This window comes from Parabacteroides sp. AF48-14, assembly GCF_003477465.1.
GTDB classification, from domain to species: domain Bacteria; phylum Bacteroidota; class Bacteroidia; order Bacteroidales; family Tannerellaceae; genus Parabacteroides; species Parabacteroides acidifaciens.
On sequence record NZ_QUDI01000022.1, the window covers coordinates 1 to 93,440 of the forward strand.

Consider the following 93,440-nt stretch of genomic DNA (forward strand, 5'->3'; position numbering starts at 1 on the left):
ATTTGCTTTAAGTAATAAGATCAATAAGAATATGAATAATATGATCTAAAACATATTTTTGTTGTTTTGTATGTATTTTTTTCAATAAAAATTGCAATTATGATATTTTTGCTTAAATTGCGCCAATGTTTGAATGTCTAACTAAACAAAAATGTGTTTATGAAAAGAAAGCTAGTGTTATTCTTGACCTACTTACTGGTAAGCATAGGTCTTTTGACGGCTCAGATTTCGCGGGTAACAGGTGTGGTTAAGTCTGCGGATGACGGCGAGCCTATTATTGGTGCTACAATTTTGGTAGAAGGTACGTCTATTGGTACAGTTACAGACATGGATGGTAAGTTTGAAATCACGAATTTACCGAGTTCTGCAAGGACTCTGTTAATTTCTTTTGTCGGAATGGTGAGTCAGCAGGTAAAAATACAATCTGGTCAAATGACAATAACATTGGCCGGGGATAATAGGATATTGGACGAAGTTGTTGTAATTGGTTATGGTACAACTCGTCGGGAGGCAAAAACCGGTTCTATAACTTCTGTGTCGAGTGATGAACTTTCAGAATTGGCAGCTTCTTCTTTTGATAAGATGTTAGCAGGTAAGATGGCTGGTGTTCAGATTACCTCTAATTCCGGTCAGCCGGGTGCCAGCAGTCAAATTCGTATTCGTGGTATTAGTTCAATCAATGCCAGTAATGAGCCTTTATATGTAGTGGATGGTGTCGCGGTAATGCAGGGCGACCAAAGCTACTTTACCAATACGAGTAATGCTTTAGCAATGATTAATCCGAATGATATTGAAAGTATTACGGTGTTAAAGGATGCAGCTGCAGCTTCAGTTTACGGATCACGCGCAGCTAATGGTGTAATTTTGGTTACAACTAAGACTGGCAAGGAAGGAAAGAGTCGCTTTACGGCTCGTGCAAAATATGGTGTATCCTCTTTGGCTAATGATAACGACTATCGTACGATGAATGCAGAAGAATTGTTATCATTTCGCCGCCAAGCAGTCTTGAATGCAGGTTATAATCCGGATGATCCAAATGCAGGAGAAGGAGCATATTATTATCCAATGAGTATATTAGAGCGACCGATGACTAATTGGATGGATCATATGAAACGTACAGGCCATATGCAAGAATATGAGATTTCTGCCACAGGTGGCAACTCGAAAACTTCCTATTTCAGCTCGGCCTCTTATCATAAAAATGAAGGTGTATTTTATGGTATTAAATTTGAAAAGATTCAGGCTCGTGTCAATGTGGATCATGAATTGAATAAATATTTAAAGACCGGAGTTCGTATTAATACGGGTTATATGTATTCGGAAGATGTGGCAATGCAGGATCTGTATTATGCAAACCCGATGTGGGCTGGTCTTATTATCCAGCCGTGGACACCTGCTTATAATGAAGATGGTACACATAATATTTATGGAATTCCTGAATGTGGAAATACAAATCCACGTGCTACTGCTGAATATGATCAACAGTGGGAAAAGCAATACCGTTTCAATGGTAGTATGTATTTGCAGTGGACTCCTATAAAAGGCTTGGTTATTAAAACCACTAATGCTGCAGAAATGAACTTTACTCAGGGTATTCGTTATTGGTCACCTGAAACAAGTTATGGCACGGCGACTTCGCAGACTTCTAATATGCAGTATCGTTTGTTAACGACATCAAATACTGTTACTTATGAAAATAAATTCCTGGAAGATCATAATTACCGTATTTTAGTTGGGCAGGAAGCTTTATACAGGTCACAGTATGACGATTATATTTCAGCTCCAAATGTTGACGGAGGTATTCCTTTCCCACAAACATCGGCTTCTCCGCAGGCTTCTCATGGTGAGGAAGCCAGCACTTTGATGTCTTTCTTTGGCATTTTAGATTATAACTATGCCGGACGTTACTATTTACAGGCATCTGTTCGTGGAGATGGTAGTTCTCGTTTTGGTAAAGAAAATATTTGGGGAGCTTTCTACTCGATTGGCGCTTCTTGGAATTTGCATAATGAGGCATTTATGGATGGAGTACATTGGGTCGATTTATTGAAACTACGTGCCAGCTATGGTGTGAACGGTAATAATAATATTGATAATTATGTACAGTATGCCAAGTATGCTCCGGTCATTTATAATGGAGTAGCTGGCTATCGTTTAAATTCTCCTAAAAATGATTATTTGTCATGGGAAAAGAATGGTTCATGGAATATCGGTATCGATTATAACTTGCTACAACGTTTTTCAGGTAGCATTGATTTCTATTCTCGTAAAACAACAGATATGTTGCTGGACCGTCCGCTATCAAGCACTTCTGGTTTTACATCTCAAATGCAGAATGTAGGTTCAATCCGCAATACAGGTGTTGAATTCCAATTTAATGCAAGTATTATTGATACAAAGGCAGTTCAATGGAACGCAGGTTTCAATATATCCCATAATAAGAGTAAAATATTGGATTTGGCAGGAGATGAGATGATTGCAGATGCAGATTATGGTGCTTTGAAATATATCAAAGGAGAAAAACTCTTTACTTTTTATGTTCGTGACTATCATGGAGTAAATCCTGAAACAGGTGAAGCGCAGTGGGTGACTAAAGATGGTTCTCTTTCAACAAATGTGAATCAAGCTCGCTATATTAAGGCTGGAAGTCCGGAGCCGACAGTAACAGGAGGTTTAAATACCGATGTAACATGGAATGGAATCTCCTTCAGTATTCAGTTTGAAGGGAAGTTTGGGAATAAGGTGTTGATTGGTGAAAATAACTATTTACATTCAGATGGTCAGCAGATGTCCATGAATCAGGCTTCTTCCGAATTAAATTACTGGAAAAATCCAGGTGATACCAATTGTAATCCTAAACCGGTAGCCGGAAATGCCACCAGTTCTAATACCAGTGTCTCCAGCCGATTTGTAGAGAATGGCAGTTATGTAAGAATTAAAGATATTACTTTGTCTTATACGTTGCCTAAGAGATTATTGAATCCTTTAGGTGTTAACAATTTGAAGATTTACGCGAGCGGCATGAACGTGTACACATTCCATGATGTAGATTTTTATGATCCTGAACGCGGTGTGAAAGGTATGGGATATGGTGTATATCCGATGACTAAGTCCGTTGTCTTCGGTTTGGATTTGACATTTTAATTAATACTTAAAATAGAAGAGAATATGAAAAAAATAATAGGATATAGTTTCTTGACACTGGTTTTGGGATTTTCTTCCTGTGATGGCTTTCTAACGAAAGAACCGGTGACAAATTTGGATACGGAAGTCGTTTTGGACACTTATGAGAAATTGAGTAAGGCTACTCTCGGCGCTTATTCTGCTTTGAATGATGGTACTTGGTATGGCGCAAATTTTGTATTGAGTTGTGAATTGCGTGCAGGTAACGCAAAGAATCCAACTAACACGGATTTTACTTCCGGGCGTTATATTAATGAATATAGTTGGATATATAATGCATCCAGTACATCCGGTTTGTGGAATTATGCATATTATACAATTGCATCAGTGAATAATGTAATTAATAATGTGGATGGTAAAGAAACGACTGATGTTTCTACTCAAGATTTGAATGACCTGAAGGCTGAAGCATTATTTTTGCGTGCTTTGTCATATTTTGATCTGCTACGCATTTATGCTCAACCATATACATTTGCTCCTCAGAGTTTAGGTGTTCCTCTTGTATATGTTGTTGATAAAGATGCCCTTCCGGCCCGTAATACGGTAGCAGAATGTTTTGATCAAGTAGTAGAAGATTTATTGAAAGCGGAAAGCCTGATGGCTGAAGATTATACTCGTTATGACGTGAATGATCCATATTCTGTAGCAAGTGTTCCTGCTATCCAAGCCTTGCTGTCGAGGGTCTATTTATACATGGGAGAATGGCAAAAGTGTGCTGACTATGCAACAAAGGTGATAGATAGTGGTCTTTTTAATATGTATACTGCAAGTGAATTGCCAAGTGTTTGGGGAAAGGATGCATATGATGGCAGCGAGGTTATTTTTGAAGTTTTTGGCAGTGAAAAGAATGAGTATAATGAATATTGGGAAGATATCTCTTGGATGACTCGTCCTGACGGATATGCTGACGTTGTCTCTACAGCCGATTTGCGTGATCTATATGAAGAAGGTGATGTTCGCGGTACATTATTTCAATCTCATAAAAATGCTCCTGATCATTTTTGGACAACTAAATACTCTGCAAAAGATCCAACGATGCGTCCTTCATTCGCAGATATCGTTGTATTGCGTCTTTCGGAAATGTATTTAAACCGGGCAGAAGCTTTGGTTCATGGTGCTCAAATCGCTGGTGCGACTGCAGAAAATGATTTGTTGACAATCACTTCTAACCGAGGGGCTTCTCCGGTTGCGGCTACATTGGAGAATATTTTGCTGGAACGTCGTAAAGAACTGGCATTTGAAGGACATATTATTTATGATATGGCGCGTACGGGTACAGCAGTGCATCGTGTAGACTATCAAGGAGCAGCTACAGCGAAAGATATCGAATTCCCTGATTACAGATGGGCTTTACCGATTCCGAAGCGTGAGATGGATGCTAATAAAAACATGGTTCAGAATGATGGTTATTGATGGATAATCAAGAAAGGCTTGTTTTATCAGAGACAAGCCTTTCTTTAAAAAGTAGGCCTATGAAATCGTATGTTAGAATATTTTTGTTACTCTGTGTTACTTTATGGGGAACATGTGGAGGATTTGTGCTTTCTGCTACACAATATAGTCCTACAACTAAATGGCCGTATCTGTATGAGAATTTTCTTGATGGAACAGTCTATTTCGCTGCAGACCAGAAGACCAAACAGATGAAATTGAATATTCATTTACAGAATTGTACGTTACATTATCTGGATGGAGATAAGGTTTTACAGTCTAATCCTCGCGATATAGAGAGGATTCAAATAGGAAATGATCAATTTATTTATATGAACGGTGAATTGGTTCGCCTTGTAAAAAAAACAGATGGAGGTATTTCTTTAGTGGAGTCGGTAAAAGCTGATTTGGCTGCATTGTCAAAAGGGGCATCCGGTGCTTATGGAATGGGTACTGATGTATCTGCTGTTAATCAACTGACTTCTATTCAATTGGGAGGGATATCAAATTTGAGTCATGCCCAAATGAAGTTAGAGAGGAATGATGGAAAGGACCTTTCTTTGATAAAGACATACTATTTTATCTTTGGAGATAAGATAGTTGAAGCTACCCGGAAAGAAGTTGAAAAATCCCTTGGCGATAACGGTAAAACTAAATTAAAAGCATTCTAAAACAAAATAAGATCAAATGGAAAGAGGAAGCCAGCTTGATAAAGCTGTTGGAGTTTTTCCATCAATAGCGAATTTTCCCAACACATTTACACGTATTTACACATATTAGACACACAAAAAGAAGCCAGGGTTTGTAGTGATACAGACCCTGGCTGTTAGAAAGAAACTTTTAAATACTTCTCTGAGCCTTGTTTTATATCAGCCGATCAAAGATACGCTGATGTTGATTTTATGCCCATCCATTCGGAATTTCATGCCCATGCAATCCGATTTCCATGGGCATAGAATCCGGTCTGTTTACATTTGTAAATTAAGTAACAACCAAAAAACAGTAACTATGAAAAAGAACGAATTTAAAGAGCTTAAATCTTCTTGCCATATACCCTATCTGATATAATATCAAATGAATATATTAAATTTGTACCCGGAATGGTATAAAAAGAAGTATTTATGAATAATTTGTCTGCCACAGTCAAAATGTTGCGAAAACAATATAAGCTAACACAAGAAGAACTTTCGTTGAAGTCCGGTGTGGGGATACAGACAAGCTAATATATGTATGATGATTTATTAAGAGAACGTCTTGATCGGATTGCTTCAAAATAACATCTGGTTATATTGGTGACTCGTAGTGATATAGCCGTAGGAGTTCTAAACAAAAAATCCCCGAAGTTCTGAAAACTTCGGGGATTTTTATTTACTTGATTTCTTTCTCTTCCATCATGTCCAGTTCATTCTTGTCGGAGTCGATAAATTTGTACTCCAAAAAGCCCAGACTTTGATTGGGGATTACTTTAATACCCATCGAGTATTTCAGTTTCCATTTCCAACTGAGCGGAAATTTTCCGCTTTTAATAAATGCTGCAACATAAGGATGTACGTGCAGGGCGAATTTCTTCACATTGTGTTTGTTCACTAAACAGTCGATCTTTCCTTCCAGGCTGTCGGTAAACAGGATAGAGGGTTTGATGGTGCCCGTGCCGAAACAGGTCGGACAAGCTTCGGATGTATCGACATCCATTGCCGGACGAACACGTTGGCGGGTTATCTGCATCAGACCGAATTTACTCAACGGCAAAATGTTATGCTTTGCCCGGTCGTTAGCCATCGCCTTGGTCATGTGTTCGAACAGTTTCTGCCGGTTGGCAGCTTCAGCCATATCGATAAAGTCGACTACAATAATACCACCCATATCGCGCAGGCGTAATTGACGGGCAATTTCGTCTGCAGCTGCTGCATTCACGTCAATCGCTGTTTTTTCCTGGGCATCACTGCCTTTCGAACGGTTTCCGCTGTTCACGTCGATAACGTGCATGGCTTCCGTGTGTTCGATGATAAGATAGGCTCCACTTTTGTATGTGACGGTGCGTCCGAACAGAGACTTGATTTGTTTTGTGATTGCAAAATTATCAAAGATAGGGAGTTCACCGGTGTACCGTTGTACGATCTCTTCCCGTCCGGGTGCAATCAGGCTGACATAATCACGGATGTTGTGATAGATGTCCGCATCGTTCACATAAATGTTCTGAAAAGAGGGATTGAAAATATCACGTAACAAAGCCACTGCTCGTGCCGTCTCTTCGTAAATGAGCGCAGGAGCTTTTACTTTGGTGATTTTAGGGATATTTTCTTCCCAACGTTTCAGCAATGTCTTCAATTCATGATCGAGTTCGGCAACGCGCTTTCCTTCCGAAGAGGTACGTACGATTACGCTGAAATTCTTCGGTTTGATACTTTGAATGAGTTGGCGTAGACGGGCACGCTCTTCGCTCGATTTGATTTTTGTGGAGACCGATACTTTGTCGGCAAACGGTATCAGCACGATGTATCTTCCTGCAAACGAAAGTTCGGAAGTCAGTCTGGGACCTTTTGTGGAAATCGGCTCTTTGGCGATCTGTACCAGCACTTCCTGTCCGACTTTGAGCACGTTGCTGATACTTCCGTCTTTTTCAATTTCGGGAAGCAACTGCAGTTTGGAGATGGCGGGGAGCTTTTTTTCTCCCTTCTGTTCTCCCAGTGCCTGCTTGAGGAATTTCTGCTGGGTGTTGAAATTTGGACCTAAGTCCAGATAGTGAAGAAATGCATCCTTTTTATAACCTACATCAATGAAAGCAGCGTTCAAACCCGGCATCAGTTTTTTTACCTTGCCCAGATATATATCGCCGACGGCGAAAGAGACATTGCGGGCTTCCTTTTGGAGCTCCACAAGGTTCTTATCCTCCAGTACGGCTATAGATACCTCTTTGGGTTGTACATCAACTACTAATTCACTAATCACTATAAAAAGAGGTGTTAAATACGAGACCTTATTAAATACGCAAAGAACAAACTTAAAAAGGTCTCTTATTAAGTTTGTTCTTCAGAGTTGCTCAAATAGACTTATTTCTTTTTGTGTCTATTCTTCTTTAGTCTCTTTTTGCGCTTGTGCGTAGACATCTTATGTCTTTTTCTTTTCTTTCCGCTAGGCATTGTTTTAAAATTTTAAATTAAACTATAATAACTAAATTACTTTACTTCGTTCAGGAAAGTCTTAGCCGGCTTGAATGACGGAATGTTATGTTCCGGGATGATGATCGTAGTATTTTTTGAAATATTACGAGCTGTTTTCTGGGCTCTCTTTTTAATCACGAAACTTCCGAAGCCTCTCAGGTATACATTTTCACCCTGAGACAATGAACTCTTTACGATATCCATGAAGGATTCTACGCTGTTCAGCACTGTCTGCTTGTCGATACCCGTGCTTTTTGAAATTTCGCTTACAATATCTGCTTTAGTCATGTCTATAAATTAATTAAATAATTGATTTGGACCTATTAATTTTTTGGAATGCAAATATATAGCTTTTTATTTAAGTGGAAAAAGAATTGCCAGCCAATTTTTAAGAAAAATGTTTCCTTACAATCCGTTAGAACTATGTATGTTTGCAGTAATCAATTAGTTGCAGGTCTGGAGAAGACCAAAAAGAAATGTATGTCGCAGATAGAAAACAAATTAGAAATCAGCTGTTTATTGCGGAATTGGTACCAAAAGCATAAAAGGGAGCTGCCTTGGCGGGAATCTTCTGACCCCTATATTATCTGGATATCCGAGATTATCCTTCAGCAAACACGGGTGGCGCAAGGGATGGATTATTTCCTTCGCTTTACCGGGCGGTTCCCCGATGTAGCCTCACTCGCATCGGCGGAAGAGGATGAAGTGCTGAAATATTGGCAAGGTTTGGGCTATTACAGCCGCGCCCGTAATCTCCATGCCGCAGCCAAAGATATCATGGAACGGTTCGGCGGCGTTTTCCCGCAACACTATAAAGATGTGATTTCCCTGAAAGGAATAGGGGAATATACGGCTGCCGCTATCGTCTCTTTTGTCTGGAACCAGCCTTATCCGGTGGTCGACGGGAATGTCTTCCGGGTCCTTTCGCGTCTTTTTGCCGTGGATACTCCGATTGATACGCCAAAAGGAAAGAAAGCGTTTACGGAACTGGCCGGTGTGGTGATGGACCCTGAATATGCCGGTTGGCATAACCAAGCCATTATGGAATTGGGCGCTTTGCAATGCGTCCCCCAAAATCCCGATTGCGGGGTTTGCCCTTTGAGAGAACGGTGTATGGCTTATGGGGCGGGGACGATGCAGTCTTATCCCGTGAAGCAGAATAAGACAAAAACGAGGGACCGTTATTTCCATTACCTATACATTAATTATAAAGGGAAGACCTGGCTGTCCCGCCGGAAAGGAAAAGATATATGGGAGGGGCTCTACGAGTTTCCGCTTATCGAGACGGACCGGGCAATGGATTTTGCAGGATTACAGGAGACGGATGCGTTCCGCCGGCTCTTCGCAGGAGCGGGAAAACTGGACGTCTCGGTAGGATTGTCCGGAGTAAAGCATGTCCTGTCCCATCAGATCCTATATGCCACTTTCTACCGGATAGAGATAGAGCGAGAGAGCGAGGCGCTGCAAAGCTTCCTTTCTGTACCGGTGGAGGAGCTTGATAAATATGCAGTGCCCCGCCTGATACATATTTATTTAGAGAAATTAGAGCGAAACTTGTCAGAATGACTGAATTTATGTTTCTTTGTAAACTAATAAAAGAATAAAGCTATGTCATTGAATAAAGTTATATTAATCGGTAACGTCGGACGTGATCCGGAAGTACGTTACTTCGATAGTGGCGCTGCTGTCGCCAACTTTCCGCTTGCCACTTCAGAGAGAGGCTATACCTTGGCTAATGGTACGGTCGTGCCGGAACGTACGGAATGGCACAATGTCGTTGTCCGCCGTGACCTGGTCCCCTTTGTTGAAAAATGGGTGAAGAAAGGTTCCGGGCTTTATGTGGAAGGAAAGATCCGCACACGCAACTATGACGACCAGGCAGGCGTGAAACGTTACGTAACGGAAATCCATGCAGACCGCGTCGAGTTTTACAGTATGGGTTCCGGTAACCGTGACGGCGCTAATAATACCGGCACGACGATGACATCCCAACCCGGCGGCCAGCCTCAGACGGCTCAGCCCGCAACCGGTTATCAGCAACCCGCATCCGGACAACCGGATACACCTTTAGAATCTAACAGTGCGGACGATCTTCCGTTCTGATATTGTTTAACTAATACGGTTCCCCTTGGACTCAGACTATTATTTATCGGGCTTATTCGATCAGGTTACTATACAGGCGCTCACAGCAGGTCCTGTAATAGCGTTAAGCCTTGCAATCCTCCTGCTGTTTGTTTCCGGCTTCGTGTCGGCTTCCGAAGTGGCCTTTTTCTCGTTAACCCCGGGTGACATCAATGACATCCGGGAGGAGAATGCGCCTTCCGATCCTTTGATCCAGCGGTTGCTGGACCGTTCCGAGTACCTGCTCGCTGCTATTCTGATAGCCAATAACTTTGTGAATGTGGCTGTCGTTATGCTGTGTACCTACGGCATCAACGCCATTATCAATTTCTCCGCAGCCCCGATGCTGGGCTTTATTCTGGAAACGATTGTCCTGACATTCTTGTTGCTGTTGTTCGGCGAGATCATGCCTAAGATTTATGCACAGAAGAACTCGTTGCGGTTTGTCCGCAGTTCGGCTCCTGTGCTGAATGTGTTGGAGCGCATCTGCCGCCCGCTGTCGAAGGTGCTGGTGACATCGACCAGCGTCATTAATAAGGCGTTGGTAAAGAAGAAATATGACCTTTCCGTCGATGAACTCTCCAAAGTGCTGGAACTGACTTCCACCGAAATGCCGGAAGAGAAAGAGATGCTTTCGGAAATCATCAAGTTCTACAATAAGACGGCCGACGAGATCATGACGCCCCGTTTAGATATGGAAGATATCGACATCAAGACGAGTTTCCGCGCCGTGATCGACTTCGTTATCCAATCCGGCTATTCCCGTATTCCGGTCTATGCCGATTCGGAAGACAATATTAAAGGCATCCTGTATATAAAGGACCTTCTGCCGTATGTCGAGAAGCCCGACACGTTCCGCTGGCAAAGCCTGATCCGTCCGGCCTATTTCGTGCCCGAGACGAAGAAGATAGACGACCTGTTAGAAGAGTTCCGCACCAATAAGATACATATGGCAATCGTGGTGGACGAGTTCGGCGGTACGTCCGGTATCGTGACGATGGAAGATATCCTGGAAGAGATTGTCGGCGAGATATCCGATGAATATGACGAAGACGAAAAGCTGTTTATCCGCCTGGCCGACGGCAGTCTCATCTTTGAAGCCAAGATATTGCTGACCGACTTCTTCCGTGTGATCGAAGCCGATCCCGCCGAGTTCGGCAAGTTGACCGAAGAGGTGGAAACATTGGCCGGCCTTCTGTTGGAGATAAAAGGAGACTTCCCGCGCCGCCGTGAGATCATCGACTATAACGACTGTCGTTTCCAGATCTTAGAGATCGATAACCGCCGTATCCTGAAAGTCAAGTTCAACCGTATTTCCGATCAGGAAAAGGAAAAGCAAGAGGAGTAATGCGTCTTTCTGCCGGCATATTATGGGTTTTGCTGTTGGCCGCGTGTGCCTCTTGCACGGAATATACGCCGAAGCCGCGCGGTTACTTCCGCATCGACTTACCGGCGCCTTCCTATCAAGAACTCCCTGTCGAGGATTTGCCTTATACTTTCAGGCTTTCCAAGCGGGCTGTGGTGGAGCTTCCACCGGTCGGCAATCCGGCAGGTTGGATCAATCTTTCCTATCCGCAGTTGAATGTGAAGCTATATTGTAGCTATCTGCCCGTAACACCGGCTACTTTGAAAGGGGCGGAAGACGAATGCCGTGCCCTCGTCGTGCGGCAGGCGAAGCGTCCGGACCAGATCAAAGAGCAGGCCTACAGCAATCCGGAGGCGGATGTCTACGGTTCGCTATTCCTGCTGGACGGCGAATCCGCTTCACCCTTGCAGTTCATGCTGACCGACAGTGTTTCCCGTTTTTTCCGGGGTGCCCTGTATTACGATTGCATCCCGAATGCAGATTCCCTGGCGCCTGTCACCCAATATCTGAAACAGGACATCGTAGAGTTGATCCAATCATTTAGCTGGAAGAAATAGATGCCGCTTCTCCTGAAACATACCGCCCCGCTCCGGGGAGTCTGGAAGATTGAAGAGTCTTCGGACACGCTCTTTTCCCTTTTGGAGAATGGGGAAGAGTACCTGTCGCAACTGGAGGATATCCATACGGAACACCGCCGCCGGGAATGGCTTGCCAGCCGCGTGCTTCTTCAGACGCTTCTCGGCCGTCCGGCCCGTATCGCCTATCACCCGAACGGTGCGCCCTATCTGCCGGATTCTTCTCTATACATCAGCATTTCCCATACGAAAGGATATGCCGCCATCCTGTTACAGGAACATCCCGCTGCCGGTATCGACATCGAATACCGTTCCGACCGCGTATTGAAGATCCGCAGCCGTTTTATGAATCCGGAAGAAGAAGCAAGCCTTGACCGCGAGCACGAGGCGGAACACCTCTTACTCCATTGGTGCGCCAAAGAGACGCTGTTCAAGATGATCGGCCGGGAGGAGGTCGATTTCCTAAAGCATTTGCATGTGCGGGCGTTTCCGTATGCAGAGGAAGGAAGTTTCCGGGTGCAGGAGACGCGGACTGAAGCGGGTGCTGCTTATATTTTAAACTATCTTGTTGCTCCCGACTTTGTATTGACTTGGAGTTTCATTTAATTATTGACAAATATGAATCGGATAGGGACATATAATATGGAAAAAACTGTTCAATGTTTTAATCCATATTATTTACTTCTTAATTTTAAGATGATCTATCTGTTTTCCCTTTATGGATGTAATTCATATTTTGTGACAATTTCTGTATTGGGATTCTTTATATGGTATTGGGAGTTTTTATATGAGGGTAAAATAGATTTTGATTTGAAATCAGGAATTTCTTCGATTCGTTCAAAACGACGAATCGAATTCCCATTATAATGAATCCATATATTGTTATGATCGAATACTTCTATTTTTCCTCCAAATCGATCTATCGCAGGAATATCTGTAATTGTAAAATTATCATTTCTTATGAACTTCCCGGAGAGATCATATATATCCTGATTTGTAGCGTGATAGTAATAAGTTGTATTTGTTTTTAATTCTAAGTTTGAATATGTATAAGTCCCTCTTGCGACAGTATAAAAGACACCGATCCCATATCCTATCACTTGTCCGTCTTTATTCCATGTAGAGCCATATAAATTCTTTAATGGATTATTAATCTCTTTAAAAGTCCCATCAGAAAAAAATTCTACATAATTTTCGCCATCAACCATTTTTTGCGGATAGGGTTCTGGTGCCATATATCCACCTTTATTCCACCATCTCCCCACAATCGAAAATTCCTCCTCTTCCTCTTTGGGTTTAAACGTTGCCTGGCTGATTACTTCTCCGCTTGCATCGAATATTTTGGCTGTCAGAGAATCATTGGGGACGGTCGGTGTCCATTGAACTTTAGCGTTCCCTTGTAAGTCCGTGAGGAGGAAATTCTGGCTTACCTTACCTTTTGGTGATTCGAACTTGACGGAGACTCCTTGAATAGGGAGGTCTGCTGCTAATAGTTTACGTGTTACATTGAATGTGACTTCGATAGGTTTGTCCAGTTGAACGTCCAGCCCGTTTTCCGGCGATTTAAGTTCGATTTTGTCTGGAGCATTGTAGAACAGGCCTTCAAAGGTGATGGGAGGAAACGGTAATTCCTCATTTATTCCGATGAAATCAAGCATGATACTTGTTTGCAGGTCAACGCCTGCATATGTTTTTTCCGTCCAGCCATAATAATCCTTGCTAATGGAACCCATTTCGTTGAACATACCCATTTTTACCGAATCTTTCAGGAACGGCTGGGGAGAAAAAGCCGGGCCGAGAAAGTTATATAATTTGATCTTTATTTTGGGATATGCCGATATTTTCATGTTGAGATTGGCGAAGGCCGTGATTTCAAGCGGATGTATTTGGTATTCAAATGTCGCTCACCGATAGGTTGCCATTTTTTTTCTTTGTATTCAATGCCGGTTGTCAAACTGCCACTAAAGTTAACGCCTCCTTTGATTTCAATCTTGGCATCTCCATCGGCTGAGAAATCTCCTAACAGATCGCTGCCTAATGTTATAATGACAGGTATTCCTGTAGGGGTAAAGAAGGTGAAAACACGTGGTTTGAACATCCCTTTGGCTATTGTGATATCATTTTCTTCATATTTGAATTTGCCTTTGGCCGAAGCTCCCAATATCATATCCCATTGAGCTTTTGCACCTATTGTAAAGCGAAATTCTTCCAATTCGCTTACCTTTATTTTTAGGTCTTCGGTGATTTTCTTTTCATTCACAGCTTTGCCGAATTTGAAATGTGCGGTCGCATTCAATGAAAAGTTTTGCTTGTAGGTGTCCCAATAGAGTGCAAGGTTTCCGTCTTCACTTGCAGATATGACTTTTCCGCTATTGTCGATTTCCGGGAATGAGATGTTAAGTCCTGTTTCGCCCTCCGCTCTGGTTTGAGGTATTTCTTGATGGATATCGTAGAGAGTCCGGTATGAATTGTTTTCATTTATCTCTATAATCCTAACAGGATGGAGTATACCGTTCGCATCAATAGAAGCTGTTCCGGACTTAGTCGGTGCACGTTCGGCGGAGGGGGCGAGTGACAGCGTAAATTCAGTATCTGCAAACAACTCTGTCATGTTGGCTTCAACGGTTTGCAATGTTGCAGTTTTGTTGCTAACGTCTGTATTCATAACCCGGCGGATGTAGGTTGATGTGTCAGTCTCGAGGACGATAAGCGAGAGGCCGTTTTCGAATTCGGGGGCTTTGTCTGTGAACGTCAGCGTCACATCTCCTGTCTTCATATCCATCTTTGTGATCTGGGTTTTCTCCCAGTCGATAGGGACATAAGTCGAAGTGTTTTCGGTAGTAGGTGTGTCCGGGCCATCCGGTTCCGGGTCTACGGCCGGTTCGTCTTTGCCACATCCGGCGAAGAGGAGGAGCAGCAGGGCGAGGAATAAGTAGAGGTTTGTTTTCATGTTTTTAGGATTTAATATGGATAACAAATTTAGAAAAATAGTCGGATGCATTTTTTCCGTTTGTTCGGCCTCGCGTATAAAATGTAAAAAACGGCATTATCCGGTTGAATAATGCCGTTATCCGGTAAAAAAGGTCCCGTCCGCTGTCCGCTTTTTTAGACTTTTCTCGGCTCACACGCTAATCATTGGGGATAAACATAAGGATGAGGCAGGTTATGCGGATCAGTTTAAACCTGGCAAGTTTTGAACCTCCTGCAAATCTGATGAATATTACAATAACCCCCTTTTTTGCCATTTTTCTATTTCGTCTGAAATCTTGATCGATTTTGGATTGACTCTTTTCACCTTTTAAACTCCCCTTTCTGACAATAAGAAAAACGAGGTGCGCAGTCCTTTTCGAAAAGCGTGCAATTTGGTTACCGAAAACCAGAAACGCCGACAATGTGATAAAGCTTAACTCCCGGAGAATCGAATATTTGAAAACAAAACGGACGGCGTCCCAAATATCCCAAGGAAATTCAGGTGCTTTTTTGCCCTAAAGACGGTCCTCTTTCCAATTACGACCGTTCAAATCGCCATTACGACCGTCCTAATCTTCGCGAGGTGCCGAGTGCACTACACATTAGCACGGTCATAATAGCAAAGAGGACGGTCGTAATTGCTGGGAACGGTCAAAAAAGGCGAAAAAGTCCCTTTTTGAGGCAAAAAAAGTGGATTAACATTTGTTTTATTTTAGACATCTTTTAGACTTGAAAAATGCGTTTTATACAATAAGCCCCCCTGCCGCAGGCTCTCTTTTGCCGTTGATTTCAATCAACGGATTGATAAGCACCCGGCTTTGCCGGATTCCTCTGCGGGTTTAAACCCCTTTCAAATATCTACAGGCAATCTCTATTAATGGGGCTAAAGCCCACAGAGGAAGAGGCTTTGCCTCTAAGCTCTAAAACCGTTCGTTAAAACGAAACGGCAAAAGAGAGCCTGCGGCAGAGGGGTTATTGTAAAAAACGCATTTTTTGAGCTCGAAAGGTCCCCTAATTCAAACAAATGTCAACCCACTTTTCAGCCGTCAAAAAGGGGCTTTTTCCTATGATCAGGCACCTTATCGCCATGAAGAGGGACTTTATCGCTCTGATCCGGAACTTTATTGCCCTGAAGTCGGACTTCATATAGTACGAAGTCAACCTTCAGAGCGATGAAGCGTTACTTCACGGCAATTTTCTGCGCACCTCACGGCAACAAGCCCCCAAAATTTCCTTTAGATATTTGGAACGCCGTCCGTCTTCGTTCGCAAATATTCGATTCTCCGGGAGTTAAGCTTTATCACTTTGCCGGTGTTTCCGGTTTTCGGTAATCAAATTGCACACTTTCCGGAACGGGCTGCGCACCTCGTTTTTCCGATTGTCAGAAAGCAGAGCTTAAACCGTGAAAAGAGTCAATTCAAAATCGATCAAGATTTTGGACGAAATAGAAAAACGGACGAAAAGAGGGTTATTGTAATTTCCATTCCCGCACTCGATGCGGGATCGCAAAGGAACAGACGGTATCATAATCCTCAACAGAGCCGTCAGGCTCTATTTCCGGCCTAAGCCGGTGAGCGTAAAGCGCAGAGACCGCAGTGAACGTCCGGAGCGTCTGCTGTAGGGGTCGTTCGCGAACGACCCTTACGACGCGACAGCGAACGAAGGGAACGGAGTAGCGAAGCAGGTTCGGCCTTGACTTCTTGGTTTACTTTTGGGTCAAGCCAAAAGTAACATATCTTTGTTAGTCCAGATTAAATCCGTATTTTTGCAGAAAAATAGAATTATATGACTGAAACCCTCGCATATATAAAAGAATCTTTGAAGGACTTGTATCCGCCTTCCGAGATCAGTAGCCTGGTCCGTCTGATCATGGAGCGGGTGAGTAATATCCAGCCGCATCATTTTCTATTCTGTAAAGATAAGATACTGCCCGAAGCCGAAAAGAACCGGATTCACGAGATCGTCGAACGGCTGAAAGAGATGGAGCCTATACAATATATATTAGGCACAGCCGATTTCTACAGCCTGCAATTCGAAGTGAACCCGTCTGTCCTGATACCACGGCCGGAAACGGAAGAGCTGGTCGAACAGGTCATCATCGACAACGAAGGGAAAAAGATAAAAATATTGGATATCGGTACAGGCAGCGGCTGTATCGCCGTCACGCTGCGCAAACACCTGAAGCAAGCCAGCATTATCGCAACAGATATCTCGGCCGAAGCATTGGACACGGCTCGCAGGAACGCCAAACGCAACAACGCTACGATTACTTTTATCCAGACAGATATCCTGAACCCCGAAAAAGCGGAAATGGACATCCCGTTCATACTGGATGTCATCGTCAGCAATCCTCCTTATATTAAGGAAGAAGAAAAGATAGATATGGAAAGGAACGTGCTCGACTACGAACCGCATATCGCCCTCTTCGTGCCGGACAACGACCCGCTGCTGTACTATTGGCACATTGCCCATTTCGGAAAGAAAAAACTGAGAAGGAACGGACGGCTCTATTTCGAAATCAATGCCGCCTACGGCTCGATGGTCGTCGAAATGCTTGAGGAAGAAGGTTATAAAGATATCGAACTGATCCAGGATTTGTCCGGCAAAGACCGGATCGTAAAAGCACGGAAATGAAGCAACTCAGCGAACCTGAAATGCTTCACCGGGCAGCCGCCTATTGTTCTGCCGCCGAACGTTGCATCCAGGATGTGGAAAAGAAAATCAAAGCGGCGGGGTTGACCGGGGAAGAAAGCGACCGCATCATCGCCCGCCTGCTGAAAGAACGTTTCATCGACGAAAGCCGCTTTGCCCGTTATTTCGTAAATGACAAACTGCGCTTCAACAAATGGGGACGTATCAAAATCAGCTATGAACTCCAAAGGAAGGTATTCCGGCGGATATCCGCACGGAAGCATTAGCCGGCATAGACGAACAGGAATATCAGGATATCCTGTTCTCCCTCTTGAAAAGCAAGAAGAAAACAACCCGGGGCAAAGACGAACGGGAGACTTACATCAAACTACTCCGTTTCGCCGCCGGACGCGGATTCGAGGGACGGGACACAAGCCGTTGCCTGAAGCAGCTTTTCAACGGGAATGACTATGATGAAGACACTTTTGAATGATCTCCTGAACCTTTTCTTCCCGCGACTGTGCCTGCTCTGCCAGACACCTTTGATAAAAGGGGAAGAACATATCTGCCTGCATTGCTCGAACAATTTGCCTTATACGCATTTCACGGACCTAAAGACGAACGCAGCCTGCCAGTTGTTCGAAGGGAAAGTCCCTTTTGTCGCCGCCACCGCCCTGCTCCGTTTCGAGCATGGAGGATACGGGCAAAAGCTGATCCACTCCCTGAAATATCACGGAAATAAGGAGTTAGGATATCAATTGGGCCGCATGGCTGCAATCGCTTATCAGAAATCCGGGCTGTTTGACACGGTCGACGTCCTGCTCCCCGTTCCTCTTCATCCGGAAAGGCTGAAACAAAGGGGATATAATCAGTCGGAATGGATTGCACGGGGCATTCAATCCGTCACCGGAATACCGGTCGACACCACCTCTGTTTCCCGCATCAAAAAGACGGAAAGCCAGACACGCAAGCAAGTCTACGAACGGCAAAAAAACGTAGAAAATATCTTCCGGCTGAACGACTCCGAAGCATTGAAAAACAGGCATGCCCTATTGGTGGACGACGTGATCACAACCGGCTCGACATTCCTCGCCTGTGCCGCTTCAATACAGGCAGTTCCCGGTATCCGGATCAGTTTTTTGGGGATAACCATCGCCTGAGAAACACGAATTTGCCGGAAACCTGTTATACAATATGTATGGCTTATTTTTTTCAAGAACTACAAGGTTATCTCATTCCCTTTATCTACCTTTGCGGACTGATATAAACATATTATATTTATTAGGTTGTATGAAAACACTGGAAAGATTAGTAGCAGAGAGATTATTAAAGATTAAGGCGGTTAAACTGCAGCCGGCCAATCCTTTCACATGGGCATCCGGTTGGAAATCACCAATCTACAATGACAACAGAAAAACGCTTTCCTATCCGGAAATCAGAAGTTTCATCAAGTTGGAACTGGCTCGGACAATCAGCGAAAAATACGAAAATGCCGATGCTATCGCCGGTGTTGCAACCGGAGCTATCGCTCAGGGAGCATTGGTAGCCGACCTGTTGGGCCTGCCGTTCGTATATATCCGCTCCACTCCTAAAGATCATGGGTTGGAAAACCTGATCGAAGGCGAACTGAAACCGGGTTCAAAGGTTGTGATTGTTGAAGATTTGGTTTCTACAGGCGGCAGCAGTTTGAAAGCAGTACAGGCCGTTCGTAATTTCGGTTGCGATGTAGCCGGTATGGTTGCGATCTTCACGTATGGTTTCCCTGTTGCTGTAGAAGCTTTCAGAGATGCAAAAGTAACTTTGACAACGCTGAGTAACTACGACGCAGTCTTAGAAGAGGCTTTGCGTACGGATTACATCGACGAGTCCGAAATCGCGATCCTTCAGGAATGGCGCAAAGACCCGGCTAACTGGAATCCGGGAGTATAATTGAAACAGAATGACTGAATTTGTTAGTGAAGTAAAAGCGATCCCCTTTAATGAGGATCGTATTTTTAATATGCTGTCCGACCTCTCCAACCTGGAAAAGGTGCAGGACCGCATACCTCAAGATAAGATTAAAGATTTCGAGTTCGACAAAGACTCTTGCAGTTTCAACGTCGCACCCGTAGGTAAGATAACCTTCCAGATCGTAGAACGCGAACCGAACAAGACGATCAAGTTCACGACGACGAATTCTCCCGTCCCCCTGTTCCTCTGGATACAGCTGAAACAGATGGAAGAGAATGACACCCGGATGAAAATGACTGTCCGCGCCGATCTGAATCCGTTTATCAAGCCAATGGTATCAAAACCGTTGCAGGATGCAGTCGATAAGATATCGACACTGTTGGCATCCCTGCCTTATTAATTGTATTTTTAATGGCTCAGAAACTTTGGGAAAAAAATGTTCAGGTAGACCAGGAAGTGGATACCTTTACGGTAGGTAAAGACCGGGAGATGGATCTCTATCTGGCTAAGTACGATGTGCTTGGCTCGATGGCTCATATCACCATGTTGGAAAGCATCGGACTACTTACCCGGGAGGAACTGACCGTCCTGCTTGCCGAACTGAAGAATATTTATGCCGTTGCCGACAGCGGCCGGTTTGTCATTGAAGAGGGTGTGGAAGATGTCCACTCGCAAGTGGAACTGATGCTGACACGCCGCTTGGGTGATACGGGGAAAAAGATACACAGCGGCCGGTCGCGTAACGACCAGGTGTTGCTGGACCTGAAACTCTTCACCCGTGCGCAGATACAGGAAATAGTGGAACTCGTATCCGGCCTGTTCGAGGTGTTGATCTCGCAGAGTAACCGGTATAAAGAGGTACTGCTTCCCGGATATACGCATTTACAGATCGCCATGCCGTCATCGTTCGGACTTTGGTTCGGCGCTTATGCCGAAAGCCTTGCCGACGACCTGCAACTGATGCAGGCAGCCTATAAAGTTTGCAACCGTAACCCGCTCGGCTCTGCCGCCGGATACGGATCTTCTTTCCCGCTGAAGCGCCAGATGACAACAGACTTGCTTGGCTTCGACTCGCTTGACTATAACGTCGTGTATGCACAAATGGGACGTGGCAAGATGGAACGCACCGTAGCTTTCGCTATGGCGGGCATTGCCGCTACACTGTCCAAATTAGCTTTTGATGCCTGCATGTTCAACAGCCAGAACTTTGGTTTTATCAAGTTGCCGGACCAGTTCACGACAGGTTCCAGCATCATGCCGCATAAAAAGAATCCGGACGTATTCGAGTTGACACGTGCCAAATGCAATAAGTTGCAGGGACTACCCCAACAGATCACGCTGATCAGCAACAATCTTCCGTCGGGTTACTTCCGTGACCTGCAGATCATAAAAGAAGTATTCCTTCCCGCCTTCGACGAACTGAAGGACTGCCTCCGTATGGTTACGCATATGATGCGGGAGGTGAAAGTGAACGAGCATATCCTGGACGACGACAAATACGCACTTCTTTTCAGCGTGGAAGAGGTCAACCGCCTCGTACTCGAAGGCGTGCCTTTCCGTGATGCCTACAAGCAGGTCGGCCTGAACATCGAAGCCGGAAAGTTTACCCCTGTTAAGGAAGTCAGCCATACGCATGAAGGAAGTATCGGTAATCTGTGCAATGATCAGATTTCCGCCCTGATGCAAAATATTGTGGACGGTTTCGCGTTTAATAGAGTAAACGAAGCTGAACAACAGCTGTTATCCGAATAAACGATGAAACGATTTTTATCCTGCTTACTTGTATTATTGGCTCTATCGTGTACTAAAACAATAGAGACAACTATTCCTTATTGCCCTGTTTATCTTGAACTGGATTTAACTTTTCAAGATCGTGCATTAAAAGATATGCAGGCATATAAGATATATACACAATCGAATATTGATCAAGCTGGAGAAAAGACAGGTTTTGGTGGAGTCTTAGTATATCATGGACTCAACAACAACGGTGGAGCAGCTGATGCTTATTATGCTTTTGATGCAGCTTGCCCCTACGAAGCCCTAGCCAATATAAAGGTTGAAGTAGATGAAAACAAAATATATGCAATCTGTCCAAAATGTGGAAGTAAATACGAAATCTTAAACGGTATTGGAAATCCAATAGAAGGTCCCAGTAAAAGTTACTTACAACAATATCCTGTAACCCCTATGGGTAATAAACTTTATATAAGAAATTACTAATTTTCCTGTCCAAATATTTGCAGAAACAAAAAAATCATCTACCTTTGCACTCGCAAACGAAAACAATGCAACAACGCGGAAGTAGCTCAGTTGGTAGAGCATAACCTTGCCAAGGTTAGGGTCGCGGGTTCGAGTCCCGTCTTCCGCTCATCTCTTAAGAGAAAGGGATGCTCGAATGGTGGAATCGGTAGACACGAAGGACTTAAAATCCTTTGGCCATTGCGGCTGTGCGGGTTCAAGTCCCGCTTCGAGTACGGTACAGACGCACGGCCGTGCGTCTCAACAGATTACATTTTGCGGAAGTAGCTCAGTTGGTAGAGCATAACCTTGCCAAGGTTAGGGTCGCGGGTTCGAGTCCCGTCTTCCGCTCGCTTCCAAAAGGCCTCGTTATTCTCAGGAATAGCGGGGCTTTTTACTATAACAAAAAACTAACATCGAAATAAACGATACTCATTATGAAGAAGGGACTCCTTTATGCAATCATCGCTTCCGTTCTGTGGGCTATTGTAACGCCATTCATCAAGCAAGGACTCAGTTATGATTTTACTCCGATGAATTTTGCCGGAATACGGTTTACGCTTGTCGGCATCATACTATTTGCCTACACTTGGCATAAAGGGATGTGGCGGGAGATCAAACAAAACAGCAGGCTATTCCTCAACCTGATTCTGATCAATATGTTTTTAGGATATACAGCCTTTTATATAGGCGTGGACTTCGTCAGCGGAGCCATCTCTTCCATAATCATGGGGATGACACCGCTCATCAATGTCCTGCTTGCCCACCTCATCGCCCGCAATGACAAACTGAATATCTATAAGACCTGTAGCCTGCTGGTCAGTTTAATCGGCCTGTTCCTGATTATCGGGATGGGAAGCGACGGCAAGCCGCTGGACACGAAAGGCATTGCCGGCGTCGTTCTCCTGCTGCTCAATATCATTTTGCAAGGCTATTCGGCCATATCTGTTTCTGAAGATAAGGGGAAGGTAAATCCGATATTTCTGAATGCGGTTCAGATGTTCTTCGGCGGATTGCTTATTTACATTGTCGGAGTGTCTGTTGAAGGCTTCCATCCTTTTATCGGCAAACCGGCAGGATTCTACATCAGTCTCGGCGTATTGGTCTTTATTTCCGTCTTTGCCTTCAGTTTCTGGTTCATGGCGTTGCAAGATACGAAAAGCAAAGTGTCGGACCTCAATATGTGCCGCCTTATCAATCCCATACTGGGAGCTGTCCTGAGTTGGATCATGCTGGCCGATGAATATCCGACGTTCAGCACTGTCACCGGTATGCTGATCATTGTCAGTTCATTAATCATCTATTTCAAGGGAGAAAGCTTGGTTAAACGGATAAAAAATAAAGGGACACAGACGTAAAGTCCATGTCCCTTCTCCATATTGAATATCATTTATCCTCTCAAAGCCGCATCCATCGCCGCAGCCGCCTTGCGACCGTCTCCCATTGCCAGGATTACGGTTGCGCCGCCACGGACAATATCACCGCCGGCATATACATCGGGCAGCGTCGAACGCATGCTTTCTTCGTTTACCACGATCGTACCCTTGCGACTTACTTCCAGCCCTTGGAAGGCACGCGGGATAAGTGGGTTCGGGGAAACGCCGACACTGACAATCACTTCGTCCACATCGATCGTTTCGATCGCTCCCTCTACAGGCACAGGACGACGGCGTCCGGAAGCATCCGGTTCGCCCAGTTCCATCTTCTGCAGGCGCATCTGTTTGACACGGCCGCGTTCGTCGCCGATATATTCAACCGGGTTATGCAAAGTCATAAACTCTACACCCTCCTCTTTGGCATGTTTTACCTCTTCCAGGCGGGCAGGCATTTCTTCTTCACTACGACGGTACACGATCATGGCACGCTCGGCACCCAGACGGCGGGCCGTACGGACAGAGTCCATCGCCGTGTTGCCGCCACCGATAACCGCCACCTTCTTACCCTGCAATACAGGCGTATCGCTTTCAGGGTTGGCTGCATCCATCAGGTTGACACGTGTCAGATATTCGTTGGACGACATGACGCCGACCAGGTTCTCGCCCGGAATATCCATAAAGTTCGGCAGTCCGGCTCCGCTGGCGGCAAAAATGCCTTTGAAACCATCGGCATGCAAGTCTTCGTAACTGATCGTCTTGCCGACAATACAGTTGGTCAGGAACTGCACACCCATCTTACGCAAGCCGTCTATCTCGACATCCACAATCTTGTTCGGCAAGCGGAATTCGGGAATACCATATTTCAGTACGCCCCCGATCTCATGCAACGCTTCGAAAACCGTCACATCATACCCGCGTTTCGCCATATCGCCGGCAAAGGAAAGACCGGCGGGGCCGGAGCCGACAACCGCAATCTTAATACCATTCTTTTCCGCCACCTCAGGCACGGAGATATTACCGCTTTCACGCTCGTAATCGGCCGCAAAGCGTTCCAGATACCCGATAGCGACAGCCGGTTTTCCCATCTTCAAGTGAATACATTTGCTTTCGCACTGCTTTTCCTGCGGGCATACGCGGCCGCAAACGGCAGGCAGGGCACTGGTTTCTTTCAGCACTTTGGCCGCATCTAAGAACTCGCCCCGTTCGATGTTCTTGACAAAAGTCGGGATATTGATACTTACCGGACAGCCTTGCATACAAGTCGGATTCGGACAGTCCAGGCAACGCTGTGCTTCCTGCACGGCCTGTTCAGCCGTCAAACCGAGGTTCACCTCTTCCAGGCGGGTATGGCTGCGGTATTCCGCATCCAGTTCATTCATCTCCACACGGGGAATATCCGTGCGTTCTTTATTCTTTTTGCTTTTCCGCAGTGCTTCCCTCCAGGGTTCGGCACGACGGGCGGCGATCAGTTCTTCTGTTGTCATTTGTTTACCGTGGTTTTGTTATTTCTTTTCAATATCTTTATAAGCACCGAGGCGCATCAGCATCTCGTCGAAGTCCACCTGGTGGGCGTCGAACTCGGGACCGTCCACACACACGAACTTGGTCTTTCCACCGACCGTGATACGGCAGGCGCCGCACATTCCGGTTCCGTCTACCATGATCGTATTCAGGGAAGCGACCGTCGGTATTTCATATTTCTTCGTCAGGGCAGAGACAAACTTCATCATAATAGCCGGGCCGATCGTCACACACAGATCCACTTTTTCCCGGTTGATGACACTCTCGACCCCATTCGTTACCAATCCTTTCGTGCCGTAAGAACCATCGTCTGTCATCACAATCACTTCATCCGAATTAGCACGCATCTGTTCTTCCAGGATAACCAGGTCTTTCGTACGGGCAGCCAACACCACGATCACGCGGTTTCCGGCCTTATGGAAAGCCTCGACAATGGGCAACAAAGGTGCCACTCCCACACCGCCACCGGCACAAACGACTGTCCCGACTTTCTCGATATGGGTAGCCTGTCCCAACGGACCTACCAGATCGGTAATATAATCACCGACATTCAGTTCACAGATCTTCTTTGACGAACCGCCTACAGCCTGAATCACGAGTGTGATCGTTCCTTTTGTCGTATCAGCTCCGGCGATAGTGAGGGGAATGCGTTCTCCCTTTTCCCCTACCTTCACGATAACAAAGTGGCCTGCCTTACGGGAGCGGGCGATCAGAGGAGCCTCTACCTCCAGTTTCACCACGTTGGCAGAGAAATGCTCTTTACTTACAATTTTATTCATTATAATCGCTACTATTGATAGATTGTTTTGTTGATTTGGTTGCAAAAATACATTTAAAAACCGAAAATCATAGTATTTTGCCAAACAAAAAGGACTTATTCGAACAAACCTTCATCACGGATCAGCATCAGGATAGCCGAATGCGGAACAATCAGGAACTTTTCCTCGTTAAAATTGATTTCATAAGCCGTATTCTGTAAAAACACAGCCAGGTCGCCTTCGTGTGCCTGCAAAGGCAGGTAATGCACTTCCCCGTCCTTCTTCTTTTCCCAGACTTCGTGTTCCTCGCTCTGCGAAGGAAGAGGAAAACCCGGACCGACTTTGATGATATATCCGCTCTGTATCTTTTCCTGCTGAACGGTAGGCGGCAAATACAGGCCCGACTTCGTCTGGCTTTGCGGATTCTTCGGCTTGATAAGCACTTTATCGCCTACCATCAGGAACTTATCGATGTCTTTCTGATCTATTGCTAATTGCATAACTAAATATATAAAGAATAATTTACGAGAACAAAGATACAAAATGCTGCACATTCCTTCAAAAAGAATAGGCATCCTTTTGGAAAGAGATGCTGAACGCTTTCCAAAAGGATGCCTACTCTATATTTATGGGACAGGGACTGGTTTTGCGTTCGAAAAAACTTAGATCGAACGTCCCTTAAAGACATTGGACTGATCCGAAGGATAGAGGTAACCGGTAAACGAGATACGGTTACTGTTGAAGTTCGGACTGACAGTCGCCGTACATTTATTCGTTCCTTTCACCATGCGGATGGTCACATTTGCGGAAACAGCGACACCTTGCACCATCATGTTGAGTGTGACATTTCCTTTCTTATCGGTCTTCATTTCGACATTCGAGGCGCTACCGTCCACCGTAATGCCTCCGATACCGTTAGGACCGGCAGCGGCAGTATTGAATGACAACTGAATCGTAGCCCTGTCTCCCTTCATGGAAACGAAGTTCGTACTCGGGGTTACATAAACAAATCGTCCGCGTTTAAATTCGACACGTTCGGCTTCCAACACAAAATCTTTTTCTTTCAGTGCTTGCACGCCCTGTTCGAACAAGGCCATCTGTTCTGCTGCTTCAGCAGCTTTCTTAGCTTCTTTTTCCGCTTTCTTGGCAGCCTTATCGGCAGCTTTATCCTGCTGGGCCATCATGGTTCCCGCGCTAAAGAGCAGGATTGACAGTAATAATAATACTCTTTTCATACTTCTTATTCTTTTAGTTATAACCTAATCAATCTACTTTTATATAGTAGACAACCAAGATAACAAAAAGTTCAACCCAAGCCCTTACTTTTCATGTTTTTAACATGATACCAAAGAAACAGCCAAGCCGTGACCGCCGCAATGAAATCGGAAAAGGGAGCCGCATACCAAACGCCATCCAAGCCCCAGAAACGGGAGAACAGCAACATGGCCGGTATCAGGAACAGGACCTGACGGCTCAGACTCAAAAACATAGCTTTCCAGGCAATCCCGATACTCTGGAAAAACTGGCTGATCGATATCTGCGAACCGACCACAATGAACACCTGCAAACTGATCCGCAAACCGTTGGCCGTCACATCCAGCAAGGCCGGATCGTTCGTAAAGGCACGGGCTATCAGTTTCGGAAATGCCACGCTACAGAAACAGCCGATCCCCATAATGATAGTAGCCGCGATGATGACTAAGCGCAGCGTCTCCTGCACCCGGTCGTATTTCTTTGCCCCGAAATTATAACCGACAATCGGCTGCATCCCTTGTGCAATCCCGATAACCAACATGACTAAAAGCATCCCGACACTGGAAATAATGCCGTTCGCCCCCAATGCCAAATCTCCTCCGTGCTGTTTCAAGGCATAATTCTGGATTACAACAACCAGACTACCCGCCAGCTGCATGGCAAACGGTGAGACACCGATCGTCAGGATATTCCACACCACATGACGTTCCAGACGGAACGTTCCCCTATGGAAACGCACGATACTATCTTTCTGTACAAAATGGTTCATCACAAAGAGCGTACAAAGTAACATCGAGATAATTGTCGCAACAGCCGCCCCCTTGATTCCCATATCCAGCCAGAAGATAAAGATCGGATCGAGAATGACGTTAGCCACCGCCCCGATCAACATGGTAAACATCGCTTTCTTCGGATAGCCGGAAGCGCGCATCACAGCGTTAAAGCCAAAGCTTAGCGAAGTCAGGATCGTACCGGGAACGACGATATTCAAATAGTCTTTCGCATACGGAATCGTCTGCTCGCTCCCACCGAATGCGAGCAAAAGATCTTCCATCCAGATCATGCAAGGCACTACGGTTACGATTGTGATAAGAAAAGTAAGCGTAAAAGCATTCCCCAACACTTTCTCCGCCATATCATTCGCTTTCCGCCCCAAATGGATGGACACACGTGTTGCGGCACCGGCACCGACCAGCATCCCGAATGCCTGAAGGAATAACAAAATAGGGAATGTCAATGTAAGCCCCGCCATTGCCAACGGCCCAACTCCCTGGCCGATGAAAATACGGTCTACAATGTTATAAAGCGCATTGACCATTGTACCGATCACTGCCGGTATCGCGTAATGTAACAATAATCGGCTGATTTTCTCATTCTCCAGCCGCCATGTTATTTCGTTTGCCATATTTATATCTTCAAATCTAAATTAAACCTTTGTTTCTTCCCGATGGAAATAAACTTCCATGCCCGGGAAAATTTATTTCCATGCCCGGGAAACTCTTTTTTCATGCCCATGGACTTTTTACCGCCTCTACTAAACCGGCAACTGTCGAAAGTACCTTTGCCGCACCATCCGGAAATGTGACAATCAGCTCATGCGGACTCCGGCAATCGACATTCAGCTGTCCTTCTTTCACCGGAGAAGGACGAAATCCATTTCGGATCAGAGCATTCCCGACCCAATAGGAAGCTAAGAAATCACCCTCCACACCTATCGGCAAGGTTGGCGCTTCGGTATTCAGCTTTCCGGTTGCAGGGTCGAACACGATACCTTCTTTTCCGAAAAAGGATTCAAAAGCCCCGCTCATAATCAAATCTTCAGGTGTTCCGCAAGCCATCGGACGCCCTTTCTCCTGCAACCAAAGGCAATCGCCCATCTGGATAGCTAAGTCCAGGTCGTGTGTGGAAAGCAAAATTGCTTTTTCCTGTTCGACAGCCAGGCGATGCAGCAAGACCATCGTTTCGATGCGGCTGGTCACATCCAGAAAGGCAGTCGGCTCGTCCAGCAGGATAATCGGGCACTGCTGCGCCAAAGCTTTGGCGATCATAGCTTTCTGCCGCTCTCCGTCACTTAGTTCCGAGACGTAGTTATGCGCTTTATGAGCGATACCGGCGGCATCGAGTGACTGTTCTATGATTTCACGATCCTGCTTCTTCAACTGTCCGAAGAAACCGGTATAAGGATGACGCCCCAACGAGACAAGTTCATACACAGTAATTCCCCCCGCATTTGTCTTTTCTGTCAATACAACACCGACTGTCAGGGAAAAGTTCGCTTGCGAATAATCGGATAGCGGCCTGCCCATCAACCGGATTTCCCCGCCAAGCGGAGGCTGGAAACCGCAGAGTGTACGGAGCAAAGTCGACTTTCCAGCTCCGTTCAGCCCTAACAGGCAAGTGACTTCTCCCGGAACAAGTTGCAGGTTCAAATCATCGTGCACGACCTTCCGCTTACCACCTTTCAACAGGTAGCCGATACTTAGTCCTTTTGTTTCTATTGCAAATGTTTCCATCCTGTCGTCAGTCAAAGTATTGTATGTTCTTCCGGTTCACAATCACATAAATAATCACGGGCGCACCTAACATCGGGGTTACGGCGTTCAACGGAAGAATATTGTTCGTTCCCGGCAACACCATCAGCAAATTACAAAGCAAAGCAATGCAAGAACCGGTCAATAGTGTAACGGGAACCAGCATCTTATGATTGGACGATCCCAACATCAGACGTGCGACATGAGGAACCGCCAAGCCGATAAAAGAGATCGGGCCGCAAAAAGCTGTCGTCGTAGCCGTTAGCAATCCGGTACACAGCAGGATCAGAATGCGCGTACGTTTGATCTTGATTCCTAAATTGGCCGCGTACATCTCGCCCAAAAGCAACGCATTCAGCGGTTTTATCAACAGAATCGCCAACAGCAAACCGGCAAAGGTAAAACCCGTAAATAAGGAAGTTGCTGCAAAGACACGCCCGAGAAGTTTCCCAACCCCCACATGACAAAGGCATGCACCTTATCCGTCGACGCATAATAATTCAACACCGAAATCAGGGAAGAAGCTAAATAACCGATCATAATGCCGATAATCAGCAGCATGACGTTATTCTTCACCTTTGCCGAGAAATAGATAATCAAGCCTAAAATACAAGCCGCCCCGCCAAATGCCGCCAAGATAACAGCTAAATAACCGCTGATCGGCAAATCCGAGACCATGCTCAACGAACCTCCGAAATAGAGCATAATCGCCGCAACTCCTAAATTAGCCCCGTCACTGATACCCAATATGGAAGGACCGGCCAGCGGATTCCGGAACAAAGTCTGCAACAGCAAGCCGCTGACCGCCAACGAAGCACCCGCCAACAATGCCGTTACCGCCTGCGGCAAACGGCTCTGCAACACGATATTCTGCCACGCAAGCCGCTCCGTTCCTTCTCCCAACAATATCTTCACCACACTTTCAAGCGGGATCGACACGGCACCATAAACCAGCCCGCCTGCAAACAGCAGCAACAGGAGGCCGAACAGGAACGGATAAAAAAGAAAGGCTTGCTTTTTCATGCCTGCAAAGATAATGCTTTTTTAGTTGTCCAATCGAATACTTTTAGCTACCTTGCACACCTAATTAAAAACCAAAAGATTATGACATATATCGAACTTAAAAAGCAAAACCTGATTGAACGCCTGAACGCCATTTCAGATGAAAGCCTGCTCGATGACATCGAACAGCTACTTAACGAGCGGGAAACTGTACTCCATTTCTCCCCTGAGTTGAAAGAAAACATAGATAAAGCATTGGAACAGATGCGGAATGGAGAGATTTACAGCGAAGAAGAAATGGATAAATTTTTCGACAAATGGTTAGCTACAGACGAAGCATAAGTTGGACGGAAAAAGCCCGCTTGGATATAAAAGATTTTGCGCAACATCCTTTAACGATTAGAAAAATATATTTACCTTAGCACCTTGAATGCAATGCTGCTAATGTTATATACTATGAGAAGAATCATCATATCACTCATCATGCTCCTGGGATTCTGTTCCGGCATATACCCGATTTATTTCAAACACATAGGTATGCAGGAAGGTCTGTCACAACTATCCGTAATGGCGATCTACCAAGACCAGTTAGGCAGGATGTGGTTTGGAACCGAAGAAGGCATCAGCATATACAACGGAGTCCAAACAATTGTATATAAGCCGTCCGAATACTACCGCGAAAATACGAACCCGATCGGAAACCAGACCCATTTCATTGCCGGAGACAAAGACGGGAATGTCTTTTTCGATTCCGATAATGCTTTAATCCGCTATGACATCCGGACACAAAAATTCTCCTGCCTGCGGAAATCCGGCGTAGTCGGTATCTCGTCCATCAAAGGAGTCATTTGGGTCGGCGCTACGGATTCGCTTTTCACCTGGAATCCGGAGACAGAGAAACTGGATTTTGCAATGAAGCTGGAATACAGTAACCAACGTTTAACCTGTATGAAAGAAGATTCCAACGGCCAGTACTGGATAGGGACGACAGACGGACTGTATGTAAAGAAAGAAGGCGAACCTCTTACCAGCGTGATACCGGGAGAAGATATCTACAGTATATATGAAGACTCCCGCTACAACCTCTGGATCTCCATCCGCATGAACGGGATGTATAAAAAAGACGTGTATGGAAATTTCACCCGTTACCGTTATGATCCGTCGAATCCTAACAATATCTCGAGCAACCAGGTACGGGATTTTACTGAAGACAATTTCGGTAATATCTGGATCGGGACATTCACAGGACTCAACAAATACAACCCGATCAGTGGCAAGTTCGAAGTTTACGCCCGTAATCCCCTACCCGGCAGCATGACCCATTCGTCGGTATTCCCTATTTATAAAGACAGACAAGGGACGATCTGGCTGGGGACATATTACGGCGGAGTCAATTATTTCAATCCGGAAACCGACCTCTTTACGGTCTATACAGCCAATAATGCCAGAAACGATTGCTTAAACTATCCTTTTGTCGGTAAAATGGTAGAAGATAAAGACGATAATGTCTGGATATGCACCGAAGGCGGCGGCCTGCACTTTTTCGACAGGAAAACAAAGACGTTTACCTACTTCATGGCTGACGAAAACCGCAACTCCATTGCCCATAACAATCTGAAAGCAATCGCCTACAGTCCGGAACGCAATAAACTGTATATCGGAACCCACACCGGAGGGCTTTCAATTTATGATATCAAAAATAAGAAATTCAAAAATCCCTATTTCGAAGATCCTTCATACGCCGTAATTGCCGGTGACCGTATCAACAATATGTGCATATACAACGATGAACTGATATGCACAGGGCCGAAAGGCATTTTTAAAATGAACCTGGACACAGAAAAGGTTTCACCTCTGTTCGATAGTGGCAAATATTACGGAAACACCTGCTTTTGGGTCGATTCCAAAGGCTATTTATGGTTAGCATACGGCAAAGGCGTCTGGAAAATCAACCTGAAAGACGAAACGGATCAGATTCAATTCCGTTCAGGAGAAAACGGATTGGGGGCATTTCCCATTTCACAAATAATCGAAGACAAGCAAGGGAGAATCTTCCTCGGAACACGTGGGTCCGGACTGTTCTATTATGACGAGAATAAGAACCAATTCATCGGATATACGACAGAAAACAGCTTTATCGCCAGCAACTATTGTTATGAGCTTGCCTTGTCAACGATAGACCAACTGGTGATAACCGGAGACAAAGGAATAACATTCTTCGATCCGGACCAGAACCTGTTTAAGGTTGTCGAGTTGGGAACAGCTTTGCCTCTGTCCGGGATAAATACCGGTTGTGGTATCCTGGTTTGTAGAAACGGAGAAATATTTGTCGGCAGCAGTAACGGCATGGCAACATTCTTTGAACAGCAGCTATTCAATTCGACCAAAGATTACCAACTGTTCTTTTCAGATCTGTATATCAACAACGAACCGGTTATTGCAAACGACCACAATAAAGTATTGAACACGGCTCTGCCTTATACCCGGGAAATAGAATTGGCACATAACCAGAATAACCTGATCCTTACGTTTACATCCAACAACTACGTAAACACATTGAAAAAGGCCGCTTACGAATATATGCTGGAGGGGTTCGACAAAAAATGGGTTCCGAGCAAGGACAACAATATTTCCTATACGAACTTAAATCCGGGAAAATACACATTGATCGTCCGGGAAATACAGTACGATCCCAACCAGGAACATCCCCGCACTATCAAAATGGATATCCATATCCATTCCCCCTGGTATGCTTCCAAACTTGCCTATTTCCTCTATTTGGTTTTGATAGCAAGCATATTGTATAGTTTCTACCGCTTCAAAAAATCACAGTTCATGTTGCAAACATCCCTGGAAATGGAACGAAAAGAAAAAGAGGCGATCGAAGAGTTGAATCAAGCGAAATTGCAGTTCTTCTCCAACATCTCGCATGAATTCCGGACACCTTTGACACTGATCATCTCGCAGATAGAACTGTTGCTGCAAAGCAGCTCTTTATCTCCTTCCGTGTACAACAAACTGCTGAAAGTCTATAAGAACACCTATCATATGCGGAACCTGATCAGCGAACTGCTGGATTTCCGCAAACTGGAGCAAGGGCACATGAAGCTGAAAGTTTACGAACAGAACATCGTACCTTTCCTGAAAGAAATCTATCTTTCTTTTTATGAATATGCGTCCAGCCGTTCCATCACCTATAAGTTTACAGCTCCGGAAGACGACATACCCTGTTGGTTCGATCCGAAGCAGATGCAGAAAGTTTTCTATAACCTGCTATCCAACGCATTCAAATACACAAAACCGAATGCAACCATCGAAATGATCCTGGAAAGCAAGGAAAAAGAAGTTATCATCAAAGTTATCGACAACGGCGTCGGGATCAACAAAGAGGATATCGACAAAATATTCGACCGTTTCTACCAGGCGGAAAACGGCATATCGAATATTACCAAAACGCCCAGTACGGGCATCGGACTTGCCTTGACCAAGAATATTATCGAACTGCATCACGGGACGATACAAGTCGAAAGTACTCCCGGCTACGGCAGTATTTTCATTGTCCGCCTGCTGAAAGGTTCCGCACAGTTCACCGACACGGAGCGGGCACAGGAAAAACTGAAAGACCAGCAAGACAGCCTCGTTCCCGATACGGTCGCGTTCACAGACCATATGGAAGAGTTCACCGACACCGATCAGAAAGATATGCTGATAATAGAGGGAGACGACTCGCCCCGCAGCATCCTGTTGGTGGAAGACAACGAAGAATTACTTCAAATCCTCAATTCCCTGTTCTCGCCAACCTATCGTGTCATATTGGCCCGCAACGGGAAAGAAGGACTGGAAAAGGCGCGTGAAGAAAGACCGGATATCATTGTCAGTGATGTTATGATGCCGGAGATGTCGGGTACGGAAATGTGCATGAAGATAAAAAACGATTTCGACGTATGTCACATTCCGGTGGTCCTGCTCACAGCCCTCACCTCGGCCGAGCAAAGCATAGAAGGCCTGCAACGGGGTGCCGACGACTATATCAACAAACCGTTCAATGCAAAAGTCCTGCAAGCACGCTGTAACAACCTGGTGCGCAACCGCATCATCTTGCAAAAGAAATTCAGCCAGCAGAAAGACTTCGATGCACAATCGTTAGCAAGCAACCCGATAGACCAGAAATTCCTGGATACGGTCAATTCGATTATCGAAAAGAATCTGGATAATATCGACTTCGACATGAATATGATGGCACGTGAATTAGGACTCAGCCGAAGCTCCTTGTATGCCAAGTTCAAAGCGTTGACAGGCATGACTCCTAACGATTTTGTCCTCAACTGCAAACTAAAACGGGCTGCCACCATGTTGGTCAACAGCCCGGATTTACAAATTGCTGATATTTCCGATCAATTAGGCTTCGGTTCTCCGCGCTATTTTACGCGCTGTTTCAAAGCCCAGTTCGAGATAACCCCGGCAGAATACCGGAAGAAGACAGAATCTCCTACTTGAACACCTGAATCATCGGACGACCGATCCAAACCTGCGGTTGCTTCAGGCCGAAGATATAGGCGATAGTGGACGCACAGTCGAACTGCATCATGCTTTCCTGGAATTCATAGCTTTTCTTAATTCCCTTACCGGAAATAATAAAGGCTGTTTCCATTTCTTCCATCGTCTTGCCACCATGTCCTTTTTTGATACCGCCATGATCGGCAGTAACGATAAAGATGGTTTCATCCAGCATGCCTGCTTCTTTGACAGCTTCGACGATCTGTCCGATATAGCCGTCCAATTCCTTCAGTTTCGCATAGTATTCCGGCGTGTCGTGTCCGGCAGAATGTCCGGTATGATCCGGCTCGTCAAACACGATATTCACCAGGTTCGGACGAGATTGCTTGATATATTCGACTGCATATTTTGTAGTAGCCGGACTTTGCGGTTTCTCCGTGACGTGCTTGTCATAGTTCAGCGCCAGCGTATCGCACACATAGCGGATTCCGGCCCATTCACAGATACAACCGATTTCAGCTTTCGGATCTGACTGGCGAAGCAAGCCGAACACAGTCGGGAAGATACCGTCTTCGTCCAGAACACGGGAAGGCAATTCCGGAGTCTGCGAACCCCATTCCGTATAACCGTGCAGTTCAGGTCCTGCGCCCATATACATGGAAGCCCAGTTTACCGCACTGGATGACGGCAATACAGAACGTTTTTTCAATGTATAAGACCCGTCGGCCATCAGTTTTTTCACATTCGGCATATCAGCCTTATTCACACTATAAGCGCCCCAGCCATCCAGACCGATCAGCACTACATGTTTGGCTTTCCACTTTGCAGCCATCGAAGCATCGGCAAACAACATAAAAAATGCCAATGCAAAAATCAATTTTCCTATTTTCATACTATTTCTATTAAGTAATATCCCGTAAATCCAAGTATAGGCAAAGTTACGGATATTATTTATAAATTACCCTTTTCAATGTCCCGTTTTCGTTTCAAGGCTTCCAGGTAATAGTAATCGGCATAGTTCAGCGGAACGTCGATTTCGGAATTGTGAGGGATACTACCTACAGAATGCATCAGCAGAAAGTTTCCGTTTGTTCCTAAGGCAGCCCGGTAAGCAGGAGAAGAAAGAGAAGCCATAAGCTTGTCGGCATACGCTTTATAGCCGGCAGCATCGGGCACATCCATCGTACTGATTTCATAAAGGGCGGAAGCGATACAAGAAGCAGTCGAAGCATCGCGGGGTTCGTTCGGAATGTTCGGAGCATCCATATCCCAATAAGGGATCAGGTCTTCCGGCAAATTTTTCAGATTCTTCATCATATTGAATGTCTTCAAAGCCTGATCCAGGTATTTGCGGTCTTTGGTTTCACGATAGCATACCGTATAACCATAAATCGCCCAAGCCTGTCCGCGGCTCCAGATAGATTCGTCGGCGTATCCCTGTGCCGTCTGGCGATGGCGAACCGCTCCATCCTTAATGCTATAATCGATTACATGGTAGCAACTGCCGTCCGGACGGAAATGTTCCTGCAAGGTACGGTCGGCATGAGACACGGCGATTTTGTAGAAAGAAGAGTCGCCGGAAAGACGGGTTGCCTCGAACATCAATTCCAGGTTCATCATATTATCGATGATAACCGGACATTCCCAACCGCGCTCGGACTGCCATCCGCGTACCACGTCCCAAGACTGGATAATTCCGGCAGCCGGACGAAAACGGGTAGACAAAGATTTCGCTGCCTGTACCATCACATCCTTATAAGCAGGAGTTCCCGCCAGACGCAGACCGTTTCCGAAACTGCAATTTATAATAAACCCGATATCATGATGCCAAGTCAGATTCTTCGCTTCCTCGATCGCATCCGTATATTTGGCAGCCAAAGGCAGCAGGCTGTCATCACCGGTCAATTCATACAAATACCAGACTGATCCGGGAAAGAAACCACTCCGCCAATCGGCATACCCGCAATAATAAACGGAACTGTCCGACTTCAGAGTCACAGGATTCAAACATTTTCCACTCGCCTCGATCACGTCTATCTCCTTGCCTATTTGAGCACGGGCAAAATCGATATTCTCGTCGATAAAGCTTTTTTCTTCTGTTTTAGGGGCACCCCCGCAAGATAGCAGGAATGCCGAAAAAGCAAATGCAATCAAATTTTTCATCATGATTCTATTATTTTATTGTTGTTATCGTATAAGTATAAGAACCGGAAAGCGGCTGCTTTTTAGCATTCAACGACACCCGGTAGATTTCTTCACCCCAGACATTCGACAGACGGGGATCTACCAATTTTACAGTTTCAATAGCCGGCTCAAATGTATTCTTGTCATATGCCAGACGTACCTTTTCATTATTCACTTCGATCGTCACGGCTCCCGGAACAGAGATATCCACTTTCCCCCAAGTCAGGAAATTAACCTGATTGGGCTTTTCCGCCTTCTTCAACGTAAACGAATCTCCGATCTTCAAGGCATTCTGGTCGAGCTTATAAGAACGCACCCATCTCGAGACATGGGCGTCTTCCGGATAGGCAGCTGCAAGATCAGCAGAGAATGACATCCGTTTCGGATCGAAACGGACGTCTTCTGCTTTATATTGAGAACCAAACTGTTGGGGAACTCCATTGATCATCGGCAGATTATGATAATTACTCTGCATCGTCCAAATCGTATAACGTTCGGGACTGAATGTCTGGCGCGTATATGTTCCCACACCGGCGTCTATGATAATTGGCGTAGTATTCAAGTAAAGGGAGAAGGTTCCTGCATCATTATGGTTATGGCTTTCGTTATTATATCCGCCTTTCGTTGCCACGAAAAAGCCTTTTTTGTTTGTCATATAGCAAAACTCGGTCTCCGGATACCAAGAGTAGACCGGAACTTTATAACCGGCATCCACCCCATCCATCTCTTTACGATACAACAGAGTCTGAAAAAGCCGGAAAGGATCTCCACCCGGAACAGCCTTTTTAGCGGACAAACTCTTGAGATAAGCGGCATAACTCATCATAACCGGACTTCCGGTCGCTTTCCCATAACGGAAAATAAGATCGGCATCACCGCCACCTTTAGCCGAAGCATCCGCAAAATTCACAACCCAACCGTTGCCGACATAGGAACGGGCTATATATTCACCCATATTCTTTACAATAGGCTGATCGAATACAGATATTTTACCACCGGTCCCATCATAAAGCATCTGCAGGTAATCATACATTTTCCCGGCAGCATGCCCCCAATAGGACGGTCCTTCTTCGCAAGCACCGTCTTGATGCGTATAGTTGATAAAATGGTCTACGGATGTCATTGTCCGGTAAACAGCCTTGGCCAGTTTGTCCCGGTCATTTTCAAGCAGAAAAAAACATTGCAGCACATTGAAGTTGCACCAGGGATTCCAATTGTTCACCAAGCCACCCGGTTTCAAGTGGAAAGCCATCCACCAAAAATGATCTTCATTCATATATGTATCCAATATACGGACCTGCAATTCATGCCGCAGTCTATCCGAAATCAGAGGATTCACCTTGTCAAAGGAAGGTTTGAGGAAATAATAGATCCATGACAATTGGGAAGCTAAGTTTCCTGAACCAAGGTCTATTACATGTTCTTTATAGTTAGGAAAACAACCGCCGATCTCCTGCAAACCCAAATGAGCGGACAATGCCCACGTAGTCATTTCGCAAGAAGCAAAAACGCCGTTGATAATCTGATCGATAAAACGTCCTTTTCCTTCTGCCATCTCCGCCATAAACAATGCGCCAATCGCCGAATTATTCTTATTGAACGGATTCTGCATAATGTCACGGTCGCCGCTTCGTCCGAATTCCAGATAATCGGTCGCTTTCACCACCTTCCATTCATAATTCAGAAAAGCTTCTCCTTTCCTTATATAATCATCTTTATAATCGCCTAAAAACTGATCCCAACCGGCCCGGTCGGAATAATCAGGATAGGAAACCCATTTCTGATCCATCACCAAAGCAGACTTCACCTTTTCAAGGTCTGCCGCCTTCTGTAATAAATTGCGTTCTTCGTAAGCATGAAGATATGTGGCTGCCCAAAGCAACAGGCACATAAACATAAATAATCGTTGTGTTCTCATAGGTATTATTTTTCAATATCACAAAATTATGTGTACCAGTAATGAGAGACGAACACATTCATCCATTTCATGTGCACAAATTGTCCAAATACAGAAATTTAAGGAGTTCCCTCAATAAGAAAAAAGGCTTTGGTTCCGGTCTCACGACCTCAACCAAAGCCTTACAAATACATATGTTGAAATTCTAATACCTATCCGGTTAATCTATCCAACCATCATTTTGTTTCAGATTTTCATTCATCTGAATTTCAGATTTAGGAATAGCCCACTTATACAAGTTATCGCCTCCCCAAGTATAAGTGTACTGGATTGTACCCCAGATTTGCTTCAGACCTGCACCGCTGAAGTATTTGCTTTCGTGCAATGTTTTCCAGCGCATTTCGTCGAAGAAGTTCACACCTTCGCCGGCAAACTCCCAACGACGCTCGTTGCGGATACGTTCACGCATGTTATCCTGGCCTGTAACCTGTGTATAGGTGTTACTATTCAAAAGAGCGGCGCCTGCACGTGCACGTACTTTATTAACCCATTCCACAGCTTCATCCGTTTTTCCCTGTTCGTTCAAACATTCAGCCAAAGAAAGCGCAACATCTGCATAGCGGATAATTGGAATATCGATCGGAGAATAAGTACGGTTAGGAATCTCATTTGCTCCTTCAGCTACAAATTTACGGAACAAATAGTAGAAGCGGTTATTTGTATCTGTCTTCAAGTCAAATGGATCTGCCGTATCGTATCCTCTGTACGGCCAACGCAATGTATAAGTGTAGTCTGTTGCTCCGTTAGCACCGAAATATTGAGAATACGGAGTAATAACGGTAGCTGTCAAACGCGGATCACGGCTTGCATAAACACTCAGGATACGGGCTTCATTACCTGTCGGCAAATACTTAGACATATCAGCACCATCATCTGCCATCTTGGCTATTTCATCTTCTGTCAAACCATCACGCAAGAAATAAACAGCACGTTTAGCCGGATCCATTTCATTGTATCCCGGGATGAAATCATTCCAGTTGAAAGGTTTGCCATCCGCACATTCATACGATTCGACAAAATCAGTATTGACAAGATAAGTATTCCAGCAAGAGCCAAACGAACTACGAGTACCATAACGGAAAGAGAAATCATTTCCATAGCCGGACTCTCCAACACATTGCATAGAGAAAATCATCTCGTCGCTTTGCTCATTCGCTTCTTTGAACATTTGCTTGTAATCGCCCTGGAACAGACCATAACCCAATTCTCCGACTTTACGGAAATCAGCTTCGGCCTTTGCCATTCATTCATCCACATATAAGCTTTCCCGCGCAATGCATAAGCAGCGCCTTTAGTGGCACGACCATATGAAGCATCTCCTTTAGCATATTTATCAGGCAGTTCGCTTGTGTTGATCGCATCGGTCAAGTCAGTAATAACCTGGTTCCATACAGCTTCTTCCGTATCACGGCCTTTTACCAGTTCATCCAATTCTGCCGGCTCCAAATATAAAGGAACACCTTTAAACATTGAATTCAATCTATAATAGAAAAAGCCACGCATAAACTTAGCCTCCGCCATCAGACGAGCCAGTTTTGCTTCGCTCAACGGAGCATTCGGCAAGTTCTTGATCGCGTCGTTTGTACGGCTGACACCTTCATAATTGGTTCTCCAGTATCCTGAGAACTGACCGTCTCCGGTTGTCACCGAACCGATTGTCAGCGCATAATCTCTATCACGGCAATCGGCAGAAACCCCATAACAGTCAAACTTATACAGGTCGGCAGCCACATTGCTGTACTGTAACATGCTATAGATACCGACAACCCCCATATCCGCAAGGTTTTCAGTTGTCCACATATTACCGGAAGCAATAGAATCATAAGGAGATAAATCCATCAAATCTCCACGGCATCCAGTCAGAACCGAAACAGATGCACACAATAACAAAATATTCTTAACTAATTTCATAACTATCTATCCTCCTTTAAAATGAAATATTAGCACCAAATGCAAATTGTCTCAATGAAGTATATGCAGGTGTTGCACCTAATTCCGGATCTTGTCCCGGATATTTTGTAATATTGAATACATTTTCAATAGAGACATATACACGCAGGTTGTCTGTAAAAATCTTCTTGGCAACAGGAGCCGGCAATGTATATCCGAAAGTCAAATTTTTAAGTTTCAGATAATTTGCATTGAACAAATACAAAGAAGTAGCCTCTGTATTTTGGAAACCGTTTTCTCCGTTTACCAAACGTCCGTATTTCGCGTTAATGTTTGTACGCGCATCAGAAGTATTTTCAGGATCAAAGAAATAGTGGTTATTAGCAATATCCGTTCCCAAAGCAACACCGACACGTGTCGTCGGAGAGTTATATCCGGTTGCAGATCCCCAATACAATTTGAAGCCGGCTGCACCTGCCCAGTTCATAGAGAAGTCAAAACCTTTCCACATGGCCGAGAACTGCAAACCGAAGTTGTATCTCGGGTCCTTCGAGAATCCCTGGAATTCTTTATCGTCAGAACCGCCATAAATTCCGTCTCCGTTGGCATCGGCATAAACATAATCACCGTACCAGATTTTATCTTTACCCACAGTTTTATTCGGCATAAATGTATATCCGGCATCGATCATAGATTTCAACCACTCCATATCAGATTCAGTCCGGATCATACCGTCAACAGGACCACCATTCACTCCGTCGGCAGCATATCCCTTACCGGAACCTTTATACGGATTGCGCAGGTAAAATTCTTTTGCACTATAACCCTGTACGATCGGGTCTACAGCCGAAGTACTGGAAGCCACATCACCGATGTTACTTACCCAATTTCCATCTTCGTCGTAATAGCTCTTAAATTCCCCTTTATATGCACGGATCTTATTCGGCGTATAAGAGAAGTTACCACTAACCGAATAGCTGAAATCTTCAATCTGGTCTTTCCAGCCCAATGTAAATTCAACACCCTTCGTACGCATTTCTGCAATATTCTTACGAGGTGCCGATTTATCTCCGGCAGTCAGATAGATAGACGGCTTGAACAAAATACCGGTCGTGTTCTTCACAAATGCATCCATCGTGAAAGACAAGCGATTATTCAAAGCATTCAAGTCGATACCGACGTTGGTCATGGTAGAAGTCTCCCAAGACAGTAATGAGTTGGCAATTGAAGTCGAAGCCAGACCGGAAGTAAGCTTTCCTCCTAACGGATACATGGAACTTCCATAAGTCGACTGATATTCATATTCGCTGATAAGAGTAGCATCGTCTCCACCGTTATTACCTACAGAACCGTAAGAAACACGCAGTTTCAAGTTATCCAACCAGTTTTTGGTATTTTCCATAAACGCTTCTTCCGAAACACGCCAAGCACCTGAGAATGACGGGAAATTACCCCAACGATAATCGGCATGGTAACGGGCATCTCCGTCATGGCGAATATTAGCCTCAAACAAATACTTAGATTTGTAAGCATAGTTCACACGCGCAAAGAAAGAACGACGGGCACGGTCAAAAGCTCCACCTCCGATGCTAACCATTTCGGTAGCCGACCCGGGTGTATGGATACTTGAATCGATCAATCCTTTTTTCGTTGCACTGCGGGATTCACGTTTATAATAATATTCTTCATAACCGACCAAACCGCCTAAATCATGATCTTTGTTGATTGTCGTATTATAACGTATGATATTTTGCAACGTATAACTATAATCCGAACGGTTATAGAAATAAGTAGTCATTTCAGAAGGTTCCGTAGCTGGTGACATAACCTTACCATCGCTAAACCGCACTTTCTCCAAAGGATTTGTCCAAGTTTGGTTATCTTCCCAGTAACGTTTGTAGTTCAAGCTGAAATCCCATGACAAGCCCTTTAACGGAGTGATTGTAGAATACAAAGTCGTATTAAAGTTCGTCTTCTGTTTCTTTCCGTCCTGTCCGTTCAAGAATGCACCGATACTGTTAGCCGTTGCACTTTCTTCAGGAGCTTCCGGATATCCGTATGAACCGTTCCATTCCGGATAAAGTCCCGGTGTCGTCTGGCGCAGATAGTTGTTCGCATTATCAAAGTTTCCCGCGTCTTTATCTTCCTGGGAAGCAAATGTACGGGTTCCGACTTTCAACCATTTCGTAATATCGGCTTCAATATTTGCACGTAAAGAGTATTTTTGAATACCTGTATTTTCAACAAGTCCGGGGTTATCCAGATAACCGGCAGACATCAAAACACGGATTTTATCGGAACCACCGTTTACGGACACATTATGGTCGTTAATCAAACCATGTCCGAACAAATAGTCCTGCCAGTCCGTATTTGGATAAGCGACATAATTAGGTACACCATTTTCATTCAAACCATTCGGATCTTTTGATTTTTCACGCCAAAGATCAATTGTGCTCTGTGAGAAGTGATTTGGCTGACCGATATTCTCGAATGATTCATTAAGCCATGTCATATAATCGGCATAATCCGTAATCTGATCGATCAAATTAGTCGGTTGCGCATAAGAAACACGACCCGTATAAGCCACTGACAACTTTCCGGCTTTTCCCTTTTTTGTTGTAATCAAGATTACACCATTGGCAGCACGGGAACCGTAAATAGAAGATGCGGCGGCATCTTTCAATACAGAGATATTCTCAATATCCTGCGGGTTAACCAAGTCCATCGAACCTTCCACACCGTCGATCAAACTAAAGGTTCCTGGTTGTTCAAAGTTCCGATACCACGAATACGGATTGTAGAACCGTCACTACCCGGCTGACCGGAATTCTGCATAACCTGCACACCGGCACTGATACCGGCCAACGCATTGGATACATTCGTAATAGGACGAGACAAAGCTTGTTCTTCAAAGTCAACAGAAGAGACAGAACCGGTCAGGTTTACTTTCTTCTGCGTTCCATAACCGACAACCACAACCTCTTCCAATGCCTGAGAATCCTCTTTCAGGCTGATCTTAAAATCTTTCTTTCCATTAACCGGCACCTCTTGATTTTGATATCCGATATAGGAAACAACTAAAATAGCATTTGAAGCAACTTCTAACGTAAAATTACCATCCATATCGGTAATCGTACCGTTAGTAGTTCCTTTTTCTACTACATTGGCACCAGCGATAGGACCAAGTGCATCTTCAACCACACCTTTAATAGTGTATTTTGCCTGTTGTGGCGAAGCGACAACAGGTGCAGGTTCTACAGAACCTGATGCATCGAGTGCCGGATTAGCAGATGCCATTCCAATAGAAGCCAAGAACATGGATGCTCCTAAAAACACCGCCTTCGATACATAAAAGCGTTTAAAATCTTTTGTCATAATAACACCAGATTGATTTAATAAATTAATAATTCACTTTCACTATTTATCACTTTGTGTCTTTTTTAAAGTGTTTTTTCACAAAAGTGCATTCTGGATCACAGTCCTTCAAGAACTACGGCTATTCAGAAAAAATCATCAGCTCCCAAAAAGGACTAATAGATAGTTTTTATAGTCTACCTGCTAACTATCAAAATGAGACTACTATTGCCGATAATCCATATTAGTACCGCAGAAAAGATCATTACTTACGCGAGTTGTATTTTTCACCTATCATTTTGAGTGTTGTACCACGAATATAATAGCGATTTGTCAATTCATGGAAAGTTTCTACGGAGTCAGTCTACCATTTGAAATATATATAGATCGAATGAATGCGTATCAATTAAAAAATATAAATCTTCTTTTATAAAAAAGAGAATAAGAGAAAGTTTATTTTGCTTAGAAAGATTTAGAAAAGTAAATCATAATTCTTCAACAGTCTCTCCAAACTTTTTTTGTTTGAAATCTAAACGAAGCTTTTTTATTTTAAATGCCATAGTATGTTGTATAAAATAATATACACATAAAGCAATGTAATACAACTGTTTATATTTATGCTAAAAACTCAACACTGGATAATTAGTGCATATCAAATGGATAAATTTATACATTCCTGCACATTATTAACATCTACATTTGCAGTGTTCTGATCGTAGTTCTTGAAGGACTATGAACAAAAAACACTTTTGTGAAAGACACAATTTATGAAAAACACAAAGTGCCAATTCAGAGAAACGTGAATTATTATCAATTTATTAATCAATCTGGTGTTATTATGACAAAAGATTTTAAACGCTTTTATGTATCGAGAGCGATGTTCTTAGGAGCTTCAATGTTTCTGGCATCTATCGGGATGGCATCTGCAAATCCATCTATCGGTACATTAGGTTCTGTAGAACCTACTCCGATCGTTGCTTCTCCGCAACAAGCAAAACACAGTATTAAGGGTGTAATTGAAGATGCACTGGGTCCCATCGCCGGTGCCAATGTAGTAGAAAAAGGGACAACTAATGGTACGATTACCGATATGGACGGTAATTTCACATTGGAAGTATCTTCCAATTCGATTCTTGTTGTTTCTTATATTGGTTACAAGGATCAGGAAATCCCCGTAAACAATCAGTCCTCATTCAAGATCAAGCTGATCGAAGACTCACAGGCTTTGGAAGAAGTGGTAGTTGTAGGTTACGGTACACAGAAAAAGGTGAACTTGTCGGGATCCGTGTCAACCATAAACGTTGCAGAATTAACAGAAAGCCGCCCAATCACCAACGTTTCCCATGCATTGGCAGGTCTTGCAGCCGGTGTAAACGTACAAGGTACGGCCAATCAGCCGGGTAACGACAATGCGTCGATCAAGGTTCGCGGTCAAGGTACATTGAATGACTCTGCCCCGTTAGTTATCATCGATGGTGTCGAAGCAGGCATTAATACCGTCAATCCTCAGGATATCGAATCGATGACCGTATTGAAAGATGCTGCCTCTTCAGCAATTTACGGTTCTCGAGCTGCCAACGGTGTCATTTTGATCACGACAAAGCAAGGTAAAGCCGGTTCTATCAAATTAGACTATAACGGTTACGTCTCATTTACCTCCCCGGAAATTCCAAGTTCGATGGATCCAGTATCAGATTATGCCACCTACATGGAGTTGATCAACGAAGGATACGGAAACTCGGGATTAAAGAAACAATTCTCGCAAGAGATTATCGACGAATGGCGTGCCGATGGCGGAAAAGATCCACTCAGATATCCGAATACCAACTGGTTGGATGAGACATTCAAAAATTCAACTTCACACAACCATGTGATCTCAATGAGCGGCGGTAGCGATAAAATTCGTTTCTATTCTTCATTCGGTTATCAGAAAAATCCGGGTGTCATGGAAAACACTTCATACGAGAAGTATAACGGACGTGTCAACATCTCCGCCGATGTGAAACCTTGGCTAAACTTAGGAGCTCAGGTTAGCGGCTACGTATCGAATATGGATCCGGCTGCCAAATATACAGCTAATGATAAGAAAGACACATCTGTCGATGATGTATTCACATATGCTTCAGCAACGACTCCCGGTATGGTATTCCGTGCACCAGACGGACGATACGGAGCCATGAACAACAGCGAGGATGACGCGCAGGCTGCAGTCAATAATCCTTTGCGTCGCTTGAATCAGACGGCCGGTAATATCCGTAAAACCAATATGCGTTCCCGTTTCGTCGGTACATTGAAACCTTTCGAAGGATTCTCCGTAACGGCTTCTTACTCATATGAGTTTGTAGACGAACAGCGGAGCAAAAAGCCAGTATTCATTGACGCTTGGAACTTCCGTGACGAAGTGATCACTTCTTCTACACGCGGGAAAACAAGTATCATGAACTATGACGGTAAAGTTGAACGCTTCTTCGGTGATGTTGTAGCACGCTATGAAAAACGTTTCTTTGATAATCGCTTAGGCATGAACGCCATGGTCGGTGCCAGCCAGGAAATGTATCGCAGCAAGAATTTCTCCGCTACAAAATATGATATGATCGATTTAAGCCTGAATGTAATCAATGCTGCCATTGGCGATGCGTCCGCTTCCGGTTCAAGTACAGAATGGGCTATGCGCTCTTTCTTCGGTCGTGTCAATCTGGACTGGGATAGCAAATATTTGTTAGAAGTGAATCTTCGTGCAGACCAGTCATCCCGCTTCCTTTCCAATAACCGTACCGGTTATTTCCCCTCTGCTTCTGTCGCTTGGCGTATGGATCAAGAAGCATTCATGGAAGACTGGATAGAAAAAGGGTTGAGTAATTTAAAACTGCGTCTTTCTTACGGTTCTTTAGGTAATAACTCCGTCGGCAACTATGATGCTCTCGCGACTTATGCCAACAAACCAAGTAGCGGAAGCGCTTTCAACTATACATTGAACAATGCCTTGGTATTGGGACTTGCACAAGCTAAATTGGCCAACCCTAACCTGACTTGGGAATCCACCTACATGACCAACGTTGGTGTTGATTTCGGATTGGTAAACAATAAACTCACCGGTACGATCGATTATTTCAATAAGAAAACTAAAGACATCTTGATCAACTTGCCGGCTCCCGACGTACACGGTACGGCTTCCATACCTAAGCAGAACAGTGCTACCGTTACAAACCAAGGTCTCGAAATGACACTCGGCTGGCAAGATAAGATCGGCGACTTCTCTTACGGAGTGAACGGTAACTTTACATATGTAAAGAATATGGTAAACAAATTCAAGGGGAAAGAGAAAGGCGGCCAGTCAATTGACGGAGCCAACTTGATCTGGGAAGGGCATTCGATCAACTCCCAATATTTACTGCGCGCAGATCGTATCATCCAGACAGACGCTGATTTGGCGATTGTACAACAAATAATCGACAACGCTCCGATAGACGAAAAAACGGGTAAGAAAGTTAATCCGTTTGCAGCATTCGGTACACCTCAAAAAGGTGATTTACTGTACAAAGACATCAATGGAGACGGTATCATCGACATGGATGACCGTGAAATTGTTAGCGACGGCCCGAACCCGAAATTCCAATTCGGTTTGAACCTGAATGCGGCTTACAAAGGGTTCGACTTCTCCGTCTTGTTCCAAGGACAAGCAGGCGTCAAAGTGTATTGGCAGAACGATTTGGCAAACACATCATCTGTCCGTTTCGGATACCAGTTGAACAAAGAAGTGGCAGAAGGCCGCTGGACAGAAGGCCGTACAAACGCCACATATCCACGTTTGCTTCAGTCCCAGAATGAAATCAACAAGCAGAGAAGCGACTTCTACCTGTCAAACAAAGCATATTTGAAGATTCGTAACATCCAGTTGGGTTATACCCTGCCGAAGACCATTACGGATAAAATGCAAATAGAAAGACTCCGTTTCTACGGCAGCTTGGAGAACTTCTTCACTTTCACGTCATACAGAGGTCTTGATCCGGAAATCAGCGGTTTAGGTTATCCGGCTATGAAATCGGCTGTATTAGGTATTAATGTAACCTTTTAATTGAATTAAACATTATGAACAAGTATAAATTATTTTTCACTTGCGCTGCTTCACTTTTAATTATGAGCAGTTGCTACGATCTGGACCGTTTTCCGGAAGACCAAATGAGTGCCGGAACTTTCTTCCAGACACAAGACCATGCCGATCAGGCAATGATGGGCGTTTATAGCCAGATGACGCATGACGACGTATTCGGCCGCCAATTCGGTTTCGACTGCTTAGGTGGTGTAGGAGCTGGATATGACGCTCCTTCCTATCCGAATATCGGGCGCGGAACTTACACTACGACAGAAGGTGCTGTCGGCAATAAGTTCAAACAATTGTATGAAGGTGTCGCACGTGCGAATATCGTCTTGCAGAATGTGGACAAATGCGATATGTCAGATGAATTAAAGAGCCGTTACAAATCGGAAGCTCGTTTCATGCGCGGCCTCTATTATTTCACCTTGCTCGATTACTGGGGTGGTGTTCCTATCTATGACGAAAAGACAATCGTAGCGGAAGATTTCTCCAATATGATGAATCCAAGAAGCTCAGCCGACGAAGTGCGTAAGTTCATCATCCAGGATATGGATGACGCCATAGCCCACCTGCCGGCTAAATGGGACGACACGAACAAAGGACGTGCTACATCGGGTGCAGCAATGGCATTGAAAGGAAAGGTACTTCTTTATAACAAACAATACCAGGAAGCTGCCACATGTTTTGAAAGTGTAGTCAATAGCGGCGAATATGCTTTATATTCCGATTATGCCGATTTGTTCAAACCGGGTGGTGATGAAAGTTCAGAAATGATTTTCGCGATCCAGAACATTGGCGGTGTCGGTACAGACTTCGGTATGCCTACTACCTTCTATATGGGAAGCCGTGCTTCTTACGGAAGTTGCTGGAACAACGTAATGGTTGCCACTGATTTCGTAGACTCTTATGAATGGACCGATGGTCGTCCGTTCGATTGGAACGAAGTGATTCCGGGATTCAATGAAAGTGACGATGTGAAGAAAACTACATTCTACGCGACACTGAACAAAGGCTTGAACAAAGTGGATACTTACCCGGCCGCCAAAGACAAATTGTTGGACATGTACAGTAAACGCGACCCGCGTATGATGGCTTCTATCATCCTGCCGTACACAACTTATAAAGGCTGGTATGCCAACGCACCGATGGATACCGAATACATAATTACGGCAAAATCCGGACAAGCAAACGAAAAGAACGGTTTCATCCGTGTCAACGGAAACTACGAAATGTATTTGTGGCGCAAATTCGTTGCCGAATACGATATGGACGGAGCCATCAACAATCGTGCCGATACACCGATAAACTTCCCGTTGATCCGCTATGCAGACGTTCTGTTAATGTTAGCAGAATGCTACAATCAGACAGATCAGCAGACCAAGGCTGTAAACCTGATCAACCAGGTTCGTGCACGTGTCGGTATGCCTGGCCTAAACAGTGGACCGGACTATTTAAAGGCAACAACGAAAGACGAAGTATTCAAGCGTATCAGACACGAACGTGCAGTCGAATTGGCAGGTGAAGGTCATAGTTTCAGCGACATGAAACGTTGGGGGCTACTCGAATCTTTGGCCGGAAAAGTAAAAGGTTTTACCGGACAGTTCTATTATAACCGCGTCGTTCAGGTGCGTGATTATCTGTGGCCGATTCCAAATAGTGAAACAGAAAAGAACCCAAGTCTGAAAGAAAATCAGAACCCTGGATGGTAATTATCTACCAATAAACAAATAAAAGGGCAGACTGTTATGTCTGTCCTTTTTCATTATATTTGTAATCTATATGTTTCAATCAGAAAAAGGAACTATATATGAAAAAAGCATTTTATATCATTCTATCATTATTCTACCTCAGTACTGTCTCTGCCCAAGACAGCATGTTAGAGAACAGTGTCTCTAAAGAGGAACTATTTTCAATATTGGCAGCAGATGAACATTGGATCTCATATCCATCTTATCAGGACCGGGAAAAATGGGAACATATAGCCACACCGGAAATCAGGCAGAATGTCATATCAGAAGGAGAGAAAGCGCTTTCCCATATCTGGAAACCGGATTTGGCGACGGATTATCTGGCCTATAAACGAACTGGAGAAATCTTGACCGGCCGTGAAAACCATATGGCATTAATATCTCTCACCTTAGCCGAGTTAGTAGAAGGCAAAGGGCGTTTTATGGATGCTATCATCGACGGGGCATGGTTCTTGTGCGAGACATCCTGGGTACATTCAGCCCACGCCTATTTCCAAAAAGACCAGTCAGGCCTACCGGACCCGGACGAACCGACTGTTGAACTTGTCGTAGCCGATATCGGTGCACAAATGGCCTGGACATATCACTTTTTTAAAGATGAATTCGATAAAGTCAGCCCGCTTATATCCAAAAGAATAAAAAAGACAGTCATAGAACGATTGATAAATCCTTATTTTTCCCGTACCGATTACTGGTGGATGGGACTACATGGAGAAAAAAATGTAAATAACTGGAACATATGGATCAACTATAATGTATTGCAAGCCGTCATGCTACTGGATGACGACAGACGACAAAAGGTTGAACACGTATACCAGCTAATGCGTTCGGTCGATCGTTACATCGACGTGCAGCATGAGGACGGGGCTTGCGAAGAAGGTCCGACCTATTGGGGACATGCCGGAGCTAATTTAGTAAAATTCCTGGACCTGTTGTATCGCATGACCGATGGGAAGATTGATATATTTAATCAAGAAAAGATACAAAATATAGGAAAATACATCTATCGCGTCCATATTTGCAACCGGTATTTCGTAAACTTTTCAGATGCCGGAGCAGTCTGCAACATCAATTCCGGAGCGGTTTACCACTATGGCAAATGCATTGGTGATCCTGTCATGACTGGCTTTGCTGCTGATTTTGCCAGAATCAGCAACTGGGCAACCACACTTCACCGTGGAAGTATTTTCGCAAGGGTTCTGGACGATATTATCATGTCAAAAGAAATTTTGGAGGGAAAAGGTTGCAACATCGACTTCCTTTCTTATTATTTTAAAGATTCCGAGCTTTGTGTCGCCAGGGACGAAAAGAAATTAAATGCAGGATTCTTTTTTGCCGCACACGGAAGCCATAACAATGTACCGCACAATCATAATGATGTAGGTAGTTGTATGCTTTATTATAACGGTTTGCCGGTCCTAATCGATGTCGGTGTCGGACGTTATACCCGTAAAACATTCAGTTCCGAACGATATTCAATCTGGACCATGCAGTCCTGCTATCACAATCTGCCGACCATAAACGGCTATGACCAGCATAACGGAGAAAAATTCAAGGCGACCAACGTACATTTCAAAGAGACCAAACATAGTGCATGTTTTTCTTCCGACATTGCGAATGCTTATGTAGCAGAAGCTAATATTAAATCCTGGATTAGGACGTATCAGCTAAAACGTAAAAAAGAATTTATTATTTCCGATAGTTGGTCGTTAAATCAAACAACAGGAGAAACTGTACTAAACTTTATGACGGCCTGTGACATAGAAGAACAAGACGGTTCATTATTCCTGAAAAGAGACGATGTGAGAATACAGATCGTGTACAACAAAAAGCAACTGTCTCCAGCAATAGAGACTATTAAAATTGACGACAGTTCCCTATTATCTTCATGGACAAGCGGAGTACTTTACAGAATCCGTTTTTCTATAATCAATCCGCAACAAAAAGGTAATTGCAAAATATCATTACGTCCTATAAATCAATAAACATATGTATAGACAACTCAATCATTCCAACCATGATATGGTATATCTTTTAGGGGGTATCCTTCTTTTCTCCCTTCAGGGATGTAAAGAAAAACCCGTTACCACCCAGGATTTATCGAGTACCCCTAACGTCATCTACATCTTCCCCGACCAGATGCGTAACCATGCGATGGGGTTCTGGCGGGAGACGGGATTCAGGGAAGCGGTGAATTTTGAGGGAGACCCGGTGCACACGCCCAACCTGAACAGGTTCGCCAGAGAAGCGGTCGTGCTCACTTCGGCAATGAGTAATTGCCCGCTTAGCAGCCCTCATCGGGGAATCTTGTTGACGGGTATGTACCCGGAGCATAGCGGTGTGCCGTTAAACTGCAATTCCAACCGGCCGATCAGTTCCTTGCGCGAAGATGCAACCTGCATCGGCGATGTGTTTAGCCAAGCGGGGTATAGTTGCGCCTATATCGGCAAACTGCATGTTGACTGTCCGACACCTAATGACCCGGAACGTCCCGGAAAATTTGTAGAAGACCGCGTCCCGGCATGGGATGCTTATACACCGGCAGAACGGCGACACGGCTTCGACTATTGGTATTCGTACGGGACATACGATGTACATAAACACCCGCACTATTGGGATACCGAGGGCGTAAAGCATGAGATCAACGAATGGTCGCCCCAGCACGAGGCGGACAAAGCGATCGCATACCTCCGGAATGAAGGAAATGTCAGAGACCCTAAAAAGCCGTTCTTTATGATGGTCAGCTTCAATCCTCCCCATAGTCCGTATGCTTCATTGGAAGATTGCATGGAAGAAGACTATAACTTGTATAAAGACCAGCCTTTAGACAGTCTGCTGATCCGGCCGAACGCCAACCGGGAAATGAAAAAAGCACCCTCCGTCCGTTATTATTTCGCTTCGGTTACAGGTGTGGACCGTGCTTTCGGACGCATATTGGAAGAACTCAAAAAGCAGGGATTGGATAAAAATACGATTGTCATCTTCTCTTCCGATCATGGAGAAACGATGTGCAGCCAAAATACGGACGATCCGAAAAATTCTCCTTATGCAGAAAGCATGAATGTTCCGTTCATGGTTCGTTTTCAGGGGAAAGTTACGCCTCGGATCGAAAGCGAACTCCTGCTGTCCTCTCCCGATATTATGCCGACTATCCTCGGGCTTTGCGGCCTGGCAAAACAAATTCCGGCAGAGGTGGAAGGGCGGAACTACGCAGGACGTTTTACAGGGGAAGACCTATCCGTTCCATTGCGAGAAGGTGCCTTGTATATTAAAAATGTAGATGGAGATAAAGATGCTGACGGAAAAGTCATTTCTTATTTCCCGGTTGCCAGAGGGATCAAGACACACCGGTACACGATGTCTCTCACGATTGACCGTCAAACAAAAGAACTAAAAGAAGTCCTATTGTTTGATGACGAAAAAGATCCGTATCAAATGCACAACCTTCCCTGGCAGGAAAATAAAGAAACCGTAGCAGAATTAAGCCGGCTGATGGTTCCCCTTTTGAAAGAAGCGGACGATCCATGGTATAGAGAAAAGATACTGAATGACCTGATTCCTTATTAGGAAGACAAAAAAAGAGGATGCCAAAAGCATCCTCTTCCCACATTCTAACTATTATTATTTTACGGTCCAGGTTACTTGATCGCTTACGCTGTTCTTCTTTTGTGTTGAACGCGCTTCTATGGTGTTTTCACCTTCCTGCAGGTTGACGCCTTTCCATTCGAATGTTGCATAATCATCCGGTTTTTGTTTGCCGATACTTTTTCCGTTTACAAACAACTCGACTTCCGGCTGATTGGAGAAAATCATAATATCCGTTACAGCCAGAGAGCGGTCGCGATGGCGGCGGTTGGTAATATAGACAAACGCGTCCTCCTTATTCCAGTTCGCTTTATAGAAATAGAAAGCATCCTTTTTCACTTTACGGTCGAAAGTGACTAATCCCTTATCATTGATTCCGGGACGATCGCCTTCCGTACGATGGGCCGCACCAAAATCAAACAGGTTCCAGATGAAAGATCCCCAGACAAACGGACGTTCGGCCAAAGCCTTCCAGTTTCCGATATGATAATAAGTCTGGTAGTTTTCCGGATGCCACCAACCGGCTGCAATGCCCCTCTTTACAGAGTCCTGCTGGTGATAGATGCTTGCACCCGCACCATATTCGCTGATCGCTATTTTATATTCCGGATGCGCCTTATGGTTGGCATCCAACCATTTTCCCATGTCGGACGGTGAACCGCCATACCAGCCGAAATACTGGTTCCAGGCAATCACGTCGGTCACTTTACTGATCGCATCATCATAAGAAAGGAAGCTGGCCGATGTAGTCAGGCGGGTCGGATCTTCCTTATGTGCCAGCTCATTCAGTTCTTCGATATATTCAGTCGGGTTATCGCCGATTGTTTTCAATTCGTTAAATAATCCCCAGAAGCAGATAGACGGATGGTTATAATGCTGGCGGATCAATTCCTTCAGCTGCTCCTTGCCGTTTTCGCGGAAAGATGGTTGGTTGATATAACCCTGGTCCTGGTATCCGCCCGGTCCGATCTGCGGTATCTCCGCCCAGGTCACGATACCGTATTTATCCATCAGGTCATAAAAATAAGTAGCTTGCGGATAGTGAGCCAGACGGACGGCATTCGTTCCCATCTCAGCCATGATAGCCGCGTCTTCATCGTGATGCATCTTATAAAGAGCATTTCCTCTTTCCGCGCGATCCTGATGGCGGCATACGCCCTTCAGTTTCAGATGTTCGCCATTCAGGAAGAAACCTTTTTCCGCATCCACGTGATAGAAACGCAAACCCAATGGCTGGACAATCCGGTCGATTACCTTTCCGCCGGACAAGAGAGAAATTTCAGCCTTATAGATAAACGGATCCTGACGGCCATTCCACAGACGGGGATTCCGGATGGTCAGATCCATACCCGTCGTCGTCCAGTCGTTGGCATCCACAGTCACCTTTATATCCTGTTGCTGAACCATTTTATCGCCTTCCCAGATTTTCACATCGACCTGCACTGGCTGAGCTGTCGCGCTACCGTTGGACACGAGCACTTTGGCCCGAACATCGGCCTGTTCCTTTGTCACTTTATTCTGGATCAGATAGACACCGGGAGAAGCATAGTCTGTCAATGAGATATTAACCGGATCGGTAATAATCAAATTTACATCCCGGTAGATACCCCCATAAAAGTTAAAGTCACCGACCAGCGGCATAATATCCTGCTGCAACGCGTTATTCACCTTTACAAGAATCCGGTTGTCAGCATCATACTTTACCTTATCCGTGATTTCAAAGACAAATGCGCCATATCCACCGCGATGTTCACCGATATGGACATCATTAATAAAGACGTTGGCAACCGTATTGACCCCTTCGAAACGCAGGAAAAGACGTTTGCCTTTCCATTCCGGTTTTACAAAAAGCGTTTTCGTATAGTTACCCATCCCGCGATAGTAATCCTGTTTTCCGGAAAGGGCATCCCCGCTGTTCCAGGTATGCGGCAAGTTTACCCGTTCTTCGCTTTTAAACTGTACCTGATGGGAAAACCGGAACATCCAGTTCTCATTCAGCAGGATTTCCTTACGAGCTGCAAATACAGAAGTACTGATAAAAAGAAGTATCAGACTAAAGATCGTGTGTTTCATGTCTATAAAATTCTTAATTTATGGCTCAAAAGTAAATGTTTACGTGTATTGATACCGGCACTATTTGTCTAATTAGATGGGTATATTTGTCCGAAACCGCAATTTTAAATAAAAAAACCAGCGAGGATGCCCCGCTGGTTCTTAGATATAGATAATGCTTTAAAAATTACATCGCTTGTTCTCCACCACCTGAATTGCCTTCACCGCTCTTCGTATCGTCATTACTGATACCGCGACGAACTTTCTTAATCTGGCCTTTCATCGTACCGAAACGGTAAGAAACGCTCAAACGGAACTCACGGGCGTGGCGCCAAGTTGTGGAAACATCGTGGAAACCTTCACCCTTCGTCGTTGATTCCATCTTCATGGTTTTCCAGAACGGATTTTGTGCGCCAAGTGAAACCGACAGTTTCTTTTTCAAGAAATCTTTACTAACGTTCAAACCGGCAAAATAGAAAGGAGACTGTTTACTCTGCAACTGAATCCACGGGCTGAAATAACCACCATTCAAATTAATGCGGAAATCTTTTGGCAAATTAAACTGTGTCCCGGCAAAGATTCGTCCGGCTACACCTTCCTTTGTCAATCCTAAAGCCTTCTTACTGTCGATATTCGTATAGTCGAATCCGCCGTTCATATAGATTCGGAACAAGGGTACAGGATTCCAGCTTCCATATAAAAATAATCCTACTTGCTGGCGTTTACCCATATTCCCATAGGTGCTATAAGAAGCTCCGTTATATTGGGAAAGCGGATTCGATTCCGGGAAGTTAGCGATTATCGTATATCTTTCAATCGCATTATTGACGAATGTATAGCTTATACTTGCATTAATGCTGAATTTCTGTGCAAACTTGCTAAAGTTCAAGTTTACATTATTACTCTTTTCCGATTCCAGATTCGGATTACCCTGAGAAATACGCTGCGGGTCTATATTATTCAAATACGGATTCAGATACCAGATTCCCGGACGCTGGATACGCATATTATACCCTAAACGCAACTGGGAAGACATATCCAACTGATAGGTCAATGTGGCATTCGGTACGACATCAAAATAGTTTGTACTGAAATTCTCATCCGGTACCTTCTTGAACTTCGCACTCAGGCTTGTGCCTTCACCACGTACTCCCGCTTTGAATCCAAACTTATTCAACTTAATCAGATAACCTAAGTAAGCAGAGTAAATATGCTGGGTATGCTGGAAGTCGCTATTATTTTGCGAAATGTCGACCCACTCGTTATTCCGTAAAACCTCTTCGATCGTATTACTTTTACTCTGCCGGTTGATATATTTCACACCGGCTTCAAAAGTCTGGTCTTTAAACAAAGGAGTCGTATAATCGACCTGTCCGGTATGTTCGGTTGTCGAAGCATCATTCGTATTTCTATTCGGATAACGGTAAGCCACTTCATAGTCACCAACTAAATTCTCCAACCGGGAATTACCTTCACTGTCGTTAGGCGACTGGCTGAAGCGGTACGACAAAGTCAGCAATTCGTCTTTCTTACTGGTTGAATGCTGATAATCCACATTGACATCCGTCGAACCGAACGTACCCTCTGAATCTGAATAACGTTTATAGGAATACATCTGCGAAGGCGTTCCATCCGGCATCAAATCCGTCCGGTTTATCTTGTCTGCTTCCAGTTCGGAAAGATTATTGGAATTTCCACGAAAGAGATTGATCCCAACACTCAACAAGTTCAATGTATCGATCTCGTAACTGCCTTCCAGATAACCGTACTGGAACGGACCTTTGTTTTTGCTCCGTCCATGTTCGTTTAACAAGGAAGACGGCCGGGTAAAGGTCTGTTCACCTTGCTGATATTGCATTTCTTGTTCGTCCCGTACCGAATAAGTATCATTCCAAGGAGAATTACGATGGTTATAACCATAATTAGCAGTAACACCAAACTTTCCGGCTTTCATCGAGATGTATGCGCCACCACCGAAGCTGCCCATCGTACTGGCATTGGCACGAACCGTACCCGTATATCCTTGCAAAGCATTCTTTGTCGTAATGATATTAATGATACCACCGACACCTTCCGCATCATATTTAGATCCGGGGTCAGTAATTACCTCGATATTCTTAATTGAACTTGCCGGCATACTCTTCAATACATCAGAAGCGTTTTCTCCACTCAACAAGTTTGAAGGCTTGCCATTCATATAGATTTTATAATTGGAAGAACCTTTCAGCTGGATTTTATCTTCACCGTCGACCGTGACCATCGGGACCTTACGGAACATTTCCAGCGCATTGCTGGTCTTTGCCTCCGGGTCGTCTTCCAGGCTATAAGTCAGTTTGTCTACTTCGACCTTGACCAACGGCTTTTGGGCTGTTACGGTAACCTCGTTCAGTTGCTGCGTGTTGTCATGCATGAACAGTTTCCCAAAATCAAGGACTTTCTTATTTTCCGACAATGTAAACGCTTTTTGGGCAGGGAGTTTGCCTAACGACTCCATCGTCATAATATACTTACCCGGTTTGTTCATCGTTGCATTGAACTTACCATCATCATCACAAGCCAACAATTTTACAGGATTTTGCGGAGCGGAAGCTAACGCAATCCTCAATGTGGCATAAGGAACGGACTCGTTTGATAAAGAGTCGACTACTTGCCCTTTTATCGTAAAAGAGGCGGTTGATCCACTATTGTTTTGCGCAAACACAGATGTAGACACAAATAGTATCAACACAAAGTAGAGTAGTTTTTCTTTCATTAAACTTGAGAATTTAGATATTATCGATTTAAACAAATTAAAAACAGTTGCAAATGTAACTTTATCTACGAACCACTCGTACTTTTACGCTTTAAAGAATTGTAAAAGATGTATTTTGGTGTTCGATTCTTGCGAATTTCACTTATTTTTGTAGAAACCATTAATAAAAAGAACAAGTTTATGAGAAAATTATTATTCACAATTGCAGCATCACTGCTGCTTGTCACCATGTATGCACAAAATATGAAAGCAGTTAAATTAAACACGCCGGACAAAACCCGGGGAACATCTGTCATGAAAGCATTATCCGATCGTCACTCCGACCGCGAATTTGCAGTTAAAGAACTCAGCCTACAGGATTTATCCGATTTATTATGGGCGGCAAACGGCATCAACCGTCCGGACGGCAAGCGTACGGCTCCTTCTGCCTTGAACAAACAGGATATCGATGTCTATGTTATCATGAAAGAGGGTGCTTACTTGTATGATGCCAAAGATAACAGCCTTCAACCTGTTGCGGCAGGCGATCACCGTGCAGCGGTCGCAGGCGGACAAGATTTTGTCAAATCAGCCCCGGTCAGCCTGGTTCTGGTATCCGACCTTTCCCGTTTCGGCAGCGTAACAGATCAGGTAAAACTGATGGCAGCAGTCGATGCAGGCACAGTTTGCCAGAATATCAACATCTTCTGTGCAGCCACCGGGTTAGCAACTGTCCCGCGTGCCTCTATGGACCAAGCGGCATTAAAACAAATCCTAAAATTAACTGAAAGTCAATTACCGATTATGAACAATCCGGTAGGGTACCCGAAAAAGTAATCCGCAAATCATAAAGCGGTTGAAAAACAGCTTATACAGCCATCATTAAAAAAGCCATAGTTCTAAGAGAACTATGGCCACATTTTCATATCTGAATGATAATCAGTGGATTATTTCAGTCATCAATATAGAGGTAAAATGCTTATAAAATTGAAATAACAATAATTTTTTGTTTCTTTACCGTCTAAAGTGCTTCATTGTCACTAAATAATCAATTTCTGATAGTTTATTTAAGCTATTTGAGAATAAATTCATACATTTGAAGTTCATAGTTCTCTTAGGACTATACCCATTCTAACAGTATATCATGGATGAGAATACAGACATAAAATTATTCAATAACATTTTTATCACTCACCGTGAACGCTATATTCGGTTTGCCTATTCTTATACATATAATCGTGAAGCAGCAGAAGACTTGGTTACCGAAAGCCTGATATATTATTGGGAAAACCGGAACCGGTTACAAGATGTCAAAGATATTCCTTTATATATATTAGTCACTCTAAAAAACAAATGCCTGGACTATCTTCAACGCGAACGTACCTGGAACAATATTGCAGAAAATTTATTATCCAACAAAGAATGGGAGTTACAGATGCGTATCTCCAGTTTGGAAGCATGCGAACCGGAAACATTACTTAGCAATGAAATACAAGGTCTTATTAACCAAGCCCTTGCCAAGTTACCGGAAAAATCCAGCCGGATCTTCATCATGAGCCGCTACGAAGGGAAAAACTACCAAACAATTGCTCAGGAAACCAATCTTTCCGTGAAAAGCGTCGAGTTCCATATCAGTAAGGCACTAAATGTATTACGTAAAGAACTAAAAGACTACCTCCCCTACCTCCTGCTCCTCTTTGATTTCTTCTATGAATGATTGTTTGGAGAAGTTCAGTTTTTCTTGCAAGTAAATCTTTTCTTACCAAATACTCCCTCCTATAACTTTCAATTTTCAACTCTTAACTTTCAACTATCCCGGGGGACTTATTGTATAAAACGTATTTTTCTGTTCCGAAAGACATCCGAAACAAAACAAATGTTAATCCGCTTTTTTGACCTCAAAAAGGGACTTTTTCCTCTTTTTTGAACGTTTCCAGCAATTACGACCGTCTTCTTTGCCATTGCGACCGTGCTAATGTGTAGTGCACTCGGCACCTCGCGAAGATTAGGACGGTCGTAATGGCGATTAGGACGGTCGTAATTGGAAAGAGGACCGTCTAAAGGGCAAAAAAGCACCTGAATTTCCTTGGGATATTCGGAACGCCGTCCGTTTTATTTTCAAATATTCGATTCTCCGGGAGTTAAGCTTTATCACTTTGACGGCGTTTCCGGTTTCCAGCAATCTAATTGTACGGTTTTTCAGACTGCCTGCGCACCTCGCTTCATCTGTTGTCAGTAAAGGTGATTAAAAACAGAAAAAGAGTCAATCCAAAATCGATCAAGATTTCGGACGAAATAGAAAAACGGTCAAAAAGGGGGTTATTGTAATATTTTTTTTGCAGAAGGTCCAGTTTTTCTTCTCATTGGCATATTGGCACACTCCCTCATTGGCACATTATTTTATAGATATTTAAAAAAAAATCATTCATTCCTTTAGGGTATTTCCTTTCCCGTTCGCCCTTACTAATAGAAACGGAAAAAAATGGAACAGAAGTTACTACATAAAATGTTTGGCGGACAGGCTACAGATAAGGAACTGACCGTGATCCGCCAATGGGTGAGCGAATCGGCTGAAAACAGAAAGCTATTCTATAAGGAACGTACACTGTTTGACGCGCTTCAGCTGAACGATTTGCAAACAATAAAAAAACAGGCCCGCAAACGATCCGTCTCCCTCTGGAAATGGACAGGAAGTGTTGCAGCCGCTATCATGGCTCTGTTCCTGTTATATAATGTACCGGTGCTGTTAAATAAGAACACCCGGCAGGAAATAGCACTCAACACGATAAAAGTACCTGCCGGACAACGGGTTGAACTGACTCTGGCAGACGGAACCCATATCTGGCTCAACGCCCGGTCCGAGTTCTCCTATCCGGCTTCGTTCAACGGCGACCGGAGAGAAGTACACCTGAAAGGGGAAGCCTTTTTTGACGTGGCAAAAAACAAAAACAAAAAGTTTATTGTCAATACCGGACGTTGCGAGGTGGAAGTATTAGGGACACAGTTTAATGTAGAGGCTTATAGTGAAAATGAATTTACGACTTCCCTTATCCGGGGAAGTGTAAAAGTCACCGACAAGTCCCAACCAAACGAATCAGTTGTGTTAGAACCAAATAATGCAGTCAGACTAAGTAATGGTAAGCTGACTGTCACTCCCATCACCGACTTCAATCCCTACACTTGGAAGGAGGGACTTATCACGTTTAAGGATATCAAATTCAAGGATCTGATGAAGGAACTCGAAAAGAACTACGGTATCCGCATCATTATCGACAATCACAAGCTCGATAATTATGCCTGCAGTGGAAAGTTCCGCATATCCGACGGGATTGAAGAGGTGTTGAGAGCCTTGCAACAAGATGCTCATTTCACATTTGAGCGAGAAAATAAAAATGAAATTCGTATTCAATAAATTATATAAAATCAATAATAGCCTATGAATAGTTAAGAATCAGAAGTGAAGGGCAAATTATGTCCAATGTGAAAAACGAAGTATTAATCTAATATCATTTATCAAACTATCACAAATATGAAAAAAAGAATCATTTGTGTATCTCGTATTTTGAAGATGACATCCCTGTTTTTCCTTTCCTGCGCCATGTGCGTACAGGCGGAAACAGTAAGCTCGCAGAGCATACGTGTCACTCTCAACAAAAACAACGTCCGGCTGGAAAACATCCTGAATGACATTGAAAGCCAGACTAATTTACTGTTCATTTACAACAAGAACGTAAATGTTAACCGAAAAGTCTCAGTGAAAGCCGAAAATACTTCTTTACAGGAAGTATTGCAAAACCTGTTTGACAACAATGTCTCTTTCAAAATCGAAGGATCGTACATTGTCCTCTCACCGGCCGGAACGACTGGAAGCCCACAACAAGCAAAACACACGGTAAAGGGTGTAGTAGAAGATGAATTAGGTCCTATTGCCGGTGCCAATGTTGTAGAAAAAGGCACTACAAACGGAACGATTACCGATATGAACGGTAATTTCTCATTGGACGTAGCTCCCAATGCAGTGTTGGTTGTTTCATACATCGGCTATAAAGACCAAGAGTTACCGGTGAACAACAAAACTACAATTAACGTAAAATTAGCTGAAGATTCACAAGCGTTGGATGAAGTTGTCGTTGTCGGCTACGGCGTCCAGAAACGTGCATCCGTAACAGGATCAGTGGCTTCCTTGCAATCGAAAGACATTGCCTCTGTCAAAACACCGAACGTTAGTAATGCTCTTGCCGGTAAGCTTCCGGGACTTCGTGCCGTACAGAGAAGCGGTGCTCCGGGTGACGACGATGCAAGCATCGATATTCGTGGTTACGGTAATGCATTGGTAATCGTCGACGGTGTGGAACGTGATTTTAAGCAGATCGACGCAAACGATATCGAGTCGATCAGTATTTTGAAGGATGCTTCTGCAGCCGTTTACGGTTTCAAGGGAGCGAACGGTGTAATCCTTGTCACGACAAAAAAAGGTGAATTGGGTAAACCGAAAATCACTTACAACGGATATGTCGGCATACAGAACATCACCCGTTATCCGGAGTATTATAACGGATACGAATATGCGACCTTGTACAACGAGGCACAGCAAAACATCGGTATCCCGGCTCCTTATTCGGATGACGACCTGGCAAAGTTTAAACAAGGTATCGGGACAACCGACTGGTATGACGAAGTGATCCGTAAAACGGCTCCGACAACCTACCACAACCTGAGTGTTTCCGGTGGTGCTGAAAAAGTAAAATACTTCTTCTCATTAGGTTTGACAGACCAGGAAGGTATTTACAAATCTAAAGCATTCAATTTCAAGAAGTATAACGTTCGTTCCAATATCAGTGCTGAAATCGTAAAAGGTTTCACCGTTGACCTGCAGTTGAGCGGACGTCTGGACACACGTATGAAACCGTACGAAGCTGAACCGCTAAGTCGTAGTATCCAGATGGCAAAACCGGTATTTCCTATCTATGCAAACGGAAATCCGGATTATTGGTCTAATCCGGGCGATAAAGGAAACCCAGTCCATCTATCCGACATAGACAATGTAGGTTACGACAGACGGGACCGCCGCGAGTTTAACGGGTCTATCGCCTTGAACTGGGAACTGCCTTGGGTAAAAGGTTTATCTGCAAAGGCCTTATTCTCATACGACTATAACAACAAGTACAGCCGCAAATGGTATAAAGAATATTATGAATATACCTACGATGCGATCAACGATGTATATAATGCGTCCGGTAGCCATACCATTTCGGAGTTGACAACTCAGAATGACAACTATTTCAGACCGAACGGGCAAATATCATTGAATTACCATAACTCATTCGGTAAACATGATATCGGAGCATTGGCTTTATGGGAATTCTACAATGACCGTACAGACATATTAAGTGCATACCGCCAATTCACGGTGGGCGCCATCGACCAAATCGATGCCGGAGACAAGACGAACATGAACAATGGCGGTACAGCCCGTGTTTCATCCCATGCCGGTTTAGTTGGCCGTGTCAACTACGCATACGACAATAAGTACCTGGCAGAAGTAAGTTTCCGTTACGATGGTTCTTACAAATTTGCACCGGATAACCGTTGGGGATTCTTCCCGGCTGTATCTTTGGGATGGCGTGTTTCCGAAGAAGCGTTCTTCAAGGAAGCGTTACCGATGGTCGACAACTTCAAGATCAGAGGATCATACGGTAAAGTCGGTGACGAAGGTGTGACCGGATACACTGATGATGATGAAAAAGACGGCAAATACAGAGCTTACCAATATTTGCAAGGTTACCGCTATCCATCCGGAAACTATGTTCTGGGTTCAGGCGGATTGACAAACGGGGCAAAAGACAGAGGTATGCCTAACCTGGATCTGACCTGGTATGAATCCAAGACTGCCAACGTCGGATTCGAAGCATCCATTCTTTCGGGCTTGATCAATGTCGAATTTGATTATTTCGTTCGTAAACGTTCCGGCCTTTTGACAAAGCGCCAGCTCACATTGCCGACAACATTCGGCCAGGAACTTCCGGTTGAAAACCTGAACTCGGACAAAAACCAGGGATTTGAAGTTGTAATCGGGCACCGTCATAAAATAGGTGACTTTACCTATGATGTAAAGGGGAACTTCTCTACTACCCGTATTTATAACGAACATGTAGAACGTGCTGCTTCCGCCAACATGTATGATGACTGGAGAAATAACAGCAATGACCGTTATAAAGACATCCAGTGGGGTAAAGTTTGTGTCGGGCAGTTCCAGAGTTATGAAGAGATCCTGAACTCACCGATCCAGGATAACAATGGTAATAAATCATTGATGCCGGGTGACTTGAAGTTTGAAGACTGGAACCACGACGGTATCATCGATGGAAAAGACGACCAGCCGATCGGACACGGAAATACTCCCCGTATCTATTACGGCTTGAACCTGTATGGAGAATATAAAGGTTTCGATGTAACCCTCTTCTTCCAGGGTGGAGCAGGACATGAAGTATTCACATCCGGTGACTTTATGTCTCCGTTTATCCAGCAAGGTCTTGGTAACGGTAGCACAATTTGGTTGGACCGTTGGCATAGAGAAGATCCGTCGGATATGTTCAGCGAATGGATCCCGGGCTTTATGCCGGCACTTCGCCCGACCGGTTTCTCTTCCAATTCCGGAAACAACACCTGGACAAAGCAGAAAGCGAACTATTTGCGTCTGAAGACTGTCGAGATCGGTTACACCTTCCCGAAAAGATGGATGCAAAGAGCCGGGATCGAAAAATTGCGCGTATATGTGAACAGCTTCAATACGGCGACTTTTACCGGTCGTACCGGCATGATGAAGTATATGGACCCGGAAAACAAAGAAGGTATGTTCCGTTACTATCCTCAAATGAAAACATTTAATTTCGGTGTTAATCTAACATTCTAAAAGAAGAAACAATGAATACAACAATTATAAGAAACATTGGATGCGGATTACTTTTGTTAGGAGCGACAGCATGTTCTGACTATCTTGAAAAAGAGGCTTTCGACATCATCACTCCTGAACAGGTTTGGAAAGATCCTAAATTGATCAACGGCGTAATGGTAAACCTGTACGACAACATGAACCTGGAAGATTTCAATTACTGGCAGCGTGACGCATGGCGTCTGCAAAACGCCTCTTCCATGTCTGACGAAGCACAGGGTTCTTTCCAGAAAGACCCGATGTTCGATAATGGGAATGCGACATACACGTATGAAGATGCCCTGTTTGAACAGAAATTCTCCGATCGTTATAAATTCATACGAAACTGCAACGACTTTATCAGCCAGTTGGAAGAAGCGACGTCATTATCCGATTCAGAAAAGAAGTTACTTTTGGCAGAATCCCGCTTCATTCGTGCTTTCCATTATTTCACAATGGTAAAACGTTATGGCGGTGTTCCTCTGATCACAGAACCGCAGGTGTATGACCCGAATAACCTGGAGGCATTAATGGTTCCGCGCGACAAGGAAGTGGATATCTACAACTTCATTGTGAAAGAAAGCCAGGAAGCCGCACAGGATCTTCCCGAAACAAGAGGTGCTGATGCTAAATACCGTGCCAATAAATATGTAGCGTTGGCATTGTGTTCACGTGCAGCCTTATATGCCGGTTCAATCGCCCGTTACGGAACGGTACAGCTGGATGGCCTCGTAGGAATCCCTTCTTCCGAAGCAGACCGCTTTTTCCAGACATCTTATGATGCATCCAAAGCGATCATCAATTCCGGCCAATATACATTGTACAACAAAAAGCCGGATAACAAGGCTCAGAACTATTGCGATATGTTCCTGAAAGGCAATGGAGACAACGGAGAATATATTTTCCAGAAACAGTATAATGTTGCCGGTGGCAAAGGACATGACTGGGACAAACGTAACGCACCTTTCTCTTACCGCGCAGGTGGTTGGGGTTGCGGTATCGCTCCGACCTTAGAAATGGTTGAGACTTACGAATATATAGATGGTTCCGAAGGTACATTGAAACTGGAAGAAAATGGCAAACCGATCCGTTATGACAAGCCTTATGATGTCTTTACGAATAAAGATCCCCGCCTCTTCGCCTCTGTTTATATGCCAGGTTCACCCTGCCAGACTACCGAGATCGAATGGATGAGAGGTATTATCGTTTCCGATAACGAAAGATATCCGGCAACAAGCCAGCCTGACGGCGGTAACACAATTGAAATCAATGGTGTAACATACAGTACATCCGGAAAAGACGGTGGCGCTGATGCAGGTGACGCTTCCAAAACAGGCTTCTATCAGAAGAAATTCTGGGACGAAACGTTGACTGATATGAACATGGGTAAGTCAGAAACTCCCTGGCCGGTTTTCCGTTTAGGAGAATTTTACCTAAATTTGGCGGAAGCTGCGATGGAGCTGAACAATTCTTCGGAAGCGCTGGAAGCTGTCAACAAAATCCGCGAACGTGCCGGTATCGCCTTATTGTCAAGCATCAATATGGAAAAGGTACGCCACGAACGCAGAGTGGAATTGGCATTCGAAGGTCATCGTTTCTGGGATATGAAACGCTGGAGAATTGCTCATCTGGATGCAAAACAAGGCGGATTGAATGGATTCAGAGGTACTGCCCTGTATCCTTGGCGTGATATTCGTGACGATAAATATGTATTTGAAAGAGGTTATAATTCACCCAAGCAATTGCGTATTTTCCTTGAAAAGAACTATTATACCAAGATTAATCAGGACGATATGAATTCAAATCCGAATCTGATTCAGAATCCGGGCTTTACTAATTAATCATCTAAATTAGAAATTTGATATGAAAAAGATAAGTTTATTATTGATGGCCGTTTGCTCATTATGCTTCACAAGCTGTTTGAGTGATCTGGATAATTATGATGCTCCAAACGGAGGTATCAAAGGAAAAATCCTGGATGCAGAGACCAACGAACCGATACCACTGCCGGTTCAGGGTTCTACCGGTGTTATTATTAATATGTTCGAGCAGAATACGGATGCGACACAGTCTGTCGATTTCTATGCAAAGCTGGATGGGACATATGAAAACTCAAAGCTGTTCAACTGCGATTATAAGATTATCGTAAACGGTCCGTTCGTTTCTCCGTGCGAAGAGTTTATCACGGTAAAAGGACAGACAACCCTGGATCTGAAGGCAACGCCTTATGCCAGAATCACAGCTTCAGCACAGGCTTCCGGCAAAAAGATCACCATCACTTACAAGGTGACTCCGACCAACAGCAGCTTTAACGTATCCGAAGTGTACGGCTACTGGAACTTTGCACCGGGTGTCGATAACGGAAGTGCGAACCAGGCTGGCAAGCAAACAGTCAGCGGAAACGAAGGTACTATCGTCTTCGATTTGGAGAACGATAAGAATTACCAGGACAATCTGTACAAGATACAGGGAAATGGTAATAAAATATATGTGCGCGTCGGTGCCAAGACCGAAAATGCGATCAACTATAGTACCATCATCGAAACAACTGTACAATAAATAACCTAAGGCACAGATATCCGGTTTTAACCGGATGTTTGTGCCCTTTTTATTCTTTAGAACATGAAAAGAAGTATCTTACTCATCAGTCTGGCTGTTTTACCTCTACTCGGGTATAGCCAAAATGATTTACCGGACTGGGCTTTAGGCGGGTTTGTCAGACCTGAAAAAGTCAATCCGATTATCACACCGAACCCGGCAAGCCAATTCGATTGCCCCATGCAGGGTAAAAAAATGAACTGGGAAGAAAGTGATGTATTTAACCCGGCAGCAACCGTCAAAGACGGTAAGATCTATGTCCTTTACCGGGCGGAAGACAATTCGGCCACAGGTATCGGAAAAAGGACTTCCCGCATCGGCCTGGCTGAGTCTAAAGACGGCATTCATGTACAACGCCGGAAAACGCCAGTCATGTATCCGGATAATGATAATGCGAAAGAATTCGAATGGCCGGGAGGATGTGAAGATCCGCGCGTCACGATGACGGAAGACGGCCTGTATGTGATGGCTTATACTGCCTGGAACCGGAAAGTGCCGCGCCTGTGCATCGCCACATCCCGCGATCTGGTCAAATGGGAAAAACACGGACCGGCTTTGCAAAAGCCTACAACGGACGTTTCAAAGACATGGCCTGCAAATCCGGCTCGATGGTAACACAAATAAAGGACGGCAAGCAGGTATTAGCTAAAATAAACGGGAAATATTTCATGTATTGGGGAGAACATATGGTCGCAGCAGCTACTTCAGACGACCTTGTGAACTGGACTCCGATATTGGACGAGAAGAACGAACTGGCAGCCGTCATCAGACCACGTCCGCAGTTCTTCGACAGCGCCCTGACGGAATGCGGCCCTCCTGCAGTCCTGACAGACAAAGGCATCCTGTTGCTTTACAACGGTAAAAACCAGAATAACGACAGCAAGCGCGACAAACGTTTCACGGCAGGCGCCTATTGTGCCGGCCAGATACTGACAGATCCGAAAGAACCGATGAAAGTGCTGCAACGCCTCGACGTCCCTTTCTTCCGTCCGATGGAGTCGTTTGAAAAGAGCGGTCAGTATGTCGACGGGACAGTCTTTATCGAAGGTTTGGTCTTTTTTAAAAACAAATGGTATCTCTATTACGGATGTGCAGACTCACAGGTGAGCGTAGCCGTTTATGACCCGGCAAAGAAAACACCAGGAGATCCGATTCCGAATTAAATAAGTAAATCATGAAAAGCATTATTACAGGAATATTCTTACTTCTGTCTGTCTGCTTTGTGCAGGCTCAGACACCCAATTATTATCGCAGTCCGGAAAAAATCTATCTGGACTCGAAAGACGGACATAACGGAGGCTTCAACTGGCAGATGTATAAAGCCGGAGAAGCCAAAGATCCGGCGGAGAAAATCTCACAACCGGGTTACCAGACCGGAGATTGGATGCCGGCAATCGTGCCCGGTACGGTACTGAACTCGCTCGTCCACAACAAGGTTTATCCGGAGCCCTATTACGGAATGAACAACAAATTGGATCAGAACATCATCCCGGACCTGGCAAAGGCCGGACGCGATTTCTACACCTATTGGTTCCGGACAGAGTTCGATGTGCCGGAAAGCTACAAGGACAAAATCGTATGGCTCCAGGTTGACGGTATCAACTACCGCGCCGAGATTTGGGTGAACGGTTATCTGCTCGGCAATATGTCCGGAATGTTCAAACCGGACTATATCAATATCACCGATTTCGCCCGTATCGGGGGCAAGAACGCGCTGGCTATCAAAGTCTATCCGGTCGATATGCCGGGTACGATCAAGCCGAAACGCTGGGGAGCCGTCGGCGAATTCCACAACGGTGGAGACGGGAACATCGGACTGAACACCACCATGCTGATGAGCGTGGGCTGGGACTTCACGTTCAACGACGGTATCCGCGACCGCAACACCGGTATCTGGAAAAATATCAGCCTCTACGCCACAGACAAAGCAGTTCTCCGCCATCCGTTTATCAAATCGGATCTGGCAAAACCGGGATATGACCTGGCAAAGGAAACAGTCAGTGTAGAGGTTGTGAACCCGACGCAAGGGAATGTCAAATGTACCGTCAAAGGTGAAATCGCCGGTGAAAACATCACATTCAGCAAAGAATTGAATCTGTTCAGAGGCGAGACACAGACTGTCAGTTTCACCCCCGAAGAGTTTCCGCAGCTTACGATCAAGAATCCCCGCCTGTGGTGGCCGCTCTTCAAAGGGAATCCGGAACTGTATGAACTGAAGCTGACCGTAACCGTAGACGGAAAGGTTTCCGACGAGACAAAAACACGTTTCGGTATCCGCGAAATCACTTCCGACCAGAACACGCCGGATAAATCCCGCCAGTTCTATGTCAACGGAAAGAAACTGTTCATCCGGGGAACCAACTGGATTCCGGAAGGCATGCTTCGCACTTCGGACGAACGGACGTATGCAGAACTCCGCTACACGAAACAATCGGGTGTCAACCTGATCCGTATGTGGGGCGGCGGTATTGCCGAATCGGACTATTTCTTCCAGCTCTGCGACGAAATGGGACTGCTTGTCTGGCAGGAATTCTGGATGACAGGCGACACCAAACATCCGCAAGATAAAGATTTATACCTGAGCAATGTGGAAGCAACCGTCAAACGCCTGCGCAATCATCCTTCGCTGGCCTACTATGTTTCCTCGAACGAAAGTACGGAAATGCCGGGAGCGAAAGACATGATTATGGCACTGGACGGCACACGTGGCTACCAGATGCAGTCGGAATGTGACGGCGTACACGACGGAAGCCCATACAAACAGGTTAATCCGATGCAGCATTACGAAAACACCGCCTCGGAACGCGGCAGCCGTGTCGACGGGTTCAACCCGGAATATGGCGCACCGACGATCCCGACTGTCGAAACCCTTCGGGAAGTGATGGACGAAAAGGATCTCTGGCCGATCAACAAGGAGGTCTGGGACTATCATGACGGCGGCGGCTTCCACCTGATGTCGACCATGTACACCGACTTGACCAACAACTACGGCGCTTCCTCTTCCATTGAAGAGTTTGCGACTAAAGGCCAGTTTGTTGGTGCCATGAACTCCAAATCGATCTGGGAAGTATGGAACTATAACAAGTTAGGATATGGCGACCGCTATGCATCGGGACTTCTGTTCTGGTATCATAACTGCCCCATAAGCCAGGTCTGCGCACGTATGTGGGACTATTCGCTGGAGCCTACAGCATCGCTTTACCATACACAGAATGCGCTGGAACCGCTCCATGCGCAATTCGATTATCTGAAAAATACGGTTTCCGTCTGCAACGACTACTACCAGGCTTTCAAGAATTATAAGGTCACAGCTGAAGTGTATGACCTCAACAGCAAGAAAGTATGGAATAAGTCGCAGGTTATCGACATACCGGAAGACGGTGTTGTAAACGACGTTTTCACGATCGACTTCCCGCAGAACATCACACAGGTTCATTTCATCAAACTGCGCCTGTATAATGAAAAAGGTAAGGAAGTGGCGAACACCTTCTACTGGCGTTCCAACGATAAGTATGAAGGCCGTAAGACACTGACCGGCCCGACTTCATCCGGTTTCGAGGATTTGTCGAAGCTGAAACAAGTCCAGCTGAAAACGACTTACAAGGCTTATCAGGAAGCTGACCGGCACTTTATAAAAGCAGAAATAAAGAATACCTCTTCGACGATCGCATTCTTTACTCAGCTTCAATTGCTGGATCAGAATAAAAAGCCGGTACGCCCCAGTTTCTATACCGATAACTTCTTCTCGCTCTTGCCGGGAGAAAGCCAAACGGTCATCATCGAAACGGCAACGGCCGATATGCCTTCAGAACCGCTCTTCGTCGTGAAGGGCTGGAATGTTAAGGCGGCGACTTACAAATGTAAATGATAGATTTGGCGGTCGGCATCCCTTCAAAAAAGGATGCCGACCGCTTTCCCAAAGAATGCCGACCGCTTTTCTAAAAGATGCCGGCATTTTTCTAATAGGGTATAATTTTTCTCCGAATAGCCACTTCAGTTGTAGACACCTTATCCTTACATTTTTTTAAATCCCCACTTGTCTTATAACTTAAATTGTTTCCGTACTTTTGCCGAAAATTTACAACTATGCCGACATTTTTCGTTGTCCTCATTAGTATTTATCTTGCTGGAAACTTATATATATTCAGAAGAGGGGCGCAGGCTTTGGTAGCTCAGCCTTTCGGTGTTAAAGTTCTGCTGGCCATACTTTTTTGGTGTGGGGCACTGTCTTTCTTCGGCAGTTTTCTGGCTCGGAACGTAAAGCTTCCGGTTGTCCTGGCCCATACATCACACGAAATCGGAAGCGGCTGGCTGGTCTTCACGCTTTACATGGTGTTGTTCCTAATGGTATTCGACATATTCCGGCTTTTCAACTTCCCGTGCAAATACGGGTTCTATATTTCCTTTTTCCTGACACTTAGCCTGTTAAGCTACGGATATTATAATTATCAACATCCGAAAACGGAAGTTATCAACATGGTTATCAACAAGCAGCCGGTTAATAACGAACAACCGTTGAGAGTGGTTTCCGTCAGCGATATCCACTTGGGCTACGGGACGGACAAGGAAGAACTAAAACGATATGTCGGGATGATCAATGAGCAGAAACCGGACTTGATCTTAATCGGGGGTGACTTGATCGACAACAGCGTCGTACCTCTGTATGAAGAAAAAATGATGGAAGAACTGGCAGAGCTGAAAGCCCCGCTGGGCATTTATATGGTACCCGGCAATCACGAATATATCAGCGGCATACGGAAAAGCGTACAGTTCATAAAAGAGACACCGATCCGCCTGTTGCAAGACGAAGTCGTGACGTTGCCCAACGGCATACAGATAGTCGGACGTGACGACCGCAGCAACAAATCCCGGTTATCTCTTCAAGAGTTGACGAAAAACATTGACCCGGCAAAACCTGTTATTCTTTTGGATCATCAACCATACAACCTGTCGGAAACAGAAAATGCCGGCGTCGACCTCCAGTTCAGCGGACATACGCACCGCGGACAGATATGGCCGATCAGCCTGATCACCGATCACATATTCGAACAGAGTCATGGTTACCGCCAATGGGGAAACAGCCATATTTATGTTTCCTCCGGACTGTCGCTTTGGGGGCCTCCTTTCAGGATCGGCACCGACAGTGAACTGGTCGTATTCGAGATTACCTGCAAATAGTTTGCTAAATGAGAGTTTTTATTCAATCGATAGTTGCACAGATATTACTGAATCCCTACATCTTCTGGAGAGGGTATCAGGCTATTCCGCCTAAAAAGAGCTGGCGGATTCCTTACATCTTGCTTTTTGTCCTTGAATTATCACTCTTCTTCTTCGGATTTGCATTCCGCAATGTACTGCCGGACCAGGTCATGATCACGATCCAGTATATTTGCAACACTTGGTATATTGCTTCCCTCTACATCACTCTTTCCCTACTGCTGTTGGAAGTGCTCCGGCTTAGCAACCGCTTTTTCCACTGGTTTCCCGGCTGGATCACGAGTCATTGGAAGCAAACGAAGCTGACTCTGTTTTTCGTGATTATCGCATTTGTCACCGGATTGATGTTCCATGCCTATCATGTCGTAACCCACCCGATAGTCAAAAACATATATATCACCCTTCCAAAAGGAAGCAGTGATCGCGACAGCATGAAGATTGTCATGATGAGCGACCTGCATATCGGGGAGGTTATCGGGAAAAAACTGGTACAACGTTATGTGAAGATGAGCAATGAACAGCATCCCGATATGGTCGTGCTGGTTGGCGACATTATGGATTACGAGTCGCGTTTTGCCGAAAAAGCTCATATAGAGGACGATTTAAAGCAGTTAAAAGCTCCGTTGGGGGTCTACATCGTTTATGGGAATCACGAATACCGTGCCAACCGTATGGCCAAATACCGCTGGTTGAAGAAAACGGGAGCAACGCTTCTGGTCGATTCTGTCGCCAGTCCGGATTCTTCGTTTTACCTGATCGGACGTGACGACTATATCAATAAGAAAAGAAAGCCGCTGCACACGCTAATGGCCGGACTCGATACGACTAAACCGATCATCGTGTTGGACCATCAGCCCTGGTCGTTTGCCGAGATGGCGATGAACGGTGTGGATTTAGGTTTGCATGGACATACGCACAACGGCCAGCTATGGCCTTATCCGCTCTTGATGAAGCTGATCTACGAATGCCCGTACGGTTACCATAAAAAAGGGCCGACGCAGTTTTACGTCTCTTCCGGCATCGGGATAGCGGGACCGCCTTATCGGGTCGGGACTGTATCGGAAATGGTTGTCCTGCATATCAAGTTTGCTCAATAACCATCCCCCACCCACTCAATCGATCGAGATCTGTTCCACCTCCACCGAATGACTGAGAAAGACGGAAGCGGCATCTGAAAACTTGGCGGCGGATTCGGTTGTCAGGAAGCGGCATTGTCCTTGCTTCGTCAACCGCGCATCCATTTCGGGATGGCGACGCAGATAGTCCTTCAGACTCGCAGCCACATATTCGCCTTGTGCAAACAGAGTAATACCGGAGGGCAGGAAAGCACGGATCTTATTCATCAGCAAAGGATAGTGAGTACAGCCCAAAACCAGCGTATCGATCTCCGGATCGACATGCAGGATATGTTCGAGGTGTTTCCTAACGAAGTAATCGGCTCCCGGCGAATCAAACTCGTTATTCTCGACCAGCGGCACCCACATCGGACAAGCTTCTCCCGTTACCGTGATATGCGGAAACATCTTCTCTATTTCCATGGAATATGAACCGGAAGAAATCGTCCCATTCGTTCCTAAAATGCCGATATGTTTACTTGTGCTAATCTGATCTATCAGCTCCACCGTAGGCCGTATGACACCCAAGACACGACGGTTCGGGTCCCACAGCGGCAAGTCTTTCTGCTGGATCGTACGCAATGCCTTTGCCGATGCGGTGTTACAAGCTAATATTACAAGCTGGCAGCCTTCATCGAAAAGCTTTTCTACCGCTTGCCGCGTAAAGCGATAGACGACCTCAAACGAACGCGGTCCGTATGGCGTACGGGCATTATCTCCCAGATAGATGTAATCATATCCGGGCATTGCTTCCCGAATCTTGTCGAAAATGGTAAGCCCTCCGTAACCGGAGTCGAAAATACCTATTGGGCCTGGAGCTGATGAAAACATGGAAGGAATTGTGAATTATAAATTATGAATTATATAGAGACAACAAAGGATGCCTTTCATAGAGAGGCATCCTTTGTTATGTATCGTAGCTATTTAATTAGTTAATACCTAACTTAGCTTTTACAAACTGAGTTGCATCGATAGCAGAGTTTCCGCTGAAAAGCACAATCTGCGGATCCAAAATATAGGTATATCCTTTTTCAGCCCCGACCGCATCAATTGCTTTTTTCAGTTTTTCCTGAATCGGAGCGAACAATTCACCCTGCTGCTTCTGATAATCCTGCTGTGAGATCTGAACGAAGTTCTGAGTACGCTGTTGCATATCTTCCAATTCCTGCATTCTTCTCATCTTGATATTTTCTGTCAATGAATCTTGCTGGGCTATAAAATCAGCATACTTCTTATTGTATTCCTCATTCATAACTTGCATTTCATTCTTATATTTTGCTTCTAAGTCAGTCATTTTTTTCTGCATATCAGCAAATTCCGGCATAGCCTGGATCACTTCCTGTGTATTTACAACAGCGATCTTAGATTCTTGAGCGAAAAGACTCAAGGGGAGCATCATCAACAAAAAAATAATCAGTTTCTTCATTTTCCTATAAAATATTACTTGTTATTAATCATATTCATATTTACGTCTTTAAAGCGCACAAATGTAAGCATTTATTTTGAATATCCTAATTTTATCAGGACTTCATTGCTTATATCGATCTTCGGAGAAGCGAAAATGATATTCATCGACGAAGCACGGTCCATCACCATCTGATATCCTTTGTCTTCGGATATCTCCTTGACGGCATTATAGATTTCATCCTGTATCGGCTTCATCAGACTTTCACGTTTCTTATACAACTCGCCTTCCGGACCGAAATATTTGCGTTTCAAATCCTGCGCTTCTTGTTCTTTCTTGACAATATCTTCTTCCCGTTTCGACTTCATCTCGGCAGAGAGGAAGACAAGATCACTCTGATAAGTCTTATACATGTTCTGCGCTTCCTGCTGAATCGCATCCACTTCGTTCTGCCATTTCTTGGAGACTTGGCTCAACTGCTCATTTGTCATTTCATAAGCCGGAATGTTTTTCAGGATATATTCCATATCTATTAAAGCAAACTTTTGTGCGTGTCCCGCAAATGTGCAAAGGAACAACAAACAGCTTAAGGCAATAATCTTTTTCATACACATGTCATTTATAGTTTTACCTTCTGACTGCAAAGATAAAAGAATTGAGTATTGAGAATTGAAAATTGAAAATTAATAAGAGACAATTAACAATTTAACAGACTTGAAAAACAAAAGAGGAAAAGCCCAAATACAAGAAAAGGCAACCGGATTCAACCCCGCTTGCCTTTTCTTATTAACTTTCAACTCTCAACTTTCAACTTTCAACTCTTTAAAATTCCTGTCCGATAATAAAGTGGAAGTTGCTACCACCTCTCTGAGAACTTCCGTCAGGACGATCGAAACCGTAAGCCCAGTCAATACCCATCAAACCGATCATCGGGAGGAAGATACGAACACCGACACCGGCAGAACGTTTCAACTGGAACGGATTGAAGTCTTTCAGGTCAACCCATGCATTACCGGCTTCCACGAAGACCAGACCATAGATCGTTGACGACGGTTCCAACAGGAACGGATAGCGCAACTCCATCGACAGACGTGAATAAGCATAACCGTAAGAGTTATATCCGCCATTACCGGCAATACTACCGTTTTCATAACCTCTCAAACCGATCGTTTCGGTTGCATATGTACTGGAGTAACCGCTCATACCGTCACCACCCATATAGAAGGTTTCAAACGGAGATTTCTTATACTTGTTGTAAGAACCTAAGAAACCGTATTCAACACGTGACATCAATACCGGCGTACGTTTCACTGTCAACGGAGCCAACGGAGAGAATATCTTCGCTTTGAATTTCCATTTATGATACTCGATCATGCGGAACTTGGCTTCATCCTGATCGCTCATATTCTTATAATCCTTGCCATCCCACAATGACCAGGGCGGAGTTGCCGCTACCGAGAACATGAACTGAGAACCTTTACGTGTGTACAGCGGGTTGTCGATAGAATTACGCTGCAAGTTCAACTCCAGGTTGATGTTATGACAGTTACCATTATTTACCAGGAAGTAATCCCAATCTTTCATCATATACAACTGATAGTTCAAGGTTGCCATAAACTGGAAGTAGTCATCCGGCCAGTTCAAACGTTTACCGTAACCGGCAGAAAGTCCGAACATCATAATCGACTTATCCGGGTCGTATGCCAACTCGTAGTTGCCATAATTATAGCCATAACCATAACCGCCGTAACCGTAACCACCATATCCGCCATATCCTCCGTAGTAAGGATAACCACCGTAGCCACCGTAACCACCATAACCACTATTATTACTCAGATAATTACTACTGATATCGGTCTGTTTGGAGAAATAAGCACTTACAGACAAGGTATTCGGGCGTTTGCCTCCGAACCAGGGATCCATAAATGAAATACTATAGGCCTGATAGTAACGTCCGTTAGTCTGGCCGCTCAGTGTCAGCGTCTGTCCTTCACCTTGCGGGATAATACCTTTATAAGTACTTGGATTCAGCAGGTTCTTCATGGAGAAGTTCGTAAACTTCAAACTCAACTTACCGATCACACCCGTTTGTCCCCAACCGGCGGAGAACTCGATCTGGTCGTTTGCTTTAGATACCAGGTTATATTGGATATCCACCGTTCCATTGTCAGGATCAGGCAGTGGCTGCGGTACCAGGTTTTCCGGGTCGAAGTGTCCCATCTGCGCAATTTCACGGGTTGAACGCATCAAGTCTTCGCGGCTAAACAACATACCCGGTTTCGTACGAAGCTCACGGCGAACGATATCTTCATACAAGCGGTCGTTACCATTGATGATAACACGGTTGATAGTAGCCTGCGGTCCTTCCTGGATACGGATTTCCAAAGAAATAGAGTCGTTATCGACATCCACTTCCACCGGATCGGCGCCAAAGAAGATATAACCATTGTTATAATACAGGTTAGAAACGGCATCATCGTCCGTAGTCAACCGTTCATTCAGTTTTTTCTGGTTATAAACGTCTCCCGGTTTCATCCCCAATATATAATTCAACTGTTCCGCCGGGTACTTGGTATTACCGACAAAAGATATATCTTTCAGATAATACTTGTCACCTTCTTCAACCTTCAGGAATATATCTACACGTTTATCATTGTAGTTCACAACGCTGTCTTCCACCAGAACGGCGTCACGATATCCCTTTTCGTTATATTTCTCGATAATGTGTTTTTTATCGTTTTCATATTCTTCCGATGTAAACTTCTTTGTGCTGAAAGCTTCCAGAATACTGCTCTTCCAGTCATTGTAGAGACTAAACTTTTCGTTCGTCTTCTTCATCGCCTTTTTCAAGTCACGGTCAGACAAAGCGCTGTTCCCTTCGAAATGAATCTGGTGGATCTTAGTCTTTTCGTTCTTATCGATATTGATATCGACGATAACTTCACCTTCATGTGCCAGGTCGTCCTTCTGAACAATTTCGACTTCCACGTTCTTAAAACCTTTTCCATCGAAGAACTTCTTGATCAGAGTGGTAGCACGGTCGATCACGTTCGGCGTTATCTGATAGCCTTACGCAATCCCAGACGGGCATCCAGATCTTCGCGTTCCCCCTTCTTGATGCCGTGATAGTTCACTTGTGAAACACGCGGACGTTGCTTCAACTGGATTTCCAACCAGATTTTATTATCATCGGTAATCTTAGTCGCCAAGATTTTCACGTCGGAAAACAAACCGTGTTTCCAGAAACGCTTTACTGCTGTTGTGATTTCGCTTCCTCCGGGAACGGTGATCTCATCACCCTTCGACAAGCCGGAAAAACCGATTAACACGAAATCATCATAATTCTTAATCCCCGTCACCCGAATACTATCGATGATATACTTCTTGGGAGGTGACGAATAAGAAATGACCGGCACATCTGCCGGTTCTTCAACCTTGGTAGTGTCAGTTTCCTGAGCGAATGCCCCGCAGGCAAATCCCAGAAAAATAAAAAACAGCACTATTCTTTTGTACATATAACAGCTATTGTTATAAGATTAATTGCTCACTTGTCTTACCGAAACGCCGTTCGCGCTGCTGGTAATACAATATAGCTCCATACAACTCTTCTTCTCTAAAATCCGGCCAATACACATCGGTAAAAAAGAATTCGGCGTACGACAACTGCCAAAGCAGGAAGTTGCTGACGCGTTGTTCCCCTCCGGTACGGATCAACAGATCCGGATCGGGTATACCTTTAGTAGTCAGGTGTTCCGAGACGACGGCCTCGGTTATATCGTTGGGGTTTATTTTCTTCTCAACAGCATCTTGTGCCAGACGTTTCACAGCTTCGGTAATTTCCCAACGGGCCGAATAGCTTAAAGCCAATATAAGCGTAGTGCCTGTATTGGCCGAAGTCTGTGCAATGCAGTCCAGCAAGGTGGCATGCGCATCTGCCGGCAGGCGATCCAGATTGCCGATTGCCATCAACCGGACATTATTTTTCATCAAGTCGGGAGTTTCTCGGTGAATAGCCGAAACCAACAGGCTCATCAAGGCCTGGACTTCCGCCTCGGGACGATTCCAGTTTTCCGTCGAAAACGTGTACATCGTCAGATATTTCAAACCCACCGTCGTAGCAGCTTCCACGACTTTACGAACAGAGACAACGCCCTCCTGATGCCCAAAGCTGCGGTCTTTTCCCTTTGCTTTGGCCCAGCGTCCGTTGCCGTCCATAATAATCGCCACATGCTGCGGCAAGCGTTCTTTGTCTATTTGTTCAATCAACGACATAGTGTCTTCATCTGTAACTACTGTATATTATCTATATTCTTTGCATTGTTACAGGTTTTACAACGAGGGCCGAAGTCCCAGGTTACAGTAAACAATAAAAAAGAATACCAATCTTTATTCTTTAAAAAACTACCTTTCATATGGTAGGGATCATCCAGAAACGCATTGTTATCGTCCGTCACGTCCAGGCCGTCGCCAAACAACTTACGGAACGAGAACTCACATCCTAAGTTGAGCCTTTCTTTAATCTTATACTTTGCACCGACGCCCAACGGTATGTTCGGACCTGCAAAAGTCTTCCCGCTACCCGGTGCCACCGTTACGCCCAATCCCATAAAAATATAAGGAGTGAAACGTTTTGCATTCGCATAAGCGAACTTATCGCTGTACGGAAAGAAGTTAAATTCCATCTGTCCGCCCAACTCTATCAGGCTACGGCTGAAAGAAGCCTGTGCATTATCCGGAAAAACATTTTTCTGTCCTTCCGTCGTACCCGAGACCTGCCCCCACATCATATTGGCCTTAAACGCCCATCTGAAATTGGCATTATAGCGAAAGACGGCTCCGAATGCAGGGTTCAACCCCTTAAAAAAAGCATTCTTATTGACGTCGCCCATATAAAAGGCTCCGCCGGCCATCCCGCCGATCTCGTATTTATATTCTTGTGCGTGAAGCCCGGTCAAACAACCGGTCAAAAGGACTAATATGAATATACGCTGAAAGAAAGTTGAAGTCATAATACGTTATTGTTATAATCTATACCTTCTTTTCTAACGCTAAATAGCTCATAAAATTATACGTCCCTTCACGAACTTTCTCAGTGTTTAAAACCCAGGCGGTTGATACGGCCGCGCCAGATTTGGTTCAATACATCCGAATTGTTAGTTTCTTTTCCGCCGAAAAGATACATATAATCGTTCTCATCCACATAGATAGAAGAGAATCCTCTTGCTTTAAATTCCGGCGGCATGACCACCAGCGTATCCGAAACGTTCCAGGTTACGCCACCGTCGCGTGACAGGTAAATATCGGAAGATGCCTTACCCGCTTCATTGATACCGCTCAACATAAAGAATTTATCGTCATATTCGGTAACAGCAACACCCTCCTGTTTATCAAAAGGAGTCGCCTCTTCATCCGTCAGCATCGCCCAGACCTGCCCGTTTTCGGTAGACCAGGCTGCATTTGTCAGCTTGTTATCTTTATCTCTTCCAGCAACCACCAGCAGGCGGGCACGGTACATCGAATTATAGGAAAGATTACCAAAACCGGTCAAAGGGAAACCTTCGTTCAGAAGCGTACCATCCGTCCATTCCATCTCCTTATCCATAGAGGCATAAATGAATGAACCGTTTTTCTCTACAACAGTTGCAAGCGCAGACGGCTGTTTTCCTGTAATCGTATAATCGTCACTGGTTTTAATCGCCCCTAAAAGAGCTTTGACCACCGGAGTGTTTTCCATTAGCGTCCATGCCTGACCATCGGCAGAGCGATAAAGGGCGCCCTTCGTCGTCACCGCATAAAACGCATCTTCATAAGCCGTAATCTGCGACAAACGCACTTCCCCGGCAGGAAGCCCCGTAACCGTCAGTTCCGTCCAGTTCCGTCCGTCCGACACTGCCGAACGATACAACTGATAACCTTCACTTGCGTTTACAGGTTGTGCATACATATAATATGATTCGTTATCACCTTCGCCGAATACAACCACTTTCTCTTCTTTGACGGCCGCGGCAGGAATGCCTTCCTTGTATATGCCCCAAGCCATAGAATCCGGAACAACCTGATGGATATTGACTTGTGCAAGATAAGTCTTTGTCGTCTCACCATCCCACAAAGTATTGACAAATTTCACCGGCTTGGAGAAGTCCAGCGAATCCTCCGTATTCCAGAAAATCGTATCACCGATTGCTTCCTGCATAACCTGACAGGTGTACACAGTTGAAGCCAGCCGGACCTTGCAGATTACTTTTTCATCCAGCTTTGTTCCATAAGGCATGGAGTCTATATTGAAGATGCGCCCACTTATCTGGTCGATTGTAAATATGACATTCGACAATTCTGGAATGGAATCGTTCGACAAAGAAAAAGATAGAATCTGACAATCTCTACTCAACTCATATTCATTATCGTCCGAACCAAGGCAAGAAGACAATAACAAAGCACAACATCCAGCTATAAACAGTACTATTCTATTTTTCATCAAAAAATTAGTTTGTTGTATATAAAGGCACAAAAGTAGAAACATTTTTTGCTTTATACCTCATATAGGGGAATATTTATAATATTTTAGTGTCGTTACGGAATTATAAGGTCCTTTTCAAACTTGTCGGCGCCAGGTTTCTAAAAGATGCCCGTCCCGCACTTCCGAACCGCTTAAAACACCGGCTACGACAGGCGCTTTTACCCCCTCGCCCAGCACCACCGGAGCCGTTTCAATCCAAGCTTCATCCCACAAACCGGCATCCAAAAAGCTTTTCAGCAAGGCGGCGCCTCCTTCGACCATCAGCGAATCCAGCTTCCAATTATATAAATAATGTAAGACCTGAGACAGCACATCCCGGCTGAAATCAATCCGAACATACTCCACATTCGGACGGTTCACGGCTTCTTCGGACGTAAAAATAACCGTACGGACCGTGCCGTCCAACAAAGGCGAACCTGCCGGCAACTTCAATGTCCGGTCCAGCACGATCCGGACCGGCGAATTACCGGCCCAATGCCGCACCGTCAACGACGGGTTATCCAGTAAAGCCGTGCGCGTCCCGACCATGATAGCCGCAACCTCCGCACGAAGCCGGTGAACGCGGCGAAGAGTTTCGACCGATGAAAGGACAACCGGACGCACACTTGCATCTTTCCGTGCGATGTCCATAAAGCCGTCCGCACTCTGAGCCCATTTCAGATAAATGTAAGGACGCCCGAGAAGTTGGAATGTCATAAAAGCCGGATTCAAAGCACGGGCTTCCTCTTCCAAAACACCGGTCACGACTTCGACGCCTGCTTCACGCAACATCCGCACTCCACGTCCCGAAACAGCCGGGAACGGGTCCAGACAACCGACTACGACACGTGGAATACCTTTCTTGATAATCAACTCCGCACAGGGAGGCGTTTTTCCATAATGGGAACAAGGTTCGAGGCTCACATAAATAGTAGACTCCCGAAGCAACGCTTCGTCCTGTACGGAAGCCACCGCATTGACCTCGGCATGCGCTTCCCCGCATTTGCGATGAAAGCCTTCCCCGATAATCTTCCCGTCATGCACAATCACAGCGCCGACCATCGGATTTGGAGTCGTATTCCCCGCTCCGCCACGCGCCAGCTCGATGCAACGGGCCATATATTTTTCTTCTACAATCATCTTATACGCATTTCAACGAACAAAGATAAGAAAGTTATTTGGTTTGCAGGAAACTTGTTTATGAAGACGTCATTAAACAAGCGTGAAGATCCGAACTCGTCAAGATCGCCTGCGAAATGGTATTGCAGTACTTCATGGGGGTATAGTGCCGTAAAGGAATGAATAACCCGGCAGATAGAATGAACGATGCGGAATGTGTGCCCCCTCCAGACCTACCCGCTATTCATGTTACAGCCGTGAAACAAAAGAACCCCAACTGTAACATAGAAGGAAGACAGTTGTGACATGCAAAGAAGACAACCGTAACATGCAATAGAGGACCGGTGGTTATCCGCTATTGATTCAAATATTCTTACAACTAAAACAAAAGAACAAAAAGATTCGTTACTTTTGCAGAAACAATCATATAGGAATGTGTCAATGAGAACTGTTATCAGGTGTGCCTTCTGGCTGTTAAGCCTGTTCCTCGTGTCCAATATCCAGGCCGTCACCCCGCAAAAGGGGCAGCTGAAGTTAGGAGCCGAACGTATGGACGTCGTTACCCGCCTGTTGAAAGACAAGCAGGTCGGATTAGTCGTGAACCAGACTTCGATCCTCGAAAAACAGCAAAAACACCTGTTAGACGCCCTACTGGAAGAAGGTGTCAGCGTAAAGAAAGTGTTCGCTCCCGAACATGGTTTTCGGGGAACAGCCGATGCCGGTGCGGAAATAAAAGACAGTCGTGACGTGAAAACCGGCGTTCCCATCATTTCCTTGTACGGTAAAAACAAAAAACCGACAGCCGAACAGCTGACCGGGTTGGACGTGATCGTGTTTGACATTCAAGACGTCGGTGCTCGTTTCTACACCTACATAAGCACTATGCATTATGTAATGGAAGCCTGTGCCGAAAACGGAGTCGAATTTATTGTGTTAGACCGCCCTAATCCCAATGATTTCGTAGACGGCCCTGTCCGCGAAGAGAAGCTCAAATCGTTTGTCGGCGTCGATCCGCTGCCCATTCTTCACGGCCTGACCATAGGCGAACTGGCCTGGATGATCAATAAGGAAGGCTGGCTCGACAGCACGCCCGATACCTGCAAGCTGCATATCGTAAAGATGGAAAACTGGAGCCACGGCGACCCTTATTGGCTGCCGGTCAAGCCCTCTCCCAACCTGCCGAACGACCAGGCAATCCGCCTCTATCCTTCGCTCTGTTTCTTCGAAGGGACGAATATCAGCGTGGGTCGCGGCACTTATTATCCGTTCCAGATGCTCGGTGCGCCGGATCCGAAATACGGAGATTTCACCTTTACACCGACCTCCTTGCCGGGATTCGACACAAAGCCTTTGCATATGGATAAAGAATGCTACGGCATAGATTTACGGGAATATCCTTTTCCCGGAGGACTGACCTTGAAGTTTTTCCTCGATTTCTATAACCAGGCAGGGAAAGACCAGGCCTTTTTCTTTTCCCGCCCACAATGGTTCGACCTGCTGGCCGGAACAAAAGAACTGCGCTTCCAGATAATCCGGGGTTTGAGTGAAGACGAGATACGCGCCAGTTGGCAACCGGCTCTGAATGAATACAAAAAATTGAGAAATAAGTATTTATTATATCCCGATTATCACTAACTTTGACCGATTATTTAAATCAAATTTAGGGTGGTTACAAATAAGTTCTTTTTTTTTAAGGCACATGTGTATAAAATAATATTATTGCTGGCCCTTTGCTTTCCACAAGGAGTAAGGAGTAGTGTACCCACCCATGCCAAAAAAAGTTTTGACATTCTTATTATCCAGTCATACGATGAGACTCTGACGACTTACTGCAAATTTGATAAACTGCTTCATGAAAAGCTACAAAAAGGACACATAACATCCAATATACGTACATTCTACCTGGACTGCGAACGCTATAACGCCCATGATGAAGAAGCACGTATGTATTCTTATCTCGACACACTAAGCTTCAAACCGGATATTATTGTTGTAAACGACGACCAGGCAACTTATACCCTAATGGCCTGTAACCATCCGCTGGGAAAATCCACCCCTGTCGTTTTTTCCGGCGTTAACTTTCCCAACTGGGAATTACTGAAACATCATCCGAACTTCACCGGTTACTGGGATAAGCCAGAGTATCTGAAAACATTGAAGCTGGTCGAAAAGCTATACGGAAGCTCCAAAATACTGATTTTCAGAACCAACGTATTTATCGGCAATAAAGCTTTTGAAGTATTGCAGGAAGATCTTAAGGGACAGGATATAGCGATCAACGAAGGACTGTTCCCGGCACGTTCCAGACGTCAGCCCAGAGTCATCCAAGCAGGAAAGCCCGGAGGGACATCCCTGTATATGACAGTGGCAGACAGCTTGACCGCACGGCAACTGCTCTGGGTATTTGAAGAAAATCCATATACGGCCTGCATGCAAATCATTCTGGACTTTAACGTATTGACCATCGGCCGCCTGGCCAACGTCCCGAACTTCACGGTCATTAATAACGGATTCAACGACAACAGGGGAATCACCGGAGGCTACTTCACCACCCTGCAGCTGCAAGTCGACTGTGTAGCTAAAACGGCTACCCATATTCTTAAAGGGACATCGCCCGACCAGATTCCCATTACAGTAAGTCCGAAAGTCTATGCTTTCGACTGGAAAGAAATGCGGCGCTTCAACATAAAGATAGAAGACCTGCCCGAAGACAGTATCATTTATAACCTCCCGTTCGAAATTCGTTATAAGACTTATTTGATCATCGCCGGCATCTTGTTCCTGATAGCTGTCACTTATACCATCATGCGCCTTGTTTATATGTATCTTCGTGAGAGCGAGCGGAAAAAGCTTGCCCAGCTCCGGTTGGTCGAAGCGAAAGAGCGGGCGGAAGAAGCCAATAAGATGAAATCGGCCTTTTTGGCCAACATGAGTCACGAGATACGGACTCCTTTAAACGCGATCGTCGGTTTTACCAACCTCCTGCAGGACGAAACGGACCTGACGCAGGAAGAACGTGAATTGTTCCGGGATACGATCAATAAGAACAGTAACCTGTTGCTGAAACTGATCAACGACATATTGGAACTGTCGCGTATCGAGTCGGGGCGCATGTCGTTCACTTTCGAGTACTGTTCACTGAACAAGCTGATGGAAGAAATCTACCAGACACACCATCTGCTCATGCCGGCCGGCATTTCTTTCCTGAAAAAGATTCCGGATATGGATATTACCATCCATGTGGACCGCTTCCGGTTCACACAAGTCATCACGAATCTCATCAACAATGCCGTCAAGTTCACGACGAAAGGATATATCAAGATGGGATACCGGTATGATAAAAGCACCAATGAAGTACATATCTTCGTTGAAGATACCGGAAAAGGGATGTCGGAAGAAGCACAGAAGAAAGTGTTTGAACGCTTCTATAAAGCCGACGAATTTGTACAGGGAACGGGCCTTGGATTATCGATTTGCCAAACCATTGCCGAACGCCTGAACGGACGGATCACCCTCTTTTCGGAAGAAGGAAAAGGCAGTTGCTTCACACTGATATTGCTTGCCAGCAGAAATAAAAAATGGGGATGTATCAAAAAGTAAGTTCTAACGCTTTAGCGTGTCATTGCGGGCTTGACCCGCAACCTCATACTAAACTGATTTACAATGATTAGGATGAGATGGCGGGTCAAGCCCGCCAGGACACAGACGCTATAAATAGGACTTTTTGACACATTCCCACATTCAAACACTTCACTATAAAATTATTTTTTTGCAATCACCATCAGCTTCGTATTGTCCGTGCCGTAGAAAGCGATCTTATCGACAGGTCTCACATCACCTTCCGCTTCAAAACGGACAACCTTATCCAATGCTTTCAGCAACTCCTGCTCACCGCTCATATCCGGACAAGCCATACGGGTTGTTGCAACCTGCGGGAACTTGATGATATTCTTGCGCGTATCGCTATATTCGATCTGTCCCATCATCCGGTTGCAACCGGCTTTTCCCGAAAGGGTATGACGGGCGGCGTCGAATTCGATAACCTGCTTCGTCTCAGCCGGGTTCAATGTCTTTCCGTTCAACTCGACGATATTCCAGCTTCCATCCAGATCGGAGAAAGTGGCTTCCACCACCTTCTTTGATTTACAGGAAGCAAAAATACCGATGCTTAAGACTGCCAGGCAAAGATATATATACTTCTTCATCTCCGTAAAATTAGTTTTTAGACAAGACGAGCACAACGTTTCCGCTTCCATCGACCAGCAACATTTCGTTTTCGGACTGTCCGGCCTTAACCCCCTTCACATCGTCAAACGACTGCAGGATCACGCCTTCCGTCTCCATATCCGGACAAGCCATCATGGTTGCAGCGGCCGGATTAATCGTAATCGAAGAAATATCTTTGTCGTCCAATACAACTGTCGAATTGAAGATATTGCATCCGGCATTGCCATGAACCTTTTTATCTTTCATGTCAAATTCCATATAGGGCAAATTTTCTTTCTGTATCTTTTCCCCTTTCGCTTCTACAATATTCCATTTACCTTCCAACTTCTTTGCATCCGTTTTGGCTTCAGAGCAAGAAAACAACATCCCGACAAACGCGGGAACCATCAATAATGTCAAAATAGCTTTTTTCATTTTTACTTTTTCTTTTATAATTATCTCTCGTAAAATTAAGACGCCAATTTACGGCAAAATGTTCCCCGGACAGTCATTATTTAACTCATCTTAACAAGAACAGTTCCAAACGGACCGAAAGGGCAACCAGACCGGACCCCCTCTTCGATTTATATATAGATTAATTTTGTATATTTGTTGCAACGAAAAGAAAGCCGATGATGAATAAGAGATTTGCCTTGTATATACTGTTCGCAGGATTGCTCTCCTGCTTATCCTGTACCCACACGAAACAACAGCCCGAAGAAGAGGTAGACAGCGAATGGTTAGACAGCCTGCAGCATGTTTACCAATACGGCGTTTGCATCGACTCGCTGAACGTATCGGAATACAAGATCAAGAATGGCGATAACCCCGCCTCCATCTTTTCCGGCCTCGGTTTCTCGGCTATGAAAGCGGACAGCATCTCAAAAGCATCCACAGATATCCTGGACCCGACAAAACTGCGTGCGGGTATGCATTATTATACGTTCACGACGCAAGACAGCCTGGCCGACATCCGGTATATCGCTTTTGCCAAATCGCTCGTAGACTATGCCGTCATCGACCTGACCGGCGATTCGATTCTGGCTTACGAATTTAACAAGCCGATCACCATCAAACGCCATTATACGGAAGGGACACTCAACTCCTCGCTCTGGAATGTCATCAAATCGAGCGGGGCCGACCCGTTGTTAGCTATCAAGATTTCCGATGTCTACGCCTGGCAGATCGATTTCTTCGACGTGAAAGAAGGAGATTCGTTCCGGGTCTTATACGACGTGGCTTACATAGACGACACGACCGCCTTGAACATCACCTCCATCGGAGGGGCCGTTTTCACCCACCAGGGTAAAGACTTCACCGCCATACCGTTTACACAGGACAGCGTTTTCGAATATTTCGACTTGGAAGGAAACAGCCTCCGGAAAGAATTCCTGAAAGCGCCGCTCGACTTCTTCCGCATCACTTCGCGTTTTACAAACGCCCGTTTCCATCCGATCCTGAAACGCTATCGCGCCCATCACGGCGTAGACTATGCCGCACCTGTCGGAACAGAGGTCAAGAGTATCGGGGCCGGAACCATCATCGCCAAAGGATATATGGGAGGCGGAGGAAACACGTTAAAGGTGAAACACAACTCCGTCTACACCACTTCCTATATGCATCTGAGCAAGTATGCCAAAGGGATACAAGTAGGCAGCCATGTACAGCAGGGACAGGTGATCGGATACGTCGGATCGACCGGCCTTTCGACCGGGCCGCACCTCGACTTCCGCGTCTACAAGAACGGACAGCCGATCAACCCGCTTCAGATGGAAGCCCCGCCTTCGCTACCGGTCAAGCCGGAATTGCGCGACAGCTTTGCCGTCGTGAAAAAGGCGGTATTGGCCGAGCTTGACAGCATGAGATTAAAAACTAATCAATAAATATTCAGGATATGAAGTTTTTAGGAAATATCATCTGGCTTATCTGCGGCGGACTGATCACAGCCGTGGAGTATCTCATCTCCAGCTTAGTGCTGATGGTGACGATTATCGGGATTCCTTTCGGGGTGCAAACATTGAAGTTAGGAATGCTCGCCCTGTGGCCTTTCGGCAGCAAAGTGACGGACAACGGCAATTCCGGCGGTTGCCTCTGCCTGATTATGAATGTAATCTGGATATTTGTCGGAGGCTTCTGGATTTGCCTGACTCATTTAGGCTTCGGCCTATTGCTGTGCATCACGATTATCGGGATTCCTTTCGGCAGACAACACTTCAAGATGGCGGCTCTGGCCCTTGCCCCGTTTGGAAAGAATATCGTTTAAGGGAAGAAATCAGTCTATCACCGGATAGTTTTGCCGGGCTTCGGCACGGGTGCAGGCGTTAAAATGCCACCATTCATAAGGGATGGAACGAAAGCCGGCCTGCTTCATCAACCGGCGCAGCAGACGGCGGTTCTCAAATTCCGGACGTGTTATCCGCCCGTTGTCCAACAGGACCTCTTCGTTGGTCGTATGCGCCTCTTCCCCGAAAAAATCAAAAGGAGTGCCCATTGGAAGGGGTTCTCCTTTTTCATCTATAATAGTCAGGTCGACGGCCAGCCCGTAGTTATGCAAACCGCCTCCGTTGGCGGGATTGCTGACATAATTCGTCTTGTCGGTTCCCCGGACTATCGCCCACATCTTTTGTTGTACCGACATGGGGCGGGCGGCATCATAAATCAGGAAACGCCATCCGGGATGCTCCTTTTTCAGCAGCCGGTGGGCAGCAAGCAGCTTATGCGCCGCATCGGGATGTAGCCAGGCACGCGTTATACCCGAATAGACAGCTTTTCCAAGAAAATTATTAGGCGAGGCATACACCAGTTGTACGCGCAAAGTCGTATCCATCGAAGTGACGTCTACCAATTTACGCCCCGCCATATAAGCATCCAGATCCTGCCCCCGGCAGAAAGAGGAGAATAGTAGTATTACAAATAGAATGAGATGTTTCATCCCCAAAGCTTACACCAATCCCTGATTATACCGGTAAGCCAGATCACCTCCTCCGTTACCGGATTTAGGTTTGGGAGTGACCGGCTGTTCTTCAGTCTTTTCGGGTGCGGAAAGCGTTTGCTTGTACAGTTCCGGATTGCTCAATACTTCCAGTGCCTTATCCAGTACCTCATCTTTTTTCAGGCTTTGGATCAGCTCGCCTTTCTGGAAATAATAATGCTTCATGATCTCGGAAGCTAAGAGCTTCTTGATCTGTTCCTTGTTGCGGTCGAAATCACGTTCCAGGTCCGGAGTGAGTTTTGCATCCAACGTATCGAAAATCGTTGAATCGCTGTCCATATATCCTTCGAACTTGGCCACTTCCTTCAGATTCTTCAGCAGTTTTTCACTCTGCCGGTCATAAGTGAAGTTCTTTTCTTTGGCATATTGTTTGAAAGCCTCGAAATCTTCGTCGGTCACTTCAAAGTCCTCGGCCGGGGCGATAGTCTTATGCTTTTGCGACCAATGCGCGACAAAGTCCGTCAGCACGAAATCGGTGACCAGATAATACATCATCGTCGGCGTTTCCGGTTCCTCGATCTTGAAATCGGGAGTGATACCGCCACCGTCGCGTACAGGGCGTCCTTTGGAAGTATAGAATACCGAAGTCAGGCTGTCGGGGATAGCGCCGACGCTTCCATCGGCATTCCGGTGCGTATAGTCCAACTGCTGGATGCAACGCCCGCTGGGGATGTAATATTTACTCATCGTCACCTTCACGCTTCCGTTGTAGGGAAGTTCGCGGGTCGACTGCACAAGTCCCTTTCCAAATGAACGCTGTCCGAGCAATACGGCGCGGTCCATATCCTGCAAAGAGCCCGAAACGATCTCGGCGGCAGATGCAGAACCTCCGTTAATCAGGACAGCCATCGGCATAACCGTGTCGAGCGGTTCGTTGGGCGTACGATAAGTACGGTCCCACTGGCTGATCTTGCCTTTTGTCGAAACGACTTCTTTTCCTTTCGGGACGAACATGCCGACAATCTGCGTGGCGCTTTCTAATAGGCCGCCACCATTGTTACGCAAGTCCAGTACGAGCGACTTGATATGATGATTCTTTTTCAAATCCTCCAAAGCATTCTTCACTTCCTGCGCGCTCTTGTCGGTAAAGCCTTTCAAATAGATATAACCTACGCCATCTCCCCGGACACCATAATAGGTGACCTGGTTTTCCAGAATCTGCTTGCGAACCAGTTCCACCCGGCGGGGTTTCTTATCATAAGGACTTTGTATCTTCAATACCATCTTCGTATTGGGAACGCCTTTCAGCAGGGCACTCACCTCGTCCGACGATTTATTCGTCACGTCTACCGTATCGACAGCTAAAATGCGGTCGCCCGCCTTCAACCCAGCCAGAGCCGCCGGCATACCTTCAAACGGTTCGATAATATAGACACCTCCCTCTTTCCGTTCACGGATATAGGAACCGATACCGCCGTATTCGCCGGTCGTCATGAATTTCAGCTTATCCATCTCCTGTTCGGGATAGTATTCCGTATAAGGGTCCAAGCCTCCCAACATGGCATCGATACCGCGACGCACTGTCTTCTCCACGTCGACCGAATCCACGTAAAACATTTCCACCTCTTTCACCAGAGCGTTAAAGATATCCAGGTTTTTACTCACCTCGAAACGGTTATCTTGCTGCGCCTGTCCGGGGATCATCCCTCCAAACAGAAACAGAAAAGCGATAAGAGCTATTATTTTCTCTCGTTGTTTACACATAGAATATTTAGTTAATTAACGACGTAAATGTATATAATAAACGCTTGTCAGTCCAATATACTATTTACTTTTAACTTTATTTGTCCCCATTTATCATCCGGAATCTGCGCACCGATTACATCAATTATATAGCCCGCCAGGAGCGAACCGATACGGGCGGATTGTTCCAATGTTGCACCGACAGACTGCCCGTAAAGGAATCCGGCGGCAAAATGGTCGCCCGCCCCGGTCGTATCGACAGGCTTTCCGCCTTCCGCCGGGACAGCGATAATCTGTCCTTTGCTGCCGACCAGCGCACCTTCTTTACCTAAAGTCACTAAAGAAATTTCCACCTGTTCGGAAAGAACCTTTACCGCTTCCTGCGCTTTCAGTCCGGTAAAGGCTTCGGCTTCGCTCTCATTGGAGAAGAGGATATCGACATATTTAGGAATAATATCTTCCAACAATCCGCGAAAAGCATTCACGATATTGAAGTTGGATAGGTCGAGCGCCACTTTCAGTCCTAACTTCTTCGCCTTCTGCATAGTCGCACGAACCAGTTCTTCGTTCACCAACAGGTAGCCTTCTATATAAATACATTGGTAGGCCGACAGCATCTCTTCCGTAATCTCATCGGACGTGATCGTCGGAGCCGGGCCGAGGAATGTACCATCGTACGCTCGCCATCGGGTGAGATCAGGACCGTGCAACTACCGGAAATACCGTTCGTCTTGGCAAAATAAGGGGTAACTCCCGCCTTTTTCAAGGCCTCTTCATAATATTCGCCGACAGAATCGGAACCGATTTTACCGATAAATCCGGATTTCGCCCCGAGAATAGCCATCGCCCGCATCGTGTTACAAACCGAACCGCCCGGCGCCTGGCTGCGTTCCAGCCCTTCCTGTGATTTACGGATTTTGATCATCTGTTCCTGATTAATCATATCCATTGCCCCTTTTTGCATACCAACTTCTGCCAGTACATCATCGTTCTTCAGCCTCAACAGTACGTCGACCAAAGCATTTCCTAATCCAATCGTATTCATTTTTTCTATTTTTTTTCGCAAAGATATTGCATATTTCAAAAAGAACCTCTACTTTTGCAGAGCATTTTCAGAAAGGGGTATAAGAAGCCCGAAAATGAAGGATAAATTCTTCCTTAGCTCAGTTGGTTAGAGCATCTGACTGTTAATCAGAGGGTCCTTGGTTCAAGTCCAAGAGGAAGAGCAGAAAAGAGAGATACTTCACAAGAGTATCTCTTTTTCATTTTATACGCATAAAAGGTTACGGGTGTAGCATTCACAGCTAAGAAATTGTGAACTTGTAAATGATGATTTAGCGACATTGTCTTAGGGCTGTAAGCCCGGCAGATCTCAGCCCAAGGCGTGAGCCTTGGGTTAAGGAAACGTATCTCTCCCCCCTCTTAGCCCTGTAAGGGGCGGCACCGGTAACATCCTGTGTCACAATGTATCGCCCTTACAGGGGCTCGAAGACAGAGGTGTCCTATTTAAACCCAA

At 45.1% G+C, this 93,440-nt stretch carries 60 protein-coding genes, 4 tRNA genes and 8 pseudogenes; 41 read left to right on the forward strand and 31 right to left on the reverse strand.

The window, feature by feature from the left end:
• The first annotated feature begins 159 nt into the window (after window positions 1-159).
• The 4 genes and pseudogenes from DW083_RS11565 to DW083_RS22805 all read left to right on the forward strand — a co-directional run.
• Complete coding sequence (locus DW083_RS11565; protein ID WP_122332467.1) at window positions 160-3,144, forward strand: TonB-dependent receptor; 2,985 nt, start codon at window positions 160-162, stop codon at window positions 3,142-3,144.
• 24 nt (window positions 3,145-3,168) lie between these two features.
• Entirely contained in the window at window positions 3,169-4,596 is a 1,428-nt protein-coding gene (locus DW083_RS11570; protein WP_122332468.1) for a RagB/SusD family nutrient uptake outer membrane protein, read from the forward strand.
• The gene (locus tag DW083_RS11575; protein ID WP_122332469.1) at window positions 4,596-5,285 is read left to right on the forward strand and encodes a hypothetical protein; all 690 of its coding nucleotides are present in this window, start codon (window positions 4,596-4,598) and stop codon (window positions 5,283-5,285) included. Before DW083_RS11570 ends, DW083_RS11575 begins: the two co-directional genes overlap by 1 nt.
• A gap of 450 nt (window positions 5,286-5,735) precedes the next feature.
• A pseudogene (locus DW083_RS22805) lies at window positions 5,736-5,828 on the forward strand (transcriptional regulator); the annotation flags it as partial.
• 154 nt (window positions 5,829-5,982) lie between these two features.
• Here DW083_RS22805 and DW083_RS11585 read toward each other — a convergent pair.
• Window positions 5,983-7,563, reverse strand: coding sequence for an Rne/Rng family ribonuclease (locus DW083_RS11585; RefSeq protein WP_122332470.1), 1,581 nt, complete (start codon window positions 7,561-7,563; stop codon window positions 5,983-5,985).
• A gap of 227 nt (window positions 7,564-7,790) precedes the next feature.
• The gene (locus DW083_RS11590; protein WP_005636204.1) at window positions 7,791-8,063 is read right to left on the reverse strand and encodes an HU family DNA-binding protein; all 273 of its coding nucleotides are present in this window, start codon (window positions 8,061-8,063) and stop codon (window positions 7,791-7,793) included.
• A 192-nt stretch (window positions 8,064-8,255) separates the two neighbouring features.
• On the opposite strand from DW083_RS11590, the gene mutY reads away from it, so the two are divergent.
• From mutY to DW083_RS11615, 5 genes are read left to right on the forward strand one after another with little or no spacing between them, the layout of a single operon-like run.
• Window positions 8,256-9,341, forward strand: coding sequence for an A/G-specific adenine glycosylase (mutY, locus tag DW083_RS11595; RefSeq protein ID WP_233552167.1), 1,086 nt, complete (start codon window positions 8,256-8,258; stop codon window positions 9,339-9,341).
• A gap of 42 nt (window positions 9,342-9,383) precedes the next feature.
• Window positions 9,384-9,878, forward strand: coding sequence for a single-stranded DNA-binding protein (gene ssb / locus DW083_RS11600; protein ID WP_122332472.1), 495 nt, complete (start codon window positions 9,384-9,386; stop codon window positions 9,876-9,878).
• A gap of 25 nt (window positions 9,879-9,903) precedes the next feature.
• The gene (gene gldE / locus DW083_RS11605) at window positions 9,904-11,244 is read left to right on the forward strand and encodes a gliding motility-associated protein GldE (protein ID WP_122332473.1); all 1,341 of its coding nucleotides are present in this window, start codon (window positions 9,904-9,906) and stop codon (window positions 11,242-11,244) included.
• Window positions 11,244-11,819, forward strand: coding sequence for a gliding motility protein GldD (locus tag DW083_RS11610; protein ID WP_122332474.1), 576 nt, complete (start codon window positions 11,244-11,246; stop codon window positions 11,817-11,819). Before gldE ends, DW083_RS11610 begins: the two co-directional genes overlap by 1 nt.
• Window positions 11,820-12,443, forward strand: coding sequence for a 4'-phosphopantetheinyl transferase superfamily protein (locus DW083_RS11615; RefSeq protein ID WP_122332475.1), 624 nt, complete (start codon window positions 11,820-11,822; stop codon window positions 12,441-12,443).
• Window positions 12,444-12,553: 110 nt separating this feature from the next.
• On the opposite strand, the gene DW083_RS11620 is transcribed toward DW083_RS11615, so the two are convergent.
• Window positions 12,554-13,684, reverse strand: coding sequence for a hypothetical protein (locus tag DW083_RS11620; RefSeq protein WP_122332476.1), 1,131 nt, complete (start codon window positions 13,682-13,684; stop codon window positions 12,554-12,556).
• A complete protein-coding gene (locus tag DW083_RS11625) occupies window positions 13,681-14,787 on the reverse strand; it encodes a hypothetical protein (RefSeq protein ID WP_122332477.1) in 1,107 nt (368 codons plus the stop codon). Before DW083_RS11625 ends, DW083_RS11620 begins: the two co-directional genes overlap by 4 nt.
• 1,805 nt (window positions 14,788-16,592) lie before the next feature.
• On the opposite strand from DW083_RS11625, the gene prmC reads away from it, so the two are divergent.
• The 11 genes and pseudogenes from prmC (at window position 16,593) to DW083_RS11685 (ending at window position 22,984) form a co-directional block, all read left to right on the forward strand.
• Complete coding sequence (gene prmC, locus DW083_RS11635; RefSeq protein WP_122332479.1) at window positions 16,593-17,441, forward strand: peptide chain release factor N(5)-glutamine methyltransferase; 849 nt, start codon at window positions 16,593-16,595, stop codon at window positions 17,439-17,441.
• Window positions 17,438-17,931 (forward strand): annotated as a pseudogene (locus DW083_RS11640) (regulatory protein RecX). Before prmC ends, DW083_RS11640 begins: the two are co-directional and overlap by 4 nt.
• Entirely contained in the window at window positions 17,909-18,598 is a 690-nt protein-coding gene (locus DW083_RS11645) for a ComF family protein (RefSeq protein ID WP_233552168.1), read from the forward strand. Before DW083_RS11640 ends, DW083_RS11645 begins: the two are co-directional and overlap by 23 nt.
• Before the next feature lie 130 nt (window positions 18,599-18,728).
• Entirely contained in the window at window positions 18,729-19,367 is a 639-nt protein-coding gene (gene pyrE / locus DW083_RS11650; RefSeq protein WP_115500935.1) for an orotate phosphoribosyltransferase, read from the forward strand.
• Window positions 19,368-19,377: 10 nt separating this feature from the next.
• On the forward strand, window positions 19,378-19,788 hold the full coding sequence (locus DW083_RS11655; RefSeq protein WP_115500936.1) for an SRPBCC family protein: 411 nt from the start codon (window positions 19,378-19,380) through the stop codon (window positions 19,786-19,788).
• An 11-nt stretch (window positions 19,789-19,799) separates the two neighbouring features.
• Complete coding sequence (argH, locus tag DW083_RS11660; RefSeq protein ID WP_122332481.1) at window positions 19,800-21,140, forward strand: argininosuccinate lyase; 1,341 nt, start codon at window positions 19,800-19,802, stop codon at window positions 21,138-21,140.
• 3 nt (window positions 21,141-21,143) lie between these two features.
• On the forward strand, window positions 21,144-21,608 hold the full coding sequence (locus tag DW083_RS11665) for a (2Fe-2S)-binding protein (RefSeq protein WP_122332482.1): 465 nt from the start codon (window positions 21,144-21,146) through the stop codon (window positions 21,606-21,608).
• 75 nt (window positions 21,609-21,683) lie between these two features.
• A tRNA-Gly gene (locus tag DW083_RS11670) sits at window positions 21,684-21,756 on the forward strand.
• Between the two features lie 21 nt (window positions 21,757-21,777).
• Window positions 21,778-21,862 (forward strand) — tRNA-Leu (locus DW083_RS11675).
• Window positions 21,863-21,904: 42 nt separating this feature from the next.
• Window positions 21,905-21,977: transfer RNA gene (locus DW083_RS11680), tRNA-Gly, on the forward strand.
• Between the two features lie 86 nt (window positions 21,978-22,063).
• Window positions 22,064-22,984 carry a DMT family transporter gene (locus tag DW083_RS11685; protein ID WP_122332483.1) on the forward strand — a complete coding sequence of 307 codons (921 nt, stop codon included), beginning with the start codon at window positions 22,064-22,066 and terminating at the stop codon, window positions 22,982-22,984.
• A gap of 32 nt (window positions 22,985-23,016) precedes the next feature.
• Here DW083_RS11685 and gltA read toward each other — a convergent pair whose 3' ends face one another.
• From gltA to DW083_RS11715, 7 genes and pseudogenes are all read right to left on the reverse strand, one after another.
• Window positions 23,017-24,486, reverse strand: a complete 1,470-nt coding sequence (gene gltA / locus DW083_RS22275; protein ID WP_199659173.1) for an NADPH-dependent glutamate synthase — start codon at window positions 24,484-24,486, stop codon at window positions 23,017-23,019.
• Between the two features lie 18 nt (window positions 24,487-24,504).
• Entirely contained in the window at window positions 24,505-25,302 is a 798-nt protein-coding gene (locus DW083_RS22280) for a sulfide/dihydroorotate dehydrogenase-like FAD/NAD-binding protein (protein ID WP_122344383.1), read from the reverse strand.
• A 95-nt stretch (window positions 25,303-25,397) separates the two neighbouring features.
• Entirely contained in the window at window positions 25,398-25,781 is a 384-nt protein-coding gene (locus DW083_RS11695) for a co-chaperone GroES family protein (protein WP_115500949.1), read from the reverse strand.
• A 162-nt stretch (window positions 25,782-25,943) separates the two neighbouring features.
• Window positions 25,944-26,516 carry a DUF4251 domain-containing protein gene (locus DW083_RS11700; protein ID WP_115500940.1) on the reverse strand — a complete coding sequence of 191 codons (573 nt, stop codon included), beginning with the start codon at window positions 26,514-26,516 and terminating at the stop codon, window positions 25,944-25,946.
• A 71-nt stretch (window positions 26,517-26,587) separates the two neighbouring features.
• On the reverse strand, window positions 26,588-27,940 hold the full coding sequence (locus tag DW083_RS11705; RefSeq protein ID WP_122332484.1) for an MATE family efflux transporter: 1,353 nt from the start codon (window positions 27,938-27,940) through the stop codon (window positions 26,588-26,590).
• A 100-nt stretch (window positions 27,941-28,040) separates the two neighbouring features.
• On the reverse strand, window positions 28,041-29,048 hold the full coding sequence (locus DW083_RS11710; RefSeq protein ID WP_115500950.1) for an ABC transporter ATP-binding protein: 1,008 nt from the start codon (window positions 29,046-29,048) through the stop codon (window positions 28,041-28,043).
• A gap of 7 nt (window positions 29,049-29,055) precedes the next feature.
• Window positions 29,056-30,089, reverse strand: a pseudogene (locus DW083_RS11715) (iron chelate uptake ABC transporter family permease subunit).
• Between the two features lie 81 nt (window positions 30,090-30,170).
• Between DW083_RS11715 and DW083_RS11720 the strand changes: the two are divergent.
• Both DW083_RS11720 and DW083_RS11725 read left to right on the forward strand, forming a co-directional pair.
• On the forward strand, window positions 30,171-30,410 hold the full coding sequence (locus DW083_RS11720; RefSeq protein WP_115500943.1) for a hypothetical protein: 240 nt from the start codon (window positions 30,171-30,173) through the stop codon (window positions 30,408-30,410).
• A 114-nt stretch (window positions 30,411-30,524) separates the two neighbouring features.
• Entirely contained in the window at window positions 30,525-34,565 is a 4,041-nt protein-coding gene (locus DW083_RS11725) for a two-component regulator propeller domain-containing protein (RefSeq protein WP_122332505.1), read from the forward strand.
• Here DW083_RS11725 and DW083_RS11730 read toward each other — a convergent pair.
• From DW083_RS11730 to DW083_RS11750, 5 genes and pseudogenes are all read right to left on the reverse strand, one after another.
• On the reverse strand, window positions 34,558-35,457 hold the full coding sequence (locus DW083_RS11730) for an alkaline phosphatase (protein ID WP_122332485.1): 900 nt from the start codon (window positions 35,455-35,457) through the stop codon (window positions 34,558-34,560). The two genes, DW083_RS11725 and DW083_RS11730, sit on opposite strands and share 8 nt — an antisense overlap.
• A 59-nt stretch (window positions 35,458-35,516) precedes the next feature.
• Window positions 35,517-36,731 (reverse strand): glycoside hydrolase family 88 protein, encoded by a 1,215-nt coding sequence (locus tag DW083_RS11735; protein WP_199659174.1) that lies wholly within the window; start codon window positions 36,729-36,731, stop codon window positions 35,517-35,519.
• A gap of 7 nt (window positions 36,732-36,738) precedes the next feature.
• Window positions 36,739-38,667 (reverse strand): heparinase II/III family protein, encoded by a 1,929-nt coding sequence (locus tag DW083_RS11740; protein WP_122332486.1) that lies wholly within the window; start codon window positions 38,665-38,667, stop codon window positions 36,739-36,741.
• 199 nt (window positions 38,668-38,866) lie between these two features.
• Window positions 38,867-40,617: pseudogene (locus DW083_RS23620) on the reverse strand (RagB/SusD family nutrient uptake outer membrane protein).
• A 16-nt stretch (window positions 40,618-40,633) separates the two neighbouring features.
• Window positions 40,634-43,971 (reverse strand): annotated as a pseudogene (locus DW083_RS11750) (SusC/RagA family TonB-linked outer membrane protein).
• A gap of 817 nt (window positions 43,972-44,788) precedes the next feature.
• On the opposite strand from DW083_RS11750, the gene DW083_RS11755 reads away from it, so the two are divergent.
• The 4 genes from DW083_RS11755 to DW083_RS11770 all read left to right on the forward strand — a co-directional run bounded on the left by DW083_RS11755 (window position 44,789) and on the right by DW083_RS11770 (window position 53,361).
• Entirely contained in the window at window positions 44,789-48,025 is a 3,237-nt protein-coding gene (locus DW083_RS11755; RefSeq protein WP_115501287.1) for a TonB-dependent receptor, read from the forward strand.
• A 14-nt stretch (window positions 48,026-48,039) separates the two neighbouring features.
• The gene (locus DW083_RS11760; RefSeq protein ID WP_115501285.1) at window positions 48,040-49,755 is read left to right on the forward strand and encodes a RagB/SusD family nutrient uptake outer membrane protein; all 1,716 of its coding nucleotides are present in this window, start codon (window positions 48,040-48,042) and stop codon (window positions 49,753-49,755) included.
• 98 nt (window positions 49,756-49,853) lie between these two features.
• The gene (locus DW083_RS11765; RefSeq protein WP_233552173.1) at window positions 49,854-51,779 is read left to right on the forward strand and encodes a heparinase II/III family protein; all 1,926 of its coding nucleotides are present in this window, start codon (window positions 49,854-49,856) and stop codon (window positions 51,777-51,779) included.
• Between the two features lie 4 nt (window positions 51,780-51,783).
• Window positions 51,784-53,361 (forward strand): sulfatase, encoded by a 1,578-nt coding sequence (locus DW083_RS11770; protein ID WP_122332487.1) that lies wholly within the window; start codon window positions 51,784-51,786, stop codon window positions 53,359-53,361.
• Between the two features lie 54 nt (window positions 53,362-53,415).
• Here the strand turns inward: DW083_RS11770 and DW083_RS11775 are convergent, their stop codons facing one another.
• Both DW083_RS11775 and DW083_RS11780 read right to left on the reverse strand, forming a co-directional pair.
• Entirely contained in the window at window positions 53,416-55,452 is a 2,037-nt protein-coding gene (locus DW083_RS11775; protein ID WP_122332488.1) for a glycoside hydrolase family 2 TIM barrel-domain containing protein, read from the reverse strand.
• A 166-nt stretch (window positions 55,453-55,618) separates the two neighbouring features.
• Complete coding sequence (locus DW083_RS11780; protein ID WP_122332489.1) at window positions 55,619-58,183, reverse strand: outer membrane beta-barrel family protein; 2,565 nt, start codon at window positions 58,181-58,183, stop codon at window positions 55,619-55,621.
• Window positions 58,184-58,363: 180 nt separating this feature from the next.
• Here DW083_RS11780 and DW083_RS11785 point away from each other — a divergent pair, with 180 nt between their 5' ends.
• From DW083_RS11785 to DW083_RS11830, 10 genes and pseudogenes are all read left to right on the forward strand, one after another.
• Window positions 58,364-58,999 carry a SagB/ThcOx family dehydrogenase gene (locus tag DW083_RS11785; RefSeq protein ID WP_115501281.1) on the forward strand — a complete coding sequence of 212 codons (636 nt, stop codon included), beginning with the start codon at window positions 58,364-58,366 and terminating at the stop codon, window positions 58,997-58,999.
• 307 nt (window positions 59,000-59,306) lie between these two features.
• Window positions 59,307-59,879 (forward strand): RNA polymerase sigma-70 factor, encoded by a 573-nt coding sequence (locus DW083_RS11790; RefSeq protein WP_122332490.1) that lies wholly within the window; start codon window positions 59,307-59,309, stop codon window positions 59,877-59,879.
• Between the two features lie 765 nt (window positions 59,880-60,644).
• Window positions 60,645-61,574, forward strand: a complete 930-nt coding sequence (locus DW083_RS11795; protein ID WP_122332491.1) for a FecR family protein — start codon at window positions 60,645-60,647, stop codon at window positions 61,572-61,574.
• A 117-nt stretch (window positions 61,575-61,691) separates the two neighbouring features.
• The gene (locus DW083_RS11800) at window positions 61,692-65,075 is read left to right on the forward strand and encodes a TonB-dependent receptor (RefSeq protein ID WP_122332492.1); all 3,384 of its coding nucleotides are present in this window, start codon (window positions 61,692-61,694) and stop codon (window positions 65,073-65,075) included.
• Window positions 65,076-65,086: 11 nt separating this feature from the next.
• Entirely contained in the window at window positions 65,087-66,934 is a 1,848-nt protein-coding gene (locus DW083_RS11805) for a RagB/SusD family nutrient uptake outer membrane protein (RefSeq protein WP_122332493.1), read from the forward strand.
• A 22-nt stretch (window positions 66,935-66,956) separates the two neighbouring features.
• Entirely contained in the window at window positions 66,957-67,652 is a 696-nt protein-coding gene (locus DW083_RS11810; protein ID WP_233547655.1) for a DUF3823 domain-containing protein, read from the forward strand.
• A 63-nt stretch (window positions 67,653-67,715) separates the two neighbouring features.
• Window positions 67,716-68,854, forward strand: a pseudogene (locus DW083_RS11815) (glycoside hydrolase family 130 protein).
• 11 nt (window positions 68,855-68,865) lie between these two features.
• Window positions 68,866-71,559 carry a sugar-binding domain-containing protein gene (locus DW083_RS11820; RefSeq protein WP_122332495.1) on the forward strand — a complete coding sequence of 898 codons (2,694 nt, stop codon included), beginning with the start codon at window positions 68,866-68,868 and terminating at the stop codon, window positions 71,557-71,559.
• 218 nt (window positions 71,560-71,777) lie between these two features.
• The gene (locus tag DW083_RS11825; RefSeq protein WP_122332496.1) at window positions 71,778-72,869 is read left to right on the forward strand and encodes a metallophosphoesterase; all 1,092 of its coding nucleotides are present in this window, start codon (window positions 71,778-71,780) and stop codon (window positions 72,867-72,869) included.
• 8 nt (window positions 72,870-72,877) lie between these two features.
• The gene (locus DW083_RS11830) at window positions 72,878-74,005 is read left to right on the forward strand and encodes a metallophosphoesterase (protein WP_122332497.1); all 1,128 of its coding nucleotides are present in this window, start codon (window positions 72,878-72,880) and stop codon (window positions 74,003-74,005) included.
• A 15-nt stretch (window positions 74,006-74,020) separates the two neighbouring features.
• Here DW083_RS11830 and murI read toward each other — a convergent pair whose 3' ends face one another.
• The 8 genes and pseudogenes from murI to ribD form a co-directional block, all read right to left on the reverse strand.
• Window positions 74,021-74,854: a glutamate racemase gene (gene murI, locus DW083_RS11835; protein ID WP_122332498.1), complete on the reverse strand. Its 834-nt coding sequence runs from the start codon at window positions 74,852-74,854 to the stop codon at window positions 74,021-74,023.
• A 97-nt stretch (window positions 74,855-74,951) separates the two neighbouring features.
• Window positions 74,952-75,449, reverse strand: coding sequence for an OmpH family outer membrane protein (locus DW083_RS11840; RefSeq protein ID WP_115501111.1), 498 nt, complete (start codon window positions 75,447-75,449; stop codon window positions 74,952-74,954).
• A gap of 71 nt (window positions 75,450-75,520) precedes the next feature.
• Window positions 75,521-76,036 carry an OmpH family outer membrane protein gene (locus tag DW083_RS11845; RefSeq protein ID WP_115501110.1) on the reverse strand — a complete coding sequence of 172 codons (516 nt, stop codon included), beginning with the start codon at window positions 76,034-76,036 and terminating at the stop codon, window positions 75,521-75,523.
• A 214-nt stretch (window positions 76,037-76,250) separates the two neighbouring features.
• Window positions 76,251-78,943, reverse strand: a pseudogene (locus DW083_RS11850) (outer membrane protein assembly factor).
• Between the two features lie 13 nt (window positions 78,944-78,956).
• Entirely contained in the window at window positions 78,957-79,700 is a 744-nt protein-coding gene (locus DW083_RS11855; RefSeq protein WP_115501108.1) for an isoprenyl transferase, read from the reverse strand.
• A 17-nt stretch (window positions 79,701-79,717) separates the two neighbouring features.
• Window positions 79,718-80,437 carry a DUF6089 family protein gene (locus tag DW083_RS11860; protein ID WP_115501107.1) on the reverse strand — a complete coding sequence of 240 codons (720 nt, stop codon included), beginning with the start codon at window positions 80,435-80,437 and terminating at the stop codon, window positions 79,718-79,720.
• Window positions 80,438-80,517: 80 nt separating this feature from the next.
• Window positions 80,518-81,903 carry a DUF6242 domain-containing protein gene (locus tag DW083_RS11865; protein ID WP_233552174.1) on the reverse strand — a complete coding sequence of 462 codons (1,386 nt, stop codon included), beginning with the start codon at window positions 81,901-81,903 and terminating at the stop codon, window positions 80,518-80,520.
• Between the two features lie 117 nt (window positions 81,904-82,020).
• The gene (gene ribD, locus DW083_RS11870) at window positions 82,021-83,064 is read right to left on the reverse strand and encodes a bifunctional diaminohydroxyphosphoribosylaminopyrimidine deaminase/5-amino-6-(5-phosphoribosylamino)uracil reductase RibD (protein WP_122332500.1); all 1,044 of its coding nucleotides are present in this window, start codon (window positions 83,062-83,064) and stop codon (window positions 82,021-82,023) included.
• Between the two features lie 420 nt (window positions 83,065-83,484).
• Between ribD and DW083_RS11875 the strand changes: the two genes are divergently transcribed.
• Both DW083_RS11875 and DW083_RS11880 read left to right on the forward strand, forming a co-directional pair.
• Complete coding sequence (locus DW083_RS11875; RefSeq protein WP_122332501.1) at window positions 83,485-84,678, forward strand: exo-beta-N-acetylmuramidase NamZ domain-containing protein; 1,194 nt, start codon at window positions 83,485-83,487, stop codon at window positions 84,676-84,678.
• Between the two features lie 66 nt (window positions 84,679-84,744).
• Window positions 84,745-86,643: an ATP-binding protein gene (locus DW083_RS11880; RefSeq protein WP_233552175.1), complete on the forward strand. Its 1,899-nt coding sequence runs from the start codon at window positions 84,745-84,747 to the stop codon at window positions 86,641-86,643.
• A 161-nt stretch (window positions 86,644-86,804) separates the two neighbouring features.
• On the opposite strand, the gene DW083_RS11885 is transcribed toward DW083_RS11880, so the two are convergent.
• Window positions 86,805-87,248 (reverse strand): META domain-containing protein, encoded by a 444-nt coding sequence (locus DW083_RS11885; protein ID WP_122332502.1) that lies wholly within the window; start codon window positions 87,246-87,248, stop codon window positions 86,805-86,807.
• A 10-nt stretch (window positions 87,249-87,258) separates the two neighbouring features.
• On the reverse strand, window positions 87,259-87,684 hold the full coding sequence (locus tag DW083_RS11890; RefSeq protein WP_115501358.1) for an META domain-containing protein: 426 nt from the start codon (window positions 87,682-87,684) through the stop codon (window positions 87,259-87,261).
• 200 nt (window positions 87,685-87,884) lie between these two features.
• Between DW083_RS11890 and DW083_RS11895 the strand changes: the two genes are divergently transcribed.
• Complete coding sequence (locus DW083_RS11895; protein ID WP_122332509.1) at window positions 87,885-89,132, forward strand: M23 family metallopeptidase; 1,248 nt, start codon at window positions 87,885-87,887, stop codon at window positions 89,130-89,132.
• A gap of 11 nt (window positions 89,133-89,143) precedes the next feature.
• Window positions 89,144-89,512 carry a YccF domain-containing protein gene (locus DW083_RS11900; protein WP_115501357.1) on the forward strand — a complete coding sequence of 123 codons (369 nt, stop codon included), beginning with the start codon at window positions 89,144-89,146 and terminating at the stop codon, window positions 89,510-89,512.
• A gap of 9 nt (window positions 89,513-89,521) precedes the next feature.
• Here the strand turns inward: DW083_RS11900 and DW083_RS11905 are convergent, their stop codons facing one another.
• From DW083_RS11905 to DW083_RS23625, 3 genes and pseudogenes are all read right to left on the reverse strand, one after another.
• Window positions 89,522-90,181: a M15 family metallopeptidase gene (locus DW083_RS11905; RefSeq protein ID WP_122332503.1), complete on the reverse strand. Its 660-nt coding sequence runs from the start codon at window positions 90,179-90,181 to the stop codon at window positions 89,522-89,524.
• Window positions 90,182-90,190: 9 nt separating this feature from the next.
• Window positions 90,191-91,945: a S41 family peptidase gene (locus DW083_RS11910; protein ID WP_122332504.1), complete on the reverse strand. Its 1,755-nt coding sequence runs from the start codon at window positions 91,943-91,945 to the stop codon at window positions 90,191-90,193.
• A 47-nt stretch (window positions 91,946-91,992) separates the two neighbouring features.
• Window positions 91,993-92,969: pseudogene (locus DW083_RS23625) on the reverse strand (adenosine kinase).
• Between the two features lie 107 nt (window positions 92,970-93,076).
• On the opposite strand from DW083_RS23625, the gene DW083_RS11920 reads away from it, so the two are divergent.
• Window positions 93,077-93,150 (forward strand) — tRNA-Asn (locus tag DW083_RS11920).
• Window positions 93,151-93,440: the final 290 nt, after the last annotated feature.

Excerpts from the sequence above, each read along its gene's own strand:
- DW083_RS11610 (WP_122332474.1), top strand. The coding sequence starts at position 11,244 with ATGCGTCTTTCTGCCGGCATATTATGGGTTTTGCTGTTGGCCGCGTGT.
- DW083_RS11655 (WP_115500936.1), top strand. The coding sequence starts at position 19,378 with ATGACTGAATTTGTTAGTGAAGTAAAAGCGATCCCCTTTAATGAGGAT.
- DW083_RS11780 (WP_122332489.1), bottom strand. The coding sequence starts at position 58,183 with ATGAAAGAAAAACTACTCTACTTTGTGTTGATACTATTTGTGTCTACA.
- DW083_RS11665 (WP_122332482.1), top strand. The coding sequence starts at position 21,144 with ATGAAACGATTTTTATCCTGCTTACTTGTATTATTGGCTCTATCGTGT.
- DW083_RS11895 (WP_122332509.1), top strand. The coding sequence starts at position 87,885 with ATGAATAAGAGATTTGCCTTGTATATACTGTTCGCAGGATTGCTCTCC.
- DW083_RS11645 (WP_233552168.1), top strand. The coding sequence starts at position 17,909 with ATGATGAAGACACTTTTGAATGATCTCCTGAACCTTTTCTTCCCGCGA.
- ribD (WP_122332500.1), bottom strand. The coding sequence starts at position 83,064 with ATGATTGTAGAAGAAAAATATATGGCCCGTTGCATCGAGCTGGCGCGT.
- DW083_RS11570 (WP_122332468.1), top strand. The coding sequence starts at position 3,169 with ATGAAAAAAATAATAGGATATAGTTTCTTGACACTGGTTTTGGGATTT.
- DW083_RS11575 (WP_122332469.1), top strand. The coding sequence starts at position 4,596 with ATGGATAATCAAGAAAGGCTTGTTTTATCAGAGACAAGCCTTTCTTTA.
- DW083_RS11590 (WP_005636204.1), bottom strand. The coding sequence starts at position 8,063 with ATGACTAAAGCAGATATTGTAAGCGAAATTTCAAAAAGCACGGGTATC.
- DW083_RS11820 (WP_122332495.1), top strand. The coding sequence starts at position 68,866 with ATGAAAAGCATTATTACAGGAATATTCTTACTTCTGTCTGTCTGCTTT.
- gltA (WP_199659173.1), bottom strand. The coding sequence starts at position 24,486 with ATGACAACAGAAGAACTGATCGCCGCCCGTCGTGCCGAACCCTGGAGG.
- DW083_RS11730 (WP_122332485.1), bottom strand. The coding sequence starts at position 35,457 with ATGAAAATAGGAAAATTGATTTTTGCATTGGCATTTTTTATGTTGTTT.
- DW083_RS11620 (WP_122332476.1), bottom strand. The coding sequence starts at position 13,684 with ATGAAAATATCGGCATATCCCAAAATAAAGATCAAATTATATAACTTT.
- DW083_RS11685 (WP_122332483.1), top strand. The coding sequence starts at position 22,064 with ATGAAGAAGGGACTCCTTTATGCAATCATCGCTTCCGTTCTGTGGGCT.
- DW083_RS11725 (WP_122332505.1), top strand. The coding sequence starts at position 30,525 with ATGAGAAGAATCATCATATCACTCATCATGCTCCTGGGATTCTGTTCC.
- DW083_RS11905 (WP_122332503.1), bottom strand. The coding sequence starts at position 90,181 with ATGAAACATCTCATTCTATTTGTAATACTACTATTCTCCTCTTTCTGC.
- DW083_RS11830 (WP_122332497.1), top strand. The coding sequence starts at position 72,878 with ATGAGAGTTTTTATTCAATCGATAGTTGCACAGATATTACTGAATCCC.
- DW083_RS11865 (WP_233552174.1), bottom strand. The coding sequence starts at position 81,903 with ATGAAAAATAGAATAGTACTGTTTATAGCTGGATGTTGTGCTTTGTTA.
- mutY (WP_233552167.1), top strand. The coding sequence starts at position 8,256 with ATGTCGCAGATAGAAAACAAATTAGAAATCAGCTGTTTATTGCGGAAT.
- DW083_RS11805 (WP_122332493.1), top strand. The coding sequence starts at position 65,087 with ATGAATACAACAATTATAAGAAACATTGGATGCGGATTACTTTTGTTA.
- DW083_RS11735 (WP_199659174.1), bottom strand. The coding sequence starts at position 36,731 with ATGATGAAAAATTTGATTGCATTTGCTTTTTCGGCATTCCTGCTATCT.
- DW083_RS11710 (WP_115500950.1), bottom strand. The coding sequence starts at position 29,048 with ATGGAAACATTTGCAATAGAAACAAAAGGACTAAGTATCGGCTACCTG.
- DW083_RS11810 (WP_233547655.1), top strand. The coding sequence starts at position 66,957 with ATGAAAAAGATAAGTTTATTATTGATGGCCGTTTGCTCATTATGCTTC.
- DW083_RS11785 (WP_115501281.1), top strand. The coding sequence starts at position 58,364 with ATGAGAAAATTATTATTCACAATTGCAGCATCACTGCTGCTTGTCACC.
- DW083_RS11855 (WP_115501108.1), bottom strand. The coding sequence starts at position 79,700 with ATGTCGTTGATTGAACAAATAGACAAAGAACGCTTGCCGCAGCATGTG.
- DW083_RS11700 (WP_115500940.1), bottom strand. The coding sequence starts at position 26,516 with ATGAAAAGAGTATTATTATTACTGTCAATCCTGCTCTTTAGCGCGGGA.
- ssb (WP_122332472.1), top strand. The coding sequence starts at position 9,384 with ATGTCATTGAATAAAGTTATATTAATCGGTAACGTCGGACGTGATCCG.
- DW083_RS11825 (WP_122332496.1), top strand. The coding sequence starts at position 71,778 with ATGCCGACATTTTTCGTTGTCCTCATTAGTATTTATCTTGCTGGAAAC.
- DW083_RS11795 (WP_122332491.1), top strand. The coding sequence starts at position 60,645 with ATGGAACAGAAGTTACTACATAAAATGTTTGGCGGACAGGCTACAGAT.
- DW083_RS11885 (WP_122332502.1), bottom strand. The coding sequence starts at position 87,248 with ATGAAGAAGTATATATATCTTTGCCTGGCAGTCTTAAGCATCGGTATT.
- DW083_RS11840 (WP_115501111.1), bottom strand. The coding sequence starts at position 75,449 with ATGAAGAAACTGATTATTTTTTTGTTGATGATGCTCCCCTTGAGTCTT.
- DW083_RS11775 (WP_122332488.1), bottom strand. The coding sequence starts at position 55,452 with ATGAAACACACGATCTTTAGTCTGATACTTCTTTTTATCAGTACTTCT.
- DW083_RS22280 (WP_122344383.1), bottom strand. The coding sequence starts at position 25,302 with ATGAATAAAATTGTAAGTAAAGAGCATTTCTCTGCCAACGTGGTGAAA.
- pyrE (WP_115500935.1), top strand. The coding sequence starts at position 18,729 with ATGAAAACACTGGAAAGATTAGTAGCAGAGAGATTATTAAAGATTAAG.
- murI (WP_122332498.1), bottom strand. The coding sequence starts at position 74,854 with ATGTTTTCATCAGCTCCAGGCCCAATAGGTATTTTCGACTCCGGTTAC.
- DW083_RS11705 (WP_122332484.1), bottom strand. The coding sequence starts at position 27,940 with ATGGCAAACGAAATAACATGGCGGCTGGAGAATGAGAAAATCAGCCGA.
- prmC (WP_122332479.1), top strand. The coding sequence starts at position 16,593 with ATGACTGAAACCCTCGCATATATAAAAGAATCTTTGAAGGACTTGTAT.
- DW083_RS11910 (WP_122332504.1), bottom strand. The coding sequence starts at position 91,945 with ATGTGTAAACAACGAGAGAAAATAATAGCTCTTATCGCTTTTCTGTTT.
- DW083_RS11740 (WP_122332486.1), bottom strand. The coding sequence starts at position 38,667 with ATGAGAACACAACGATTATTTATGTTTATGTGCCTGTTGCTTTGGGCA.
- DW083_RS11760 (WP_115501285.1), top strand. The coding sequence starts at position 48,040 with ATGAACAAGTATAAATTATTTTTCACTTGCGCTGCTTCACTTTTAATT.
- DW083_RS11565 (WP_122332467.1), top strand. The coding sequence starts at position 160 with ATGAAAAGAAAGCTAGTGTTATTCTTGACCTACTTACTGGTAAGCATA.
- DW083_RS11695 (WP_115500949.1), bottom strand. The coding sequence starts at position 25,781 with ATGCAATTAGCAATAGATCAGAAAGACATCGATAAGTTCCTGATGGTA.
- DW083_RS11755 (WP_115501287.1), top strand. The coding sequence starts at position 44,789 with ATGACAAAAGATTTTAAACGCTTTTATGTATCGAGAGCGATGTTCTTA.
- DW083_RS11800 (WP_122332492.1), top strand. The coding sequence starts at position 61,692 with ATGAAAAAAAGAATCATTTGTGTATCTCGTATTTTGAAGATGACATCC.
- argH (WP_122332481.1), top strand. The coding sequence starts at position 19,800 with ATGGCTCAGAAACTTTGGGAAAAAAATGTTCAGGTAGACCAGGAAGTG.
- DW083_RS11860 (WP_115501107.1), bottom strand. The coding sequence starts at position 80,437 with ATGACTTCAACTTTCTTTCAGCGTATATTCATATTAGTCCTTTTGACC.
- DW083_RS11890 (WP_115501358.1), bottom strand. The coding sequence starts at position 87,684 with ATGAAAAAAGCTATTTTGACATTATTGATGGTTCCCGCGTTTGTCGGG.
- DW083_RS11900 (WP_115501357.1), top strand. The coding sequence starts at position 89,144 with ATGAAGTTTTTAGGAAATATCATCTGGCTTATCTGCGGCGGACTGATC.
- DW083_RS11770 (WP_122332487.1), top strand. The coding sequence starts at position 51,784 with ATGTATAGACAACTCAATCATTCCAACCATGATATGGTATATCTTTTA.
- DW083_RS11765 (WP_233552173.1), top strand. The coding sequence starts at position 49,854 with ATGAAAAAAGCATTTTATATCATTCTATCATTATTCTACCTCAGTACT.
- DW083_RS11625 (WP_122332477.1), bottom strand. The coding sequence starts at position 14,787 with ATGAAAACAAACCTCTACTTATTCCTCGCCCTGCTGCTCCTCCTCTTC.
- DW083_RS11615 (WP_122332475.1), top strand. The coding sequence starts at position 11,820 with ATGCCGCTTCTCCTGAAACATACCGCCCCGCTCCGGGGAGTCTGGAAG.
- DW083_RS11875 (WP_122332501.1), top strand. The coding sequence starts at position 83,485 with ATGAGAACTGTTATCAGGTGTGCCTTCTGGCTGTTAAGCCTGTTCCTC.
- DW083_RS11720 (WP_115500943.1), top strand. The coding sequence starts at position 30,171 with ATGACATATATCGAACTTAAAAAGCAAAACCTGATTGAACGCCTGAAC.
- DW083_RS11845 (WP_115501110.1), bottom strand. The coding sequence starts at position 76,036 with ATGAAAAAGATTATTGCCTTAAGCTGTTTGTTGTTCCTTTGCACATTT.
- DW083_RS11790 (WP_122332490.1), top strand. The coding sequence starts at position 59,307 with ATGGATGAGAATACAGACATAAAATTATTCAATAACATTTTTATCACT.